Consider the following 115,343-nt stretch of genomic DNA (forward strand, 5'->3'; position numbering starts at 1 on the left):
TGAACTACACCTCAATTGTTAGACACAGCTAACAATTGGGGTGTAGTTTTTTATGGTGAAATGTTCATTAGAAGATAAACTTAAGTTTGCTCAGGGTTATTTTGAAGAGAAAGAATCATACAGAGAGTGGTAAGATTATAGATAATGGGATTAAGAGGCTTGAGGTTTCACTTGAGGAAGGGAAATGCTGGTTCAGGAAAGTAGTTCTACAAAAATAGGGGAGAATTAATTGGAATCCATGGGGCTTACGTGTTCTGTACCATGGAATGGATAGGGATTATACTGAGAATATTTCAGGCGAAGAAAAGAAATCGATATATCTTAATGTTAAATTGGGATCAAAGTGAGGAATATTATGGAAAATATAAAAAGTTTTATATCTATTGAAAAAGCGCCAACAGAAGTTATTGAAATTTAAGTTCTTCTTCAATAATGCAGCAGATGATTATTTTTTGGAAAGAGTATTGGATTGGAACCCTTATCAAGAAGCGAAAGATAGATATGGAGAACTTGCATTTGATGAATGTTTTGGTTACACACCGCTTCTTGGATTAGGTGGATCAGAAAAAGTAGAGAATCTGCAAAAAGTTAAATTGATTGAACACATTTATTTAATTACTCAATTTATGGGGCCGATTGAATAAGTACTGAATGCAATGGCGTTAAAACTAGAGTTATAGATATAAAGTGTTTGAAAATACATACTCTATGATTGAATAGAAAAAGAAGTACGAGCTTAGGTGAGATGACATTTTACTGGCAGATGAATATAAACATATGGAATGCATATTAAACTAACAAACTTGTACAGACTCGTAAGTCTTAACGTAGTAGTTGTCATGATATATAAAAGGTGTCATACTGTTGCGATAAAACTTACAAATTTAATGCTACTTAAAAACAAATGAACTTAAAGCACTTGATTGTCTACAATAGACGACGAGTGCTTTTTTGTGTTTTAACGTAAAATTTTAAAAAGAGAACCATAATTTTATAAGTGCACAAAGTATTAAACTTTTAGAGTTTATAATGGCTATGTCCAGTATACGAAGGTAGTAGAGAAAAATTGTAAAAGGTGTCAAAGTAACAACAAACCTTGGATTATAAGTAAAAAGATGAGATAGAGAAAGTACTTTTCATTCAAATATAGTACAATCATTGCGAGATAGTAAAAATATTGCGCTTGACCGCATGAGACTAGCAAGCCTAAAAGTAGAAAAATCCGGAAATGACAAAATGTATCAGCTCGGCGGAAAAATAGCCGGGGGTGTAGATTATGTAACAGCTACACTCAAAGGCGTTGAAGCAGCTGGAGACGGTACATTAATAGGGAAGCAAGTTGGCCCAGGGAAGGTTACCGAGTGGGTTAATACGCGCCATGCAGGCAGCAATAATAAAAACAATGATGAGATTAAGGGGCTTGAGGCTTCGCTTGCGGAGAGAATAGGGAATACTGGTTCAGGAGTTAGTAAGGAAGTTAGTGGAGTTAAGGGTACGGGAGAAGGTAATAGGCTTATTCCTGGTACTCCTGGAAAGGCTACAGGAGGTAGTTCTACAAAATTAGGGCAAAATTTATTGGAATCCATGGGGCTTCCGCGTTCTGCATCATGGAAGGGATATCAAGCTCAACATATAATACCTAAAAATTTAAAAAATCATCCTGTATTAAAGAAAATTGGAATGGATATGGATCATGCTGAGAATGGGATATTTTTACCGATACCATCAGAAGATCCAAGTGCCTTATCTAGACATAGAGGTTTTCATGGAGTATATAATAGAGTTGTAACAAAAGCCTTGAATAATTTGGATATAAATCAAAGTGTTGAGGTCTTGGAAAAACAAGTATATGAATTACAACAAAAATTAAAGGAAGCTGTTGAAAAAGGAATCCCATTATATAAGTCAAAAATAAGAAATCTTAAAGTGTTTTATAAATCAGGAGCGTATAAAGATTTGCCCATCTGGGATAGGGGCGGTGGAGCAACTGAAGAACTATGGGAAAGGTGGATAAATAAATGAAGTATGGTGAAAATACAAAACTAGTTGAGGAAGTCATCGAGTACATACAAAAAAGAAACTTATTTGATAGGAAAGATATAAAGTTATATTCATTGTTAAACGATATTGAAATTATCCATGATTTTGATAGGGCACAGGAATTAGCTTGGTCTCAGGATTTGGATGTTATTCAGGTAGTTTGGGATGATATTAAATCGGATGAAAGTGCAAAAATATTAGAAGGAACTTATAATCCCGATATGGAAGTCCAAAAAGACATGTTATATGAAGTTTTTTCTAATAATCAGAACTATTCTCAAGATTTTATTTCAATTAACCATATAAACATAATTGAAGAAGTAGAAAGGGATCTTGAGATGTGTGCGCTAAATCGTTTGTTAAATGGAAAAACAAACAATTTTTACGAACTAATTTTTGAGATTTATAAGTTTGGTGGGTGGCCTTGTGGATGGAAAGGTGAGTATCCACAAGGGAAAATGATTGTGTATTTACCTGAGAAAGAATAAAATATTAATAATATAATTCAAAATTGCAATAAATAATAAAAAGTTGATTCTTATGACATTAAAATCAAAGAACTCTTACATGTTCGTAGCTTTATATGTGATCGTTTTTGAGATACCTATATATTTAGAATGTTTATGAACTTAAAGCACTTGATTGTCGACAATCAAGTGCTTTTTTTGCGTTTGAGCATAGAATTTAATAGATTCATTACAATTTTATAAGTATACCAAGTATTAAATTTTTATAGCCACCTTTTATAGTTGGTAACGCCTATGTACAGTGTATGACGGTCGTAGAGAAAAATTGTAAAAAGGATTAAAATAACAATTAACCTTGGGGTATAAGCAAATAGATGGGATGGAGAAACTACTCTTCATTCAAATATAGTACAATCATTGTGAGACGGAAAAAAATATTGCGCTTGACGCATGAGACTAGTAAGTAAAAATAAAAAAATCTAGAAATGACAAAATGTATCAGCTCGGCGGAAAAATGGCCGGAGGTGTAGATTATGTAACAGCTACACTCAAAGGCGTTGAGGCAGCTGGAGACGGTACATTGATAGGGAAGCAAGTTGGCCCAGGAAAGGTTACCGACTGGGTTAATGCACGCCATGCAGAGAGTACTAAGTTTATGGATGGCAAGATTCGGGGGATTGAGGCTTCGCTTGCTACGAGAATAGGGAATGGTGGCAATAGAAACTCAAATAAAATTACACTAACCTCAGAACGAGAAAAGTATTATCGAAAAAAATGGGACGTTATAAATGAACGTCTTAGAAAGAGCCAAGAGCGTGGGGGAGAAGAAGAGATAAAAGGAAGAATAGCCTTGGAAGAACATCTTGATCGTAAGTTAGAGAACAATAACGCTGGTGAAGTTGTTACGTATACATCTAGTGAAGGGCACCTTACGCGTCCAGATAGCATTGGACGTAATGATAAGGGTGAAATTGATTTGGTTCATGATCACAAACACAAAATGGGTGAAAAAGACCAAACTATTCATAATGACAGGCAAATGCGAGCTGAAAGGGAAATGCTCGAAGCTGAAAATGGAAGTCATGTTGTGACAATATCAAGTGATAAACCCGATTTAAATGGGATTCCTCCTAAGCCAAGACCAAGTGGGCCTTTAGGTGAAAAGAGTGATATTTACTTTACTGATCCGAATAGTGGTAAAGTGACTCACAAATGGGAAGCGAACCCAGATTTACCTGGTGGAGGTAGATGGAAAAAAATATAAACGAAAATGATTAAGTAAAACTTTATGTTTTAGTATTAAGGAGGATATAAATGAAACCTAAGTATTTTTCAATTGTAATGTATCCTACAGTATCTTTTAACAACGAAGAGATATTAGGTCGTCTTTTGGACGTATTTGAGTCAAATGAAACATTTGCTCCTACTCATTGGGGTAACAGTGAAATGGTACGAGTAGAATATAATCGTCAGGAAATTCTGGAAAAAGTAATTACGGAACGTAGAGTATCTGAAGTTTACCTTCATCGTGATAAATCGGTGAACTATAGAGGGAGCTTTGAAGTGAATTGGAGCCATCGTTCATTTTTGAAGTTTGAGTTTCATAAATCGATACCTAAAAAATTATGGTCTGCTTTTTTTGCGTTATCTGACCAAATCGCAGAAATTGTGAAACCACGTTATGGAGTCGCACATATTTTTTGGCTCCCATCCTATCCGTGGAATACCGAACATGAACGCTTACATATGTGGATGAATATATCATCTCTACCTATACCAGTTAGATTTCTTCCAAACGGTCCTTTAGGGATAGGAGCCAGAATATACTTTAGTGGTCATATTTTAGAAATGTTTGATAAGGAATTATTACTAAATAGTCCGGCTGTGGTATCTGAACTAGATTGGGGCGGCCTTTGTATTGATATTTTAAATAATCCATTAGAGGCTGATCTTGATATGTTACTTGATAGTTGGTTACATGTAATGAAATATTTGGAATCAAGTCAAGTCATTGCTATACCAACTTTTGATGAGGATCGAATGGGTGTTACCTATTCTCCAAATGTTGCTTGGAAGGACTATCTGAAAAGCTAAATGAAGGGAGAGGGTAATAATGAATGAGAAAAATAATGATAGAATAAGAGTCATGGAAATATTAAGTAGATCTCAATGCAATGATGAGATTATAGATCAGTTAGATATAAGTGATTTGGATCTTAGTTTTTCAGACCTGTCAGAGGTAATGGCAGATCGTATTATGGCAAAACGAGTTATGTTAAGAGCTTCTTCATTAATGAGAGTGTCGTTTCGTGATTGTGACTTCGAGTTGGCTGATTTCAGAAACTGTAATTTAGTAGAAGTCGATATTGCAGATTGTAGGTTTGGCGAAGCGGATTTTTCTAAAGCGAATATGAAATATGCAAAGGTAAATATAAGTTATTGTTATGAAACATGTTTTAACGAAGTTGATTTTTCAGATGGAGAACTGGTTGGAACAGTTTTAACTTATGCTACTTTTCGCCATGCAAATTTGTCAGGAATCGATGCGGAACAAGCGCAATGCACTGGAGCGGATTTCAGCAGTGCTAATCTTACAAATGGTAAATTTGAAAAGGCAGATTTGGAAAATACAAATTTATCGGAAGTAGATGCTAGAAATGCAGATTTTACAAATGCAGAATTAACGGGCGCTATCCTTCGTAATGCGAATTTTATGGGTGCTGATTTTACTGGCGCTAAACTTGACAATGTAGATTGGAAGGGAGCAAATGTAGAAGGTGCTCAGTTTGACGAAGGTGTGAAGGAACAAGTATTAAAAATGATATAGAAGTTTATTTCGAGCGGTAAGGAAACTTGACAAACTGATTATACGGATATACGTAGAAAGCTAATTTCAACTTGAATGATGAAGAGGAATTAGCTTTTTTACATGTCCATAATTAAAAAAGGATGGTAGATTCCCAATATTTAAAGGGGATGATGTTAAATTTACAACTAAGTTAAGAAAAGATTTGTTAATTGCAAAAGATGACGAGCAATTTAAGAACTGCACAAATGCCTTAAGTGAAGCGATAAAAAAAGGAGAGATTTCAAAAGATTCATTTACTCCAAGGCAATTGGCGCAAATACAAAAAGGAGAGGCAAGGATACATGGATTGACATGGCATCATCATCAAGTTACTGGGAAGATGCAATTAGTTAATTCAGAAGTGCATAGTGTTAATCATTTAGGTGGAAAGAAATTATGGGGAGGCGGAATTAGATGAGTGAAATTAAATGGGAGTATGTAGATTATAAGATTACCGTTGAAGAAGTGTTGAGTATAATTAAGGAAATCAATTATGACATACCAAAAGACTATGCAGATTGTGCTGCAGAAAATAATGGTGGTGTTGCAAAACCGAATCTATTTGATGTTGAAGGTATAGAAAGAGTTTTTGGTTCATTACTTTCATATGATAAAAATGATGTGGAATTTATTTTAAAAGTGTATAATAATTATAAAGATACTCTACCTAAAGAGCTTTTACCAATAGGTTTTGATCCAGCAGGGAATTTAATTTGCTTTGATTATAAAAATCATGAAAGTAATCCAATAGTCGTTTTCTGGGAGCATGAAGATGCATGGGAAAAAGAAGCACTGATGGAAAGTGAAGGGATTACAGCGGAAGAAGCAGAGGAAGTAGCAAGAGAAAATGTATTTTATGTGGCAAGTACTTTCACTGAGTTTTTAAATAAATTACATGATTAATAGGTATTCAAAATAAAAAGGCTGTTCCATAAGTTAGTTTCACTTGCTTATGGAATAGCCTTTTTGTTTTAGTATAAAAATAGTTTCAATAAAAAATTCATATAGATAAAATAATAATTAGATTATTTCAAATTGGCTGGATTAAAAACAGGGAAATTCGGAAATGACAAAATGTATCAACTTAGCCCCAAAATGGCCGGGGGTGTAGATTATGTAACAGCTACACTCAAAGGCGTTGAAGCAGCTGGAGACGGTACATTGATAGGGAAGCAAGTTGGCCCAGGGAAGGTTACTGAGTGGGTTAATACGCGCCATGCAGAGAGTAGTAAGTTTGTGGATGGTAAGATTCAGGGGATTGAGGCTTCGCTTGCGGAAAGGAAAGGGAATGTTGGTTTAGGAGCTAGTGGGGTTAAGGGTACGGGTAATAGAGATGCTGATATTCCACCAGCCTTCAAGCAAGAGGAATTTGCGAGTACATATGAATCAAGATTCAAGCAAACACCTGCAGCAACGAATTCAAATCTTGTTTTTGAAGGGGTTAGAGGTGAGTCTTTATGCACCCTAAAACCACCACCAGATCCTACGTTACAGAAAATCGTAAGTGATGCTGGTATTAATGGAATTGAGTATAAAAATGGAGTTCCTGATTTTTCACCTGTAGCAAAGGCACAGTTGGAAATCGATTATATGCTAGGTGGAAAAGGGGCTAAAGGAAATATTGCTAGAGATTATAATTTTAAGCAAGCAAATGAAAGGTTAGCAGGTCAGCTTAATAATTCACCAGAATTGGCAAACCAATTTGGAATGGAAGCTGGTGGAATTACGGCAAAAGATATAGAAAAATACCGAGTAAAAAATAAATTAACATGGCATGAGTTAAATGATGGAGTTACTATACAACTTGTGCCAACAGAAATAAACGCAGGAGCTTTTGAACCTGGAGGATTTGCAAATAAATAATAAGGAGATTATAAAATGACAATAAATGATAAAGTTTTTGGAGAACTTGATTATCAGTATACATGGGTAGGATACAGAACCATAAAGTTTTTAGGAAAGGACACGGAGATAGCATTATTAATTGGAGGAGAAGATGATGGTAAATTTGATGAAGGTCAATATGTGGCATACAATTCATTAATGGATAATTGGGAGAAAATCCAACATAACATATTACAACCAATTTTAAATTATTATAAACAAAAAAGGCATGAGCTTGGTTATGATGTTGCATTTAATGAAGACTACCCATTAATTGAAACAGTTGATCAATTAATAGAACATATAACATTAGTAGGTATTTCTGTTCCGTATGATTTCCTTCGCGATGGACGTGATGTAGGGGTCTCGTTTGATTGTTCATGGGATGAGGAAAATGGTTTAGGAATTCGTCTTATAAATGAAAGGGTAGATGAAGTAGGTTATCAAGATGTCGCTATTTAAAATAGGCTGTTACAAAGTACAGACTCATGATGGTTGTACCATCATGGAGTACAATGTGCAATTCTAGACTAGAAAAGTAAGTACGAGCTTAGGTGAGATGACATTTTACTGGGCGATGAATATAAACACATGGAATACATATTAAACTAACGAAATCGTACAAACTCGTAAGTTTTAACGTAGTAGTTGTCATGATATATACATAGCATCATCATCCAGATAAAGGTAAAATGGAATTAGTCGATTACTTTGAACATGAAGCAGCGAAACATACTGGAGGTAGAGCATATTGGGGTGGAGGAAAGAATGGAAGAAATAGTAAAGTAAAGAGAGATATAGCAAATCGAATTAGGGAGTTGTTTTCATGAGAAGAATAAAATGGGAGCGTACACATGACCCTATTACCGAGCAGATAATTTCAGAAGTTGAAGAGAAGTTTAATGTGATTTTTCCTCAAGATTACAAAGATTGTGTGATGAAATATAATGGTGGTCATCCAATACCGAATATATTTTTCTTTGAAGATGGAGGAGAAGGGGTTTTTGATTACTTACTAAGCTACACGAATGAACATATTAGTATAACAGTTACTTATAATATTATCTCGCCATACATCCCAAAGGGAATAATACCCTTTGCTACGGATCCATTCGGTAATAAAATATGTTTTGATTTTAGAAATGATAAACACTCACCAACAATAGTTTTTTATGATAGCGATGAGTGTGATGAACAAGCAATTGAATATATTTGCAATACTTTTACAAATTTAATAGATTCGTTGCATTTTAGTGAAAACGAATGAGTCGGAGGTCGATGAATTATGAATCTTAATTTTGAATATACTTTCAAACAAATTAAAGCCGAAGATATAGAAATCTTTGAAAGACTTAATGGATTAGAACTACCAGAGGACTATAAGAGTTTCTTATTAAGAGATAATGGTGGTAAATCTAATAGAAGAAGATTTACTACGAAAGATGATGTAGTTACGTCATCAATTATGATGTTCTTTCCACTATCAGAGGAAACAGAAAATAATCTACAAAATTCTTTAGATTATTATATTAAGGGCAATAAATTGCCTTCTAGACTTATTCCAATAGGAAAAGATCCAGCTGATAACATTATATGTATGTCAATCCATGGTAGCGATATAGGTAGTGTTTATCACTGTCATACCTATCAGATAAAAAATGAAGAGGAATTAGAAGCAAAGTTTATTAGAGAAATGGCTTCTAGTTTTACGGAATTTATTAATAAACTTTCTGAGAAATAGAATTGTATTGTCAGAGGACCAATTTGTAAAATACCCACATTAGGTACCGTTGGTTTAGTAGGTGGAAAAAGAGCAGTGACGGATTGTACAATCCATTAAAAGCTATCCGTATCGAATGAACCCATCACTCAACCAATAACACGTATAACCTCTTTGTAAAGTACAGAAAAAATAGACTGGATTTACATCATGACAACAAGAACATACAATCAACAAATCAACCCCTTTCTAATTTGATAAACACGCTTGCTAAGCTTTCAAAGGCTTATTCCAACTGAACGATGAGGAGGAATTAGCTTTTTTACATGTCCATAATTAAAGAAGGATGGTAGATTCAAATATTTAAGGGGCTGATGTTAAGTGTATAACTAAGTTAAGAGAAGATTTGTTAATTGCAAGGGATACCGATCAATTTAAACCTTGCACCAATGTCTTGAAAAGGAAATAGAAGATGTGAAAATATCAAAAGAAATATTCAGCCCATTACAACTCGAGTAAATTTGTGATGATCAACCAAGAATTGATGGATTAATTTGGCATCGTCATCAAGTACCTAGGGAAATGCAATTGGTGATTAAAGAGAAACATAGTTTAAGCCATTTAGGTGGAAATACATTATGGGGAGATGGTATTAGATGAGTCATGTAAATATGAAAGCACCTTTTGTTAACATAAAGCCATTGTGTTAATAAATCTTTGAAAACCCCTATAGAAGAAATGAAGACTTCAAGGAAAGACACTTTGACGTTGAAGAAGGTGAATGGTACGATATATAGGAATAATATGGGTAATGAAAACAAAAAAGGTAGTTAAAGCAATGGACTTATATGATGAAGCCTATACACTTCAATTAGAATCTTTAGAAGACATGAATCAAGATAAGATGAAACGTTCTTTAGAATTGATTGCAGAAGGCGGTAAGTACTGGAAAGAAGCGGCAGCAAACATTGGTGAAAAGCAAAATAAACTATTAAATGGTTGAAGTAACGAAAACGGTCTTAATCAGTAAAATTTAAAGGGGATAAATTAGTCATGAAAGCAAAGAAACTAGTAAGTGTAGCAGTTCCAGTTATGTTATTATTCGGTTGTGGGGTATCGGATAAAACTGAATCTAAGGAAACAAAGACAGAAGAAGCTAAACCCGCTAAAGCAGAGGAAAAGAAGTCTTCTGTTAAGAAAGAGAAGGTATCAAAAGAAGATTACACAACTAGAGTAGTTGGACTAGTTGAAGAGTTTGATACTACATTTAAGAAGCATAATGATACAATAAGAGAACTCTTTGACGGCAAGAAAAAGAAATCAGACGTATTAGATTCAATAAAAGAAATAAATGGGGTATTAGATAAGATTGAATCTATAGACCCACCTAAAGAGTATATAGAAGAACAGAAAAACCTTGAAAAAGCGACTGGTTACTTTAGAGAGTCCTCCAAAATAGTAGAAGAAGTGTTTACTAGAAAATCAACTAGAGAAAAAGGCGAAAAGACTGACAAAGAAATGATTGAAGAGTCAGAGAAGATTCTGAAACAAGGTGAAGAATACTGGTATAAAGCAATTAACTCACTTAAAGATAAGAATACAAAAGTCGGTGATGGTACAGTATCGGTTAAAGATATTAAAGACTTAGATAAGAAAGCCGGAATCGACTATGATGCGGTACAGAAGAACGTAATAGATGGTACTGAATTAATTGGTAACTGGGGAGTACAGACTTCAGACGGATTTAAACCAGCATTTATTTTAAAAGGTGGAAGTCCTAAAACTTTTGAAGTTTACAATGTAGGTGAGTATCCGAGGAAGACTAACCATATAGAAGGTACGTGGGAATATGATAAGAATTCTTTAACATTAAACCTACATATCACAAAGCAAATGTCAAACGGAGTAGAAGCAGAAGTTATCCATAAAGACATAGCGTATAAAGTTCAAAACTATGATAGAAAGAACTTGCAATTATTCAATGATAAGTCATTTAATACAACTAATTATGTGAAACAAAACTAAAATAAGTAAGGATTAGGTTACTTTGTAAAATTTAATGGAACGCGGCAGAACAAAATAAATAGAAAAAGAACATCTTTTTTCATCGAGATGTTCTTTTTTTCTTATACCTAAATTAATCTTTTGTTATATTATTTCGCTTCATCTTCAGGAATTAAAAAGCTTATATCATACTCATCTAACTTCTCAAGTAATGCTTCTTCATCGATTTTCAATAAATTCATATGAATATTAAATGGTATAAATCCAGCACGTTTATTAACGCGATACAGCCTTTGTCCTTTTGAGGGTATAGAGGCGATATATCGATCTTCAACATCATCTTCCATTATAACTCCTAAATATTTTTGCCCTTGGATTGCATAAGGTAAAACACCGTATACATCCTCTAAAGCAATTTTTACTGGGTATTTTGGGTTGTTAATGATTGTAATATATTCCGGTTCTAAAATAATAGCTGGTTTTCTCGTAATCATTTTTTTTATAACTTTCCAAAGGACAATGAGTACAACGAATGCAAGAGCTCCAAATAAAAATCCAACGATGAAATTAGGCTCCTGAGATGAAAGTGTAGACATGACAATAATAAGAAACAACAATTCAACAAATAAAGTCAACAGAAATAATCCAACTACTTTTATCTTTGATTCATAAATCTCATATTTCTTCATATGATTCCTCCATTTTCTAACAATCTCTCATGTCTTGGTATGTACAAACACCACTAATAATTATTCTTTCAAATGTGTTAGTTGATATTTGTCAATCCATACTTCAATATATTTTCTCGAAAATTGGTACTTGTATATCATATCATGAAAACGCTCAGCGCTTACTTTGTTTATCCCGCATTAACGGGTAGTAGTAATACTCACACCTCAAAATTCGGCGAAAACAAAGAAGTTAGGCGGGAGATAAATTGTCCGTAAAAGCCCGATTGGTGAGGGCTAGTAATCAGTGAGGGATGAAGAAAATCCCTGCTGATTAAAGTTTCACTTTATCTCTAAACCAAATTTTCAAAAATTGTTTTAAATAAATATAAAGTTTTAAAAGAAACGTATGTTCGTTTTCGGGGTGATATGATATACTAATAATGTAAATATATTCCGTATTTTCAAAATGGAAATTTCAGATATATGCAAAAATGAGTGTTATCATAATTATATGATGTAACTACCTACAAGTTGTAGTGATGAACAGGGAGGCCGAGAAGATGGCAGTCAGTACATATCAGTTGTTTCAACACCTTAATATAACAGGGGAACAAGAAGAATTAGCATTACGTTACTTGCAGACGAGAGATGAAGAAGTTTTAAAGCATATAGAACAAACGACGATTCGTGAAAATAAGCGTAGTGATTTTGCTTGGCAGTTTATGAATGATTTTAGGAAAACATATAAGCAAGATCCAGTGTTTTTTCGGTTATTTTATCATTTGCTCGAGGATCAACTGCTGAATGTTCTTCTCGTGCGTTTTTCATATATGAGTTTTCCTGATATAAAGGTTTATTTCGAAAAAAGCGGTCTTTCATTCGATAGACTTGTAGTATTTGCTTGTAAGTATTTAACGAATCTTTCGCGTTCTGTAAATGAAGCGGATGTTTTTCTTAGAGAATTAATAAAGGAGAATCCGAAGTATATAGAAGAGCAGTTACAAGTTATAACAGGACAGCAAAAATTACTTTTACTTCTCGTTATGTTAGATGCAGATTATGAGAGATTTCTACCTTATCGTTCTTTACTGGAAGATGAATTGCAAGAGCAAGCGGAGTATATATTGAGGTTAAGCGGAGCAGAAGAGAAGGTTGAAGCAGCCAAAAGGTACGTTCGAGGTGAATCTGTTAGTAAGGTGTTTGCTGGTGGGTCTTTACCTGATTTTACTTGGCAGCAAATTTTTCGTTTATATACGCATTCGGATGTTGCAAGAAGATATATGGAATTGTTAGTGAAATGCTCTGTTAAAAATTTTATGAATTATGCAATTTCACATGTCAGCCATACTCTTGAACAGTCCGGAAATTACAAAAAAACAAAAAGTTTTTATGCACAATTGTATGAAACAACTCGAGATTTGTGTGAGCAATTCGGTATTTCAGAGGAAAGATTTTTCGCATATCGCCTTGCGCAGCATCAGTTAGGTGTTGTTGATTTTGATCGCGTATATGAATATCAATTGTTGCTTCGAATGGTGGAAGAACAACCAGAATTTGTGCAACGTACACTGCAATATGTAAGTCAAAGTCATTACCTTTTTGTATCAATGCTTTTAGCGGAAAAAGGGTACGAGCTACATAAAAATAGAGTACGTGAAGAGTTTTTAACGGTTGTACTTCAAACGAAATCATCTGACATACGTGGTACATATCGTGACTATTTATTAGGAAATGTATCATTTGAGGATATGAAGCGATGGTTCGAAAGTTCGAAGTTTAGAAATAATTACTGGAGAATGCCGGTTTTAGAAATTGCATTACTTTGGGATATAGAGGAAGTGGCAAAGAGAGAAGCAGCTCTTACGCTTCAACTTGGGAGAAATTACAGCTATCACTATAGTTTATACGAACTTCTGCAGCGGTATGCTGCGATGGAGAACTCATCAGAACAGATGCTAGAAGATCTGCTTTCCTACGGTTTATCGATGGAGAAGCTCGTTTCTTATTCCATTGAACAAGCTTTCGGGCATAGTGAGAAGCGAGATAAGGCGACGGAAGCACTCGTTCGTTTGTTTGTAAAAGAACGGACATATGTAACGGAGAAATTCGCGGAGTATTCTGCAGATGAACGAATTTTTATTTTGGATGAGTTGGCAAAGGATAACGCCGTTCAGACACGTGATCTTCTTATTCAAAGCCTTGGGGATTCTTCTAAAAAAGTACGTACCGCTGCAGTTGCACTTCTTACAAAAGATATGGAAGCTGCAGAAGATGTAGCAAAGGAATTGAATCATAGAAAGAAAGTTGTACGCGAAAATGTAATGCAAACACTTTTATATTATAAAACTGACAAATATACAAAGCTTGTACAGGAAGCATTACAAGAAAAGAAAAATGCTTCTTTGATGGAGAAATTTGCTCCATTGCTTGATGATGGGGACTTAGAAGGAGCATCAGGTAATATTGAAGCTCTTTGCGCGCGTATTTTAACGCCGCAAAAAAGGAATGCACTTGTGCAGTGGCTCGGATTTGAACCACAAATCCGCCTTCGTGATTCTGAAGCGATTGCAGATGCAATGATTCCTCTTGCATATTTTCAGCAGTACGTATCAGATTCTGTTATTGAGAAGAAGGAAGTGGCAGAAGTGATAAGCGCCGCTCTTAACGAACAAGACTTGAAAGAAAATATACAAGCAATTTACCAGCTTTGGGTTTCGCAAGGCGCGGAATCGAAGAAACGCGGCATTCTTTCGCTGTATGGCATTTACAGTGATGATGAGATGGTGATGCAACTTAAAAAGCAGATTGATGAGTGGGCACTTGGTATGCGCGGAGCGATTGCTGCTGCGGCTGTTCAGGCGCTAGCGTTGTCTAAGTCGCACATTGGGCTTATGTCTATTCATGCGATGGCATTTAAGTATAAACATAAGCAAGTGCGTAATGCTGCGAAAGAAGCGCTGAGTCTCGCTGCGAAAACGCGTGGTATAACAGAAGAAGAATTAGAAGATCAGCTTGTTCCAGACCTTGGTTTTAATAAACGCGGTGAAAAAACAATTGATTATGGCAATAGAACGTTTACTGCTTATTTAACTCCAAATTTGAAGATTGAGTTAAAGACGGAAGAAGGAAAACGACTGAAGTCGCTTCCAAAACCAAATGCAAAAGATGATGCGGAAAAAGCAGAGGAGGCTAAGGCGGAGTTATCCTCTATAAAGAAACAGCTCCGGACTATGATTACGATGCAAACGCAGCGTCTTGAAACAGCGCTTTCTCTTAATCGCTATTGGTCACAATATACATGGCAGTCTCTGTTTGTGGAAAATCCAATTATGCAGCAGTTTGCTATCTCGCTTATTTGGGGTGAGTATAAGGAAGGAAAGTTGCTTGCGATGTTCCGTTATATGGAGGATGGCACGTTTAATACAATTGATGAAGAAGAGCATGAGCTTACACCAGATACCGTTATTGGTTTAATTCATCCGCTAGAATTGTCCGAAGAGGAACGGGAATTATGGAAGGAACAGCTAGATGATTATGAGGTGACTCAGCCATTTCCGCAAATTGACCGTGAAGTATTTCAGGTTGAGGAAAATGAGGAAGTTACTGTGGAGAGGTTTGCTGGTATTGAGATGAATGGCCGTTCACTGTTTGGTAAGATGACGAAGTACGGATGGAGTCGTGGATCAGTTCAAGATGCCGGTGTATATTATACATTCTATAAAGAAGATACTCGCGCTGGATTAGGAGCGGAGCTTGCGTTTGAAGGGGCACCGGTTGGATATGAAGGTGAGGAAGATGTGTGCGTATTTGAAATTCAATTTTACAAAGCAGGAACGGTGAGCCGCGGTTCATATGATTACGACGAAATTGATCATGAGAGACGCGTTTTACCAAAACAAGTATCGGAACGCTTTTTCAGTGAAATTTTATATGATATAAAATGGGCAACAGAATCGAACCTTGGCCGTGATGAAAACTGGCGCAGTAAGCGATAAGAAAGGAAATGACATATGCAGTCTATTAAACCATTAATGGAAGAATTATATGAAATAGAATTGAATGCGTTAGAAGCGAATGATCTGTTTCCAAAACCATCTAACTGGCGATTGTCACCGCGTGCCGTTCGTACGTTTATTATCGGACAAAAAGAACCGCTTCTCTGGGAAGGAAAAGAAGTGGAGATTAGTCGTAAGTTTTATGGGAATGATGCGCTTGTGGAACGTGCGATTGTTACATTAGCAGGGAATCGCGGACTTATGTTAATTGGAGAGCCAGGAACAGCAAAGACGATGCTGAGTGAGCTACTTTCTGCCGCAATATGCAGAAATAGTCGCAATACTGTGCAAGGAACAGCTGCTACGATGGAAGACACGATTAAGTATTCGTGGAACTATGCACTTCTACTTGCGAAAGGACCTGTAAGAGAGGCGCTTGTGCCAGGGCCTCTCTTCGTTGGGATGGAACAAGGGATATTAACTAGATTTGAAGAATTGACGCGCTGCCCGCAGGAAGTGCAGGATTCATTAATCAGTGTTCTGAGCGATAAGGTGCTGAATATTCCGGAGTTTGGAGAGCAAGGAATTCTTACGGCAAAGCCTGGGTTCAATATTATTGCCACGGCCAACACGCGCGATCGCGGTGTGAATGAAATGAGTAGTGCATTGAAGCGTCGTTTTAATTTTGAAACGGTGCATCCAATTAAGGATGTAAAGCTTGAAGCAAAAATAATAGAGTCACAAGTAACGCGGTTATTAGGAGCGTCGGGCATCACGCCAGAAGTGGATAGGGCGGTTGTTCAGCTGTTAGCGACTGTTTTTCATGAACTACGGGAAGGCGTAACTGCTGAAGGAAAACGAATTGATCAGCCATCTTCTGTAATGAGTACTGCAGAAGCTGTATCTGTATATTATCAAAGTGCAATGGATGCGTACTATTATGGAAGCGGACAAGTGAAAATGGATGCGCTTGTTCGGTATTTATCGGGCACAATTGCGAAAGAAAACAAGGATGATTTAGAAAAGCTGCGCAGTTACTTTACAAGCATCGTTAGGGCGCGAGGGCAAGTAGGAGGAGAGGTATGGAAGTCGTTTTTCGAAGCTCGCAATCAGCTGAAGTAAATGCATGGTTTCAAAGAGCTTACAATTTAGATCACAACGTCGTATATGTGCCGATTCGCCATCATAGTCCTGCGTGCTCTTTTCATGTACAAAAAATCGTTGCATTATATAAACCGGATGCGATTCTTATAGAAGGACCGATAGATTGCAACCCTCTTATTCCGCATATTGTGAGTGCAGAAAGTGAGGCTCCGATTTGTATATATTGCAGTTATGATGATAAAACGGATGTGCTTGAAAGAGGAGAGAGTGGAAAGTACCGTGCGTACTATCCCTTTCTCGACTATTCACCGGAACTTGTTGCGCTGCGGGAAGGAGCTGCAAAAAGCATTCCTGTTTCATTTATTGATCTTCCTTATAAAGAATATTTGTTTTTAGCGAAAAATGAGGAAGAGCATGGGAAGTATGACGAACAATACTTTCGGCATAGTCAATATGTCCGTATGCTTTCGGAAAAAACGGGGTGCCGAAACTTCCATGAGTTTTGGGAGAAATACTTTGAGTTGCAAGGCTTTCATATGACAAGTGAGGAGTTTGTCCGTCAGCTCTTTCATTATTGCTATTATACGCGCGTGGACTACACGCAGGAGATGCTGACAGAAGACGGATGCGCAGCCAGAGAGATACATATGGCAAAGGAAATTGAAAAAGCACGTAAAGTGTATGACAAGGTGCTCGTTATTACTGGAGGCTTTCATGTGAAAGGGCTTCTCGAATTGGAAGGAAAACAGAAAAAACTGCCCAAAAGTCCATTGTCTAAAACATATGCAAAAAACTATCTTATGCCGTATTCCTTTTTGGAAAGTGATCAGACGCATGGTTATGAGAGTGGTATGCCTGCACCTGCTTTCTACCAACATATTTGGGAGAACAGGGATGAAGCGGTAGCTGAGCAATTTATGATACGAATTGCTCCGCAGCTAAAGGCAGAAGGAATATCAATGGCAGATGAGATTGAGGCTGCGCGAATGATACGTGAACTTGCGCTGCTGCGCGGAAAGATGCAACCTGGATTGTATGAACTGATGGATGCAGTGAGCAGTACATTCGTGAAAGGTGAGATATTCTCGGTAGATAAGCCTTTAACGCTGCTTCAGAAGAGTTTGCAAGGGACAAAGCGCGGAAAATTGTCAAAAGAAGCGGATGTACCGCCGCTCGTACATGATTTTCGTGCTTCTGTTCGTTCATTTCGTCTTCCAGCGCGTTCTACTGTACCACATGAGACGATTCTTGACATATATAAGAAAGAACGACACCAGCGTTTAAGTCAATTCTTTCATTGCCTCACTTTTTTAGGAGTTCCGTTTTGTGAGAAGTTGCACGGTCCTAATCTTGCGAGAAAGCAGAACATCAATCTTATGCGTGAAACTTGGAAATATCGTTTTTCAGCACAAGTGGAAAGTGCTCTGATTGATTTATCTGTGTATGGCGGAACGGTGAGGGAAGCCGCACAGGAAATGCTAAGAGCAAAGCTGCACAAGGCAAAGGGACGGGCTGGAGAGGTGGCCCTTTTATTGCTAGAAGCCTACTTAAGTGGTTTGTTTTCCGATTTTTCCCTGTACACTCAATTTATAGATAAAGCCGTGCAAGAGGATGGAGATTTTGCTTCAATGGCAGATTGTGCTTACTATTTATCACAAATAGAAAAAGCAAATCAGCAAGCGAATCATGCTAGACATAAAGCACTTTCGTTATTTTCTGTTTTAGATGGAGGCGAACCAGCAATTATTGCGGAAAAGCTTATCGATTTATACACAATGCAGTCTGCAGACCAGCAATTTATTGAAGCGCTGGAGCTTTATTTGCAAAAGGAAAAACGAGAAAGCCAAGTAGAGGGAGCGGTATTTGGGCTGTTAACTTCTTTAGGGAAGCGGAAAATCGATGAGGTCATGCAAGTGGCAGAAGGATATTTTTATGGAAGTGGCGATATGCAAAAACAAGCCCCGATATTTTTGAGTGGTTTGTTTGCTGGCGCAAAAGATATCTTTTTATATAACGAGTCACTGCTTGATGGAATGTCCCATGTTCTAGAAGTACTTGATGAAGAGACATTTTTACAAGTGTTGCCGCATTTGCGCCTCTTGTTCAGCCAATTCACGCCGCTTGAGGTTGATACGATTGCTAGACAGGTTGCCAGGTTATATGGTGCCACAGAAGAAGTGATAAAAGGAGAAGCAATTTCAGAAGATGTGCTGGCGTATGCAATGCAGTTAGATCGGAAGGCACGTGAGATTTTAATGAGACGGGGGCTAGAAGATGGAGAATAACATTTCTTTAAATCGCTGGCGTCTTGTCCTTGGAAAATATGCGGATGACCAAATCACATTTCAGGAAGAAAACCATGCATACAGAGAAATGGATGAGGTGCTGGAGTTTTTATACGAACGGGAACGCGGAGAGGAACGTGGCGGGTCGCTGGATCCCTCTCAGTTAACAGTGCCTACTTGGGTTTCGAAAGTGCGGGAGTTATTTCCGCAAGAAACAATTGAAATTATGGAAAATCATGCGCTAGAGAAGTATGAATTAACGGCTCTATTACAAGATAAACAAACGCTTGAAAAAATGGAGCCGAATATGAATTTATTAAAATGCATTTTACAATTTAAAGATTATGTAAAACCGGATGTATTGGATACAGCTAAGCGTATTGTAGCGAAAGTTGCCGAGGAGTTACGTCGTAATTTAGAGCAAGAAGTGAAGCATGCTTTAAGCGGTAGACCGGATCGAAATCGCTCTAGTCGCGTGCGCACGATGCGCAACTTTGATTTTAAGAAAACGATTCGAAAGAACTTGAAGCATTTTGACAAGGAAACGAACACCATTCATATTGAAAAACCGTACTTCTATGCTGCGACGAAGTACGTTAGCCCATGGCGTGTGATTCTCGCAGTAGACGAGAGTGGAAGTATGATTGATTCTGTTATTCATAGTGCAGTTATGGCTGGCATTTTTGCAAGCTTATCGACGATTAAGACAGATTTGTTCATCTTTGATACAGCTGTTGTTGATTTAACGGATCGTATTGATGACCCGGTGGAAACACTTATGAGTGTACAGCTTGGGGGAGGAACATATATTGCTCAGGCACTGCGCTACGCAACGAATAAAATCGAGATGCCTCATAAAACAATTGTCGTGCTTGTAACGGATTTATATGAAGGTGGCAGTTACAATGAAATGTACAGAGAAGCGATGAAGATTGTAGAATCAGGAGCAAAATTGATTGTGCTTACTTCTCTTGATCCGACTGCACAGCCTTTTTATGATAAACAGGCAGCTAAAAAAATGGCGGCGCTCGGTGCTCATGTAGCAGCATTAACACCAGGGAGGTTGGCACAATGGATCGCAACAATCATTTCTTAAATGTTCTTTCCTCTATTGATGAAACATATTTAATTGCCATGTCCAACAAAGGAACATATAAGAGAGCAATGAAGGATTTGGCTGCCGCAACAAATGTCAAAATGGACGTAGAAGAGGGGGCAGCGCAAATACATCTTGATGATGGAATTACTGTAACGTTTACGGGTGATATACGCAGTTACTCTTGCACGTGTGAAGCCCGTTCGATTTGTAAGTATGTCATTATGGCTCTATTAGAAGCAAAGAAGATGTACGAAGGTGAAGAGAATATAAAAGTTGATTTCTCTGCCCTTTTGAATGTGGACGTTCGCAATATTGTCTCCGAAAAAATGTGGGCTGAAATGATGTTCCGCGAAACATTTCAGCAAAAGTTTGTTTTAGAAGAAGAGGGTGCTTTAATTGCGTCCTTCCTAGAAGAGGATATAACGGTTCGCTTTCTGACAGCTGAATCGGTAGCGGATGCGATCTGTACGTGTAAAGCAGAGGGAATATGCCGGCATAAGGCGGAAGCGGTATACTGGTATCAAAAAGAGAAAGGAATTTCGCATGACACGAAACAGATGCAACCTCTTATCATTGCGACGGATAAGCTATCTATTTTCAAAGAGATGATTGAGCAAGTTGTTCACTTTGGATTAACGCGGCTTACCGAAAATACAATCTATGAAATAGAACAACTTTCTGTAAAAGCCCGTTCTTTGAAACTAGCAAAGCTAGAAAATTTATTTCGTAAGCTTGGGGCCGATATTAGGCTATACCGGATGAAACATGCATCTTTTCAAATGGAATCCTATCGGCAAACGCTGTCCGCGATTTATGAACACATTTTGTTGCTAGGGCGCCACCATCTGCAAGAAAGTCCGTTTCGTTCGGAATATTATGAAGTTCCACCACTTACTTTGCATGCTTTTGGTGCATCCGGCTGGCAAACGAAGTCCGGTTATGTTGGTGTGACGTATTATTTCTATAACCGAGAACAGGAAAAGTGGATCACATACACGCAGTCGCGCCCTATGTTTTATGAAGGGAGCAGCACAACTTCTGAAGAACTCCATGAAAGGCAAGCACCATGGGCGATTGCAGGGAAAGGATACGAACTATCTCGTTCATCTTTCGGGTTGAAGCAGGCAAAACTTAACGCTGATTTTCAATTGTCATCTAGCTCACAGACAGTAGGAGAAGTGGAAGGAAAAACAAATGTGGCAGAGTGGCAATTTCTCTTTTTAACCTCATGGGAAGAACTACTAAAAAAAGTAAAAGAGCACAGGTTAGAGGCAAATAAACAAGGAGTCTTTTGTATCGAAGTTGCTGAAATAGGAGAATGGGAATTTCAGAAGCAAGAACAAAAATGGATCCTACCTCTTATCGATAAGAATGGTAAAGTGTTGCAAATGCAAATGATGAAACGACCAGAAAATGAGCGGATGATTCGACTTGTAAAAATATATTTGGACTCGTTGCATGTAAAGAGAATGCTCGTTCATCCTTATCAGGAAGGAACAAAGCTCGTAGTTACACCTATTATTTTATATACAGAAGCAGAAGAGATTTTAAATATTACACTTAATGAAGGGGTAACGTTCTATGATAGAGTTAGTACGCATAATCGATGAATTAGAGCAAGTTCTAGATGAGATGCTTGTTTCAGGAGCGGGGACTATACCACTTTCTTTGTTCCATGATATAAAACGAGAATGCGAAAAGTACGGTCTTTCTTATGCTGCCGCACAGCTATTTGTCATAGAGGAAGAACGAAACAAAGCCCGCTTTCTTCACAAAGAAGAAACAAGCAAACTGACAGAAGCATTTTGTAAGTTACAGGAATATATTCAAGTTGTAAAGGCTGAAATGCTGCATTTATAAAGATGTAATTGGGTAGGGATTTAATTTATCCCGTATTAACGGGCAATAAGATTCCCACCTCAAGATTTAGAGAGGCGCGAGGAAGATAGGTAGGAGAGGAACTGCCCGTAAAAGCCCGAATGGTTCAACTAATAATGAGTGGGGAATGAAGAATCCCCCACTCATTACAGTTTCGCTTTATTCATCATCATATTAGCAGTGGAGGACAAGTAGTCGGAATACCCAAGCCTAGACACCTTGACTTTGAAGAAACTTTCTAAACACCTAATCAGTATTTATCGAAAGTCCTTTCGGATAAGAAATCTGTTGATTTGTTATAAAAACGATTATTAAGCCGTTGTAAACCAATATACGGCAAAATAACTTTCTTCCGTTTCCATAATAAAAAATTCATCATTCCATTCTGGTTCATAAGCATAAGCAATTCTGATTCCTTCAATAGGGAACTCGATAGGTTTAATAAGGGGGGCATATCTGTTTCTCAATTCTGTGAATTCTTCTTGGGATATTGTTTTCAGTTCTTCTTGTTCAGCCCTAAATTTTTTTTCGAATTCCCACATAGGCATATCTTCAACGTGTTTTCCTTTATACCAAAACCAATGCATATTTCTTCGTTCAATGAATTGGCATCTTGCTGCAAAATCTTCCAAGGTTTTAATCATGTCGTAACTGCTTTTTCCTTTGCTATGTTCAAAAACATATATTGTCTCTTCACCACAATTTGATAATTCATCATCTTCTATTACAAAATATTTCATATGTAACATCTCCTAGCTTCTTGTCTTGTAAACAATCAATCTATTTCAAAAGAATAATAATATATACCATATTGATCAAGAATGAAAACTTAGAAAACTTTTTATGCAAGAATGGATACATTTTTGTTGGGGGTTTCTGTATAAAATTGTATATATGCTAGTTAGTCTAACACATTATTTTCATACAATCTAATTGAATGAAATTGTGAAATATAGAAGCTTTAAGATCAATAGATAAAAAGGATAAAATCTTTAAAAAGTACTAATAATTGCCAAAAATTTGATTAACGAGTATAATGAAATCAATAAGTAACAAAAAGAAAAGGGCAGTGTAGGAAAGAATTTCTTCGCCTGTCACGCGGTAGGTCGCAGGTTCGAATCCTTGCCTTCCCTGATGTTTTATAAACATCAGGGAAGTAGCTCAGTTTGGTAGAGCAACATATTGAGTCTTTCCGCCTATCTCCCTTTTTAATAATTCATATTTAATAGATTTGGGCAGTGTAGAGAAGGATTTCTTCGCCTTGTAAGCCGTAGGTCGTGAGTTCGACTCCCACCTTCCCAAATTTGGGAGGTAGCTCAGTGGTAGAGCGACGTAATGAGCCTTTTCGCGTATCTCCCAAATTTTTAAACATTACATATAACAGGTGCAGTGTAGATCGCTCATACTTGTTACACGCTATAGGTCCAATTCTCATCTATGTGAGAAGGTTCGCACCGAGTTCATACTTTTCTTTGATTCATAACATTAAGATAGAGGTTACTTCGTCATATAGGGACTGTATTGGAGGGGCGACTCCTGTTTCTCCTTCGTCTGAACTCAGGTAGTAAGTAAATTAGTCAAGTAGTTTAAAAGTTCCTGTTTCGAATATTTCTTAAGTGTAGGAATGAGTGAAAAGAGCAACGTATATACGTTGCCTTTTTTATTTACATTCCAATCAGTAGTGTCAAAAAAACATCTGGGGGGTAGATAATAATGTCAAAGTTTAATCATTCTTCTCAAGGAAGCCGTCAAACGTATACAAAAGAGGGCGGAACAGCTTATAAAATGTATGATAAAGATAAATTAGTTACCATGGTATTAACATCTTTTTTTAATGAGCCAAAATTTTATGGCGACAACAGCGAAGAATTAGTTACTATTGCAAAACAAATCATGGACAGAGATCCTAAATTTGTTGCAAGTTTAGCAGTCTATGCACGTGAAGTGTTCTACATGCGTTCTGTTACACATGTATTAGCAGTGGAACTCGCAAACCATCCTGAAGGTCGTAAATATGCTCGTCAAACAGTTTCTCGTATTGTGCAGCGTCCGGATGATGTCACAGAAATGATGGCGTATCAATTAGGCGTATATGGTCGGAAACATCCAATTCCAAACTCTTTGAAAAAAGGGTTAGCAGAAGCCTTTTCTACATTTGATGAATATCAATTAGCAAAATACAATCGCACAGGAAAAGACGTTACATTGAAAGATGTATTCCGTTTAGTAAGCCCATCTGCCAAGAAAGGAACAGAACGTTATGAACTTTATAAACGTTTGTTAGAAAACACACTGCAAGTACCATACACATGGGAAACACAGCTTTCTCAAAAAGGAAACAAAAAAGAAGTATGGGAAGAATTAATTGATAGCGGTAAAGTGGGGTATATGGTCTTACTTCGTAACCTCCGCAATATCGTAAATTCAGGTGCATCAAATATTGATACAGTATATAACATTCTTCGCGATCCTGAGCGAGTAAAAAAATCAAAACAATTACCATTTCGCTTTTTTTCAGCATATCGTGTTGTGCAAGAAAAATTACCACAAGCAGGAAGCGAATTATTAGATGTATTGAATGACGCAATTGAAGCATCTGTTACAAACATGCCGAGGTTATCAGGAAAAACATTTATGACAGCAGATATCTCGGGCTCTATGACATGTTATCCTGTTTCGAAAGATGGGACTGTTAAATGTGCAGATATTGCTACACTAATGATGGCAATGGCACACTCCTTCTGTGATAATTCTGTTACATCTGTATTCGCAACTGATTTCAAAGCGATAAATGTTTCTACCCGTTCTGGTATTTTAGAGAACATGAACACATTTTTATCAGAAGTTAATAAACATGGATATGGAACAAACTTACATCTTTCTATCAAATATTTATTAGATAACAAAATCAAAGTTGACCGCATTCTTGTCTTCTCTGATGAGCAAGTGTACGATAGGTATGGAGACAATTCTTAACAAATTCTTCTTGAAACATATCGTCGTGAAATGAATCCTGATGTTTGGGTTCACTCTTTCAATTTAAATAGTTACGGTAATCAACAATTCGTAGGAGAGAAAACAAATTTAATCGGTGGTTGGAGTGAAAAATGTTTGGACTTCATTCATTATGCAGAAGAAGGAACAGGTTCTCTTATTTCAGCTATCGAAAATTATCAATCATTCTTTGTATTTAGAAGACGGAATAATTAGGATAACGGTAGGTCTAGTTAACCATGATGCAATAAAAAGAAACTCATAATCTTTATCTCAAGGAACCAATGATTTTCTAATTAAAGCAGGTTTATCTGGAGCTGCTTGTCCATTTCTATGATTTGAACCTTCAGCTAATCGTGGTGGGGATAGATTAACTATAAAAGCAACTGATAGTAACAATTAAAAATAGCTACTATGATGATGCCAACCTGTCCATAGTGTCATCTTTTTACTGATAGATTTGAATGTAGTTCAGGGGTGAAAAAGATTGAAAAATCAAGTTGATATATTAAATAAAAAATATGTTATAGAACATGGGACTGACTTTGATGAAAATTTATGGTTTGCATCTTACAGTGATGAAGTTTTAGATAATCTGGAAGATGAGAATGGGGAAACCTTTTACATAATTTGATGTATTACACAAATTATGTAAAAGGTTTTATAGAGAGCGAGTTAATAGAGTTTTACAAAAATGGAAATTTAAAATCAGTGAAAAATTTCATTTTCGGACAATGCAATGGCATTGAAAGAGTCTGGTACGAAAGTGGAGCATTGAAGTTTGAAGGAGAATATAAATTTGGTATAGCTCTTCATTATGTAGAATGGGATGAAGAAGGTGGGATTATCAAGAAAAAGATTTCTCCTACAGACATAGATTTACAGTTGATCGAATCTATTTCTAAATGTGACAATCAATAAAGAATGTATTGAGTTTAGCGGTTGTAAATAATAAAAAGAAGTGAAAAACAATTACGCTCAGAAGGATTTGATATTGTGGCATGAGATAAACATAATGTGCTTTATTTTTGCATTAACAAACAATAAATTGCCTACTGATAAGATGAAACTAGTTTATGAAATTCTATTAAAACATGCTGTTAATTACAATATTAAGGAGTTTGAAAATGAAAATAATTAATAGTGAGTATGGTGGTTTTGTCGTTTCAAAAAATATTCTGGCTGGAAAACCAGTTAGATATTCATTTAGAGAAGAAAGTTCTATCCCGCAATTAAATGGATGGAATTTGTATTCTATAGATGATACCGATGAATATGTGAATCGTGCGGAAAGTTTTATCATCTTAAACGCGGAATCTATTTTTAAAATTGCTCCTCTAATGTTTGAGATTTTTGAAGCGCCTTATGGAACGGATCTATGCTGGTTATATGAAGAAGGAGTTCATATTGGATTTTATGATTTAGTCGCCGATAAAAAAGTGACAATTGATGAAGTTATAAAACAAAATTAATTTTAATATGTAGTACTATTTTATAAGTTCTTCAGCAGATGGCAAGTAACAGAAGCCCCTTATAAGCCCCTTCCACTCCCCTTATAAACACATATCAAGTAATAAATCAATTAAATAAACAAAAGAAAAACAACTACAAGAACAAAAAGAATTTCAAAAAAATTATAAAAACAACTACAAGAAAATAAAAAAGTAACACGCTAGTACTAGTAAAAAAATATAAAATAAATTCGCCAAATTTCTTCTTGTAAACCTATATATAGTAAGGAATGACCCATTTCTATATTTATCACTTAAAGGGCGGGAGGAAGAAGTATGGGAGTATACCGGAGTGTACAGGTGAATTTTTGGCAAGATGAGTTTGTGCTTGATTTAACGCCAGAGGAGCGCTACTTTTATATGTATTTGCTGACATGTTCGAAGACGAGACAATGCGGAATTTACCCATTGCCACTACGTTTGGTAGAGATGGAAACGGGATATAATCGTGAAACGGTTGAGAAGTTGTTGCAGCGGTTTGTTGCATATGGAAAGATATTATATGACGCGAAAACGAAGGAATTATATATTCTCAATTGGTTACGCTATAACCCTGTTACGAATACGAACATAGAAAAGTGTGTGTTACGTGAGTTGAAGACTGTGAAAAATAAAGAGTTTGTACATATGTTTCTTCAAAGATGCTTTGAGGAAGAGTTGAATATTCCGCTATTACTAGAGCATTTCGGAATGCCGCTTGAAGAATCTGATATGATGCTGCAAGAAATGATTCAAGATAATGAAGTGAATGAGGTAGTAGAGGAAGAAATAGAAATAGAAATAGAAGTAGAAGAAGTGAATCAAGGTAGCAGTGTGTTCACATTTTATGAACAAAACTTCGGTAGTTTGTCATCTTATGCAGTGGAAACATTAAGTGAATGGATGGGAAAATTATCAGAAGAGCTTGTATTAAGAGCACTCCAAATTGCGTATGAAAATAATAAGCGGATGCTTGCTTATGTGAAGGGGATTTTACGAGATTGGCATGGGAAAGGATATACGAAGCTCAGTGAAGTAGAGGAAGCGGCAGTGCGGTTTCGAAAGAAGGAGCCGTCTGGTATGTATGAAACGGAGAAGTTTTTGAAGGAATGTGAAGAGTGGGAGAAGAATGTACCGTCTGAGGAAGAATTGCAGAAGTTTTTGCAGGAAAAAGGATGGAAGCCGTGAGAGTTTAACATATTGAGGCAAAGCAAATAGTATTAGAGTCTTTGTTTTTTATGATGAACCTTGTTTGACCAAGCTACATTTTTCTACGACTGTGTATCAAACTATATTCAATTTGATACGAAAAATAAAGGAAGACGGGCTGCAGTTAGACAAGATAATTTTGTTTAAGTAGATTAACTTGCATGCTAGTTTTGGATGGAGTTTGAAGAATTAGAAAAAGGAGATCTTAAAATGATAATAAACGATGCCGTTTTTGGTGAACTTGAATATAATTACGGATGGGTAAGGTACGATACTATAGCGTTTTGTGGAAAAGAAGCTAAGATAGCGTTAATAGTAGATGGTGAAGGGGAGGGTGAATTTGATAAAGAACAATATGAATCATATACTTCATTGATACAAAACTGGGAGCAAGTGCAACAAAGCCTTTTGCAACCGATTTTAGAGTATTACAAACAAAAAAGGCATGAACTCGGCTATGATATTGAGTTTAACGAACATTATCCATTAGTTGAAACAACTGATGGAATACTAGAAATGATAAGTTTAGTTGGAATTGTTGTTCCGTATGCGGGTATTTTTGAAGGTCGAGGAATCGGACTCACCTTCGACTGTACATGGGATATGGAAAATGGTTTAGGTCTTCTTCTTATAAATGAAAAGGTAACCGAAGTAGGTTATCAGGATGTTGCGATTTGAATAGGGTGGAGTAATATAAAGATAGCTTAGAGTTTTCTTTTAAAATATGAAATGGATGAAGAAAAGAAGATGCCCAATTATATTATATGTAAAGAGTTTTAATTTATATTGAAATTTAAATGAAGCATGAGGTGAATAAATTGTTTACAAAAGATACATACATTAGCTCGGTAAAAGAAAATCTTGAAACAAATTCAGAAAGGTTGATTCATAATATAAGAGAAATTCTTAAATTTAATTATTATAGTAAAATAGAGTTAGTAGATTTTCTTATTTTTATCGGATCGTTTGACCTTTCTATCATGATGTTTTCTATGAATAGAGAAGCAAGTGAAGTTTTTTACAAAGGAAATGATAGTAGTGTTTTTGCAGGAAGTCATGAATTACTCGAACGTATATCATACTATAAGCTTTCTGATGATCAATCAGACGAGTTCTGGGAGTTTTATGAAGAAAACGATGAGATCATATCGGAAGATGAGGAAAAAATCATCGTGGAATGGTTTGTTGATTGCTGGAATAAAGCAAATGGAGGAAGTATAAAATTACCCGCCTATTGTGGTTTTCATGATGCTAATCAATCATTTGACTTACAGAAAAATATATGGGTTTCTGATGAGGAAAAGTGGCGGGATTAAAACTCAGAAGATAAAGGAGTATTTTTAATGAGAATAAAAAAAGATTCAGTGATTTTTCCGTTACCTTCTGAAGACTTAATATTTAAGAAAGAAAAGGCTTGGAGAGTTGAATTACCGCTAGATTATAAGAATTTTATAAAACTGCATAATGGTGGACTTCCAGAAGAGAACTATTTTATTTGTAATAATCATAGTTACGCAGTTATTCGGTTCTTATGTATCCTTGAAGCTCCAGAACATATTGAAAGTGGCATGTTTGATATTGATGTAACATGGTCTCGACTTGATGAGAGGCTTACAGATGATGGAGATTTACTAGGAGTGGCTTTATTACCGATCGCTGTTTTGTTTGCTGGTGATGTTTTATGTTTAGATTTTCGCGAATCAAGAAATAGTCCTACAGTTTGTGTGTGGGATCATGAAAATTCTGCTGAGCTTGAGCCAGTAGTTTATCATGTTACAAATACTTTTCAACAGTTTCTGGACATGCTTCATTAATAAATCTTAGGTTGCTATTCACCAAAACAATAATCGGCAAAGTTGTCTAGTGAATGATAAGTAGTATACATATAGAGTCTATCTTGAATACGGATTTTACAATTGATATTCGTAATGCTATACAATATTTTTGGTTATAAAAGGGGATTTAAACGATGACAAACTGGAAGGGGCATATATCGACAATGGTAGCGGTGAAACAGAAATTGATGAAACAGGATGTGGAGCAAATATGGCCGCATCACTTTCCAGAGGTTGGAGCAAATGAGGCAGAGATTTGCCTTGTTGAGAAAAAAATAGGTTGCAAACTTGATCAAAAGTATAGAGATTTCCTGAGATATGCGAATGGTTGGAAAGGGTTGTATCAAACAGCTGATTTATTTGGGACAGAACAATTGAAAGAAACTCATATGATGAATTATGCAGGAGCATTATTCCAAGCAATAGAGGACGACGTCTTAAGAGAAAGTGGCTTTTTACGGCATCAATTATTGCCAATCGCAGTCGCTGAATTTGATAGAGATTTATTTGCATTATGTTTGCCGAACTCCTCCATACCTGGAGCGGTCATTTGGTTTGCTGGAGAGGAAATAGATCGATTTGAAAATTTCGAAGAGTACTTTTTAACGCTGATTGATTATAATCGGGAAGAAGTATTTGTTTTAAGAGAGTAGCAGATAATAAAGTTTCATTAACAGATTTAGAGTATCACAGAATAGAGAGAAATGATTTTTATTGAAAGAGGATATGTCTAACCAACTTATGCCAATGATACACAATCAAAAAGAGATGGTGGAAAAAATTTGCCAAGGAGTGGGAATACGTTGGAGATTGAAATGATTCATGAAAAATTATCATTAGAAGAATTAGAAGCTTTTGAGGAAAAACATCAGTTGCAATTCCCGAAGTATTATAGAGAGTTTTTATTAAAATATAATGGAGGCTATCCAAAGGCAAGTATGTATAAAATCTCTGATGATGGAGGAGAAAGTGTATTAAATATTTTCTATGGAATTGGGAGTATGTATGATAATTTGGAGAAAATAATAGATTTTTTTGATGATCTTTTAGATATGGGATTTATACCAATTGCAGATGATCCTGGTGGTAATCAGATATGTTTGGGGATCAATGAGGAATACTGTGAAAAAATTTTTCATTGGGCTCATGATGAAGAGCACGATGGCATGAAAAACATGTATTTTTTAGCTAATAATATAAATGAATTTCTTGATCATTTATATGAGGAGTAAAGTTAAACAGTCTTCTAAGTTTGTTAAAAGGATTATCAATTCAGCTATTAAATAAACTAACACAAATTCGTGTGTGTAAAGATGTAACAGGAACGTATAAAGGGGAATTCAAAGAATGATTCATTATGGAGAGCTGTATTATGACCATTATAGTAAATACTTAGGTGAACCAATGGACCGAGAAGTATTTAAAAATAGTGAGAATATGCCGAGTATACAAGTTTTGAAATATGAAAATGTATTTGAAGAATGTCTTGTTTTTAATACACTTGGAGTGAGTAAATATAAAAAAATAGTAGGAGATAATGTTGAAGTTTCCATGGTAGTTGATGGGGCATTTCGTAGTGTAGGCTATATTTTGGCAAATGCTATATTTTATTGTATAGCTAATGGAATTGAAATAGGTCGAGGAACAGCAATTAGTGGCATTGAAAGTATTGATATGTCATTTGTTCAAAAATACAATAAAGGTGCAGTTTACTTTACTGAACTATTTGCTTTCCCAGAAGAGTACGGCTATGTACCTACTGGAGATACAGAAAAAGATGGTAAAGTTTTGCTGGCATTTTTTATTTCGGAGTCGGAATATGAATATTTTCTTAAATACGGAACAGAGAAATTTGAGGAAGTATTAGAAGAGAATCATGTGGATCCTTTTCATGTTAGCAGGGAATCTATTAATTGAGAGCTAGCTAGTTTCGATATAACTTTATAATGGTTCAGGCGAAATAATCAGCATAGAAAAGATAAATTGAAAAAACTAAAAAATTGGCTCGTTAAAAGAATTAAAGGGGGAATAAGATGAATGAAAAAGTAACAATATGGATTGGGAATTTTGAGAGTAATGATGAGCTTGAAAACTATACGAATATTAAATATACGGAAGATGAAGATAGTATACCCTCTATATTCGAACGACATTTTAACTTAGGTTATTACGATCGTGATTTAGTTGAAACGAAATGGTTTGGTCAATCACCGGTAAATAACATCCAAGATTTATTGAAGGGCTTTTCATATTATGAGTAATTTACTGAACAATTTGATAACATTAATTTTAATAAAGAATGTAATACAGCAATTCTAGTTTATAATTTTGAATATAACGCTAGAAAAACAAAGATTACATATAAAAATAACGAACTGAAATGTATTGGCGTTGCTCAATATACTGTAATTGCTAATGATAGGTGGTAAAGACATCGGGTTCAATGGAAGCATCGGAATATAATAAACACGAACACGGACGGAAAGGGATAACTTAGTGGAAATAATAAAAGAGTTGGAATTAACAAAATTAATGCAACGAGACAAAGTAGAAAAGGTTACTAGTAAGATATGTAGTGATGAGAGATTAAAAGAGTTTTGGAGTTATTATGATTTTTTAAGCAAAACCGCAATGAATTTAATCGGAAAAGAAGAGAAACATTCGATCATGTATAGTACATATTATTGATATACAAAATATAAAAAAAGATATTTTGAGGTTCATGGATATGAAGCGGGTATTGAACAAGATGGGATTCGGTTATTAGAAGAACTTGAAAATGAGTTAGAAGACGGTGTGGATTGGAATATTATACAGGGAATTGAAGAGGATCTCGTATTTTAGATCCTATTTATTTTTGAGTGAATGGAAGTTTATGTGTTGATTTGAATGAAAGTCACGATGCTTGCAAAAAAAGATACAACGCTTCACTCATTTGATGATTTTCCTGAATTGTCATATAATAACGATGAATTTAGATCGTTAAGCTTATTTCAACTGCTAGGAGTAGCGAACATTGGAACTTGTTATTTATATAAACCAGCTCATTCACGTTAAAGTAGGAGGGGATTAAGTGATTACATTAAGACCGATGAATAAAGAAGAATTTCAACTATACATTTCTAGTGCAATTGAGAACTATGCAAAAAACAAAGTTGCTTCAGGAAACTGGAGTGAAGATGAAGCAATGAATCTATCTAAAAAAGAATTTTCTAGATTGTTACCTAAAGATGAGAAATCTGAGCTGAATTACCTATACTCTATTTTTCAAGACCAACAAATGATCGGAATGATTTGGATTGCAAAAACATCAACTACAAATCCAGATCAAGGCTATATTTTTGATTTTATAATCTATGAGCCACACCAAGGACAAGGGTATGGTAAGCAAGCAATGAAAGAAATTGAAATTATTGCTAAAGAATTAGGAATGAATAAAATTGGTCTTCATGTTTTTGGGCATAATAAAGTTGCACGTAGGTTATATGAAAAGTTGGGTTATGAAATTACAAATATAAATATGGTGAAGGCCATTTAAAAAAGAGACTGTGTAAGTATGCTGAATTAATACAAAAGTTACCTGTAGATTGGCCGATGAATAGTAGTCCCAAAACAAATAAAAACTAGCAAATTTCATTTTGCTAGTTTTTATTTGTCTTTATGAATGTGAACAACAAATCTCTTGTAACTTCTCAGCAAACTCTTTATGATGACTTGTGTTATAGCCTCCATGATGCCCTGGAAACTCCACGATTTCTGTTCCTAGTTGTTCGGATAATGCGACTGCGCAGCGGTAAGCGAAAAAATCCCGTGAATCAATTCCTCCGGCTGGAAGCACCTGCATTGATGAAGATTTTAATGTGGTTTTCAAAGCATCGATATCTAGTGAATAGTCAAGAATTCCTGGGATTTCATACTGAACGAAATACGTTGAATTACTAAGCATCCGCTCTATTTGCCCATCTTTCGGTTGTTTTGGATTGTTAGTGTCCGCTCCTACATTTGATAATAATTTTATGACTTCACTTTGATGATTTTTCTTCAGGTCTTCCATGAATTTTCTAGCCTTCATCTGCTCATCACCGAATAAAAGTTGCAATAAGACAGGTTCGTGAGGGATTAGTAGCTTTACTTGCTCCGGGTAGCGTACGAACAGATCAAGTCCAATAACAGCACCGGAGCTGCTTCCAAATACGTATGCCGGTTCATCCGTCAGTTTAGCTAGCAGGCGGTGTGCGTCGTCACTGTGTGTTTCTACGCGGTAATCCTCAGATTGATCGGTAAGATGACTGCGGGAATGACCCCGGCGGTCGTAGGTAACAACTGTATACCAATCAGCAAGATGGTCAGCGATCTTAAGAAATTTATCAGCGTCACCACCACCGCCATGGATCATTAGAAGTACAGGTCCTTTTCCTCTAATTTCATAGTAAAGATTTGCTCCAGGCACTTGCAATGTTCCATTCTTCACTATAGTCATTTGTAAACTCTCTCCTTTCTCTTATCTATCAAAAAATGAATAAGAGATTCCATTTTCATCGGTAATCCTCTTTACTTTATATGATTGGTGAATGATATTAAATGCAGAAATTAACTAAGAAACAAAGTCACCATATCTCAACGTCTGATCAAATTGTTGCTTTGAAATATGTAGGATTTATTATAATTTCGGAATGATATATAGTATAGGGATTTATATTGGGACGGACAGGTGAAAATGCTGTAGCACTTATAGGTATATTTATAGGGATATTTAGTACAATAGATTTGTTTCTTGAAATATGTGTACAGTATAAAAACAGAAAATTAATAATATATTGACCTTTTTATACTTCGTACTATAAAATTGAAAGCAATAACAAGCGTTTTCTTTTGAAGGATTTCTAGAATCTTTTGATATTTAGAGGTATAAAGAGGTATAAGTAACTCTTTTTTTAACATTTAATGCAAACGTTTTCGTTGGTTTTTATTCCTTTTTACCTTGGATTTTTCTATTAGAAGATCATTGAAATAAAAACGTTCAATAAGGGGGGATTATAAAAGAGATTTCTAGACTCATTTAAGCAGTTATACTTAGTAATGTTTTAAGAAGGGGTGTATTGGATGCATATTACAAAAAAAATAATAAATAAGACGTTTTTATTACTTACTGTAATTGCTTTGCTATTATCTGGTTTTTCTTTTCAGAGTACACAAGCAGAATCAAATACGAAAACAACTGAAATTATCGTTCATTACAAGGAGAAGGCTGGAAATACAAAAGACTGGAATCTTTGGATGTGGACTGAAAATGCGAGTGGTAGGTCCTATGAATTTACTGGAGAAGATGAGTTTGGTAAGTATGCTAAGGTGAAAATAGATGGTGATTATAATCGCGTCGGATTTATCGTTCGTACGAATGACTGGGAAAAAGACGGTGGGGATCGTTGGATTGAAAATATTAAGGATGGCCGTGCTGAAGTATGGGTTCTTTCTGGCGATGATAAAGTATACGATTCAAAGCCTTCTTCTGAACTTTCTATTCAGAAGGCCACTATTGATAGCTTCAATGAGATTACTGTAACTACCAATGCTCCGTTCAATATTAAGGAGCAAAAAATTGAAATTGAGGGCGTTAACATTGAGAAAGTTAGTCCTTATGATACAAATGGTGGAGATATTACCAATAAGGTCAAAGTCATTACAGAAAAGAATCTTGATGTAAAACAAACGTACAAAATCAAAATAGGAAATGCCATTGAAGCTCATACTGAAATTGGTAAAGTGATTCGTAGCGAGGAATTTGATCATTTATTTTATTATGATGGTAATGATTTAGGTAATATATATACACCACGGGAAACAAAGTTCCGTTTGTGGGCTCCAACTGCAAGTGAGGCAAAGTTGGTTACTTATAAAAAATGGAATGATGAAAAAGGTACTGAAATCAACATGGATCAAGCTGAAAAAGGAACTTGGACTGCAAAACTTACAGGTAATCAAAAAGGCCTTTTTTATACATATAAGGTGAAGATTGGGGACAAATGGACTGAGGCTGTTGATCCCTATGTGCGTGCTGCTTCTGTTAATGGTGATAAAGGTGCAGTCGTTGATTTAAAAGAAACAAATCCAAAAAATTGGAAGGGGAACAAAAAGCCGAAATTTAAAAATCCGGAAGATGCTATTATTTATGAGTTGCAAGTCCGTGATCTTTCCATTCAACCTGAAAGTGGTATTAAACAAAAAGGAAAATATCTTGGTGTTACGGAAAAAGGAACGAGAGGACCAGGTGGCGTAAAAACAGGTCTTGATCATATTAAAGATCTCGGTGTTACTCATGTCCAGTTTTTACCGATATTTGATTATGCTTCAGTAAATGAAGAAAAATTAAATGAACCACAATATAACTGGGGATATGATCCGAAAAATTACAATGTACCAGAGGGCTCATATGCTACGAATCCTTATGAGCCGACTGTTCGAATTACTGAATTAAAGCAGATGATTCAAACACTACATGATAATAAACTTCGCGTTGTAATGGACGTTGTATATAATCATATGTATAATGCGGCTGAATCTAATTTTCACAAGTTAGTTCCAGGGTATTATTATCGTTACAATGAGGATGGCTCACTCGCAAATGGAACAGGTGTAGGGAATGATACGGCCTCTGAACGAAAGATGATGAGGAAATTTATGATAGATTCCGTCGTGTATTGGACGAAAGAGTATAATTTAGATGGATTCCGTTTTGATTTGATGGGCATTCATGATGTCGAAACAATGAATGCGATCCGTAAAGCGGTTCATCAAATTGATCCTTCTATTATTCTTCATGGAGAAGGATGGGATTTAAATACTCCTCTAGCATCTGATTTAAAAGCAAATCAAAAAAATGCGGAGAAAATGAACGGAATCGCTCATTTTAATGACGATATACGTGATGGAATGAAAGGAAGCGTATTTGGGGATAGGGATAATGGTTTTGTGAACGGAATGCAAAACATGGAAGAGCGCATGAAAAAAGGAATTACGGCTGGTATTGATTATGATAAAAAAGTGTCTACTTATCAGGATCCTGAGCAAGTTCTAACGTATGTTGAAGCACATGATAACCATACGTTATGGGATAAGCTTGAGTTGACGAATCCTGGCGACAGTGAAGAAGTACGTAAACAAATGCACAAGTTGTCTTCTTCTATCATATTGACATCGCAAGGGGTTTCATTCTTGCATGCAGGACAAGAGTTCATGCGTACAAAATATGGTGACCATAATAGCTACAAATCTCCTGATTCGATTAACCAGATGGATTGGGTGCGCCGCGTGGCATTTGATAAAGAAGTAGAGTATATGAAAGGCTTAATAGAGCTGCGTAACGAGTATTCAGCTTTTCGCATGACAACTGCTGAACAAATAAAAAAACATGTAACGTTCATGGATGCGCCAAAAAATGTTGTAGCTTATACAATAGATGAAAAAGCAAATGGAAATAAAAACGAATATTTTGTTGTAGCTCATAATGCGAATAGAGAAGCTGTAGAAATAACACTTCCATCAAAAGGTCCTTGGAAAGTGTTAGTAGATGGTGAACGTGCAGGAAGTAAAGCGCTGTATGTTGTTCATGATAATAAGATGAAGGTTCCTGCATTAAGTTCATTTGTTTTGAAAACAGAAAAACCAATTAAATAAGCATAGAGGATGTAAAAGAAAATTTTGTTTGAAATAAACAGTACCTACATCGGGATTGCAAAAGGTTCTTTGTTATAGACTATAAAGTAAAAGGTAAAAATACTCATCTTCCTATTAATAAATGAATCTCAAATATGATAATATGTATATTGTGGAAAAAAGATGAAAAATTGTAGAAAATATACTAAACGAAAAAGTGGGAATCTTTTTATTAGACGAACAAAAGTTTAAGGGGAGCTTAAAATGAGTATAAAAGTAATAAGGGCAACAGGAATGATGGGCGGAGCTACAAGAGTAGCTTTAAAAGTGGATAATGAAGTGGTAATGAAATTAGAAAATAATGAAGAATACACGCTTCCTTCTGATGTAAAAGAAGCAAAGATAAAAGCAAATCAATTGTTTTTCGGAAGTAAAGAAAAGCAAGTGAAAAGTGGCGATATAGTCGAAATTAAGATTAATGGTCTAGCGATGCTATTGTTTATGGTATCGTTAATAGAGGTGTTATTTGGTTCCATGATTGGTCCTAATGTTATTTTGTTTGGTGTAATCGGCTGTTTAGTAACGCTTGTTTATTCAATCAATAATTGGTTCACGTTAGAAATTAAATAATAGGAAACAGCAGAGATTTTAAAAACTCTGCTGTTTTTTTACATCATAATTGTTTAAATAGTATTTTGAATTCTAGTAATAAGTGAGTATCCATGTCTAAACTATTATTTCAAATCTATCACGATAATTAACATATATATGGAGGGAATCTAAAGTGGAAAACTGGGAATACAATGAATTGTTTGAAGCTATTAATGAAGCCTATAATGATTTTTTAGCTTTAAATAGAGGATATAGATATGCAATAGCGAGGGCTGCTGATGAATATATAAATCTTGGAGAAATAGAAGACGTTATTGCAGATGTGGCTATAGGTGAAATAGTGTTAACTCATAACAAAGTTTTTATTGGATACATTGAAGGTATAACAAAGAGATTAAGCAAGTTTCATCCACTAGACGCAGTGGGAGAATTAGCACAAGAAGAAATAAGAGATTTAACGAATAGAATACATAAAGTATTGGAAGGTCTTGAAAAAGTAGAGATTGATTATAATCCTTCAGCAGAATAATGCGATGTATTTTCTTTTATGCTGAAGAGGAAGTATTTGAAGGTAAATGAGTAGTAGAAAATTTAGAAGTTATGATAGAAAAGTTCATTGAAATCGATGAAGATTGTCTGAATCATAATACCTTTTGGAATGAAGAAATAAATCTTTTTCATAAAGATTAGAACTTATAAAGAAGAACTGGAAAATGCAGGAGAATTATGGGGATAAAAAAGGAAAGAGGTAATGAAATGATTTCACCTAAAGAATTTTGTGATAGATGGAATGAAAAAAGAGACGGGCCATTAAACAAATTGGATGGAGGTATGATGCAGCATACAAATTTATCTAATGATACGAGAAGCTTTTTAAGCGAAGCGGGTCTTCCGGCATCGGCTGCTCCGTTTATAGAGTTTGATTATGTAACCGAACTAATGCAGAATGTAAGTCGAAAATTTGGCATGCCAAAAGATTTTGAGTTTTATTGGTTGATAGGAACGACTGGTTCTGGAGATCCTCTTTGTATTGATGAAAGAACAAATAAGGTAGTCTATCTACACCACGACAACAATTATGAAGAAATCCTTATTAATTCCTCCATTCATCAATTTGCAGAAAGCCTTCTATTGTTTTCTGCGTTAATTGATGAAGCGATTCATGTAAATGGTGAATTTGCATTTTTAGATAATGAAATTCCTGAATCAGTGCGTATCTGGTTTAAAAATGAATTAAGGCGTATCGATTCAAAGGCTGTGGAAAAGAATACATTTTGGTCTGAGGAACTTGAAAATCTTACTGAATAACAGAGTAGAGTTTTATAGATGATGTACTTTTTATGGAACCTAATAGGCTTTCATAAATGATGATTCTCTACATGTTTTTCTCTGGATTTTGAGATGAATCCCCGTTATTTTGAAAAGAAAATCAAAGAAAGTAAGGCATATAAAAATGATTAATCAACTTAAAATCTTAAATCCTCAAGCTCTTATAAGTATTTTTGGAATGATACCAGAGTTTAAACAATCAGAGTTATTAGATGTTCATCTTAGAAGAGATGGTCCGACCTTAGCTATCCGGACTCATGACAAAGGAAAATGTTGAAAATAAACCGAAGCGATGGAATAAATGGGATGTAATTTATATAGAAATTTCTTTCTTTTGTATTCAAAATTTAAAAATCAAGGATATGGGAACAGACAATATAATCGAGCAATTTGAAATAGAGGTTATTGAAGAAGAAGGGCTTCTAAAAATTAAGTGTAGTAATCAAATGCAAATTGAATGTTTATTTAGTTGGGCAAAAATAGAAAAAATAATCCCTGGCTTAATAGGAACACACTGACCTTGTTATGGTATAACACCTACTTTTTATAAAATGTAACATTTAAGGAGGACTATTATTTGGCTATATATTCTGTCATTCTTGAATCTAGTGTTAAAGGTAGTTTATTAATGAAAATAAAAAACTATACAAAGTGCTCTTTATCTGAAATTCAATCCAACATAAAAAATAAGTGTCCGATAATGGCTGTAAATCGTGGGAATTCAGAAGAAATGGAAAAAATGAAGGGTTTAATTAAAGAATTGTCTTTAAATGAGTTGTTATTTAGGATTTTTAAACAAACGAATCAGGGGATTAGAGAGTTAACAGTTACAATGTTCACAAATAGTATGGAATTTTCAAAGGAGATTGCAAATCAAAGGGAACGTTTGGATGCATTATTAATAGAAGAGGACGATGACGAATAGATGAGTTATCTAGCATCGGGAGAAGGGAATTTAAAATAAAATCTTCACCAAAAATGAATAAAGGGGGGCCTAATATCGAAAATATAGGTGTCATGTCTCTATGGCTAGGAAATTTAAAGAGTAAAGAAATGTTGCAAAAGTATGTGGAAATAAAGTTTGATGAAAAGGAAGATAGAATTCCATCACAATTTATGAGAGATTTTCATATTGATTTTGTCGATTATAATGAAGACCTATTGGAAATCACATTTATTGATATTTCAACTACCTCTATACAGTTGTTATTGGATGGAGCTTCTTATTATGAAAAGATTATATCTCAATTCACAGATTATTATGGTGAACATATGTTGGAGCGTTATAATGCAGTGATTAGAGTGTATGATGTTGAATATAGCGAAGCAAATGCTGTTGAAAATAGAAATGTTGTTTTTGCTGGTGCAGTTGTTTATGAAGAGTGGGAAGAATAATATTGGTGAATGTATTTTATGATCAAAGTATACTGCGCTTGTAATGTGATGAAAAGTTGAATGATAAGTTACAAGAGGTGACTGAAAGGTGAGCACCCGGAAGGGGAAATGATCATTTAATGCTTGTTATACAAGATTAAGTAATGCGGATATTAAAAATAAGGGTTATTTATATCCAGGAGATCAAAGATGAAGTTTTGTATGGAATTTGGCGATACGAATTTTATTGGGGTTGTAAATGCGGAGCAATACAAGTCATTTGTAGATGAGGATTGGGAATTAGAAATGTTGCTACAGCATTTTGCTGATGAAATGAAAAACGGTAATGTTTTAGTATTCCAGATGACTGAAGAAGGTATTGAGCATTCGTGGAGTGTAGAAGTGAAAGTTGGAGAAGAATCATTAAAGCAAGAATGCTTTAGAAAAGCAGAGGGTTATATAAGAGTAACTGAGAACCAATTATATCTAATTGATTATGACTGCCTTACAATGGCCGCACAATTTGAAGATGAGAAAGTACCTGATAAAAATTGCTCCAAGTATAAAATTGACATTGAAAATGGATTATATAAAGTGGAAGTTCTTCAATTTTACAATGTGGATAACGATGGATATGTTGGGAGAAATGAGAAAGATATACAATTAAACTTTATGAAAGCATCTGTTTTCCAACAAACAGTAGATCGTGTCTTTTGGTGTAGTTTTTAAAGAATTGTTGAAGCTGGTTATCAAGATATTGTCATTTAAAATGCAGCATGAGCGAACCTAAATATGAATAAAGTTTTGCAAGAAAAAGGGTATTCACTGCGAGAAAATAGGTTTCTATACGATGGAGAGTAAATAAGGAGAGACAATATGGAATATAAAGGAATGGCTTCGTTGTGGCTTGGAACGAGTCAATCACTTAATCAGCTTCAAAAATATGTGGATATGGAATATACAGAAGATGGAGATAGTATAGATTCAAAATTTGGAATGAATTTCGGTTTTGGTTATTATGATGAAGATCAAATCGAAATTATGTTTTATGAGGAAGCTAAAATACATATAGAAGAGGTTTTGCAGGATTTCTCTTATAGTGAGATTATCATTCCGAGATTTAAAGATTTAATGAAAAGAGTAGATGTAGAGGACAATATAAATTCTGTTATCGTACTTTATGATTTTCAATACGATGCAGAAAAAGCGAAAGATACATATGAGGGGTTAGAATTTATATTTGTTGGTGCTGTATCTTATCATTAATAGTTTTTTAGATGTTTAATGATATATCAAAAAATTAAGGAGAAAAAGATGGAAATACAAACGGAAAGTATCATTTATCCTCTCCCAGATGATACGTTGTTAGAAAGGGTAGAGGGGAATCTGGAGGTCAAATTCCCCTCAGAATTTTGTATGTTTATTAAGAAGAATAGTGGGGCTATTCCAATCACAAAGTATTTTACACATAAAAACAATCGGTATGTAGTAGAACGTTTTCTATGTTTATTGAATAATCCAAGTAAAAATCCAAAGGGTATGTATGACATGAAAGTAGTGTTTAGTCAATTGGATGAACGAATTATTTCGGATGAAGACTTAACTTGTGTGGAGATAGTTCCTTTTGCGGCTCTATATGCGGGAGATTTTGTTTGTATAGATTATCGAGAAAATCAAATGAGTCCAGAAATTTGCATTTGGTATCATGAGGATTCAGATGAATTTGAACCAGCTACTGAAAAAATAGCGAATAATATGAATGAATTTTTTGAAATGTTATCAAAATAAGTCAAAAAAGCTACAAGATAAAACGTATTTTAGATAAGAGGCTCGTATATATACTTTCTTGATAAAATTATATGATGAATTGAAATCCCTAGTGAACGAAATGTACTTAGGGATTTCGTATTTTTTAATAAGAATATAACTATTAAGCGTAAAAATATAAAATGGAAATATAGTACAATAAATGTAAAGTTTAACCGAAATAGAAAGAGCAGTGGAGCGATTTATGCAATTTGAAAGGTTGAATGATGTGAAAATCCAAATGAGCAGAGAGGAACTTATTGAACTTGTAAAAAAGATCTATAATCTGGATTTACCAGAAGCAGAGCATAGCGAATATGTGAATCAATTTAATAATAGTGGTATTCCACATCCGGCACCTAGTGATTTAATATTTTGGAATGATGTAGAATTAACACCCGAGGAAGTAGTTGAGATTGCATTAAGCTATACGAAAGAGAAGGAATAACTTAAATAAGTAGAAGAGAGAGTTTAGAAGGAGATTGAATTTGTATTTACAAAGAGAAATGTTGTAGTGAAACTATTAAGTGAAGTAAAGGGGAATGTGCGTGTCTATTAAGAATGCAATGCAACAATACTTTAAGTTAAGAATAAAATTAGCGCACGAAGGTTTAGATTTTCTATTAAAAACACCAGTTCTTGAAGAAGTGAATCCTATTCTTTATGATGGGGAAACAGATGAGGAAGGTTATATTCTATGGAAACCAGTAGAAAAAAATATCGTACACGACTTTATTCATTTAGAACAAGAAATGGATGTCCAGTTTCATCAAACAGTTATTATGTATATTAATTCCTATTGGTTTGCTGAATTAAATGGTTTTTATAGAAATTATTATATTGAATTAGAAGTGGTATTGCCGAATATTGAATTGAATTCATTCACAGAACGGCTAAAGGGCTATAAGGCTAACCATCAGGATAGATTAAATCATATCCCAATAGGTATTGAAGGTAACGGAATGTTAGTTGTGATTGATAATGAAAATGGGAAAGTTAAATTAGAAGATTTTGAGAGAGGTTCATTTGAAACGATTTCAGAAAATATACAAGAGTTGATTTCTAATTTACGTTTGAAGAGGTGATCAGCGTTGAAAGCGAGCATGCAGCGTTATTTTGAAAGTTTCTTATTGAAATGGAGTGATTGGAACGGAACACACCCGCAGATTCCATTTGATGCAGAGATTGATCAGCGCCTATATATTGGTGAAAAGGATGAGGATGGCTATATATTTTGGAAGCCAAGGGAGAAGGATGAATATGATGATTTTCAAGAATTTGAAAAAGAACTAAATGCTACTCTTCATTCTGATATAAAAGAATATTATAATTCCTATTGGTTTCTCGAGATGATTGGTTGGATTGATAATTACAATATTAGTTTATCCCCTGCAACACCAGGTGTTGAACCATTTTTATTTATAGAGCGTGTTCAAGATTATTTATTCCTTAGACAGGGAGATGAAATATATATTCCTATAGGATTTGAAAGTAGAGGGATGTTAATTCTTATGAACAATCGTACTGGAGAAATTGTTATAGAAGATTTTGAAACGGAAGAGTATCGGCATCTGAGTGTAAGTTTAAAGGAACTCATTTCTCGATTAAGTTTCCGGTGAATTTGGTAGTGCTTTGCTGGCTTTATACCTGTTAATTGGTGTGTATTGTTATAGCAAGTAAAGGGGCGTATTTATATGACAATCCGGTTTTGTAAGGAAGCAGTTGCATACTTAAAACCAGTAGTAAAAGAGGATCTTGATGAGGAGTGTTTTACCCTATCCGAAGAAAATAGTTTTGTCCATACATTTTTTAATAAAGATTTAATAATTACCTTTTTAGTTGAGGATGATCAAAATGATTATTTTCAATATGTTCAAAATAGGCATATATCAGAAGAAGGATTGGATGAGGAGCAGTTATTAGAGATTGGGATAGATAATCTTTATAAATTAGCAGATGAAAAAGAACTTCGGGTTCACACACTATCGGAAGGGTGTTTTGCTTTAATTCTTGACGGAAGTTTTGAAGCTAGCTTAATTGTTTTAGATGATTTATGGGATTACTCACTAAAAAAATTCGTATCAAATGGATATGCGGTTGCGGTACCAGCGAGAGATATTCTTGTTTTTTGTGATTGTAATGCTAGTAACGGAATTGAAAAAATGAAAGGTATAATAGAAAAAGTTTGGGAAGATGGAGATCATTTGCTTATTGATAAAATTTTGGTGAGAAGTGAGGGGAAATGGAGTTATTTAGGGTGAAAATGAAGCACTTAGGAAAAGTGGAGGGAAATTAGTGGAAAAGTTTATGAAGAAGATAGGGGATAAGACTTTCATTGCTCAGGCAGAAAAAATCTTTGCGATGCAGGTAGAAGGGTTATTTCATTTTTTAACTGAAGTAGAAAATGATCGATTAATAGATGGTTTTTCTATACAAGTAGGGTGGTCGATCTACTTTCTTGATGAAAAGGAAGAGGGCTATCATATTATCGTACATGACTATACGAAGAATCCATTTCAAGATATGACAGATGATTTGACGATTTCTTTATGGATATTATTAAATCAAGTGAGTTTTGTAAAGGCATTAACAATTAAAGGAGAGTTGCTGCGCTTTTGTGATAAAATTGTCGTTGCTAAAAATGTATTAGAGTTAGATCATATTTACTTAGAAAGAAAAAAGGATTGTGAAGATGGTGACTCTGGTTGGTATATAGGCCCTGTTCATGATGAGCATGACACAGAAGAGTATGAAGCGTTTTATGCATATGAATTCCTAAAATTAAGACCTTCTCTTCTTCAAGTGTTAACATTGCCTTCTGGATATCTTGTAATCTTTGAAAAAGATGTAGTGCAAGCAGTGGTAGATGAAAATAATGTGAACATTTTGGATAGGGTCAACGATAGATAATCTAGTATAGAAAGAAGAGCTTGTCATTTGTTGATGTCAGTACCACAGTAATATTGTAGAATCGAATTGAGGTAGGATAAGCCGAATTGCATAATGAAGCAATTACTCAGGGAGGAACATTCTTGGCTTATACAGATAGTTTATTTCATGTGGTTAAGGATAAAGTTATATTAATAATACTTATTTTAATTTCCGCTTTCCATATGTTAAATTTCGCATTTTTCTTCTTTTTTGTCGTTACGGTAGCTTTGTTTTTGGACGATCCGAATGCTGATATGAGTACGGAATATGCTCCACTAGTTATGCCGTATTTATATCCAGTTCTCATCGGGGTGGGATTCATATTTCTGGCTTTTCTCGGCTGTTATTTCTATCAGAAGTACGTACCGAATTCTAAATGGAAAAAGATAGCTGTAGAAGTGCTTTTTCTTATTATCGCATTTGTCATTCCGACATTTTTATGTGCGTTTAAAATTCCTTTGTTGGACATGCTTTTAAGATAAAAATATAAAAAAGAGTCTCAGTAAATCGAACGTTACTGGGGCTTTTTTGTGTATGACAGCTCAAGATAAGGATGTGAAAAAGTAAAAAATGCGCTACATATGAAAGATGAGAGGTTCTCTACAATCTGAAAGGGTTCTCTCCTAATATGAGCGAATACATTGAAAAAGGAGGGAAGCTTGTATGGAAGTGGTTGTGAAGCAGCGGAAGAAAAGAGGTAAGGGAAAAAGAATTGTCATTTGGTCTGGTAGTATCATTCTTTTTTTACTTGTTGCCGCGGCAGTTTTTGCAAATGCATTTGTGATGAAGTCAATGCCAAAGGTTGAAGGGGTGGTTCATGTCAGTGGATTGCAAAAATCGGTTCAAGTAACACGAGATGACAAAGGGGTACCTCATATTAAAGCTGAAAATGCGCATGATTTATATTTTTCACAAGGGTATGTTCAGGCGCAAGATCGGTTGCTTCAAATGGATTTAAGTAGAAGACAGGCATCTGGCACATTAAGCGAAGTAGTTGAAGAGGCAGCGTTAGACAAAGATAAATTGTTTCGAACTCTTGGGCTTAGACGAGCAGCGGAAGCATCTGTGAGTGAATATACTGGCGAAGCAAAAGAGGTGTTGCAGTTTTTTGCCGATGGAGTAAATGCATTTATAAAGGAAGCAAAAAAAGAAGGGAGATTGCCAGTAGAGTTTCATTTACTCGGATATGAACCTGCTGAATGGACTCCGGTTGATTCTTTAACGATTGGCAAGTATATGGCTTTTGATTTAGGTGGTCATTGGCATGGACAAGCATTTCGGTTTTGGGCACTTCAACATCTTTCAAAAGAGCAGGCATATGAGCTGTTTCCAAATTATCCAAAGGATACGCCTAGACTATTAGCGCAGTTACAAGATCTGAATGTGAATGTGGCCAGCAGCTTTGCGAAAGCGATTATTCCGCCAGAATCTAATGGGAGCAATAATTGGGTTGTAAGTGGAGAAAAAAGCGCATCTGGAATGCCTATACTTGCGGATGATCCTCATCTTTCTTTGGCGACGCCATCCATATGGTATCAAATGCATTTAGAGATGAAAGACATAAATGTGAGCGGCGTTATTTTTACGGGTGTTCCCGGTATTATGTTAGGGCACAATGAAAAAATTGCTTGGGGTGTTACGAATACAGGTCCGGATGTACAAGATTTATATATTGAAAAAAGAAACCCTGACAATCCAAATGAATTTTTGTATAACGAAAAATGGGAAAAAGCTACGATTGTGAAGGAACCGATAAAGGTGAAAGGTGGAAAAACAATTCCACACGAAGTAACGGTTACGAGACACGGTCCTGTTATTTCGGAATTTGCTTATAAAAATAAAGATGAGGCTGTTTTTGCTCTTAAATGGACGGCACTCGAACCTTCAGCGGAATTAAAGGCCGTACTCAATATGAACAAAGCAACAAATTGGACTGAATTCGAATCAGCGCTGGAAGATTTTCATACTCCTACTCAAAACTTTTTATTTGCATCCACAGATGGCACGATTGCTTATAAAGCCAATGGAAACATACCGATACGTAAAAAGGGAGATGGGATTTTACCCGTTCCTGGGTGGACAGATGAATATGAATATGAATGGGAAGGCTACATTCCATTTGATAAACTTCCAAAGGTGATAAATCCAAAGCAGGAATTTATTTCGACAGCCAATAATAAAATTATAAATGATGATTATCCATATCATATTAGTCATATTTGGGCGCAGCCGTATCGTCAAATGCGTATTCAAGAGTTTTTACAGGAAAAGGATAAATTGACTGTAGCGGATTTACAAACATTGCAAATGGATCAAAAGAACCTTCACGCAAGAGAGTTGGTTCCCGTGTTTTTAAAAGAATTGGATAAAGTAAACGTATCAGACGTGGAGAAACAGGGGATAAAAGAGTTAACAAATTGGGATTTTTACGATAGTAAAGATCAAGCGGCCCCGTTAATTTTTCATTTATGGATGAAGGAAATATCTAATACTCTATTTTCAAAAGAAATACCGAAGGATGTAATGGAATTGTTTGAAGGCAAGCAACAAGTGATTGATGAATTGATACGGAAACAAATGAATGGAAAAAATAGCGTATGGTTTTCTAAACATGGAGGCTTCGCAGAAGTTTTACATACGTCGTATGCAAAGGTAATGAAAAAGCTTGAAAAACAATATGGACGAGACGTAACGAAATGGAAGTGGGGAGCATATCATCAACTTTCGTTTATACACCCTGTTTCAAAATCATCTGATGTACTCGCGTTCTTTTTCAATCGTGAAAAACCTGTACCAATTGGAGGAAGTAATATTACAGTTCAAGCAGCAAGTTATGGAGATGATGGTATTGTAAATCATGGAGCATCTTGGCGATTTGTAATAGATACAAAGGATATGTCTAATGGGTATCATATTGTAGGTTCAGGACAATCAGGACATTTTAAAAGTGACTGGTATCATGATCAAATAGAAGATTGGGTAAATGGAAACTATCATGTGACTACACTTCGTACAGATCGCATAGATGGTAAAACATTAACCTTAAAACCAAAATAGAAGCTATAAGACTCTTACACATGTAAGAGTCTTATAACTATACCATAAGCAAATTAGAGAATGCTATAATTTAGAGAAGTAGAATTTCATAATTTTACACATATAGGGGGTGAATACATGACGAATTGTTATTTTTAGTTTGTAATACATAAAGAGGCTCGTTTTCGTAGACTAAGAGAATTTTTTTATAAGCTTAAGGAAGAGAAAGAAAAAGAGATGATAGATTGTAATGATTCTATGTGGTTAGCGTATTTTGAGGAAGAGGTGTTAAAACAGTTTTGGTGGCCGACGGAAGAAGAGTTACAAAATTACCAGGTTTTATGGGAACAAACTCCTGTAGAAAAACGTTTAACAGACCCTAAACTAAGAACTCCATGGGATTTTGAATCTATGATTGATACGTTTGCCTCTGGGGAATATGAACTAGTCTCTTGTGAAAAGGCAACAAACAATATTGGAAGAATTGAATTTTATCCTTATGCTTGGCCATGCGGAGGGAGCGATGTGTTTAGAGCTTTAATTGCGTATAGTGGGTTCAAAATTATTGGTGAGAGTGTATAAGATATACAATCATAAAAAGAAATAATGGAAAGGGTGAGAGAATATGTCCATTTACATAAAGTCAGAGTTTATTAAAAATGCAGGCGGCTGTATCGTATCAAAAAACATTTTGGAGGAGAATGGAAGGTTAAAATGGTTGGTTAGAGATGAATCTATAACGAGTGTTGATAATGGCTGGAGATTTTTTTCGGATATTGATGATGATGATTACGTAAATGATCCAGATAACTTGGTTGTATGTGATTTTAATACAGTAGCCCAAATTGAACCTGCTATTCTAGTGGTGTATTCCTTTCCAGTTGGCAGTGACCTACAACTAGTGGTAGAGAAGGGAAGGTGTTATTTCATTGATAATATAACAGAAGAAGTTATCGAGTTGTTGTACCATTAAAATAACATAGCAGTATGGATTTTAATTTGTTTGGATTATAAAGGACATGCTGATAATCTAGTTGTAGTTTTTGTGCAATTCTAAATAATAGTTTAGGAGTAATAAAAATGAAAGAAGAGATGAAACAGTATTTTCATACATTACTTAAGGAATGGAAACACTATAATCATTCATTACCAAAATCTGTGTGGAGAGAAGAAGCAGATTCTTTTATATATGAAGGAGAACCAGATACAGAGGGATATATATTTTGGAAGCCTACCGAAAAAGATATATTTCATGATTTTTCTAATATAGAAAGGGAATTAGCCATACAATTCCATCATTCTATTAAAGAATACTATAATTCCTACTGGTTTTTAGATCTAGCTGGCAATTATTTAGAGCATAACCTAGAGTTAAATTCTGTTATACCAGGAATTGAACTTCGAGATTTTTATACTTCTTTACAAGGCTACAAAAAAGCGCACCATAATGAGTTAAAGAATATTCCTATAGGTATAGAGTGTAATGGACTTTTAATTGTTGTAGATAATGAAAATGGACAGGTGAATATAGAAGACTATGAAAGAGGAAGTTTTGAAGTAATTAGTAATAGTTTAGCTGAACTTATTTCCATGCTTTAGCGAAAATATATAGTGGAGCGTTCCATGTAAGATATAAGTTAAGAGGTAATGAAAATGAGTAAATTAATACTAGAAAAAATTGATGTAATGAAAAATGTTTTAGGGAAAGATCCATTTAGTTTGGTTATTGGTGAAATTGTAGAAGAAGAAAACCAAATAGCTGAAAAATTAGTAGATAATATTTTAAAAGATTATTATTTTATTACAAGAAAATACAAAATATTGAATGGTGGAGTAATTACTATATACGGCCATCAAAAACTTGAAAGTATTCAGTTTTATGTGGAAGAGATGCCAGTTAGAGATGATAAATGGATTTGTATAGGGACAGTAGAAAATTATCCGTTATTTATTAATAAAGTGGATGGAGAAGTCTCTTGTTTGTTTGGAGATTTAATTGATCAAAATTTTGTTATTGAATCATACGGTAATTTTAACAGTTTTTTAGGAAGTAAATACATTGATATCGAGCTGTCTTTTATGGAATCGGGTGAAATAACGAATCCTATTGGAAGTGAAGAGGACGAGTGGTATAAACTGTTAGAATTAAATGGATTCGTTTAAAGCTAGTGCTTTACATGTAGTATCGTAATTAGTATTGAAGTGTAGTAAGTAGAGGATTTGGGAATTACTTTTGTGTACTGAAAAAACGATATATGAATGGAGATTGTATGCATGGAAAAAGAAGGCATGGCCTCATTATGGCTAGGAAATATGGAATCTGAAGATCTTTTAGAAGATTATTTCCGTATAAAATATACAGATGATGGTGATTCCATACCATCATCATTTATAAAAGATTTTCATATTTGTATGTATGATATTGATGAAGACTTTATCGAAAAAGAATTTTATTTCAAACGAAGTAATTATCTAGAAACTTTACTAGCAGGGTGTTCTTATGAAGAAGTTGTGATACCACAGATGAAAAGACTTACTTCAAATATACTAGAGATGAAGTATAACACGATTATTATGATATATAACTATGAATACAGTGGTGAAATAATAAATAAAAATGAAAATCGTTATGAAATGAAATACATAGGAGCCGTTTCGTATAAATAATAATAAAAAGAGGATGAGAACATGGAAGTTAGAGAAATACATTCATTTCATCTACATTCAGAAGAAGAATTTTCTGAAATTCAAGATAAACTCATACATAGCATTGAATTGAAAAATAACTTTTATCTAGAAGATGTCAGTTTAATTGCTGGAGTAGATCTAGCATATTGGGAAAAAGATGATAAGCACTACGGAACGTGTTGTATCGTTGTAATTGATTATCATACGAAGGAGGAAGTGGAGAAGGTTTATAGCTATGGGGAAATAGCAGTGCCGTATATACCAGGTTTTTTAGCGTTTCGTGAGTTGCCTTTAGTAATAGAAGCAGCCAAAAAGCTTACTTCTAATCCAGATCTATTTATGTTTGATGGAAATGGCTATTTACACTATAAACATATGGGGATTGCAACGCATGCCTCTTTTTTCTTACAAAAGCCTACAATCGGTGTAGCGAAAAGCTATCTTAAGATTAAAGATGTTGATTTTATCATGCCAGAGAATAAGGAGTTTGCTTTTAGTGATATTATGATTGATGACGAGGTATATGGAAGAGCTGTAAGAACGAAAGAGAATGTAAAGCCTATTTTTGTATCTTGCGGAAATAATATCGATTTAGATACGAGTGTTCAAATTGTGTTGGATTTAATAGGGAAAGAAAGTAGATTGCCAATTCCAGTTAGATTGGCAGATTTAGAAACGCATAAGGTAAGAAGAGAAAAGAGTAAAAATGAAATAGTATAGCCATTTATGTAATGTGAAAAGGGATAGGGAAAATAAGGTTTATGAGACTTATTGTAGGTTTAAAGACAAAGGACTCATACTTAGCACATAACGAAATTAAATAAGTTATATTCTGTTTTAAAGAGGCAGTTACATGCAAACAATTGGTATAATTATTATATATTTGAATCAATTTCATAGAGGAATAGGTGCATGATGAAAACGAATAATGATTCGATTTTTTATTACATCTAAAACTATTTCGGGAATTAACTTAATTTTATGAAATTTTTAATAGAGGATAACATAGAAGGAGAAATTTAAGGTAGTATAAAAAAAGAAAAACTTTAAAAGGGGATAGAAAATATAATGATGGATGAACAAGAATTGAAACAAGAACTGCAACAAATCAAAAATAACAATTATGCTGTACCAGAAGATGTGGACGCATATCCATATGCACAATGGATGCTAGATAATATCGGGTCACCTGATGCTGATTTGCGTGATGACTTGATTTACAGTACGATCCAACGATGGATTACAGGTGAAGTATTTAGACAAAAAGAGTTACGAGGACTATTACTGCAGGCGCTTAGTCCTGATTATTTGTTTTATAAAATCGGTGAAAAGGGAACAGACTCTGTTTTTAAGCGTGCTTTCTCGATTCTAATCCCACCGCTTATTTTATCCGTTCATGAAAAAGAACCGTTTTTATCTGAAGAACAACTTTACAGCGTGGCAGAACAAGTTCTTGAATATGTATATCTAGAGCAAGATGTAAGAGGCTATGTAGAGGGAAAAGGCTGGGCTCATTCTACTGCACATGCTGCAGATGCACTAAATGCTTTAGCACGTACGATACGAAATCGCGAATTTTCACATGCAATCCTTACTGTTATTCGTCATAAGGTTCGTCTGCACGATTACGTATACATAAACTTTGAGGATGAGAGATTGGTGACGGCAGTAATGTCATTATGGAACCAAAATCTCTTAACCCAAGAAGAATGGAACAATTGGCTTCATAGCTTTACAATCATTGAAGAAGCTCCAGCTTCTCAAAATGATATGTTGGTACAAAACATTAGATGCTTCTTAAGAAGTTTGTATTTTCAAGCGTTAGAACAAGAGGGAAACTCTTGGTTTACGATTGCTATACTGGAGACTTTAAAAAAACGGCATAGATTTTAAAGGTTTTTCCATATGGTTTATTGGTTTTAATGATCAAACCCACGCATATCAGATTCATAGCAAGGAAGCTGAAACGGTTATAAAGGACTGGTACAAAAAAATAAATTAATGAGAAATGCGCAAGTTTTGAAATTTGTTACATATATTTTAGTGAAAGGCCTTTCACCATTTTATCACCTAGGGGGCAATCATAATGAAATTTTTGTCTTACCTTACAGCAATTCTGGTGATTCTTGGCGGTTTGAATTGGTTGTTTGTGGCGCTGGATTATAATGTAGTTGAGAAATGGTTCGGTTCTACACCAGCTCTTGTGGATACCATTTATTGGCTTTTTGGTCTATCTGCTATTTATCAAATTTATGATCGGTTCTTTACGGACAATTAGCTCTTATAAATTTATGAATGGGGTGTTAGGCATGATAGAATGCTTAACACTTTTTTATATGTTTATGAATACAAATGCATCTGCAAACGGTTCCAATGCGTCTTACACCTCAATAAAGCAAAACAAATTGACCGTATATTTTATATGGGTTATAATTCAGAAAGTTTAAAAATTAGTCAATATAGAAATAGGGAGGTCGTAAGAGTGATGGAGAGGATTTACAATTTTTCAGCAGGACCATCTATATTCCCTTTGCCGGTTTTAGAAAAAGTGCAAAAGGAGCTTTTAAATTATAACGGGACAGGCATGTCTGTTATGGAAATGAGTCACCGATCTTCGCAGTTTCAAAATATTATAGATGAAGCAAGTAGCTTGCTTCGTGAATTGATGCACATTCCTGAGAATTATGATGTTTTATTTTTACAAGGAGGGGCATCCCTGCAGTTTTCAATGGTTCCATTAAATGTAATGACTGAACATAAAAGAGCTGGATACATAATTACAGGCTCCTGGTCTAAAAAAGCCTTACAGGAGGCACAAAAAATTGGGGAAGCAGAAGTTATTGCTTCATCGAAAGAAGAGCATTTTTCAACGATTCCACATGTAGATAGTTCAATGGTTTCAAAAGAACTAGATTATGTACATATAACAACTAATAACACAATTGAAGGAACGAAATATGTTGAACTGCCAAAGTTAGAGAATATTCCACTTATTGCTGATATGTCTTCAAATATTTTATCAGAAGAATACGATGTAGAGAAATTTGCTTTGATTTATGCGGGAGCGCAAAAAAATTTAGGGCCTGCAGGATTAACGATTGCGATTATTAGAAAAGACTTAATTGGTAAAGCGAATACTTCTTGTCCTACAATGTTAAACTATGAAACTTACAGTAAAAATAATTCCTTATATAATACACCACCATCCTTTAGTATTTATGTGACGAAGCTAGTACTGGAATGGCTAAAGGAGCAGGGCGGCATACCTGCGATTGAAGAACAAAATAGGAAAAAAGCAGCGATTCTATACAATTTTTTAGATGAATCAAAATTATTTACTTCACCGGTCGATCCTGCGTATCGTTCGCTTATGAATATTCCATTTACAACACCATCCAATGATTTAAATGAGCAATTTTTACAAAAGGCGAAAACGTTAGGTCTTGTTACGTTAAAAGGGCATCGTTCTGTAGGGGGAATGAGAGCGAGTATTTATAATGCAATGCCAGTTGAAGGTGTTCAAAAATTAGTAGACTGCATGAAGGATTTTGAGCTAGAGAATAGATAGGGAGATGGGGAAATGTTGCGCATTCAAACGTTAAATCAAATTGCTGAAAAAGGCTTGCAAATTTTTGAAGAAGGACGCTATCAAGTTGCAGAAGGCTTAGAACATCCAGACGGTATATTACTCCGAAGTTTTTCCTTACATCAAGAAGAGTTTTCAAAAGATGTAAAGGCAATCGCTAGAGCGGGAGCTGGTGTAAATAATATTCCTGTAGAACGTTGTACAGAAAGAGGTATCGTTGTTTTTAATACGCCAGGAGCAAATGCGAATGCAGTGAAAGAACTAATTCTAGCGAGCCTTATTATGTCATCACGTAATATAATAAATGGGGTTGGCTGGACAAAAGCATTAGAAGGTGAAGAAGTTCCACAGCTTGTAGAAGCAGGAAAAAAACAATTCGTTGGCTCAGAAATAGCAGGAAAACGACTTGGTGTGATTGGACTTGGTGCAATTGGCGCTCTTGTCGCAAATGATGCATTATCCCTTGGTATGGATGTTGTTGGATATGATCCATATATATCTGTTGAAATAGCATGGCGATTATCAACACATGTACAACGTGCATTTAGCTTGGATGAAATCTTCTCAACATGTGACTATATTACATTGCATATTCCACTGACAGATCAAACGAGAGGTATTATTGGAGAACACGCAGTGCAAACGATGAAAAAAGGTGTTCGCCTCTTTAACTTCTCAAGAGGAGAACTTGTGGATGAAATTGCATTAGCGAAAGCTTTAGAAGAAGGAATTATGAATCATTACGTAACTGACTTTCCAAATGAGAATGTCATAAAAATGAAAAATGTAACGGCAACACCTCACCTTGGCGCTTCCACATATGAATCTGAAGAGAATTGTGCAATTATGGCTGCCCGCCAGTTACGTGACTATTTGGAGACAGGAAATATTCGTAATTCAGTAAACTATCCCAATGTAGAACTTCCTTATGTCGGAAAGAAACGAATTACAATTATGCATCAAAACGTTCCGAACATGGTGGGGCAAATTACAGGGTGTTTAGCGGAACATCATATTAATATTGCGGATATGATAAACCGTAGTAAAGGCTCTTTTGCATATACAATGATTGATATCGATAATGGAATTGATGATATAATTAAAGAAAATGTAGTTGAAAACATAAAGAAAATTACAGGTGTAGTAGCTGTTCGAATGATTGTATAAAGGAGAGAGAAATTTGGCGACAATTCGACCATTTAGAGCAATTCGTCCAGTATCTGATAAAGCTGCACAAGTTGCAGCACTGCCGTACGATGTGTTAAATAGTGAAGAAGCAAGAGAAGTTGTAAAAGGGAACCCATATTCGTTTTTACATATTGATAAAGCTGAAATAGACTTAGATCCATCTGTTTCACCATATGATAATAGCGTATATGAAAAGGCAAGTGAAAATTTACAACGTTTCATACAAGAGGAAGTATTCATACAAGAGGAAGAACCATGTCTTTATATTTATCAATTAACGATGCAAGGAAGAACGCAGTCTGGACTTGTTGTTTGTACATCAATTGATGAGTATACGGATAATACAATTAAAAAGCATGAGCGGACCCGTCATGAAAAAGAACAAGATCGCATTCGTCATGTAGATGTATGTAATGCGAATACAGGACCTATTTTTTTAACATATCGCACAAAAGAAGAAATAACAAAATTCATTGTAACTTGGCAAGAAAATCACACACCAATTTATCAATTCACAGCGGATGACGGTGTAGAGCATGTCATATGGAAAATTGCAGAAACGAATGCGATTTCAGCATTAGTAGAATCATTTGAAGAGATTCCATCTTTATACATTGCGGACGGACATCATCGTTCAGCATCCGCGGCGAAAGTTGGATTAATGCGTAGAGAGCAGCATCCAAATTATACAGGAGAAGAAGAATTTAACTTCTTTTTATCTGTTTTATTTCCTCATGGTGAACTATCGATTTGGGACTACAATCGCGTTGTGAAAGATTTAAATGGTTTATCAGAAGAACAATTCTTACAGCAAATTTCGCAATACTTTTATGTGGAAGAAGTAGGTGTTTCTCCTTATAAACCAACTGAACCAAAATCATTTGGTATGTATTTGGATCAGAGATGGTATAAATTAATCGTAAAAGAAGAAACGTTTGATGCACATGATGTTGTAAAAGGTTTAGATGTTTCTATTTTACAAGACCATTTACTCAGTCAAGTGTTACAAATTCATGATCCGCGTGCAGATAGTCGCATTGATTTTGTTGGTGGTATTCGCGGTTTAGAAGAGTTAGAGCGTCTTGTAAACCGTGGCGATTATAAAGTAGCGTTTGCTTTATACCCGACATCAATGGAAGATTTATTAGCAATTGCCGATGCGGGAGAAGTGATGCCACCAAAGTCAACATGGTTTGAACCGAAGCTTCGTAGTGGACTTTTTATACATTCTTTAGAATAGAGAGAAAGACAGCATATTATGTGCTGTCTTTTTTCTTTTGACCAATGCTCTTTCAATTCCTTGTCCTGTAAGGATTCGATACATCTTCATATATGGCCAAAATAGTTTTCTATACAAGTTCAGAAGAATAAGAGAAAGAGGAGATGGGCCTGATTTGGGGAGGGAATGACAAAATAACAGGGGGATACATGAATAGAATTAAAAGGAGATAAACCTACTAAAAATGATAGATGTAAATATTTAAAATATATGTAAAAAAATTTAAAAAACGCTGTGCATTTTATTTTAAATCGTATTAATCTTGTAATGAACAAGTTATATATTCTTTAAAGGGGGAAAAATCATGGACATTATGATTGAAAAAATTCCGGCATATCGAATTGCTTACATAAGGCAGACGGGACCTTATGGAATTAACAATATGCGAACAATGGAAAAAATAAAAGAATGGGCAAAATCTAACCAATTATTTAATGAAGAATCGATAATTCTTGGAATTGCTCATGATAATCCGGAAACTACTAAACCTGAAAACTGTCGTTATGATACTTGCATAGTGGTTTCAAACGACTATTCAGTAACGAATGAATATGTAAGACAAGGTGATATTGTTGGAGGAAAATATGCTGTTTTTAAAATTAATCATACAGCAGAAGCAGTTCAGAAAGCGTGGGTTGATATTTTTTCAGAATTATCAAGACAAAGATATCAATTTGATGGAACAAGACCAATCATCGAAAGGTATGTAGTCAAAATGGTTAATAATCATCATTGTGAAATTTGTGTGCCTGTATTTTAAAGTAGTAATGTTCTTTTCCTTGCAAAAAACACAATAGTTTCTTAATGTTATGGTGTAGAAGGATAAACAAGGAAGGACTTAATGAGTATGATACATATTTTATTAGCTGATGATGATAAGCACATTAGAGAATTATTACATTATCACTTACAAAAGGAAGGGTATAAAGTTTTTGAGGCTGAGGATGGAAAAGTGGCGCAGTCTATAGTAGAAAGGGAAAATATTCACCTTGCCCTTGTCGACATCATGATGCCGTTTGTTGACGGGTATACACTATGCGAAGAAATTAGAAAATATCATGATATACCTGTTATATTATTGACTGCTAAAGATCAATTAGTGGATAAGGAAAGAGGATTTATTTCAGGCACAGATGATTATATTGTAAAACCATTTGAACCAGCGGAAGTGATTTTTCGTATGAAAGCTTTACTTCGCCGGTATCAAATGCTGAGTGCGGACGTAATTACACTGCACGGAACAACGATTGATCGAAAAAGCTTTGAGGTGAAATGTAACGATCAAACGATTTTACTACCATTAAAGGAATTTGAATTACTGTCACAACTGGCAGGTTATCCTGGTAGAACATTTTCAAGAGAAGAGTTAATTGAACTTGTTTGGGGGATGGATTTTGAAGGGGATGAGCGTACGGTTGATGTTCACATTAAACGTCTTCGCGATCGCTTTTCAAAAAGAACAGATGATTTTCAAATTAAAACGGTACGCGGACTTGGCTATAAGTTGGAGCTGAAATAAGATGAAATCACTTTATTCTAGATTTGTATTAATTACCGTTGGGATTATGCTTCTTAGTAGTATCATTGGTTTTTTATTAACGAATGTGTATTATCAAGTGAAATTAAAACCGTATAATAGTGAAAAGATTTTACGTTATACAGAGGAAATAAAGGATTTGTATGAAAAACAAAGTGAAGAAACTAAGGTTGAGTATTTACACTCCATCGCAAAATTAGGGTATGAGATTTATGTAGTGGATGATCAAAAACAAGGGAAACGGATTGGAAATGCGTTTCGGACGATAAAGATTAGTGACGCTACCATTGATGAAGTATTAGAAGGAAACACATATAATGGTGTTTCTACTTATCCAACCCGTCTATTTATAACAGGCTTTTTTGATAATGAATTAATTAATAGCGTCGGGGTTCCACTACAACATGGTGATAAGCAATATGCTTTATTTATTCGTCCTGATATTCAGCAGCAGTTTGGTGAAATGAGGATTTTCTTGGCGCTATTACTCGGGTTTATTGTTGTATTAAGTATCATTTTTATTGCGATGGCAGCGCGTTATATCGTTCGTCCAATTCAAACATTTACAAAAGCAACGCAGAAAATTGCGAGTGGTGAATATGATATTGAACTAGACGAAGGACGAAAAGATGAAATTGGGACATTATCTACAAGTTTTAAAAAGATGACAAAAAGTATAAAAGAGTTAGATCAAATGAGACAAGAGTTTGTTTCCAACGTATCTCACGAATTTCAATCTCCGTTATCTTCTATTCAAGGTTTTTCAAAGACATTACAGTCAGAAAAGATGACAGAAACGGAACGGAAACATTATTTGCAAATTATTGAAGCTGAAAGTAAACGAATGTCTAGTTTATGTAAACAGTTGCTCACGCTGGCTTCATTAGATAAAGAGGAAAAGGTTCTGCAAATTAAAGAGTTTGCTTTGCACAAGCAAATGAAAGATGTCATTTTTATGCTCGAATGGAAATGGCGTGAAAAAGATATAGCGGTTGAATTTGATGTACCTAACATAAATATAAAGGGTGATGAGAATTTACTTCATCAAGTTTGGACAAATATATTTACAAATAGTATTAAGTTTACAGACCAAGGCGGAACGATAGATTTTGCTGCTAAAGAGCTAGAAAATAGCGTGGAAATCTCTGTTTCAGATAGCGGGATTGGTATGGAGCAAGAAGAGATAAATCGCATTTTTGATCGGTTTTATAAAGTGGATACAGCAAGAACTCGTAATGTAGAAGGAAGTGGCTTAGGTTTATCTATTGTGGATAAAATTGTTGAACTGCATCAAGGGACAATTTCAGTGGAGAGTGTAAAAGGAGAAGGTACGACGTTTCGAATTGCAATTCCTAAATGATGAGAAGCGTTATTTGATATAAGTAGTTCCGTTTTCGGGAAGAAACATTCTAGATAATAAAAAAGCATATCCATTCATATATGAATGGATATGCTTTTTTTTGATGTAACAATATTTCCGGAGTATTTTAAAAAGAGAGAAAAATTCTGTGATTTTATGTTAAAATTTAGAAGTTATTTAGCAATGACAAAAAGGGGAGAAAAAAATGTTACAAGCACTGATTTTTGATATGGATGGAACTTTATTTCAAACAGAAAAAATTTTAGAATTATCACTTGATGATACGTATAACCATTTGCGATCACTCAATTTATGGGATGCAGCAACCCCAATTGATAAATACCGTGAAATAATGGGTGCACCTTTGCCAAAAGTTTGGGAAGCTTTGTTACCTCATCATTCCAATGAAATAAGGGAACAAACGGATGCTTATTTTCTGGAAAGATTAGTTGAAAACATAAGAAGTGGGAAAGGGGATTTATACCCTCATGTAAAAGAAGTTTTCAGTTATCTAAAAGAGAATCATTGTGCCATTTACATAGCGAGTAACGGTTTAACGGAGTATTTGCAAGCAATTGTGAGTTACTATAAATTAGATCATTGGGTTACTGAAACATGTAGTATTCAGCAAATCAAAACGCTTAATAAAGGTGATTTAGTTAAAACAATTATACAAAAATATGATATAAAAAAGGCAGCAGTAGTTGGAGATCGCCTATCCGATATAAATGCAGCTAAAGATAATGGTTTAATTGCAATTGGCTGTAATTTTGATTTTGCACAAGAAGATGAACTCGCTCAGGCTGATTTGGTAATAAATGATTTAATGGAGCTAAAAACGATATTTCCTAAATTTACGGAACAAAAGGGAGCTTTAACTGAATAAAAATCATAAACCAACCTCAGGCTGATATTCTCTGAGCGTTTTTGTTTGTAACCTTCTGTTCATATTCCGTTCATATTTCTTTTTTAAGATGAGTACATAGAAAGAGATAGGAAGGAGAGAGCAAAATGTTTTTAGCTCTGCGTGAATTGAAACAATCAAAATTAAGATATGGATTAATCGGGCTCATCATGGTTTTATTATCATTTTTAGTCCTTGTGATTTCTGGGTTAGCAAATGGTCTATCGTATGATAATGCATCATCGATTCAAAATATGGATGCAACAAAATTTGTATTAGCAGATGATGCGGAAAATAAATTACTCCGTTCACAAATTAAGCAAGAAGATGTGGACAGTGTAGTGGGGCAAGTGGATGCAAAAGATGCGGTACCATTTCGTGTGAAAGTGTCTACGTATGAGAAGAAGGATAGTTCAAAAAAAGTTGATATTGCAATTTTTGCAAGCGAGCGTGACACGTTCTTAGAACCAAAGATTGTGCAAGGAAATGCGTTAGGAACAGCGCAAGATGAAATGGTTGCTGACGAATCAATTAAAGAAAAAGGGATAGACATTGGAGATACAATTGTTGATCCCGTGTCTAAAAAAGAATTCAAAATCGTTGGTTTTACGAAAGATCAAATGTTTAGTCACACACCTGTTGTGTATGTGAATCAAGATGTATGGGGAGAAATCGCGCAGCCAAACCAAAAGGATTATAGCGCAATTGCACTTCGTACGGATAAGGAAGTAAAAAACGCACATGTAATTGAGAAAAAAGAAGTTCTTCAAAGCATTCCAGGTTTTAAAGAAGAACAAGGAACATTAACAATGATCATTGCATTCTTGCTTGTCATTGCTGCTTTATTAATCGGTGTATTCTTCTATGTCATTACACTACAAAAAACACAGCAATTAGGTGTATTAAAAGCAATTGGAACGAAAAATTCGTATTTAGCAAACAGTTTAGTTGTGCAAGCATTATTCTTATCTGTTGTCGCAATGGTAATAAGCATTGTGCTTGTAGAAGGACTGCAAAAGATTTTACCAGAAAGCATGCCGTTCTTATTAACGACAGCTATGATTGGTCAATATGCAGGAATCTTTATTGTCATTAGTATTCTTGGAACACTTATTTCTTTATATCAAGTATTAAAGGTTGATGCACTAGAAGCAATTGGAGGTGGCATGTAATGACTTCATTATTAAAATTAGAGGAAGTAAGTAAAGTATACGGTGAGGGAAATACAGAAGTAACAGCTCTTCATCCCATCTCACTTGATGTAAAAGCAGGAGAGTTCATCGGGATTGTAGGACCTTCTGGTTCAGGGAAAAGTACACTATTATCGATTGCGGGAGCATTATTATCACCGTCAAAAGGAAATATTTATATTCGTGAACAAAATATCACGCATTTATCAGAAAAAGAAATGACAGATATTCGTTTAAGAAAAATCGGGTTCATTTTTCAGTTTGCAAATTTAGTTCCCTATTTAAATGTGAAAGAACAACTACTTTACATTGCAAAGTTAAAGAAAGAAGACCGAAAAGAATCTGAAAAGCGTGCGGATCATTTACTAGCTGCATTTGGACTCTCACAGAGAAAAAATCATTACCCAAATCAATTATCTGGTGGAGAACGACAAAGGGTAGCGATTGCTCGTGCTTTCATGAATAATCCAGATTTAATCTTAGCAGATGAACCAACGGCCAGCCTTGATTCTAAGCGCGGACGCGAAGTAGTTGAAATGATGAAACGAGAAGTAAAAGAAAGCCAAAAAGCAGCGATTATGATTACGCATGATGAAAGAATGCTCGATGTATGTGACCGTATATTAACATTGCGTGATGGGAAATTAGTATAGAAATACGAAAAAAAGCACAGGAATTATTCTTGTGCTTTTTTTACATCCATCGTATGTTAAATGTTATAATAATTTTATTATTCTGTAATTCAGGTGAACGGAGGGGAAATATGGAAAAGAAAATCATACATCTTGAAGGGCTTATTATTTTAATAGCCACCATTTATGTATATGCATTATATGAGTTTAGTTGGTTGACTTTTTTCTTATTGCTTTTAGCACCAGACGTTTCTATGCTAGCATATCTTCTGAATGACCAGATTGGGGCACAGGTGTATAATTTGTTTCATACATACGTAGTGTCTATATTACTTATTTTAGTAGGTGTATTTCTTAAATTAGATGTTGTTTTTATGATTGGTTTAATTTGGACGGCTCATATTGGAATGGACCGTATGTTTGGATATGGGCTTAAATATAAAACAGGTTTCAAAGATACTCACATTCAAAAGTTATAAGATGAAGTTGATTCCACAATACCAAGCAGGTTATATGATTTTTGAACAAAAAGCACACAATCCCTCTTTACACTTTTTACAAAGAGTTCATATTCTTTACACTTAAATCAATAGCTCATTACTACTACCTCGTTTTGGGATTGAAATGAACAAACCTTTTCTTAAAGAATACTTAAAACTGAATTAAACTACTTTTTACAATCTCTCTTTATACTATAAGCGGGACAAGCACCTGAGAATAAAACAACACGTGTCGATTTAATCATGTTATTAGGGGGAGAACACGTGAAAAAGATAGTTTTATCATTGGCAGCTATCACAACACTATTGCCGGTTTTTTCAATGAATGTTGAAGCGAAAGAACAGGAGCGAGTAAGAAAGCCAGCAACTATGTTCAATGTAGTGAGTGATATTCAAGGGGACTTAGGGGATTTTGATCATGTATTAAAAGATATGAATAAGGTAACACCGCATTACCGTGCTTTAATTATGAATGGTGATATTACAGGGACAGGATTGCAGTATCAATATGATGATGTGAAACGTGTATTACATAAAAATAAACATCCAGAAAACGTTTGGTCTACAGTAGGAAATCATGAGTTTTATGCACCAAAATGGACATCTGATGGTAAACTTGCTCAAAACACATGGCTTAATGGTGTGTTGTTCTCCAGTGGATGTCAATGAGCACAAGAGCGGCCTTGTTCTTGTATTGATTAACATTGGCTGTAATGAATGCCTCGATTACTGTATAAGTGAGAAATCATATTTACGTGTAGAGATGTAATAAAGCTAGCATAGGGTAGGCTGTTGATCACCCTATTTTAGCTTGAAGACATGATTTGTATGTTGAAAGGAGAAGAAGAACTATGACAATGACTTTGAAGCTTAGAGACGCCCTCTATGGTGAATTTGAGGTGGATGGTGTCTTATTAGAACTTATTTGCAGTGAGCCATTTCAACGATTAAAAGGCATTTATCAAGGTGGAGCTAGCTATCTTGTAAATGCAAATTGGGACAATACGCGGTATGACCATTCAATTGGCACGATGATGCTTGTGAACAAACTTGGAGGTTCATTGGAAGAACAAGTGGCGGCTTTATTACATGATGTTTCACATACGGCTTTTTCCCATGTTATTGATTATGTCTTAGGGCATAAAGAAGAGAATTACCATGAAACGATTTATGAACAGATAGTTGCCAGGTCGTCCATTCCTAATATATTGGCGAATGCTGGATTGGACTGGAAGAGCATCTTGCTTGATGAGAGCCAATGGACTTTATTGGAACAACCAGCTCCACAATTATGCGCGGATCGTGTTGATTATACATTGCGTGATTTATACGCCTATGGTCATATAACACTGCAGGAAGCACATTTCTTTTTAGAACAACTTGTGGTTCTGGACGGAAAAATGGTTTGCAGCGATCAATCAGCAGCGGAGTGGTTTGTGAGTACGTATTATAAAGAAGTCATTGGGCTTTTTATGGACCCGCTTAATATGTTTGGAAATGATCAGCTTGCCAAAACATTAAGGAGTGCTTTGCAAAAAGATGTGTTGTCTATAGAAGATTTTTTGAAAGAAGATGAAGCTGTTATACGCTTGTTAAAGGATTCTGGAGATAGCAGCATAGAAGCTATGCTGCATACGCTTTTTAACAGCAAAGTAGAGAAGGGAACCCGGTCTTGTTATGACGTCCATCAAACAACGAAACAGCGCCTGATGGACCCACTTGTTATCGTTTGTGATCAACTTGTTCCCGTATCTAACTTGTCGACTAGTGTTAAGGTGTTGACAAAACAAGCGAAGCAAACAATAGAAAGAGGCGTATATATAAAAATTTGCTCCCAGTGATGAGCGGATCAAATACCAGTTGATAACTTAAATAAACACTTCGCTGTTTCTAGATTAAACAGTGAAGTGCTTATTTTTATCATTTGAGAATTTTTAAAGCAACAAAAATTATTTCAAAACGACAATCACAACAGTGGGTTTGTAAAAAGATTAGTTAAATGTCCGATAAAGTAATGGTTTTTTTCATCATTCGAGTCGCTTTACTATAATAAATCAAGTATACTGAGAAATGTTTCCTAAAAATAATCTGTTCAGAAAAAACATTGAAGTTGTTTTTACTACATAAAGTTTCTTTAATTGAAAGTGTAACAGTTTTGAACAGCAAACAGAGTTAGGATACAATAATTACATGTATGAAATTTCAATAGAGGATCCAGAAGGAGAATGAGTATGAACTTAGCAAAATTCCCGAGAAAGAAATATACAGAATCATATACGCCAATTGAAAAATTAAATCATTTTTCTGAAGTGCTTGGCGGGCCTTCTATTTATTTTAAAAGAGATGATTTACTTGGCTTAACGGCGGGTGGAAATAAAACGAGAAAATTAGAATTTCTTGTAGCAGATGCACAAGCAAAAGGAGCAGATACGTTAATTACTGCTGGTGGTATTCAGTCAAATCATTGTCGTTTAACATTAGCGGCTACGGTAAAAGAGAAAATGAAATGTATTCTTGTATTAGAAGAAGGGCTTGAACCGGAAGAAAAACGAGATTTTAATGGGAATTACTTCTTATATCATTTATTAGGTGCTGAGAACGTTATTGTTGTGCCAAACGGAGCAGACCTTATGGAAGAGATGCACAAAGTAGCAGAAGAAGTAGCTAAAAAAGGACATACACCATACGTGATTCCAGTTGGAGGATCTAATCCTACTGGCGCAATGGGATACATTGCTTGTGCAGAGGAAATTATGGCTCAATCGTTTGAGCAAGGAATTGATTTTAGTGCAGTTGTTTGTGTAAGTGGTAGCGGAGGCATGCATGCTGGTTTGATTACTGGATTTTATGGAAATCAAACGGGGATACCGGTAATCGGAATCAATGTGAGCCGCGGAAAAGATGAACAAGAAGAAAAAGTATGTAAGCTTGTGCAAGAAACGTCAGCACACGTTGGGATTCCAAACTTTATTCCTCGTGAGGCAGTGACATGTTTTGATGAATATGTTGGGCCAGGTTATGCATTACCAACATCTGAAATGGTAGAAGCTGTTCAGCTATTAGCAAAAACAGAAGGGATTTTACTAGATCCAGTCTATACAGGAAAAGCAGTAGCGGGATTAATCGACTTAATCAGAAAAGGTACATTTAAGAAAGAAGATAACATTTTATTTGTACATTCAGGTGGTTCACCAGCTTTATATGCGAATACATCTTTATTTTCCTAATATATAAGAAAATCAGCACCAAAATTGATGTGCACCCCGATTGTTAGACACAAATAACAATTGGAGGTGTACTTTCTTTTATTATAATAACAAAAGAATTAAAGTGAAGTTAAAAGGAATGAGCCCGGTACAATACGAAGCCACTGAAAAACTTGCGTTTTTTATAAATAAATTCATTATAGAGAAAAATAAGGCGCTTTTTGTTCAATTTTGAACAGAAAACGCCCTATTTTTTTGTCTATTTATTACCCTTTTTCATTCAGAAGCTTCAAGATTCTTTTTAGATTGACAGCGAATATCGTCGTTGCGCCCTGAATTTGCATGCCAAATAAACCTGCACCTTTATTAAAGTCAAATCCTTTTCCGTTTGCTCGTCCATTTTGAGTAATCATTGGATTTAATTTAGAAATCAGTTGAATGCTTTGTTCTTTTGTATAAAGTAAATTGTTTTTCCCTGAATAAGCCGTGTCAGTGATGACTGTTTCAACTTCCATTCCTGTTACTTTACTTTTTTCAATCAGTTCTTGTAGATAATGTCCATCTGATTTTTCACCTGTTGTAACGACTGCTGCTGTAATAATACGTTCATTACTAATTGCTAAATGTGTTTTATAACCAAAGAAAGAACTGTCTGCTGTTTTATGTCCTACTCGTGCATCGGTATCTGTTGAATAATTTAGATGTTCTTGCGTATCTTCTACAGCTTCTTTTAACACGTCCAATTTTTCCTTTACGGCTGGTAGATGAGCGATTTGTGGTTTGTTTTCAATAATGGTAATCAATTCTTTACAGTAAGCTTTTCCACCTTGGATATTTACCATGTGATCATGACTATATAAAATCATAGTCATACCCACTATAAAGAGAAATTTTGAACTTGTGCTTCTCTCTTTTACCGAATCTTCCATCCCTATTAATCATTCATACAGTATGATACATATACAAACAAAATACCCACGTCAATTGACAACGTAGGCGATATAATCTGAATTATTGACATTCGAAGTGTCTATGTGCTCTAAAGGATTGCTTACTTAAATGAAAAGGATGCATAGGGTGCTTTAATCAATTATTTGATACTTAGTTAGCAAACTTTGAAAAAAGTCCTCACAGGTGTTAACAGCTTGATGTGTCATTAACTCGACTCCACCAAAACGAAAGACCTCATATCCTCGTAGTTTGAGTTCACGGTCTGCAGAAACCATATCAGCATACTTATTTACATCAGCCCTATCTCCATCAGCATAATGATGTTTACCATCGATCTCTATTACGACCCGCTCTCGATTATGTAGAAGCAGCAAGAAATCCATCCTTTGCCTTGGCAATCGTCTTTCTCCATTGAGCTCTCTTAGAGTGTACGGATCATAATGGAGATAAACTTGTGGTACTAATGCAGGGAGGTTGTCATGTAATACTGGGAGCATTTTTTCAAAATATGTTCTAAAGAATACTATTTCAGCGGGTGATGACAACGAATTTAGTAAGCGTTGATATAAGTGTCTTCCTACCTCTATATCTGTACCTGTGAATCCTTGTGTTTCCCTCCACCATTGTATTAGCTCTCGCCAAAGCAAACCATTTGAAGATATTGGGCGATCATAGACTAAGCAATACTCACGATTCCTCGTAATCTGTATATCGTTGTTTACAGAGTCAGTGATTACTATCTCAGGTTTAGGTCCATCTGTAGCAAAAATTAGATTTTTAACATCTCCCTGTACTCCTCCTCTGATTCTTAATACTTTGTAAAGGGGATAGCCAGACATTTCTCCTATAACTTGTAATTGAAATCCATCACCATCAAGATGAGCATTGATAACTTCCACATAAGTTTGCTGATCTTGTCTATTTTCTCTAACCGCAGGGTGTACAATTTGTTCCAAGAATGTAAACAGAACATCATCGCTACTATTATTGATATCTAAATAATCCCAATAGAGGAAGTTTTCATCCCAATCAGAATTATTGACCATATGTTGCCATATGTCCCTTCTAGCAGAGCTAAAACGGCTGTCTGTTGAAGGCATGTCGTCTAATGGCCATATTAGTTCTAGAAAATTAATTAACTCAAATCTACCAGTAAAATCACCTAATCTTAGAAGGGCATCTAGTAGGTTTCTACGTGTTAATATTGAAACTGAGTTATTCATTACCATCCCTCTTTCAAAGTCTTTAACTCCAAGACCTGTAATATATAAACTTCTATAAACCATTAGTGTAGTAGGGATTTGACCTACCATATTTCTTAGATGTTCAACGGTACCATAAATAAAAACCTGCATACAGTTTATCACATTACAAATAGAATGTATTTAATACGTTACCTTTTTCTTCCTTAATGATGCCGATGTATGTTAATTTGATCTGCGGTGTACTGTGGTTCAGTATATCCTGAAGCATTACTGCGTCTTTCGTACGTTTATAAAAACAGTAACCACTGGTTTTAAGCAGCGTATGCGTTCCAATTGCGTCAACTCTAGCAAAGTTGCCTGCTTCCTGTATTTGAAGGTAATTTTCCATATGATCGTTTAGCCGTTATTTATCGTAAGCGAAAATAGTATGCCGATGAAGTGAGAGTATTACAACGAGCGATTAAAGTATTCGGTAAGTTAACAGAAACTTCTCCAAGACAAGACGTTAATCCGAAACTAATAAAATTTAAGGAGCGTTTGGCGAAAGCTACCGAATTGTTAGAAAAGAATAAATAGGAATACGGCTATGTAAGCGCAAAAAGGACGCTCAATCCGCTGGGGAAAAACGTCCTTTTCGTTTACCAAAAGAGGATATAAAGTTACAAAATCCTACAGAAGAACAACAACCTGTATTTGGAGTGTTAGAAGATGAGGAATAGAGATAAGGCGGTTTTGAGTGATTTACTATGTCCCGTGATGACATTATCGATTTACATTTTAGTGGATTAAAAAATGCTGTGATATGTTGCAATACAGTTATGAAGCGATTAAGAAGGGATGGTCACGTAGATGCAAAAGTATCGTAGCAATCATATGTATATTTCTCTCAACCAAGTGCAATTCGAAAAAACAGTCAAAAGATTCCTCATTTCCTTGGAATCGTTGATATATATACAACGGGTTCAGTATGAGCAGCCCCAAATTTTCGATGTGGAACCGAGGTATGGAAAAAAATTCATGGAACCTGATGTATTTACAATATGGCGTAAATCTCCGTTTTTTATAGAAGTGCAAAAATCATTATATAGTAAGTCGGTAATGCAACAGAAAATCAATAGATATGAATGTTGCTATACAAGTTTAGAATGGCAAAGGGAATCATGGCAACCTAAAAACTCAAAGTTTTTCCCTTCCATCCTCATGATAACTGATAAATATTATGAGATTTATTCTTCTAATCTACGCATCTTTCAAGCTAATTCAATAAATGAGCTTATAAATAAAATAAAGGTAAGTTCAAAATAAAGTTTAATCAAAATTCTGTAGCGAAAATGCAGGGTTTTTCTTTTGCTTATTAGCTATTGGACAGTATAGTTAAAGAAGAAAATCAAATAGCATAGCCTACAAAAAAGAAAGCAAACTAAAATCAAGGGTGCTAATAACGAAAAAACACTACTTCGCTTATACATAGTGTATTTATAATTTGGCATCCTTGAAGGAATAACTAAATTAAACTAAAAGGGTGGTGAAAATATGACTAAAAATAATAAAAATCAAGTTAAGAATAATAACAACGCTCTACCAAAAGCAGATGTAGAATTTGCTGGAGAAAATGGACTTGAAAAAATAGCATTAAGAGCCCAAAAAAAATCAAAATAAGTAAACAATAAGGGACAGTAGATCTGTCCCTTTGTGATGAATAACAATAAAGTTATTTAATTTAATGTCTACAAATATGTATAACACCGTTCGACTTTTCGAATGGTGCTCAATTAGAGTTGATTAATCCTATACACTTTTTTAATAACCCACAGATGAATAACAATAGAGTTGTTTGAAATTCAGCTTTGGAGAAATACGTTCAACATCCAAACTAAGCTAAGGTAATTACAAATGAAAGTGTCCTATTAATATTTCAAAAAACACCTAATCCCATCTTCTCGCTATATTTTTAGTTAATTCCCTTGACTATAACGCTACGTCATAGTGCATAATTTTCACTATATTAAATAAGGAGTGAAAGAAATGAATATAAAATCATTACGCTCAGATAAAATATATCGAAAAATTTTACAAGCTCCAAAAGAGGAAAAGGTTGAGTTATACAGACAAGAAATGTTGGCTCCGTTTATGGGGAAATGGGAAATTCAACATGTTCCTTTTAAGGCTGAGGAGCCAAATGGTTTTGATGTTATTACATTGAATAATATAATGAGCATTTCTCCAAATCAGATTACAAATGAGATTACACCAGAATTAGAATTGATTTCGTCTGATTCTTTTTGGTCTGAGTGTAAAGAAGCTGTTAGGAAAAGCCTTCATTTATTTAGAGAGCATGATGTGAACCCTCGTGTATCCGATTACTTATTCACGATTCTATTAGGGGATCCAAATAGCCCTGCATTAATGTTAAATGAAGGATATAGTGGTGATGGAGGTATCCCTGGCTATATTTTGTGTACACTTGTGCCAAGTGAATACACAATACCTCGAATGAAAGCTGCTTTAGCACATGAATGTAATCATAATGTTCGATATCAATTTATTCAATGGGACCATACTGTTACTTTAGGTGAATTAATTGTTAGTGAAGGGTTAGCAGAAAACTTTGCTACTTCTATTTTTGGGGAAGATCTACTCGGTCCTTGGGTATCGAAAACAACTATAGAAATGCTTAATAGACATATTAAACCTGTGCTCAAGAAACAATTACAATTAACAGGATTTGATAAAATTGCACCGTATCTTTATGGTGATGAATTAGCAAAACTTCAAAACTATATGCCAGTCAATATGCCTTATGCTGCTGGTTATGCTTGTGGATACTATTTAATTAAATACTATTTGGAGAAAACAGGAAAAAACATCTTTGAAGCTACAATAACTCCTGCCAATCTAATATTAGATGAAATAAAAGGATTTTGGGATGAAGAAACAATTATTAACGGTTAAAGATATTGTCCAAATTACAGGCATAACAAAAAGAACCTTACAATATTATGATAAAATAAATTTATTAAAGCCAATTTACTTAACAGAAAATGGTTATCGACTCTATGATAGGAACAGTTTAGCAAAACTTCAAACGATTCTATTGTTTAAGGAAATGGAATTTTCGCTAAAGGAAATTGCGGATGTTTTGAAACTTACGAGAGAAGAACAGCAACAATTATTAAAGAAGCATAAACAAACTTTATTGTTAAAAAAACAACGTTTAGAAACAGTTATTACTGCGGTGGATGAGTATGTATCAGGAAAGGATATCTACAATTTAAATATTTTTAATAATTCATCCATTTTACCATTACAAGAACAACATGCTCATGAGGCGAAATTCATCTATGGAGAAACAGAAAAATACAAAGAATTTGAGGGGAAACTGAAAAAACTCTCTCCTAGTGAAAAAACGAACTTATTTCATGAATTCGAACAAAAAATGGAAAGAGTATTTAGAAAAATCGCTTCCTATATTAATCAATCACCTACTTCCGATGAAGTACAGCAATTAATTGTAGAGTGGAAAAGTTATCTCGAACAATCTATTGTATGTGACTCTGAAATGTTGACATGTATTGCAAAAACGTATAAATTTGATAATCGCTTCAAAAATTATATAAATCAATTTAGTAATAAAGACTTAGCTGAATTTTTATATAACGCTATTATACATTATACCAATAAACAGAAGAATTAATTTCATACTTTTATAATACAACATATAAATAAAAGATGGTGTTAATTGAAATTTTACACCATCTTTTTAAATAACTTTATTTGCTTTTAAACAACTTTATTGTCACTGCACACTTGGTCTTTCAAAATTAACCTGATGTTTTTTAGAGATACTAAAAGTAGGTTGTCATTAGGTGATCTTTTATTTGAACTAGGTTTCCGAAAAGAATTACCTCACTTCAATCGTGTGAAGGATGTAGCTCAACGATAAGGTGAGATGGATTTTCGGTTGGCGTCAGCCAAAGTGATTGAAATCCCTCATTGCGCTATCGGAAATGATATGTATACAGATTGTTCTTTGAAAACTGAAGATAAGAGATTGATACGAGAAAGATTCGTATTGTAAGATCTTCAATCAACTTGCCTTATACCTAATGCGCGAAAACCAAGCCTTGACGTTGGTATGGTAAGACCGTCACAATCACTAAAATACGGTGGGGTCGCCAAGAACAGAAACTGGTATTTTTGTATAACAAACACGAACTGTAGGAACTACGGGAATAGCTTAGTAACTAAGAGAAACCGCCAAGTAGTAACTTTCTTTGAAAGATATGTAAAAGCTATTTTCAATCGTTATAAAAATAAAGTAAAGTTTTGGATGACTTTTAATGAAATCAATAGCAGCTTGGTGATGCCCATTCAAGGTCTTGGTTTTTCAATTCAAAAAGAAGAAGATAAATATGAGCCTACCTTCCAGGCATATCATCACCAATTTGTCGCAAGCTCCATTGCGGTCAAAGCATGCCATGAGATCATTCCTAACTCCCAAATTGGTTGTATGATTCTCTTTGCACCTGTATATTCCTTTGATTCCAATCCAGAAAATGTAATGTATGCTCTTCAGGAAGAACAGCTTTTCAACTACTATTGTGCAGATGTACAAGTATGGGGTGAGTATCCAGCTTTCATTAAGAGATACTTGAAAGAACACAATATCAAATTGGGGATTCAAGATGGTGACTTAGAATTAATAAAGGAAGGAACTGTTGATGATATTGGCTTTAGTTATTACATGTCCCGCACTGAGAAGAAAGTGAAGACAGATGCGGAAGCAACGCAAGGGAATATTATTGGCGGTATAAGAAATCCGTTCTTAAAAGCAAGCGACTGGGGCTGGGAAATCGATCCTGTAGGATTACGAATCAGTTTAAACAAATTATATGATCGCTATCAAAAACCACTATTTGTTGTAGAAAATGGGTTAGGAGCCTATGACAAAATAGAAGAAGATGGCACAATCAACGATGACTATCGAATTGACTATCTTCGTGAACACGTTAAGGCAATGGGTGAAGCCATTGAAGATGGTGTTGAATTAATAGGTTATACAAGCTGGGGCTGTATTGATATGGTAAGTATGTCAACAGGCGAGTTCTCCAAACGTTACGGTTTCATTTATGTTGATAAACATGACGATGGCAGCGGAACATTAGAACGGAAAAAGAAGAAGTCCTTTTTCTGGTATAAAGATGTAATTGCAACCAATGGGGAGAAGCTATAAAAACTTATTACTATTAAGTTTCTTTTTACAAAGGAAATACTTTTGTTGAGAGCTACTGAGGTAGCTCTTTTTTATTTACATTATTTTGAATATATACTTTTTTAGTGATTTTGGTGATGATAAGTGATCTGAATATAAAAAACAAACTTTGCTTCTTTGTTAAGATATTTCGGTTCGCCATTTTTGCGAACGGTTTAACTTTTCTCAAAACGACACGACTTTGTGTGAGATTGCATAAGAGCTTGTTTGCATGTTCTACCATTTTTTATGTACAATGAGATTAAGAAAATGATATAGATAGAGAGAGGAAATCCATGTCCACTAAATTAGTGAACTTACGTATTGATTTTGCTTTTAAGCAGTTGTTTGGTACGAAAGGGAATGAAGAAATTTTAATCGGTTTCTTAAATGCCATATTAGAAGAATCTTTAGATGAACCAATTGTATCTCTACAATTGGAAGACCCGCATCTTCATAAGGCTTATGAAGACGATAAATTATCCATTTTAGATTTATTAGCAACATTAGAAAACGGAACGCAAGTGAATATAGAAATTCAGCTTCGAAATACCCATGATATGGTCAAGCGTTCTTTATATTATTGGTCTAAATTATATACGTCTCAAATGCAAGAGGGAATGCCCTATCGCTCACTTCGTAAAACAATTACCATTAATTTATTAGATTTCATACTGTTTTCTAATGATGAATCCTTTCATACAATCGGACAGTTATGGAATACGAAGGCACAACAAATCTTAAGTAATGACATTGAAATTCATTTTGTAGAGATTCCAAAACTTGTGAAACAATGGCGTGAAGAAAAAGTGAATCCATGGGAAAATACATTTGTACGCTGGATGTTATTATTACCAGCACATGAAGATGAACAATTAACTCAAACATTGGAGGAGATTGCAATGAATCAAGATCCAATTTTACAAAAAGCAATGAATAAATGGGAAAATATGAGTCATGACTCTACTTTTCGAACAGCTTATGAAGCACGCGAGAAGTTACTTCTAGATGAACAAGCTAAATTAGCGCATGCTCGTGAAGAAGGTTTAGAAGAAGGTCTGGAAAAAGGTCTAGAAAAAGGGAAAGCCCAATTAATTCGTGGCATGCATAAGAATGGAATGCCGTTAGAAGACATTGCGAAATTCACAGATTTAAGCATAGAAGAAATCCGAAAGATATTATTATAACGCATGCAGCTATGACTAAAGAACCGCTCTTGTAATTATTCAGAAGCGGTTCTTTGGTTATGAAGCAAAAACCCTTGCACACTATCGGACAAATACGAAAACACGATAAACCTTAAATAATGACATTGAAATACATTTTGTAGAAATATCAAAACTTGTGAGACAATGGCATGAAGAAAAAGTGAATCCGTGGAAAAATGCGTTTGTGCGCTGGATGTTATTATTGTCAGTACATGAAGACGAACAATTAGCTCAAACATTGGAGGAGATTGCAATGAATCAAGATTCAATGTTACAAAAAGCAATGAATAAATGGGGAAATATGAGTCATGACTCTACTTTCAGAACAGCTTATGAAGCGCGTGAGAAGTTACTTCTAGATGAACAAGCTAAATTAGCGCATGCTCGTGAAGAAGGTTTAGAAAAAGGTTTAAAAGAAGGCCTGGAAAAAGGTATAGAAAAAGGGAAAGCACAATTAATTCATGCTATGCATAAGAATGGAATGCTGATAGAAGATATTGTGAAATTCACTGGTCTAAGTACAGAAGAAATTGGAAAGATATTATTATAATGCACGCTAATACAAATTAAATCTAAATTAGATATAATAATTGTATTGAAAAACAACAGAATAATTAGATAATTAGCTAACGAGACTCAATCTAGTTAAAATATTTTACAAGTAGTAATGAGAATATTATATATGATAAAGGAAGTTGAATACAGTATGTATAAAATCGGATTAGTCGGCCTGAAAATTTCTATAGAAAAGATTTTAGATATGGCAGAAGAATACAAACATGAGTTGGAATTTATCCCTTATAGCTATGAAAGAACTGAAGAGATAGAGAAAATTGTAAAAGAACATACTTCTCATGTACATGCATGGCTTTTTTCTGGTCCACTTCCCTATGAAATTGCTAAAAAAAATATAGATACAGATAAAATAATGGTTTATGTTTCTGCTGCAGAATCTGTCTTTTATAAATCTCTCTTAGAAATGATCTATGAACAAGGAAAAATTATTGAGCAACTAAGTATCGATACTATGACATTAAATAATATTAGTGAAGAAGCTTTATCACAGTTAAATATAAAGAACCCACAGATTTATACGAAAGTATTTGAGTTGGATGTTGATACGAATGAATTATTGGATTTTCATGTAAATTTATGGAAAGAAGGAAAAACAGCAGGTGCTCTAACTTGTTTTCCATCAGTATGTGAAGCTTTAAAGGAACAGGGAATACCATCTTACTGGATGTCGATGAGTAATATGGAAATACAGCAAACGCTTCGAATTCTTTCTGAAAAAGTAAAGACCTCCTATTTTAAAGACACACAAATTGGTGTCGAAATCATTGAAGTTGAGTATTTTAACAAAGTGGCAGAGGAAATGAAAACTCCTTATCATTTACAATACTTAGAACTCCGGTTGAAAGAAATATTGATTCAACTTGGTGAAACAATTAACGGTTCTTTTTCAGATAAAGGAAACGGTAGATATATGATTTTTAGTTCTCGCGGCGCAATTGAACGAGAGATATTTTCACTGAAAGAAACCATTCAAAAATTAGCGTTTGAAGCTGATACTACTGTTGCCGTTGGAATTGGTTTTGGTGAGACTGCGTATTCGGCAGAAATTAATGCTTTCCGTGCAATTCAACATTCTAAGGGAATGAAGAAGCGCGGAATTGTAATTGTTCAAGATGATGGCAAAATTGTTGAATCACCAGGCGAAAAAAAAGAATTGAAATTCACCAGTCGTACCCAAAATGAAGTCCTTTTTGAAAAGTTAAAAAAAGGGAATATCAGTGTGAAAACGTATAAAAAAATATCGGCCCTGATACATAAAATGAAATGGGATTATTTCACAACAAAGGAACTAGCGGCACATCTTGAGATGACAGAACGTAATGTACGACGCATTATTACAGATATGTGCGAAGTTGATTTGGCACAATGCATCGGCCAAGAGACCTATGCCACTCGTGGAAGACCAAGTAAAATTTATCAATTGTTATAAGCATCCATTATTGGGATGCTTATTTATTTTGCAATTTATATTAGTGTGCGAATGGAAAAAAGAATTAGAGATGATAAAGTGATTTTATTTTAATTTTCTAAAAATATTGAAATTAATCAATGGAACCGATATACTTCATTTAAGGAATTTTTTCCTTAAATAATCCGAAAATAAAATTGGTTATGTAAGTCGATTAAAAAGGAGTTGAAATAAGTGTCTCAATTAACAATGATTCGTAATTTAACTGAGGATACCAAAGACGAAGTGATTAGATGGAGAAGACATTTACATAAGTATCCCGAGCTATCTTTTCAAGAAGAAAATACAGCACAATTTGTTTATGAAACGCTACAGACTTTTGGTGAGTTAGAAATTTCACGTCCGACAAAAACAAGTGTTATGGCTCGTTTGATTGGTCAGCAACCTGGGAAGGTTATTGCACTCCGGGCAGATATGGATGCGCTTCCAATTGTAGAAGAGAATGATTTTGACTTTGTGTCACAGACTCCAGGCGTGATGCATGCTTGCGGACATGACGGGCATACGGCGATGCTACTTGGTGCGGCAAAGATTCTTTCACAGTTAAAGGATCAAATTAAAGGAGAGGTACGTTTCTTGTTTCAACATGCTGAGGAACTACCACCCGGTGGTGCCCAAGAGATAGTGCAAGCCGGTGTGCTTGATGGAGTAGATATGATTATTGGAACCCATCTCTCGTCGATGCTTCCTTTGGGGAAAATTGGATTGAGTTTCGGTCCAATGATGGCTGGAGCGGACACTTTTAAAATTACCGTGTTTGGTAAAGGGGGACACGCATCACAGCCCGAGCTAACCATTGACCCAATTGTAATTGGAACTCAGATTGTAACAAATCTCCAGCACATTGTTTCAAGGTATCGAGATGCTCAGGAAACTCTTGTGATTTCAGTGACTCAGTTCAATGCTGGAAGTGCAATTAACGTTATTCCAAGTAGGATAAGCATTGGAGGATCAGTTAGAAGCTTTAATCCGGAACTAAGGGAAAAAGTCCCAACTTTTATCGAACGTATCGTAAAAGGAATTACAGAAGCGCATGGAGCTAATTATGAATTAGATTATCAGTTCGGCTATGCTCCAACCATAAATGATGAAGAAGTAACACGTTTGATAGATGAAACGGTATGTGAAGTATTTAGTGAAAAAAGTCGAGAGATTTTAAAACCAATTATGGGGAGTGAAGACTTTTCTGCCTATCAAAAAGTAGCTCCGTCATCTTTTATTTTTATAGGAGCTCGTAATGAAGAAACAGGTATTATCTATCCTCACCATCATCCCCAATTCACTTTCGATGAACAGGCTTTGCAATATGGAGTGAAGCTATTTGTTCATGGTACTTTTAAAATGTTAAACCGAGCATATTAGGGGGATAAAAGCATGAAAACCATATATTGGCTTGGAGCCATTCCGTTTTTTGGATTTATTTTAGGTGCTTTGTTTACAAATAAGGTAACTCCCTATGTTCTGGGAATGCCATTTTTCCACTTTTGGATTGTACTCTGGTCATTTCTAACCACAGGTATTTTGGGGATTATATATATACTAGATCCTGCTAATCAGAAGGGAGATTCAAGATGAATATTGCCGTGCTATTCATCCTATTTTTTTTCGTCATTCCTGTTTTGATTGGTATTCGGGCTAAAAAGGGACAAGAAATGAACTTAGAACAATGGTCGGTTGGAGGACGGGGAATGGGGGCTCTATTGATTTTCCTCTTGTCCGCAGGTGAAATGTATACTACTTTTACCTTTTTGGGTGCAAGTGGTTCGGCTTACGGGGAGGGAGGTTCAATCTTTAGTATCGTAACATATGGCTGTCTGGCTACAGTAATCTCCTACTGGACATTCCCTGCTATTTGGAGGTATGCAAAGAAACACCAATTAGTTTCCCAATCGGATTTTTTTGTAAAAAAATATAAAAGCCCTTATCTTGGTGTACTTGTTGCGGTTATAGGTGTTATAGCTTGTACTTGCTATTTAGTTCTGCAGTTGAAGGGGCTAGGATATATTGTTTCTGCAACATCCTATGGGGTCATCTCTTCTACAACTGCCATTTGGTTTGGAGCAATTGGAGTAACTATTTTTGTGATGGTTTCCGGTATTCACGGATCTGCCCAGACATCTATTTTGAAAGATATTTTGATTCTTGGGATTGTCGTATTTTTAGGAGTTTATTTTCCTATTCATTATTATGGCGGTTTTCAACCTATGTATGAGGCCATTGAAAATGTAAAGCCGAACTTTACTATACTCCCTGAACAAGGAATGAGCATATCGTGGTATATATCGACCGTGATATTAAGTTCTATTGGGTTTTATATGTGGCCACATGGGTTTTCTCCCATTTTTGCTGCCTCTAGCGAAAAAGCTTTACGAAAAAATGCAATCTTAATGCCAATGTACCAATTGATTCTATTGTTTACCTTTTTCGTCGGATTTGCAGCTATTTTACAGACACCAGGGTTAAAAGGGAGCGATATCGATCTTATTTTGTTACAGCTTTCTAAACAAGCTTTTGATCCATGGTTTGTCGGGTTAATCGGTGGAGCCGGCGTGTTAGCCGCTTTAGTACCAAGTTCTTTGCTGTTAATGGCAATATCAACATTACTTGCTAAAAATATATATCAAGTATTCACTCCATCTGCAACAGAAAGTCAGATTGCAAAACTAGTAAAATACTTGGTTCCCTTTATTTCTCTTGTAGGGATTTATTTGACCTTTAAGGGTGGAAGCACTCTCTTTAGTCTCGCTTTAATCGCTTATAATTTTATCACACAACTTGCTCCCGCATTTTTCGCCAGTTTGATGAGAAAGAACTTTGTGACTAAACAAGGAGCATTTGCCGGTATTATAACAGGGGGACTATTAGTCTCTATAATGGATTTAGGGAACATAAAAATTGGCCAAATGTTTCCTTATCTTCCTCAAGTAATCAAAGACTTGAATCAAGGAATTATCGCTCTAATTGTTAATATTGTAGTCTTAGTGATTGTCAGTTTGATGACAAGAAATATTGCTTATGCTAATCAGGACACCGATGTTTTGGAAACAACAGTAATAGAGAGTAAGGTCTGATGCAAAAGACTCTAACAGCTAATCCAACATGACTACACGAACACTGATTATATGAATACAAAAGAAGATCTCCTTCAGTAATCTGGGGGAATCTTTTTTTATGTTCATAAATACAAGTGCTACTGAGAAGTGAAGTAAAAGGTATGATGAAGGAAGGGGCTTTTGGGAATATTCGTGTAGTGAAGACAGACAAAGGGGTTATGTTACAAAAGTGAACTCCTATTGCCATATGAGAGGCTTTTAGTGGGGCATATAAGAAGAGCACTACATAAACATTAGGATTTTTGTATGTGATTCAAATGAAAGAGGAAAAGGGTAATGTATTTGATGTATTTATCTTGCATCAACTAGCAACAGACTTTGAGCAGTTACTAAAGGTACGGAAACAAAAGAACATTCTTTTAGATGTTATGTTTTGCTCGAGAAAACAACTAAAGGATATGTATTAGTTAGATACAATGTGTCGTAATGACTGTGAGAGGGTAAAGTGTGGTATTTGTTTAATGAAAAAATAATTTCTAATTAGCATGGATGAAGCACTTTACTGAAATTTGTAATTCATCTTCCATTTTTATTGGGCAACGATCGTCACCTTTTGAAGTGAGAGATGAATTGCAGTTGGCATAAACTAAAAGTTTGGTTTCAAACAGCTTGTACATATAGAAGGGGTGATAAGTGATGAGTAGTTCAAGGTTTTAAAAATTGAAGAGATAGTAGAAGTTCAAGATTGTCTTATCGTATTTGGGAGTTGGAATTCGTTAAGCATATTAAATGTATTTCGTGATTGTTTGTGGTAAATTTAAATAAACTGTACATAAGGAGGGAAACGATAGAGTGAATAGAACAATAGGTTTAAAACAATTTGAATTAACACGTGGGGCATTAGTTAAATTTATGGAGACATTGGATGATAAAACTGCCGATAAGCAGCCGGAGGGCTTCAACAATACAATTCGTTGGCATATTGGTCACGTGTTAACTGCAGCAGAGACTTTTATGTTTGGAAAAGAGTTTAAGCATTTGCCAAGTGAATATCCAGGTTTGTTTGGATATGGCACAAGACCATCTGAATGGGGAACAGAAGGACCTTCATTAGAAGTGTTAATTTCACAATTACAAGAACAAGCACAGCGTATTAATGGAATTCCAGCAGAAGCATTTGAAAAGAAGCTTTCAGAGCCATTCTTAGGATTGGAAACGGTAGGTGAGCTTTACGGTATGATGTTGTACCATGAAGCTGATCATATTGGTCAAATGAAGGCGATGAAACGTATTATAGAAGTAGAAAAGTAACGAAGAGAAAGCCTGTACAGTGTACAGGCTTTTTTTAGTAAAAGAAAAAGGTCACCTATTGCAGTAGGTGATTGAAATTTAAATGGCTTTATAAATTTTGAAATTTATATACGCTTTAATTTGATATTTGAGTTTGGTAAATAAAATAATTTTTCTATGTCTCACAATCATGTAGCGTAATCCAAAAATTGAAACCCAATAGGGTTTATTTGGTATGCAAATCTTTAAAGAACTTACACTAGATCTTTAGAAAAAAGAAAAAATCTCACATGAAATTAAACTTATATAAGCTTAGCTTGATGAGCATGGGGTTGTAATAAGAGACAGTGTATATTTCCTAGTTGAATGTATGTTTGAGTCATCGTATCAGTTCACCTCTATAAATGAATAAACGGGGAATGAATACCCCACTGATGAAAGCCACACCTTATCTCTCCGTCTCAAAAAACTCGATCCATTCTCCATCAGGACCAGAGAAGAACATGTAACGCGTTCCATCAGGTAGTGTTTCAATTTCTTCACTTAATAAAAAAGTGACCCCTAATTTTTTCAGCCTTTCAATTTCATCTTCTAATGAATCTACTTTAAAGCAAATATGATGTACTTTTCCTTCAGCCGGAAGAGAAGGGTTATAGCCTTCAATTAATTCAAGAATTGTTTCTTGTGATTCTTCTACACCTAAAAAAGCAAGCTTTAAGTTTGGATTTGGATGTCCCATACGTTTAATAAGCTTTAGTCCAACAACTTTTTCGTAAAATGAAATAGATGTTTCTAAGTTTGCAACCATGAGCCCAACATGTTCGATTCTTCTAACTGGCATGATCAATTCCTTCTTTCCATAAATTTGATATGTATCATAATATTGAAAATTAAGAAAATAAGCAAGATATAAATCTTGCTTATTTTCTCGCGTTCTATGATATAGTGAGAAAGTATGTTTGGAGAGAAGGAAGGAGATTATGATATGAACACAACTTCGCAAACTCCTTCATTAACGGAAACAATGAAAGAGTGGCATCAAGCTTTAGCATATGAAATTAAACATTGGAAAACGATAGGCGGCAGCAAATTATCTATTATAAATGGTCGTTTTTTATATACAGATTATGAGAGTACGGTTTATGTATTTCAGCTTATTTCGGAAGTGAGCTTACCAGATGGTACACCCATTCGAATTGAATTTGATGGTGAGGAAGCAACCGGAGAAGTACTTTCTGTACATGGATTAGAAATCGAATTGAAATTAAATGATTATATACAAGGCGAAATAAGAGAAGCAATTTTATATAGTGAACCATGGCAGTTGTTAGAGCAATTACAAGAACGGTTGAAAGAAATACGAAAAGATAAGCAAAAGCGTCAGCGGGTAAAACGTCTTTTAGATGGAAAGAGTACGCCAAAGCATATTGAAAAGGTGAAAAACCCGAAGAATGAACTTGCATATCGTTCTTTTTATAATGCGACGACATATGTTTGGGGACCACCCGGAACGGGGAAGTCATATAATTTATCACGTATTATTTCGGCGCATTATCAAAAAGGAAAGTCAGTACTTGTACTCGCGCATAGTAATGCTGCGGTTGATGTATTAATGAGTGAAGTGACAAAGCAAATCGAAAAGAAAGAAAAGTGGACGCCAGGAGAAATTGTTCGGTATGGATTTAGTCAACATGAACATATACGTAATCATGATACATTGCTAGCTTCTAGATTAGTGGAAACGACGAATGGTTCATGGGGAGAAGAGAAGCTTTATTTAGAAGAAATGCGTCAAGATCTTCGACAAAAAATCTTATCTTATAAGGCGACTGCTTCTGATAAGAAACGTATGCAAGAAATTGAAGGCGATCTCAGAAAGCAAAGAGCGAAGATTAAAGAAGTAGAAAGAGAATATATTGAAAATGCACAGGTAATTGGTGCAACGCTATCCAAATGCGCGATTGATTCTCTTGTTTATGAACGGACATTTGATTTAATTGTTGTGGATGAAGTAAGTATGGCATATGTGCCACAAATCGCATTAGCTGCTTCTCTTGGTAAAAGAATTGTCGTTTGTGGTGACTTTTTACAGTTGCCTCCAATTGCGATGGCGAATCATGAACTTGTTAGAAAGTGGTTAGGGGAAGATATGTTTTATCATGCGGGGATTGTGCAATCGGTAAATAGTTATGAAGCGCATCCGAATTTATTTATGCTACAAGAACAAAGACGTATGCATGCGGATATATCTAAGTTTACAAATTCATTTATTTATAAAAATAGAGTGTTCGATCATTCTTCTGTTTCAGCAAGGCAAGAATTAGCGAAATTACAGCCATTTGCAAATGAAGCGATTGCTCTATTTGATACAAGTTTGATGGGAGCTTATTCTTTAAAAGATGCAGCTTCTGGTTCGCGTTTTAATATGATGTCTGGATTACTTGCGATGCAGATGATTTTAATCGGATTGTTAGACGGTGTTCAATCGATTGGAGTTGTTACGCCATATCGCGCGCAGTCCCGTTTCTTATCAACATGTATAAGAGAAATATTGCAAAAAACAAAGTATCGAAATGCACCTGTTCTCGCAGCGACAGTGCATAAATTTCAAGGGTCCGAACGAGATATGATGATATTTGATACAGTAGATAGTTATCCGCAAGAAAGACCTGGTGTATTATTCTTTGATCATAAAAACCATCGTCTTGTCAACGTTGCGGTAACGAGGGCGAGAGGGAAATTTATTCAGTTATCGGATTGCCAGTACATGCGGAAAAATCTTTCGAGAAAGCAAGCGTTATCTAATTTAACTTCTCATATAGAAAGACACGGAAATGTATATGATCGCAGGGCATCACGTCCATTGTTAGAAAGAAAAATTACAAAACGCCTGCGCTGGTTTATGCAAATGAATTTGGAAGAGACGAAAGTATTATTAAAAGATATTCTATCAGCAAAACAAAAAATTATTATGTCGCTTCCAAGTACAAGACAAGTAGATAAAAGAGTATGGCAGGCATTAATGCGGACAGAGGCGCAAGTCACAATATATAGCGATGGACCCATTCCATTAAAAAATGTGAGAGTACAAAGGCAAAATAAATCACTCCCATTTGTATGTATTGATGATGAAATCTTTTGGGTAGGTGCTCCGTTAACAGCGCAAATGATGTTTGAAGGAAGTCCAGAATTCCCTTATATATGTGCAAGATTACAAGCGCCTGAAACAATTGGCGTTTTAAAAGGATTTTTAGATATTCAGTAAAATCGGATCGGAATTCCTTGACATTTAGTTGGAATAAAATTAGAATGAAAATAATTTAATATAATTTTATGAAAATAAAAACAATTTTCTTATCAAGAGAGGTAGAGGGACTGGCCCTATGAAACCTCGGCAGCGGATTCACTATGAATACTGTGCCAATTCCAGCAAGTGAAAGACTTGAAAGATAAGAAAGAAGGCATTTTTGAATCTGTATTTTTTAAAGCCTCTTTCTATCTTTTAGAGAGAGGCTTTTTTATATGTAAATTTAAAGGAGGAATAGGAAAATGACAACAAAACAAGTAACGTCACACCGAAATATCATTACTGAAAGCATAGAAAGAAATAAAGAGAAGTATGTAAAAACAAGTCATGATATTCATGCGAACCCTGAAATTGGTAATCAAGAATTTTTTGCATCAAGAACATTAAGCTTATTACTAGGAAGTGCAGGTTTTCAACTGCAACACAATATAGCAGGACATGAAACAGGTTTTATCGCACGGAAAAGCTCAGGGAAACAAGGACCTACAATTGCCTTTTTAGCGGAGTATGATGCTTTGCCTGGATTAGGTCATGCTTGTGGTCATAATTTAATTGGCACAATAAGTGTTGCGGCAGCCATTGCATTATCAGAAACAATTGAAGAAATTGGCGGTGAAATCGTCGTATTTGGAACACCAGCAGAAGAAGGTGGTCCAAATGGAAGTGCAAAAGCAAGTTATGTGAAAGCAGGGTTGTTTAACGGTATCGATGCAGCTCTTATGATTCACCCAAGCGGAAAGACAGCAACGACAAGTCCGTCACTTGCGGTTGATCCACTTGATTTTCATTTTTATGGAAAGGCTGCACATGCGGCAGCGTCACCAGAGGAAGGAATTAATGCCTTAGATGCGATTATTCAGCTTTACAATGGGATTAATGCACTTCGCCAACAACTTCCAGCAGATGTGAAAATTCATGGTGTCATTACTGAAGGTGGAAAGGCACCGAATATTATTCCTGATTACGCAGCAGCTCGCTTTTTCATTCGCGCAGCAACACGCATTAGATGTGCTGAAGTGACAGAAAAAGTACGAAACATTGCGCAAGGTGCAGCGCTGGCTACAGGAACAACAGTAAAAATCAATCAGTTCCAAAATGAAATTGATGAATTATTAGTGACAAAAACATTTAATGAAGTGATTGCTGAGGAATTAGAAAACCTCGGTGAAGATGTAAGTCGTAAAGAGAGACTTGGAATCGGTTCAACAGATGCAGGGAATGTGAGTCAAGTCGTACCAACGATTCACCCTTATATCAAAATTGGTCCAGATGATTTAATTGCTCATACGAATGAATTTAGAGAAGCAGCTCGTTCAGAACTTGGAGACAAAGCATTAATTACATCCGCAAAAGCATTAGCATATGCAGCATACAGATTAATTACTGAAGAAGGAACGCTTGCTCAAATTAAGGAAGAATTTAAAGAGGCGCAGCGAAATCATTGATGTAGAAATATAATTGGTTAGACCTTGGTATTGAAAAAATGATAGTGAAAGGAGCCTGCTGTTTATTTAGTAGGCTCCTTATTTTTAGTTTCACTTCATCCTCTTATTTGACAAATATAATTAGATGTCAGAGTAAAGATAATAAATTATCGCTTATAAAGAAGTTTATTAATAGAAAGAGTAGGTGCTTGGATACAGTTATAATCTGTGAAAAATAGGATGACTAAATACTAGTATTAGATTTTAAAATTTCTCAATTAAAGTATTTAAAGCTTTAGATTTTATTCTCTCATATTCCATGGCTTCGGCAAGTTCATTAGGAAGAAGAGGGGATTTTCTAACATATCTTTCACGAATTACATCGTAAAGTTCATATGGAAATAGCATATCGATAAACATGATCTTTTTTTGTTCAGCTGTTAGAGGGGAAATTGATTCGTAAGCGTTAATCATAATATTAAATTGATCCTCATTCCAAACCCCCGTTGTATCCAATAAAGGGATAATCATTTTACGCAAATCACGAATTGGAAGATCAAAAGAAACGGTATCTAAATCAATTACCCAAATTTGATTGTTTGGATCAAGGAGAGAATTTCCTGTACCGTAATCTTGATGGCACAGGTTAGGATTTGTTTGTAATTGATTTGTCCAGGCTGTATATTCAGAATCTAATAGTCGCTGAAGTGTTTGTTTTGCTTCTAGAATAAAAGGGTCAATTTCAGCTAAGTACAATTGTGAAAATGGATCATCCTTAGTACTTGCAGCTAAGTTTTTCCAAATATCCATTTGTTGATATCTCTTAATATAATGGTTTGGCCAGCGTCCAAGTTTTGTGAAAATAGGCACTCCTGGTGGCGGCTTATAACCAATAGACGCAAGATGAAAGTCAGCTAACCCCTTCATAATCATTTCAAGGTCTTCTTGCATAGTAAGTTCGAAAGGTCTTCCCTCAATCCATTCGTATCCGACAAATAAAAATGGACCATGTTTTGTGTATAACTGATTATTTTTGTTAGGAATAATACTTGGAACACGCATTCCTTTTTTTGCAAGATAATCTTGTGCATGAATAGAAAATAACGCTTTCTTTTCTGGGCGATGAATTCTTTTTAAGCACATAGGTCCATCTGGTGTATGAATTTTCCATACTAATGCAAGTTGTCCCCCCTGTATTAATTCAATGGCATTTACAGTAATATCCCAATCTTGAATCATTGTTTCAGCTAACGTTAGTAATTTGCTCTCCTCTTCAGGCGATAATATATATTCTGTTTCTTCTGTGTGTTTTTCCACATATGTCACCATCCTTTATACATTCTCTTATTACTTTATGGTACAAGACAATTGGTTGTTCTAGCCATTCGCCTTTAAGGATAAAAAGTAGAGCTTTTACCTATTTTGTGTTTGGTATTTGGAAAAGGGTGCTCGATTACTCACAACGGTAGGAGCTTTTTCGTAACATATGTTGAAGAGGGTTGTATTCTTTGTGAAATGGAGGGATTATCGTATGAAAATTGCAATAATATCTACTGAAAAACTACCTGTACCAGCAATACGAGGAGGAGCTATTCAAATTTATATGGATTCCGTTGCTTCTATTATTGCTTCAAAAGGAAAAGATGTGACAATTATTTCGATACATGATCCGGATTTGAAAGATTTTGAAAAAAGAGAAGGTGTTCGGTATATACGTTTTTCAGAAGATGAGTATGTTCCTCGTATTGTTGAACATATAAGCAAGGAACATTATGATGTAGTTCATTTATGTAATCGTCCAAACTGGATAAAAGTTTTATACGATGCTGCACCAAAAACAAAATTTGTATTAAGTGTGCATAATGAGATGTTTGCATATGAAAAGATAAGTGATGAGGAAGGGGAGGCATGTCTTTCAGTCGTTTCAAAAATTGTAACAGTAAGTGATTATATTGGTAAGACAATTACTTCTCGTTTCCCAGCAGCGAAAAATAAGACAAAGACAGTATATTCGGGTGTAGATTTAGATCAATATACTCCTGCTTGGACAGCGAGGGGGAAAGAAGTAAGAAGAGATGTTCAAAAAGAGTTGAATTTACAGAATAAAAAAGTAGTTTTATTTGTTGGTCGATTGAGTAAAGTAAAGGGGCCTCATTTATTGCTACAAGCACTTCCCAAAATTATTGAACAGCACCCAGATATTATGATGGTTTTTATTGGGTCAAAATGGTTTGGGGATGATAACTTAAATAATTATGTGAAGCATTTGTATACATTAGGAGCGATGTATAAAGAACATGTAACTTTTATTAAATTCGTAAAGCCGAAGGATATACCGACTCTCTATGCGATGTCAGATCTTTTCGTTTGTTCTTCACAGTGGCAAGAGCCGCTAGCTAGGGTGCATTATGAAGCGATGGCTGCAGGTTTACCTATTATTACAAGTAACCGGGGGGGTAACCCAGAAGTAATCGTTGAAGGGAAAAATGGTAATATTGTGCATGACTTCGAGAATCCTGATGCATATGCTGAAAAGATTATTAATCTACTAAATAATAGAAGCAAGTGTGAACAAATGGGAAGAAATGGACGATTAACAGTTGAGAAGGATTTTAGTTGGAACCGTGTTGCTATGAATTTACTTGGAGTATATGAAGAAGTATCTAGAAAGAAGTAAGAGAGGATGAGGGGAATTGGGCGAGGAAACTAGATTAGACTACGAGCATTTAGAGAAAGTGCTTCAATTTTATCCATTTGAGCTGAATAATATTACGTTACAATCAAGCAGAAGTGGAAGAACAATTTGGGAAGTAGAAACAAATGAAGGAGTAAAAATATTAAAACAAGCACACATGAATCCAAAAAGAATGTTATTTGTTGCAGGAGCACATCTACACCTTTTAAACAATGGTTTGCCAATTACAAAGCTTCATAAGACGAAGAGAGGGGCTTTCTGTATTGGGGCTGGTGAATATTCATATGTACTATATGATAAACATCAAGGAAAGGAAATCATTTATTATAGTAAAGAACAACTAGAAAAGGTGCTTATATATGCAGGGCAATTTCAACGAGCATCAGAGGGGTATATTTCAGAACCAGAAAGCAAAATACGAAGTCGGTTAGGAAAGTGGCATAAGTTGTATAGATGGAAATTACAAGAATTAGAAGGTAATAAGAAGATTGCTCTTTCTTTTCAAAATGATCCATTTTCAGTCATGTTTTTAGAGTATGCGGATAAGATGTTAGCGCGTGGGAAGAAAGCATTACAAGAAATTGATGAGCCATACTATAGCCAATGGACAAAGGAAGTTATTGCATCAAAAGGTTTTTGTCAACAAGATTTTACTTTAGCGAGATTTACAGAAATGGAAGACACTGTTTTTATGAAGGAGTTACATTCCATTACTAATGATTTACCAGTTCGAGATTTACGTATTATTTTAAATAAAGTAATGAAAAAAATGTCAGTATGGGATACTGACTTTGCTGTTCATATGTTAAAAGCATATGATTCTGAGAATCCATTGTCACAAGAACAATATCGCATTCTTTGGACAGAGTTATCATTCCCACATTCATTTTGTGCGATTGCTCATAAATATTACTTGGCTCAGAAAAGATCTTGGTCTGATGAAAAATATATTTGGGCATTACAAAATATTATTGCTTTGGAGGAGTCAAAAGAGGAATTTTTACAAAATTTTTCTGATGTTTTTCATGCAATCAAAAGTGGAAACGGAGGGAAATAAAATGAACTATAAACAGGAGAAAATGGTTATCCCACTTTTGGACCTAGACAAATTTATTTTTTCTCCACCAGGTCCAATGGGATGGGCTCTTTCAGAATATGAACAAACGATGAATAAACCTCAAGATATTGTTTTAAATGAACTATCTGTAGTAGAAAATTTAGCAGCTGTTAAACAAGAAGAATTGGTTGAATTACCAACAATTAGATTTCTCGATTCAAAAGAGGAGGAACATAATCAAGAAATTGCAACAAGTGAGGAGTTAGTAGAGGCGGTAAATGAAGAAGTAAATACTGAGATAAATGAAGAAGTAACGGATGAAATAATTGAATTGGAAGAGAATGAGGAGTTAGTTTCGCTTGAACCGGAAAAACCAAAACTAAAAATCAAGATTATTGCACCTGATCAACCGGTAGCTCCAAGGCTAATAGATGGTAGTAATGCCGAGGTAAATGAAAAAGTAAGTAATGAGGTAAACGGTGAAGTAACGGATGAAATAATTGAATTGGAAGAGAATGAGGAGTTAGTTTCGCTTGAACCGGAAAAATCGAAACTAAAAATCAAGATCATTGCGCCTGATCAACCAGTAGCTCCAAAGCTAATGGCAGGTGTTGAAATTTCCAAAAAGAAAAAGAAGTAAAGAGAAAAAGTCCGCAAGTATATCAATCTTTTTATATCTGTTTAACATACTATATTTATGAAACTATAGTGAAGGAGGTTTATCAATGTCTGAAGTGAAAAAAGCAGAAATAAAGTTGAATTTTGAAAAAGGTTTTAACTTTGATTCAGGAAATGATTTAGAGGAAGCTTTAAGAGTTATAATTGATGCAATTCAATCTGGATCACATGATGGTATAGAAGTCGAATTTCAGTATGTAGATGAGTCAGAGGTGAATTTCACTAACGAAGAAGAAGACGGAGAAGAAGAAGAAGACGGAGAAGAAGAAGAAGACGGAGAAGAAGAAGAAGACGGAGAAGAAGAAGAAGACGGAGAAGAAGAAGAAGACGGAGAAGAAGAAGACGGAGAAGAAGAAGACGGAGAAGAAGAAGACGGAGAAGAAGAAGACGGAGAAGAAGAAGAAGACGGAGAAGAAGATGAAGATGAAGAAGATGAAGAAGACGGAGAAGAAGAAGATGAAGAAGACGGGGAAGAAGAAGATGAAGAAGATGAAGAAGAAGAAGAAGAAGAAGAAGAAGAAGAAGATGGCGATGACGACGAAGAAGACGAAGACGAAGAAGATGAAGAATAAAATAATCCCCCCTAATAAGGGGGGATTATTTTATTGCAGATTATTTGAATGGAGTTTGAGAAGTAATAGTGGTTATTACAATTTTTCGTACATAGATTCTAGTCTATCAGCTGGGCTGGATATTGAAACTTGGATGATTTTACTTCTAATTGCTAGAGAGAGCAACTTTTCTGTACATAAATATGATACTTTCATAAGTTACTCTCCGTTGTAGAGTTGGTTTAAATAATGGATCTCCGTTTGTAACCCGTCAGCCAATGAAATGGAAGGGGAATATTGTAGGAGGGAAGCTGCTTTAGAAATATCCGCCCATGTGTGTTTAGGCTCTCCAGGTATTGCGTTGAGAAAATGTATTTTTGCTGTCTTACCGAGTTTTTTCTCTAGCAAGGAAATGACATCTAAAACGGATGCTCGTTCTTTTCCACCAATATTAATGATTTCACCTATTATATGATTTTGTGTTTCTAAAGCAGCTATGGTACCGCGTATACAGTCATCGATATAAGTAAAATCACGTGTTTGAGTTCCGTCACCAAAAATAGTAAGAGGTTTATCTTCTAACATTTGTTTTATTAGTCTATGAAATGCCATATCAGGACGTTGGCGCGGTCCATATACTGTAAAATACCTTAGAATAACAATTGGTATATGGAAGTTTGTTTGATATATATGACATAGATGTTCTCCGCTTAACTTTGTCACACCATATGGTGATAAAGGGGTAGGAAACAAGTCTTCAGAAACTGATCCTGTTTTTTCACCATAAACAGAAGAAGTAGAGATATGAATAAATTTACTTAAATTTATATGCTTACAGGCTTCAAGTAAGCGCTGTGTAGCGAGAATGTTATTGGTAACATATGGATCGAAATCTTTCCCCCAACTTGTTCGTACACCGGGAATTGCAGCTAAATGATAGACAATATTTACATTTTGTAAAAGCTTAGATAAATCAGTAGTTAAAATATCACCTTGTATAAATTGAAACCGTGGATGATTTTTGAATTGTTGTATATTTTGATGTTTTGATGTAGTGGGAGTAGGACCGATGAAATGATCGATCCCAATTAAATTGTAGGACTCGTTTTTGAGTAATGCTTGACATAGATGGGAACCAATAAAACCGGCTGCGCCTGTAACAAGAATTTTCATGGACGACCAACTCCTATATATTGTAAACCATGTTTTTCTACTTCATTTTTTTCAATACAATTACGACCATCAACAATGGTACTTCCTCGCATCATTTTTTTCACTTGTTGCCAATCAAGTGTTTTAAATTCATTCCATTCTGTCGCAATGACTACACAATCAGAATTTATTATAGAAGATTCCAAGTGGGTATGCTCTGTGACATGCTTTTTTAGAGGAGAAGGAAGGTGGGCTTTTGGATCATAGGTATGAATTTCGTAACCAAGAGGAATTAATTTTTCAATCAGTGTAATAGCAAGCGAATAGCGTATATCGTCTGTAAGCGGTTTGAAGGAAATTCCTAAGACTGTAATTCGGTTTGAATTAGAGTCTTTAAATTTGTTCTTAATTTTTTCAATATAGTAGTCTACTTGTGTGGAATTAATAGATTGAACAGCTTGTAAAATGAAAGGCTCGACTTGTTTGCTCTTCGCTGTATAGATTAATGAATTCAAATCTTTCGGGAAACAGGAGCCACCATATCCAATTCCAGCTTGGAGAAAATGAGGGTTAATTCGGAAATCGTACCCGATTCCTTTTGCTACTTCAGTAATATCAATTTGATATGCGTCGCAAATTCTAGCAATTTCATTGATAAAAGATATTTTTGTGGCTAAGAAAGCATTGGAAGTATATTTAATCATCTCCGCACTATTTAAAGTTGTATGAAAGAATGGAGCTTTTATATCTTTATACATTTCTTGCATAATTTTAAGCGATTTTGTATCGTCTTTTTGTGTACCTACCACTGTTCTATCTGGAAAGAGCATATCATGAACAGCGGATCCTTCTCGAAGAAATTCGGGATTAGAAACAATATTAAAAAGTGAGGCGTCTATCCCTTTTTTTATGAGCATTTCACTTATGAGTTGATTTGTACCAGGTGGAACTGTACTTTTTGTAATAATCGTTTTATATGATTTTATGTTTTGAGCTATTACATCGATAACAGAATAAATGTATTGTAAATCCGTTTTTCCATTGGGGGCGGAAGGAGTTCCAACAGCAATCATAATAATAGGTATTTGATTAATAACTTGACCAACATCACTACAAAATTTTAAACGATTTCTATTTTTATATAGAAGCTCTTTTAAATCCGGTTCGTAAATAGGAAGGTCACCTTTTTGAAGAATATCAATTTTACTTTGGTCTTTATCAACACAAACAACATGATGTCCTAAATTTGCTAATACTGCTGCTGAGGTTAGTCCAACATAGCCAGAACCTATTATACATATGTCCATAATAAGGCACTCACCTTTCTGAAAATTTGTACCTGCTTTTATATTATATTGATGGACAAGTCTGACTTGTGCCATATCAAAAGCCCTATTCATACGATAAACGATAGGGATGGATAAGTTAAATGCCTTTTTTTGATAGATTGATGAGCGGGTAACGGATTACTGAATATACTATTGGAAATAGGATGAAGGAGCGAGGATCGTGATAAAAAAAGCAATAATTCCAGCTGCTGGTTATGGAACGCGTAGCCTACCTATTACAAAAGTAGTTCCAAAAGAGATGTTTCCGATAGGAAATAAACCTGCGATTCATTATATTGTAGAAGAAGCTGTAAAATCTGGAGTTGAACAAATATTAATTGTTCTTTCAAGAACAAAGAATTTAATAGTTGATTATTTTGATTATTCATTAGAATTGGAAGCGTTTTTAAAAAGAGAGGATAAATCACATTTATTAAATGAATTTTCTATTCCGGATATTCAAATTCATTATACGAGGCAACCGTATGCAAGGGGACTGGGTGAAGCAATAAAACTAACGGAAACATTTATAGGAAATGATCCTTTTGCTGTACTTTTACCAGATGATATCGTAATTTCGGATAAAGAACCAGCTTTAAATCAATTGATTAAGATATACCAAGAGACAAACAGTAGTGTAATAGGTATCCATACAGTACCGGACGAAGCTTTAGGAAAATATGGAATTATAAAAGGGGATATAGTAAAAAAGGATTATATGCAAATTACAGATATTGTTGAAAAACCGAAAGTAAATCCCCCATCTAATTTTGCAGTGATTGGTCGGTATGTTTTTACACCAGATATTTTTCCGTTGTTAAAAAACATAAAGCCTGGAGTCGGGGGAGAGTATCAACTCACTGACGCGATCCATTCTTTACTTACAATGAAAAACGTGTATGGGAAAATCATTGATGGAAACAGATATGATATTGGACAAGAAGATGAATATATTCAACTTCTTAATCTTATCTATGGACAAAATAAAGGAAGTAAGAATTAAAGGGTGGTAATGTTTTCTCATGCATGTGAGTAGTCTAATAAGTGTTTATTAAACTACTCACATGCATTGTTGTAGATTTTGAATCAATTACTTATGGAGATTGCATAGAAGGATTAGCGTGGCTTATAAAGTGGTATTCTCGGACGAAAGGAATATCCTCACATGAAGTTTGTCCTAAAGTTGCTCAAGCATTTTTGAAGGGATATGATGCAGGTGATTTTTTAGATTCGACTGATTACGAAAGACTGTCCTCGTTATTATGGTTGTCTGGTTGCTTGAATTGGAATTTTGTTAAGAAGACATTTGAAATTTTAGAAGGAGAAAATTGTGAAAGGTTACTTGAAGAACATCTAGAATTTTTTAAGTTACGAGGAGAAAAATTATATTACTTATTAAAGGTAAATTGATTATTTCTTTTTTATTGAAATAAAGAGTCGAGGTACGAAAAAGGAGGAAGAAACATTGTATCAAAATACTCTTGAAGGTTATCAAATTAGAACTGCACATGGCGAGGAAAGTATTCTCATTATCCATATGCTAAAAGAAGTTGCACAGTGGTTAAAAGAGAAAGAAATCGACCAGTGGCAGTATCTCTTAGCAGGTGAAGATGACGAAGAGATCATTCAAGCTGTAAACAATAAAAATACTTACATCATTTTAAAAGAGAATGAAATAATAGGTACTTTTACCCTGTCTTCCATACAAAGTGAATGGGATCGCCATATTTTTGGTGAAGACGCTCTTTCTGATTCACTATATTTACATAGACTAGCGATTATCCCTAAGTGTATGAAAAATAGAATAGGCGAAGGGGCTTTGATGTGGATTCAAGATAATATGAATACTGAAAAAACGTTCTTAAAGTTAGATTGTGTTGCAAATAATACACAACTAAACAATTTCTACAAAAATAATGGTTTTGAGCATTTCGGTGTGGTTGATGGTCATAATAAGTATCGAAAAAGGATGGGGAAATAGTCCCATCCTTTTTCGGATAGTTGGTTTACACTCACATCTTACAGTTGTTATTTAATATATACAGAAAAAAGAGGAGTACGAACTATTTATACAGAATATTTAGATAAATGGAGGTGCAGAGGAATTGAGTCAAATTGAATTAGAAAACAAAATCGTAAAAACAAGGCAGGAGAAACAAATCATTCTTCGTTTTATCCTTGCTAGTTTGATAGGTATCTTTATGTTTTTTGTGCCTGTTACAATCAATGGTACGTCATCAATCATGATTGATCACATTGTATCTTGGATTCGAGCAGTGATGCCATCAGCTGTCCCATATTATGCTTTATTTGTCATGACAATTGGTGCAATATATCCGTTTTATACAAAGAAATGGAATGCGTCCATTGTAGATATGTGCTTTTCACTCTTAAAAGTAATTGGAGTCATATTTGGAGTATTGTACTGTTTTAAAATAGGGCCAGCGTGGTTTTTTGCTCCCGATGTTGGACCATTTTTGTATGAGAAGTTAGTCGTTTCAGTAAGCTTACTTGTTCCAATTGGATCGGCATTTTTAGCATTATTAGTTGGTTATGGCCTATTAGAGTTTATTGGTACGTTTTGTAGACCAATTATGAGGCCACTATGGAAAACACCGGGACGATCAGCAATTGATGCAGTTGCTTCTTTTGTTGGGAGTTATTCTTTGGCCTTGCTCATTACTAATCGTGTGTACAAAGAAGGAAAGTATACGACTAAAGAAGCAGCAATTATTGCGACAGGTTTTTCAACGGTTTCGGCAACATTTATGATCATCATTGCCAAAACATTAAACATTATGCACTTATGGAATTTATATTTTTGGACCACACTTATCGTAACATTCATTGTAACCGCTATCACTGTGAGAATCCCACCACTACGAACAAAACCAGATACATACATTACTAAAGAAGGTTTTCCAGAACCAGTCTATAAAGAGAAGATGTTAGAACGTGCTTGGGAAGATGCATTAGAAGTATCAAAATCTGCGCCAAGTGTGATGAAAAATATTTTAATCAACCTAAAAGACGGATTCATTATGACGATGGGAATTTTGCCATCTATTATGTCAGTTGGATTAATCGGTATTTTACTAGCAAAGTATACGCCGGTATTTGATTGGATTAGTTATATTTTTTATCCATTTACATGGCTGCTGCAACTTCCAGAAGCCGAACTAGCCGCAAAAGCAGCATCAGTTGGAATTGCTGAGATGTTTTTACCATCATTACTTGTTGTGAGTGCGCCGCTTGTAACTAAGTTTGTCATTGCCGTTGTATCGGTATCATCTATTTTATTTTTTTCAGCGTCGATTCCATGTATTTTGTCTACAGATATTCCGTTAAAAGTTTCTGAACTTATTATTTTGTATGTGCAAAGAACAATATTAACATTGGTGATTATTACGCCAATTGCATATGTGTTGCTTTAAGAGTGTAAAGGTCACTCTTATATTATTAAAGTGATTTCTTTTGGATTTCTAGTAAAAGAAATTTTTGGGTAGGAACCATTCACCATGTACAAGCTTTGGCATGTATACGGTTATTGAAATAAATAATGGGAGAGATAATATGGATTCTTTGTTGTTTGGAATGTTGGGAGGAATTATATTTAGTATCATTATGATCGGAGTTCAAATTAAATTGAGATTGCAATCTATTGAAAATTTGTTAGAAAAAATTTTAGAGCACAAAAATAATAATTCAGAGGAAAGGGATTGAATTTACTTTGAGAGATGAAAAAGGCTCACTTACGTTATAAAAGTGAGTCTTTTTTCTGTATTATTGGATTTTAAGTGATAGAAAATGGAGTTTTGAATATTTTGATATATACTGAGCGGCAAACTATAATATAGCTAGATACATAGAAAAGGGGATTTTTATGGAGATAGTAAATGAAAGAGCAATGTTACGATTAATGGGTGCAAATGATGTAGAAAAATTGTTTTCAATTGTGGAAGGAAATAAGGAGATATGGACGTATTTAATATTTAAAATGGAAAGCTATCAAGATATGGAGAGATATGTTGAAACGGCAGTAAAACGTTATATAAGGGGAACGGATTTACCATTTGTTGTGATAGATCAAAAAACGAATGAAGTTGTAGGGAGTACACGTTTGTATAGTATTTCCAATGATAACAAAACGGTTGAACTTGGTCAAACTTGGTATCATCCGAGTGTACAACGAACAAGTATCAATACCGAATGTAAGTACATGTTATTACAATATGCGTTTGAAGAATTGCAAATGCTGCGTGTGCAAATAAAGACAGATTTGCGCAATGAAAAAGCACAGCGCGCAATTGAAAGGCTTGGTGCGGTAAAAGAAGGTGTACTAAGAAATGAGAGAAAGTTGCCGAGTGGCTATGTCAGGGATGCGGTTGTATATAGCATCATTTCGAGTGAGTGGCCAGTTGTGAAAGAACAACTACTGAAAAAAATGGATTTGTATAAATAGGAGGCATATATGACAAATATTGAAACAAAGAGACTGAAGATGATTCCCTTTACATTAGAGTTTGTTGAGGCAACGATAAAAGGAAGGGAAGAGCTACAAGAAATCATACCATATAAAATATCTTTAGAATGGCCCATGTCTGATTATAAAGATATTTTATCGTGGATTGCAGAAGGTTTACGAAAAAATCCGAAGCAAAGTAAGTGGAGTGGCCTTATTATTCATAAGGAAGATAATGTGATTATTGGTGATATGGGTTGTAAAGGTGCACCTGATTCAATGGGTACAGTAGAGATTGGATATAGTATTGTGCCAGAATATCAAGGGAATGGCTATGCAACTGAAATGGCAAAAGCTTTCGTTGAATGGCTACAGCAGACTAATGAGGTGCAAATCATTAAAGCAGATTGTTTCAAGAGTAATATTGCCTCAAGTAAGGTTTTAGAAAAAACAGGATTCAAATGTGTACTGGAAGAACACCATATGAGATATTGGATTATAAAATAGATAGAAAAAAGAGGTGCGTTGCTATGAAAATAGAAAAATCCCTTCTTTTTTTCTTACAAAATGATTACTTCTTTTATATACTTTTGTTTCATCATTCCCTTCTGTGAAGAAATTCGTTACAATAGAGTTGCATAAGAAATTTTGTACATAAATCAAATTCATAAAATATGAACCACAAAAAATAGTAAATTAAAAATCCTCTATTTGAATGAAAACCCTTTATAGCACCAATTAATTGTTGAGAAAAGTGCCTTCTTTCAAATGAACTCAAATATAATGATTTAAAATAGATTATTTTTTAGAAGTATGGATAATGCACGGGGGCCAGTACAAATGAAACAAAATAAGAAAAGTAAAAAAAGAAGAGTCTTGCAAGTGTTCTTGCTCATGGTTAGTTCTATCATTCTATTTGTAAGTTATGCAGCTTACGATATTTGGAGTTATCGCTTTAAAACGGATGAGGTGGATACAGATGCTGCTGTTGTACTAGGGGCGGCTTCTTGGAACGGAAAACCATCTCCTGTATTTCGTGAAAGAATCAATCATGCGATTTCTTTGTATAAGAATGGAAGTATTAAAAAAATTATTTTTACAGGTGGTACGAAATTTGAAGCAGAGCAGGAAGAAGCACGTACTGCGAAAGCGTATGCATTAAAGCATAATGTAAAGGATGAAGATATATTAATTGAAACACAGTCGCGTTTTACAGAAGATAATTTAAAGAATGCGAAACAGGTTGGAATTGATAATGGCTTACATACATACACGATTGTAAGTGATCCTCTTCATATGAAGCGAGCGATGAAAATAGCGAAGCATATTGGGATGGATGCATATGCATCACCAACGCCAACGTCAGCATATAAAACATTAGATACAGAAATTCCATTTTTCTTTAAAGAGTTATGTTCTTATATTGGGTATGTCGCATCGTTACCTTTACGTATTTTGAAAGGTGATTAAAAAATAAAGAAAAGGATAGACAAAGGTAGAGTGGTTCTACGGAGTCTATCCTTTTTTATATAAAGATGGGTTGGGGTTTCTATATATTTACAAATTATTGGAAAATTTTAAAATAAAAAACCTTGTATTTTCATCGGAATAGTGACACAATAGAGAGCATAATCAAATATAATCTTATCGAGAGAAGTGGAGGGAACGGCCCGATGAAACTTCAGCAACCTATTTGTAATAAAAAGGTGCTAATTCCGAGTAGATAAGAAGGAAAAGAAATGACAACCTTCTTATATGTAAGGTTGTTTTTTAATAGGAGGAGAAAGGATGAAGCGATTATTTTTTGCACTTGTAAGTATTGTATGTAGTTTATTTATCATTACTGGTTGTACGCAGACATCAGGGGGCGATCAAAAAGAGATTCGTTTAGGGTTTACACCTGGTCCATATAGCGATCAAGTGAAAAAAGCAGTACAACCGTATTTAGAAAAAAAGGGATATAAAATTAAAATTGTTGAGTTTAATTCACCAAACGAAACAAATCCAGCGTTAACGAATAAGGATATTGATGCAAATATATTTCAAAGTACTGCTTTTATGAAGTCTTACGCAAAAGAAAATAATGCGAAAATTTCAAGTATTATTCAAGTTCCATCAGCACCTCAAGGTGTATACTCTGAAAAACATAAATCATTAGATGATTTGAAAGATGGAATGAAGATTGGGGTACCAAATGATCCAGTTAATTTAGAACGAGCATTACGTATTTTAGAAGGGATTGGCTGGGTGAAATTAAAAGAAAATGTAAATATTTTAACAATCTCTGAAAAAGACATAACGTTTAAAAAGAAAGATTTCAAATTAGTGCCGCTTGAATCACCACAAATACCAAGAGCTATGAAAGATTTAGATTACGGCATTATTAACGGAAACCTTGTCATTTCATCTGGACATAAGTTAAAAGAAGCATTGGAATTAGAAAAAACACCTCCGCAACATAGAATTATTGTTACGGTTCGTGATGAAGATAAAGAAAAACAATTTGCGAAAGACTTAATGGAAGCGTACCATTCACCAGAATTTAAAAAGATGATTCAATCCGAAGAACAATTTGAAGGATTTGTGCTTCCTGATTACTTAAAGTAAAGGAGATCTTGATATGACATTATCATTTATAGAAACAGAAGAACAAGTTCTCGTATTGGAGAAGATAAAGGCATTAATTCCGCAATTTGCAGGAAGGGAACATCAACTGAGTGAACTCGGATCTTTTCCTTTTGAAAATATTAAAGAGTTGCAGAATATCGGTTATACGAAGTTAACCTTACCAAAAGATGTCGGAGGAAAGGCCATTTCATTGTATGATTTTGTTTTATTTCAAGAAAAGATTGCAGAGGGAGACGGGGCAACAGCTTTATCAATCGGTTGGCATCTTGGAATAGTGAAAGAACTTGCGGAAAATCGCTCATGGAAACCAGAGATGTTTACGTGGTTTTGTGAAGAAGTAAAAAAAGGCGCTCTTTTTAACCGGGCAGCAACTGAACCAAAGACAGGGAGCCCAACGCGGGGAGGAAAGCCAGAAACGCTCGCTGTCCAAAAAGGCGATAAGTGGATTATAAACGGAAGAAAGACTTTTACAACGATGGCACCTGTACTTGATTATTTCATCATCTCAGCGAGTATTGAAGGGCGAGATGAGATCGGAGAATTTGTAATCCCAAGACATGAAAAGGGTGTGTTAATTGAAGAGACTTGGGATAGTGTTGCGATGCGTGGAACCGCTAGCCATGATCTTGTACTGCAGAATGTTGAAATCCCAGATAAATTTTTTACAGATATAAAAGGTTCGAAGGCGAAACCAAAAGGAATTGGATGGTTACTTCATATACCAGCATGCTATTTAGGAATTGCACAGGCCGCAAGAAATTATGCGATTGATTTTGCAAAATCATATCAACCGAATAGTTTAAACCATCCAATCTGTTTGCTTCCAAACGTTAGAAGATTAGTAGGCGAATTAGAGCTCGAACTCTTGCAAGCTCGTACTTTTTTATACCAAGTTGCGAAAAAATATGATGAGGCGGAAGATAAACAATCCCTGCAAGCAGAATTAGCAGCAGCGAAATATATTGCGACGAATGCGGCGATATCAATTGTTGATAAGGCAATGAGAATTGTGGGAGCAAAAAGTTTATCTGAAAAGAATCCACTGCACCGGTATTATTTAAATGTTCGCGCTGGTTTGCACAATCCACCAATGGATGATGTAACACTCTCATTACTAGCAGACGATGCTTATAAATCAATTGAAAAGGAGTGAGTGAACATGATAACGCTTCGTGATATCAATAAAACGTTTCAGACGAAAGAAGGTTTATTTCACGGTGTAAAATCAGTATCTTTGCAAATTGAAGAACATGATATATATGGAATTGCTGGCTTAAGTGGAGCGGGAAAGTCTACGTTATTACGTACAATGAATTTACTGGAAAAGCCGGATTCTGGTTCGGTGATTGTAAATGGTGAAGACTTAACAAAGCTATCAAAGAAAGAATTACGAGCAGCCAGACAGTCAATCGGGATGATTTTTCAACACTTTCATCTTCTTCATAATAAAAGTGTATCGGATAATATTGCTTTGCCATTAGCATTAAAATCCGTTTCAAAAGAAGAGAAAGAAAAACGTGTAAGTGAATGCTTGGAGATCGTTGGTTTAAGTGATAAAGCACATCATTTTCCTTCACAACTAAGCGGTGGACAAAAACAGCGTGTTGCGATTGCGCGTGCATTAGCAAATGATCCTAAGGTATTACTTTGTGATGAACCGACATCGGCACTCGACCCGAAAACGACACGATCTATTTTGCAATTTTTACAAAAGATAAATAAAGAGTTAGGAGTTACAATCGTAATTGTAACGCATGAAATGAATGTCATTAAACAAATTTGTAATAAAGTCGCGGTAATGGAAGAAGGAGAAGTTGTTGAATCATTCCACTTACGCGACCAACATTTAAAACCAACAACAGAAATTGCGAAACTCTTATTAGGAGTAGAGCAAGAGAGGGGCATTGCACATGTTCAATAATGTTATCCCGCTCCTTCCAGAGATTTGGACATCACTTTTACAAACATTATTAATGGTTGGACTGTCAGTTGGAGCAGCAATTATTTTAGGTATTCCTTTAGGGGTAATTTTATATTTTACTAGCAAAGGACAAATTTTGGAACAAAATATAGTTCATCGTATTTTAAACGGCATTGTAAATATTATTCGTTCATTTCCATTTATCATTTTACTAGTTGCACTAGTACCACTTACAAGAGCTCTATTAGGAACTACAATTGGTCCAATTGCCGCAACGATTCCTTTATCAGTAGCAGCTATTCCATATTTTGCGAGACTCGTAGAGCAAGCGCTGCGCGAAGTTCCAAAAGGAGTGATTGAAGCCGCTGAGGCAATGGGGGCGTCGCCGCTGCAAATCGTGTGGAAAGTGCTGCTTGTTGAAGCGCGTTCGGGCCTTGTATTAAGTTTAACCGTTTTAACGGTAAGTTTTATTTCTTACTCCGCTATGGCAGGGGTTGTCGGGGGCGGCGGTGTTGGGGACTTAGCAATCCGCTTTGGATATTATCGCTTCCAAACAGATGTTATGGTTGTTACGGTACTTATGCTTGTCATCCTTGTTCAATCTGTGCAATTTATTGGGAATAGAATTGCTGCGAAAATTGATAAACGGTAAGTGTGAAAAGGACTTCGGTGTATATCGAAGTCCTTTTTGGGGTGTGCGGGGAATAGAAAATATCGAGGAGGAGTGTTGTGAAAGGGTAAATGAATTTTTATCGGTGCTTTATCAAATATATCGATTGTGCAACAAATAACGACAAAAATAAGAATCCGCTGACGATAGTTTTTATGCAGAAAATTAGTTCTATCGATATCACATATGAGAGAATGTAGGAGAGTCAATTAGGGAATATATATGTTAAAGGAGGAACAATCGTGGCAGAAATTAAATTTGATATTAAAGAAACTTTTGGAGCTATATCACAGTCACCTAAAGGCTGGAATAAAGAACTCAATTTAATCAGTTGGAACGGAAAAGAGCCGAAATATGACCTGCGTGATTGGGCACCAGAGCATGACAAGATGGGGAAAGGTGTCACATTGACGGTCGAAGAGTTAAAGGCTTTAAAAGATATTTTAAACAGTATGGAGTTATAAAGCGAAATACTTTATGCAGAGAAAACCACTTTTGAATCATATTTCAAAAGTGGTTTTTACATGGATATATATGTTAGAAAAGACTATACAATTTTGGTTTCTATATCTTCTTTTTTGTTATGTTCAGGTACGTAGATATACTGGGATACAATAAGAAGAATGCCTATAAAAAATACTGGAAACATACTTGATATAAATAGACCATCAATCTTTAAATTAATGATTAGACAAACGATTATAATGAGTGATGTATATAAATGAGAAATGCGTTTTTTGAATCGTATTTTAAATACTTCTAGTAATATCTCACAGCTTACCAATAAGATGAGAACACTTAAAAAATATATATTGGTATCATAAATAAGGAAACAACAGATCAGGCCGAAAAAAGCTAGATACTCAATGAGTAACGGAATATTACGTAGCATAAGATGTTTCCTACCTAACTAAGTAAGGGAGTGGATCAACTGCATTTGTTTTTTCAAAATTCCATTCCCCGTTATGTAATTCAAAATGAAGATGTTGCCCAGTTGAATGACCCGTATTCCCCATCTGACCTAACAGTTGTCCAGCTTGAACGCGATCTCCGACTTGGACAGATCGGTTTTTCATGTGCGCATAAACAGTTGTATATAATTTTCCTTTTATGTAATGAGTGACGAATACGACGTTTCCGTAGCTGCTAGAATAGTAAGATTTGATAACTTTTCCAGTAGCTGCAGCACGAATTGGCATATCTCCAGTTGCCGTAAAGTCGACACCATAATGCATTTGGCCCCATCTAACTTCAAAGTTTGAGCTAACTTGTCCTTGTGTTGGGAATTTAAAAACAGCAGGTATAGAAGGTGAGACTGACTTTTCTTGTTGTTTATTTTGTAATACATACTGCTGTGCAACATATCCGTATCCAGAGCCAAAGCGAATTTTATACCACGAACCTACTTTACCTACTACTTGTATTTGTGCGCCATTTTGTAAAGAGCCAATAACAGCAGTATTTGTTCCTGCACCACTTCGTACTCTTAATCTAGGAGTTGCAACATAGTAAGAATTATTTTGTATAGTAATTCCTTTAACGAATGGCTGTAAACTATTGGATACAAATTCTTTTTTTACGTATCCTGTTTTTCCGTTGTGAGAGATGAGGTACCAGTCACTGTGCGTTTCTTGCACAGAAATAAATGTCCCATTTGGTAATACATCAAGAATCGCTGATTGGATATTTGGTTCAGAACGAAGGTTTAAGGCGCTCGCATTTACGATATACTGATTGCGTTCTTGATTTAGCTTTTTCAAAGACAAATTGGATTTTTGTATGTAGCCAATTTTATTTTGGGCGTTTACTTTATACCAGTTACGTGTAGTTTCAAGAATGATAACAGGTGTGTTATATGAAATGTTTCCAAGGGAATCACTATTTGTTGTACGTTCTTGATATAGTTGAACGTTATCAAGTTTTACATATCCGATTTCTGCGTTGCTCTTTGGTTGTACAGCTGTTGTTTGCGTATCTGCTTCAGTAATGGATGGGAAAAGAGAAGCGACTGCGACAGTTGCTACCGTCAATGTTGAAACTTTCATATTCATCGTATAATGAGCCCCCTTGTGTGATTTATTACAAAATTTTGAATTATATTAAAAGAATAACAGAAATATAGGTATTATGGAAATAAAGAAAAGAAATTCATATGTTTCTCAAGTATGTCAAAAGTCCTTTCATAAAAAATCAATCCGTCCCTTTGAGGATCGGACTCAGTTTTCTAAATTTTATCCCGCATTAACGGACAGTAACACTCCCACCTCAAAATTCAGCGAAAGCAAAGAAGTTAGGTGGGAGATGAACTGTCCGTAAAAGCCCGATTGGTTCAACTAATAATCAGTGGGAGATGGAGAAAACCCCCACTGATTAAAGTTTCACTTTATAGAAAACTACTGAGGGGGGATCTTTAAGGTGAAACTACCAGATGGCCCGTCGTCATTATATACATTAATAGAATAAAAACCAGGTGATAGCGAGGTAGCGAAAGAGCTTAAATGATTATTCAAACTTTGATTTGGTTGTAATGTTCCGCTTGCTACCGTTTTAAAAAATATTATCAATTACATATGAATCTTCTCATGTATTTACTAAGCTACTTCATTTATAACCTAGCAAGGCTTTGTTTTATAGGAGTTTGAAAAATCTTTCTTTTCTATTCCTTTTTTCATGTTTTACATGGGAAACCTAGGTTTCTGATTTGTGCTGCGGTATAATAATGTGGAAAAAGTATGAAAAGAGGTAGCTTTATGCTAGAAATCATTGCAACTTGTTTAGAAGATGTGAAACGAATTGGAAAAGCTGGTGGAAATCGAATTGAACTTATTTCAGCATATACAGAAGGTGGGTTAACCCCAAGTTACGCTTTTATAAAACAAGCGGCGAATCATAACATACCTATCCATGTTATGATTCGCCCTCATGCTAAATCATTTATATATACAACAGAAGAAATCGAAATGATGAAAGAGGACATACAAATTGCACAAGAACTTGGTGCAGCAGGTGTTGTATTAGGTGTATTGAATGAACAAAATCAAATTGATGAAGAGAAATTAGCTGATTTATTATCTGTTATAGATGGAATGAATGTTACATTTCATCGTGCGATAGATGAAGTAGATAATCCTGTTGGTGCAGTTAAAATATTACGCAAATTTAAAAATATAACTCATATTTTAACTTCTGGTGGGCAAGGAGATATAGAAAAGAATATTCCTGTCTTACATGAAATGCAAAGAGTAAGTCAAGGGGATATCCAGCTCGTTGTAGGAAGTGGTGTGACAAAAGAAAATATAAAGCGATTATTGAATGAAACAGGAATTTCAGAAGCGCATGTCGGTACTGCAGTCCGAGAGGGGAAATCTTGTTTTGCTGAAATTGATCAAAAATCCGTACAAGATTTAGTGGAATTAACAAAGTCATTATCATGCTAGAGAAGAGGGGAAAAGATGGAGAAAAGTAAGAAAAAAGAAATCATTTCATGGGTTAAAACGATAGGTGTTACAGTAGGAATCGCTTTTATTGTACGTGGTATTCTATTTACCCCTTCACTCGTACAAGGTGAATCTATGATGCCCACTCTAGAAAATAATGAGCGCGTACTTGTAAATAAAATTGGTTTTAATATACAGGGGTTAGAGCGCTTTGATATTATCGTTTTTCATGGAAAAGAAGGACATGATTTAGTGAAGCGAGTAATTGGCTTGCCAGGAGATACAGTTGAGTATAAAAACGATGTATTGTACGTAAATGGAAAAGCGGTCGATGAACCATATTTGGAGGATTATAAGGCCGAAGTACCTAAAGGAACATTAACTCCTGATTTTACACTAGAACAAAAAACGGGGAAAACAAAAGTACCGGAAGGTCAAGTGTTTGTATTAGGAGATAATCGTCAAGTTTCAAAAGATAGTCGCATGTTTGGTTTTGTTTCTGAAGATCAAATTGTTGGAAAAGGTGAAGCGGTATTTTGGCCGTTGCAACAAGTAAGAGCACTGCATTAAAGAGAGAATTTTCATATATGCGTTAAAAAGCATTGAATATTAATTTAAGTAGTTAGAATAACATGGGGAAACAATAGAAACATAGTAAATAGTAAATCGAGTATGAAAGTGCAAAGCTTTTATACTCGATTTTTTATTTTAGAAAAATATTGTTTAAATAGAAAGAATATTTTATAATTTTAAATTATATATTTGTTTCGAAAAACGGAATTATTGTTCCGAATTTCGGAACTTAGGAGAGTTAAGATGAGTGTAAATAAAACGGCAGTAAAAACGATGGATATTTTAGAACTTTTTTATGAACATGAAGAACTAACGTTAACGGAAATGGTTCATTATACAGGCATGCCAAAAACTTCTGTATACCGTTTAATTGGTTCACTTGAAGAAATGGGTCTTTTACAAAAAACAAAAAGGGGAAGTTATAGGCTGGGATTGGTATTTTTACGATTTGGTCAACTTGTGTCAAAGCGATTATCTGTACGAAATATCGCAAAGCCCTATATGAAAAAACTGAGAGATTCTCTTGGTCAAGCTGTCAATTTAATTATTCAAGATGGTAATGAGGCAATTTATATTGAAAAAATGGATGGCGATCAACCAGTAAGAGTATACACAGAGATTGGAAGGCGAGCACCTTTATATGCAGGAGCATGTCCGCGTATTTTACTTTCATATTTTTCAGAAGACGATCAAATGCAGTATATAGAGAAAGTACAATTACAACGATTTGCGGATGGAACGATTGTAGATAAAGAAGAGTTGCAAAACCTGTTACATAAGGCGAAAAGAGAAGGATATACGTTAAGCTATTCGGAACTTGAGAATCATACAGCTGCAATTGCAGCACCTATTTTTGCAAGCGATGGCACTGTAATAGCTGGTATTAGTATTTCAGGATTAGAGGTAGAGTATAATGAATCGGCAATTCCAAACTTTATTACAAAAGTAAAAGAAACGGCACACCAAATTTCAAAAGAACTTGGCTGGATTGGTGAAAAGGAAGGGATATGATGAAATTTTCAGCACTAGGGGATCAAGCAGTTGTTGTGACATTTGGAGAAACAATTGATTTGGATATATATGAAAATGTGCAACATTTATACCGTCTATTACAAGAAAATCCGTTCTATGGAATGATTGAGTGTGTACCTTCATTTGCTTCTTTAACAGTATACTATGACGGATATAAAGTGTGGGAGAAAAATGAAAGAAAGGTAATGCCGTATGATTTTATATGTGAATACGTGAAAGAAGTACTTCACAAAAATCAAAATAAGGTGCAACTGCAATACGATTGTATCTCGATTCCAGTTTGTTATGGCGGACAATATGGTCCCGATTTGGAAGAAGTAGCGGCATATCATGAATTAAGTACAAGTGATGTTATTCGCCTTCACAGCGAAGCAACTTATTTTGTATATATGCTAGGGTTTACACCGGGGTTTCCATATTTGGGTGGAATGTCAAAAGAATTAGAGACGCCTAGAAAACAAACACCGCGTTTGCAAATAGCACCAGGTTCGGTTGGGATTGGCGGAAATCAAACTGGAATTTATCCATTAGAAACACCAGGGGGCTGGAATATTATTGGCAGGACGCCTGTTTCTTTATTTCAGCCAACAAGGCAGCCACCTACATATGTGCAGAGCGGAATGTATTTACGTTTTATCCCAATAACAGAGGAAGAGTTTCTAGCTATGGAGGGAGCGAGGGAATGAATGTCGAGGTTTTACATGCAGGGATGTTTACAACGGTTCAAGATTTAGGAAGGTACCAATATCAACAATACGGTGTACCTGTTGGCGGTGTGATGGACCAGGCGGCATTGAGAATGATCAATATGTTAGTTGGAAATGAAGAGAATGAAGCTGGACTAGAAATCACAATGATGGGGCCGAAATTACTTATCAAAAAAACAACATTACTTGCAATTGGCGGCGCGAATATGGAGCCGTTATTAAACGGAGAAGCAGTTCCATTATGGCGACCAATATTAGCGAAAGAAGGGAGTATGCTTTGCTTTGGAAAGGCGCCGCTTGGATGCCGGACATATGTAGCATTTGCTGGTGGAATTCATGTTGCAAGGAGTATGGGAAGTAAAAGTACATATGTAAAAGCAACAATAGGTGGAATAGAAGGGCGAGCATTGAAAAAGGGGGATCTGTTTCAAATTGGTACACCGTCAAACTTTGGTGCAAGTATGATTCGAAATTTGATAGAGGAAGAAAGAATCGTAGCGCACTGGGGTATATGTAACCATGTTTTACCTACATATAGTCGTAATCCAAAGATTCGTGTTCTTCTAGATTTTGAATGGAATCATTTTAAGAGTGAAAGTTTAGAAGCATTCTTTACACAAGAATATAAAATTTCGAATTACGCTGACCGTATGGGCTATCGGTTAGAAGGTGAGGAATTAAAAAGAATTGAACAGTCCGATATTTTATCAAGTGCAGTTACGTTTGGAACAATCCAAGTGCCGTCTGGGGGCCATCCAATTATCTTAATGGCGGATAGACAAACGACAGGGGGATATCCGCGAATTGGCAATGTGATATCTGCTGATTTACCGATTCTTGCACAATTGAAACCAGGCGACTATGTCACGTTTACAAAGACTTCTATAACAGAAGCGACAGAGCTTTACATAGAGCAAGAACAAAATATGAATTTATTAAAGAAATTTATCGCGTTACAAGCTTAAAGGAGGAATAGAATATGGTTACCGTTGATTTAAACTGCGATTTAGGAGAAGGTTTTGGCGCATATCAAATTGGAAACGATGATCAAATCCTTCCATTTGTTTCATCAGTAAATATTGCATGTGGTTTTCATGCTGGGGATCCAACTGTTATGCGTCAAACTGTAGAAAAAGCATTGAGAAATAATGTGGAAATCGGTGCTCACCCTGGCTTTCCAGATTTATTAGGGTTTGGAAGAAGAATGATGCGCGTCTCACCAGATGAAGTATATGACTATGTTTTATACCAAATTGGAGCATTAGATGGTTTTGTGAGGGCGGCAGGAGGAAGGTTGCATCATGTAAAACCGCACGGCGCACTTTATAATATGGCGGCGACAGATCAAGAGATTACAGAGGCAATTGTAAAAGCGGTTCATCATATGGATCCAAATCTATTTCTTTATGGATTAGCGAATAGTGCATTCGTACAAGCTGCTAACAAATACGAAGTAAAGCTGATTCAAGAAGCATTTGCAGATCGTACATATCAACGGGATGGAACATTAACGAGCCGAACAGAAGAAAATGCACTTATTACAAATGAAGAGGAAGCGATTCAGCAAGTGCTTCAGATGGTGCAAAAGGGAAATGTACAAGCTATTGATGGAAACAATGTACCGATACATGCACAAACCATTTGTATACATGGTGATGGAGAGAAAGCAGTATCATTTGCGAAAAAAATATACAGAATATTACAACTCAATAATATTTCTGTTTGTGCACCAAAATAGGAGAGGGGGAGATACGTAGATGCTGAAATTAATTGGAATATTGCTTGTAGCGGTTGGCTTTTTATTTCGTCTGAATACGTTACTAGTTGTAATGGTTGCGGGCATCGCAACGGGAATGATCTCAGGGATGAGCTTTCATGATGTGATTAGTATGTTTGGAAAGTTTTTTATTGAAAACCGATATATGTCTATGCCGATTTTATTAACACTTCCTGTCATTGGAATACTAGAAAGATACGGATTAAAGGAAAGAGCGGAAGCGTTAATAACGAAATCGAAAGGTGCTACAACAGGAAGAGTACTTATGTCATATTTCGCGATTCGTGAAGGATCAGCGGCAGTAGGACTGAACATTGGTGGACATGCACAAACAGTAAGACCGCTAGTTGCACCGATGGCAGAAGGGGCTGCGCAAGGCCGTTATGGAAAACTTCCAGAAAAATTGAGAGAAAAGATCAAAGCGAATGCAGCGGCAGCTGAAAATACAGCATGGTTTTTCGGCGAAGATATTTTTATCGCAACAGGAGCAATTTTATTAATGAAAGGATTCTTTGATTCTGTAGGAATGCATGTTGGTGTATGGGATATGGCACTTTGGGGAATTCCTACGGCAATCTCAGCTTTTATTGTAAGTTGGATTCGTTTTAAACAGTTTGATAAATATATTGAAAAAACGATGAAAAAAGAAGAGAACGAAAAAAGAGAGGCGATATAAGATGAATATTATTACACTGGATACAATCTATTATTTATTAGGTATTATCGTTGCCTTTGTCGCAATTCGTGTCGCCTTTGATCGTCAGCATCCGAATCGTTTTGGTTCAAGCTTATTTTGGGCATTATTTTCTATCACATTTTTATTTGGGAATATCATCCCATCTTTTTATATCGGTTGTATCGTATTAGCGATGGTCGTTTTAGCATCGTTGAATAAAGTAACGAAGTCAAATGAAAAAGAAGCGCCTACTGAAGAGAGAGTGAAACATGCAGAGAAATTAAGAAACAAAATATTCATGCCTGCTATTTTAATTCCTATTTTTACGATTATTGGTACGTTAACTTTAGGAAAGTTAAAGTTTGGAAATGTATCTCTCGTTGATCCTGATAAAGTCACATTAATTGCATTAGCGCTTGGCGCATTGCTCGCTTTCGTAGCGGCAATGGGAATCACAAAAGCAAAAATAACAGCACCAGTGCAAGAGGGAAGCAGATTATTACAAGCTGTCGGATGGACAGTCATTTTACCACAAATGTTAGCGGCCCTTGGTGGTATTTTCGCAAAATCTGGTGTGGGTCAAGTTGTATCTGATTTAGTAGGACAAGTATTGCCGACAGAATATCCATTTGTTGCTGTTATGGCATATTGTTTAGGGATGATGTTGTTTACCGTTGTAATGGGGAATGCATTTGCGGCATTTGCTGTTATTACGGGCGGGATTGGTTTACCTCTTATCGTGCAAATGCATGGTGGTAACCCAGCGATTATGGCAGCGCTTGGAATGTTTGCAGGGTATTGCGGAACATTGTTAACGCCAATGGCAGCGAATTTCAACATTGTACCAGCGATGCTATTAGAGTTAAAAGATAAAAATGCGGTAATTAAAGCACAAGTACCAATTGCGGTTACTATTTTTGTTATTAATATGTTTATCATGTATGGACTTGTATATCGATTTTAGTAAGGAGTGGGAAGGATGAAAAGAGTATTGTTAACGGGTTTTGCACCTTTTGGTGGAGAGGAGATTAATCCTGCATGGGAAGTTGCAAAACAACTTGACGGTCAAGCGATTGGAGATTACAAGATTGTTAGTAAACAAGTTCCGACCGTGTTTCATAAATCATTACAAGTGCTGCAGTCTTATATGGAAGAAATAGAACCAGAGCTTGTCATATGTATAGGACAAGCAGGAGGACGCCCAGACATTACAGTGGAACGAGTTGCAATTAATGTAGATGATGCAAGAATCGCTGATAATGAGGGCAATCAACCAATTGATGAATCTATTATCGAAGAGGGACCGGCTGCGTACTGGTCTACACTTCCGATGAAAGCGATTGTGAAAAAACTTCAGGAAGAAGGCATACCGGCTTCTGTTTCGCAAACGGCAGGTACATTTGTTTGTAATCATCTCTTTTATGGACTGATGCATATGTTAGCAAAAAATGAAACTGAAGTTCGTGGAGGCTTTATACATATTCCGTTTTTACCAGAACAAGCAAGTAGTCATCCAGGGCAACCAAGTATGTCCCTGCCTGTTATTACAAAGGGAATTGAATTGTTAATACAAGTCGCATTAGAAGTAGAAAATGATATTGTAGAGTGTGGCGGCACAACACATTAAGCAAATATGTAACAACTGATCGCGTTGGCAAGAGTTATATCGAAAAGCAGTATGAGGATGTGTTACATGGTAGAAAGCACAATCAAAAATACTACTGATAAAGAAGAGAATATCATCCACACGGAATAAATTGTAAAAGGGAAAAGTGGCAATAATTCAATGGTAACGATTGATATGGAATTGCAGAAGAGAGTGGATGAAAGTATAGAAAAAATTAAATGGCATTTAAACCTTCAGAGCCAATAATGGATCGTGCGTTTGTAGTGATGATGAATCTTAAAACTGGGCAGCTGTTATCCATCTCAGGAAAGAAACTAATAAATAAAGATGGAAATATACAAGTAGAAGATTATGCACTTGGTACAATTGCTTGTAGCTTATAAAAAGTATGTACAAAATTATGATTAATTATAGAAAAACATTAATGGTTTGGCAGACAACGTTTTAAGTTGTCTGCCGGGTAAAGTGTTTAAAGCGAAGGTTGCCAGTTTGAATAGACTACAACCGCAGTCCAATCCAAGCGAATTAAGGATAGTATGTGTAGATATTTACACAATATACAAAATTCTTCTTTTGAGTTTGGTAGACAACGATATGAGGTGTCTGCTTGTGGGTTTCATGAGTTTAACGGGAAAACTAATTGTCTTCCTAGTTTTAAAAAGAATGAAGCTGCTAGTTCAACCGGTTTAGGAAGAGTATGTGCAGACTTCATAAAAATATGGTAAGAGAAATAAAAATGTCTATTCTACAAACAGTACAGAGCACTATATAAAAGTGCTCTGTGGAAAGTAAGCGCTATAAGTAAAACATTCTATACGATAAGATGTCTGGTTCATTCAAATGTGAAAAAAGTTGGTGTTTTTAATGTTGATAATAGCTAACAAAAAGAAATTGGAGTTTGCTTACTGTTATATAATATACAGAAAACTTATTATTTCTTAGTTTATTTTTATTACCTGAAGAAAAAGAATGAAACTGAAGCATCTTTTTTCAAATACTTTCTAGATATATAAATCTAACTATTATATGACTTATACCAAAGATTTGGAGATTACTTAGTTTTATTGATTATACTGAGGTTCTTCTTGCTGAATCTCCTGAACACGTGGTTCTAAAGAATCAATAATTGTCTGTGTTTGCTGAGCTGCATTTTGATACAGTTGTTTTGCTTGCTGATTGTCAGTATCAAGAACAAATCCTTCTAAACATGCTTGAGCACTTTTTAATCCAGAAATGGTTTGTTTAAGGTTGGTAATTACTGTCATAATTAAATTCCTCCTTATAATCATGGACTCAATATTTAGAATATCTATTTTCTACCAAAAGTATGATTTCTAAATTTTGGGTATCTTTATAGAGTGAATATATTGAATAAGCGTTTAAAAATATTAAACAAACCGTACAAGATAAGCTATGTTATTGGTTATCAACAACAAAGTGAAGTTGTATTAAAAAAGGGGGAAATCTATTCGACGCAGCTGTAGAGTCATTAAGAATAATAAAAAACTCGTGACTAAAAAACGAGCTTTTTATTATTCACGATAGTTATTGGTTTTGATTACCTTGCTTCTTTTGACTGTTAGGCGTAATTTCATCAGCAAATTCCATATTTGCCAAGTTTACTTTGGATGGAATAAATGTTCTTGTCGTATTTTGAGCACCTTGGAACAAACGTTGAATCGGTTTCATCATATTTGCATTACGTGTTGCTACTACACTAAAAACTGTTCCTAATCCTAGTAAAGAAACCCAAATCCATCCTCTATTATTCCGTCTATTTCTAAACAAATTAAACATTTGCTGAGTTCTTCTTCCAGAATTGAATAATGACATCAAGAAGTTAAGGATATTCATTTTTTGCCCCCTGTAAAAATAATTAGGAAAAAGAAACACTAAGTTCAATTTCACATGATTTATGTTGCAATATTTTATAGGAATTTATGATGCCAACTTATACTAATACTTCTTGATTTTTCTTACTAAAAACCCTATGATTCCCTAAATATTTTTAATAAAAATATGCAAAATAGTTTTATCAAAAATTTAAAAAGGGAAATGAAAACAACATGAAAAGTTATGTATTATTGGTTTGGAATTTTCTTGATCCGATATATTATAAATTCACTCGCTTAACTTATATTCATAACGAAATTTACAAGGAAAATATTTTACGCGTAAGACTCACTCGTTACAAAGGGAAACATGTTACTCTTTCTGACGGTACACAAATCAATAAGAATGATATCTTGGTTAAAATTCATTTACATAATGTGCGTTTAATCAATGAAATGAAGTCCGTTAAAAA

The 115,343-nt window shown here is 35.1% G+C and carries 120 protein-coding genes, 12 pseudogenes and 2 riboswitches (1 of these 134 running past the window's edge); of the genes and pseudogenes, 119 read left to right on the forward strand and 13 right to left on the reverse strand.

The features are described 5' to 3' along the window. Nucleotides 1-410: 410 nt before the first annotated feature. The 16 genes and pseudogenes from HRG09_RS12225 to HRG09_RS12305 all read left to right on the forward strand — a co-directional run. Nucleotides 411-644 (forward strand): annotated as a pseudogene (locus HRG09_RS12225) (T6SS immunity protein Tdi1 domain-containing protein); the annotation flags it as partial. A gap of 592 nt (nt 645-1,236) precedes the next feature. Continuing rightward, nucleotides 1,237-2,022 carry an AHH domain-containing protein gene (locus HRG09_RS28610; RefSeq protein ID WP_217448017.1) on the forward strand — a complete coding sequence of 262 codons (786 nt, stop codon included), beginning with the start codon at nt 1,237-1,239 and terminating at the stop codon, nt 2,020-2,022. Next, nucleotides 2,019-2,528 carry a cytoplasmic protein gene (locus HRG09_RS12235; RefSeq protein ID WP_174101066.1) on the forward strand — a complete coding sequence of 170 codons (510 nt, stop codon included), beginning with the start codon at nt 2,019-2,021 and terminating at the stop codon, nt 2,526-2,528. Before HRG09_RS28610 ends, HRG09_RS12235 begins: the two co-directional genes overlap by 4 nt. A 472-nt stretch (nt 2,529-3,000) precedes the next feature. Further along, nucleotides 3,001-3,771, forward strand: coding sequence for an ADP-ribosyltransferase (locus HRG09_RS28615; RefSeq protein WP_254610062.1), 771 nt, complete (start codon nt 3,001-3,003; stop codon nt 3,769-3,771). Nucleotides 3,772-3,821: 50 nt separating this feature from the next. Then, a complete protein-coding gene (locus HRG09_RS12245) occupies nt 3,822-4,601 on the forward strand; it encodes a hypothetical protein (RefSeq protein WP_174101067.1) in 780 nt (259 codons plus the stop codon). A gap of 19 nt (nt 4,602-4,620) precedes the next feature. Next, nucleotides 4,621-5,334 (forward strand): pentapeptide repeat-containing protein, encoded by a 714-nt coding sequence (locus HRG09_RS12250; protein WP_174101068.1) that lies wholly within the window; start codon nt 4,621-4,623, stop codon nt 5,332-5,334. Between the two features lie 127 nt (nt 5,335-5,461). Beyond that, nucleotides 5,462-5,773, forward strand: a pseudogene (locus tag HRG09_RS29380) (HNH endonuclease); the annotation flags it as partial. Further along, entirely contained in the window at nt 5,770-6,258 is a 489-nt protein-coding gene (locus tag HRG09_RS12260; RefSeq protein WP_174101069.1) for an SMI1/KNR4 family protein, read from the forward strand. The pseudogene HRG09_RS29380 and the gene HRG09_RS12260, both read left to right, overlap by 4 nt. Before the next feature lie 171 nt (nt 6,259-6,429). Continuing rightward, nucleotides 6,430-7,218, forward strand: coding sequence for an HNH endonuclease (locus tag HRG09_RS12270; RefSeq protein WP_217448018.1), 789 nt, complete (start codon nt 6,430-6,432; stop codon nt 7,216-7,218). 15 nt (nt 7,219-7,233) lie between these two features. Beyond that, a complete protein-coding gene (locus HRG09_RS12275; protein WP_025148811.1) occupies nt 7,234-7,701 on the forward strand; it encodes a DUF6985 domain-containing protein in 468 nt (155 codons plus the stop codon). A gap of 218 nt (nt 7,702-7,919) precedes the next feature. Beyond that, nucleotides 7,920-8,069 (forward strand): annotated as a pseudogene (locus HRG09_RS29660) (HNH endonuclease); the annotation flags it as partial. Continuing rightward, the gene (locus HRG09_RS12285) at nt 8,066-8,506 is read left to right on the forward strand and encodes an SMI1/KNR4 family protein (protein ID WP_174101071.1); all 441 of its coding nucleotides are present in this window, start codon (nt 8,066-8,068) and stop codon (nt 8,504-8,506) included. The pseudogene HRG09_RS29660 and the gene HRG09_RS12285, both read left to right, overlap by 4 nt. Before the next feature lie 18 nt (nt 8,507-8,524). Further along, nucleotides 8,525-8,980, forward strand: coding sequence for an SMI1/KNR4 family protein (locus HRG09_RS12290; RefSeq protein WP_174101072.1), 456 nt, complete (start codon nt 8,525-8,527; stop codon nt 8,978-8,980). Between the two features lie 561 nt (nt 8,981-9,541). After that, entirely contained in the window at nt 9,542-9,619 is a 78-nt protein-coding gene (locus tag HRG09_RS28890; protein ID WP_254610072.1) for a hypothetical protein, read from the forward strand. Nucleotides 9,620-9,770: 151 nt separating this feature from the next. After that, nucleotides 9,771-9,962 carry a hypothetical protein gene (locus HRG09_RS12300; protein WP_174101073.1) on the forward strand — a complete coding sequence of 64 codons (192 nt, stop codon included), beginning with the start codon at nt 9,771-9,773 and terminating at the stop codon, nt 9,960-9,962. Nucleotides 9,963-10,012: 50 nt separating this feature from the next. After that, complete coding sequence (locus tag HRG09_RS12305) at nt 10,013-10,984, forward strand: DUF3994 domain-containing protein (RefSeq protein ID WP_174101074.1); 972 nt, start codon at nt 10,013-10,015, stop codon at nt 10,982-10,984. Nucleotides 10,985-11,112: 128 nt separating this feature from the next. Here the strand turns inward: HRG09_RS12305 and HRG09_RS12310 are convergent, their stop codons facing one another. After that, on the reverse strand, nt 11,113-11,652 hold the full coding sequence (locus HRG09_RS12310; protein ID WP_174101075.1) for an STM3941 family protein: 540 nt from the start codon (nt 11,650-11,652) through the stop codon (nt 11,113-11,115). A gap of 542 nt (nt 11,653-12,194) precedes the next feature. Between HRG09_RS12310 and HRG09_RS12315 the strand changes: the two genes are divergently transcribed. Genes HRG09_RS12315 through HRG09_RS12340 form a run of 6 tightly spaced genes read left to right on the forward strand, consistent with a single transcriptional unit; the run spans nt 12,195 to nt 21,977 of the window. Continuing rightward, complete coding sequence (locus tag HRG09_RS12315; RefSeq protein WP_174101076.1) at nt 12,195-15,629, forward strand: DUF4132 domain-containing protein; 3,435 nt, start codon at nt 12,195-12,197, stop codon at nt 15,627-15,629. A gap of 15 nt (nt 15,630-15,644) precedes the next feature. Next, a complete protein-coding gene (locus HRG09_RS12320) occupies nt 15,645-16,751 on the forward strand; it encodes an ATP-binding protein (RefSeq protein ID WP_174101077.1) in 1,107 nt (368 codons plus the stop codon). Next, a complete protein-coding gene (locus tag HRG09_RS12325) occupies nt 16,712-19,018 on the forward strand; it encodes a DUF5682 family protein (RefSeq protein WP_174101078.1) in 2,307 nt (768 codons plus the stop codon). Before HRG09_RS12320 ends, HRG09_RS12325 begins: the two co-directional genes overlap by 40 nt. Further along, nucleotides 19,008-20,114, forward strand: a complete 1,107-nt coding sequence (locus HRG09_RS12330) for a VWA domain-containing protein (RefSeq protein WP_174101079.1) — start codon at nt 19,008-19,010, stop codon at nt 20,112-20,114. The genes HRG09_RS12325 and HRG09_RS12330 overlap by 11 nt, the downstream gene beginning before the upstream one ends. Further along, on the forward strand, nt 20,090-21,727 hold the full coding sequence (locus tag HRG09_RS12335) for a hypothetical protein (RefSeq protein ID WP_174101080.1): 1,638 nt from the start codon (nt 20,090-20,092) through the stop codon (nt 21,725-21,727). The genes HRG09_RS12330 and HRG09_RS12335 overlap by 25 nt, the downstream gene beginning before the upstream one ends. After that, a complete protein-coding gene (locus HRG09_RS12340; RefSeq protein WP_174101081.1) occupies nt 21,699-21,977 on the forward strand; it encodes a hypothetical protein in 279 nt (92 codons plus the stop codon). Before HRG09_RS12335 ends, HRG09_RS12340 begins: the two co-directional genes overlap by 29 nt. A 329-nt stretch (nt 21,978-22,306) precedes the next feature. Here HRG09_RS12340 and HRG09_RS12345 read toward each other — a convergent pair whose 3' ends face one another. After that, nucleotides 22,307-22,735 (reverse strand): hypothetical protein, encoded by a 429-nt coding sequence (locus HRG09_RS12345; protein ID WP_174101082.1) that lies wholly within the window; start codon nt 22,733-22,735, stop codon nt 22,307-22,309. 973 nt (nt 22,736-23,708) lie between these two features. On the opposite strand from HRG09_RS12345, the gene HRG09_RS12350 reads away from it, so the two are divergent. The 16 genes from HRG09_RS12350 (at nt 23,709) to HRG09_RS12415 (ending at nt 33,061) form a co-directional block, all read left to right on the forward strand. Continuing rightward, nucleotides 23,709-24,971 carry a TROVE domain-containing protein gene (locus tag HRG09_RS12350; protein ID WP_254610063.1) on the forward strand — a complete coding sequence of 421 codons (1,263 nt, stop codon included), beginning with the start codon at nt 23,709-23,711 and terminating at the stop codon, nt 24,969-24,971. 30 nt (nt 24,972-25,001) lie between these two features. Further along, nucleotides 25,002-25,205: a hypothetical protein gene (locus HRG09_RS28895; RefSeq protein WP_254610064.1), complete on the forward strand. Its 204-nt coding sequence runs from the start codon at nt 25,002-25,004 to the stop codon at nt 25,203-25,205. A gap of 271 nt (nt 25,206-25,476) precedes the next feature. Next, nucleotides 25,477-25,623: a hypothetical protein gene (locus HRG09_RS29815; RefSeq protein WP_483862111.1), complete on the forward strand. Its 147-nt coding sequence runs from the start codon at nt 25,477-25,479 to the stop codon at nt 25,621-25,623. Beyond that, the gene (locus tag HRG09_RS12355) at nt 25,620-25,910 is read left to right on the forward strand and encodes a toxin-antitoxin system YwqK family antitoxin (RefSeq protein ID WP_483862112.1); all 291 of its coding nucleotides are present in this window, start codon (nt 25,620-25,622) and stop codon (nt 25,908-25,910) included. The genes HRG09_RS29815 and HRG09_RS12355 overlap by 4 nt, the downstream gene beginning before the upstream one ends. Nucleotides 25,911-26,116: 206 nt before the next feature. After that, nucleotides 26,117-26,461 (forward strand): DUF2185 domain-containing protein, encoded by a 345-nt coding sequence (locus HRG09_RS12360; RefSeq protein ID WP_174101083.1) that lies wholly within the window; start codon nt 26,117-26,119, stop codon nt 26,459-26,461. Between the two features lie 315 nt (nt 26,462-26,776). Continuing rightward, nucleotides 26,777-27,667 (forward strand): DnaD domain-containing protein, encoded by an 891-nt coding sequence (locus HRG09_RS12365; protein WP_174101084.1) that lies wholly within the window; start codon nt 26,777-26,779, stop codon nt 27,665-27,667. A gap of 231 nt (nt 27,668-27,898) precedes the next feature. Further along, nucleotides 27,899-28,366 carry a DUF6985 domain-containing protein gene (locus tag HRG09_RS12370; protein ID WP_174101085.1) on the forward strand — a complete coding sequence of 156 codons (468 nt, stop codon included), beginning with the start codon at nt 27,899-27,901 and terminating at the stop codon, nt 28,364-28,366. A gap of 131 nt (nt 28,367-28,497) precedes the next feature. Continuing rightward, nucleotides 28,498-29,004 carry a hypothetical protein gene (locus HRG09_RS12375; RefSeq protein WP_309232131.1) on the forward strand — a complete coding sequence of 169 codons (507 nt, stop codon included), beginning with the start codon at nt 28,498-28,500 and terminating at the stop codon, nt 29,002-29,004. Between the two features lie 27 nt (nt 29,005-29,031). After that, on the forward strand, nt 29,032-29,502 hold the full coding sequence (locus tag HRG09_RS12380; protein ID WP_174101087.1) for an SMI1/KNR4 family protein: 471 nt from the start codon (nt 29,032-29,034) through the stop codon (nt 29,500-29,502). Between the two features lie 155 nt (nt 29,503-29,657). Beyond that, the gene (locus HRG09_RS12385; protein WP_174101088.1) at nt 29,658-30,176 is read left to right on the forward strand and encodes an SMI1/KNR4 family protein; all 519 of its coding nucleotides are present in this window, start codon (nt 29,658-29,660) and stop codon (nt 30,174-30,176) included. Between the two features lie 150 nt (nt 30,177-30,326). Next, on the forward strand, nt 30,327-30,755 hold the full coding sequence (locus tag HRG09_RS12390; RefSeq protein ID WP_174101089.1) for an SMI1/KNR4 family protein: 429 nt from the start codon (nt 30,327-30,329) through the stop codon (nt 30,753-30,755). Between the two features lie 115 nt (nt 30,756-30,870). Next, on the forward strand, nt 30,871-31,440 hold the full coding sequence (locus tag HRG09_RS12395; protein ID WP_174101090.1) for a suppressor of fused domain protein: 570 nt from the start codon (nt 30,871-30,873) through the stop codon (nt 31,438-31,440). Between the two features lie 116 nt (nt 31,441-31,556). After that, nucleotides 31,557-31,784, forward strand: coding sequence for an immunity 22 family protein (locus HRG09_RS28900; protein ID WP_254610066.1), 228 nt, complete (start codon nt 31,557-31,559; stop codon nt 31,782-31,784). Between the two features lie 235 nt (nt 31,785-32,019). Then, on the forward strand, nt 32,020-32,211 hold the full coding sequence (locus tag HRG09_RS28905; RefSeq protein ID WP_254610067.1) for a hypothetical protein: 192 nt from the start codon (nt 32,020-32,022) through the stop codon (nt 32,209-32,211). A gap of 201 nt (nt 32,212-32,412) precedes the next feature. Then, on the forward strand, nt 32,413-32,580 hold the full coding sequence (locus tag HRG09_RS12410; protein WP_174101091.1) for a hypothetical protein: 168 nt from the start codon (nt 32,413-32,415) through the stop codon (nt 32,578-32,580). 16 nt (nt 32,581-32,596) lie between these two features. Beyond that, a complete protein-coding gene (locus HRG09_RS12415; RefSeq protein WP_174101092.1) occupies nt 32,597-33,061 on the forward strand; it encodes a GNAT family N-acetyltransferase in 465 nt (154 codons plus the stop codon). Between the two features lie 120 nt (nt 33,062-33,181). On the opposite strand, the gene HRG09_RS12420 is transcribed toward HRG09_RS12415, so the two are convergent. After that, nucleotides 33,182-34,003 carry an alpha/beta fold hydrolase gene (locus HRG09_RS12420; RefSeq protein WP_174101093.1) on the reverse strand — a complete coding sequence of 274 codons (822 nt, stop codon included), beginning with the start codon at nt 34,001-34,003 and terminating at the stop codon, nt 33,182-33,184. Between the two features lie 623 nt (nt 34,004-34,626). Between HRG09_RS12420 and pulA the strand changes: the two genes are divergently transcribed. The 39 genes and pseudogenes from pulA to HRG09_RS29665 all read left to right on the forward strand — a co-directional run bounded on the left by pulA (nt 34,627) and on the right by HRG09_RS29665 (nt 66,569). Beyond that, nucleotides 34,627-37,197, forward strand: a complete 2,571-nt coding sequence (pulA, locus tag HRG09_RS12425; protein WP_174101094.1) for a type I pullulanase — start codon at nt 34,627-34,629, stop codon at nt 37,195-37,197. A gap of 243 nt (nt 37,198-37,440) precedes the next feature. Next, nucleotides 37,441-37,806: a hypothetical protein gene (locus HRG09_RS12430; RefSeq protein WP_174101095.1), complete on the forward strand. Its 366-nt coding sequence runs from the start codon at nt 37,441-37,443 to the stop codon at nt 37,804-37,806. Between the two features lie 154 nt (nt 37,807-37,960). Continuing rightward, a complete protein-coding gene (locus HRG09_RS12435) occupies nt 37,961-38,317 on the forward strand; it encodes an Imm3 family immunity protein (RefSeq protein WP_174101096.1) in 357 nt (118 codons plus the stop codon). Nucleotides 38,318-38,544: 227 nt separating this feature from the next. After that, nucleotides 38,545-39,096 (forward strand): SUKH-4 family immunity protein, encoded by a 552-nt coding sequence (locus HRG09_RS12440; protein ID WP_174101097.1) that lies wholly within the window; start codon nt 38,545-38,547, stop codon nt 39,094-39,096. 145 nt (nt 39,097-39,241) lie between these two features. Further along, nucleotides 39,242-39,635: pseudogene (locus HRG09_RS12445) on the forward strand (immunity 50 family protein). Nucleotides 39,636-39,694: 59 nt separating this feature from the next. Next, complete coding sequence (locus HRG09_RS12450) at nt 39,695-40,042, forward strand: hypothetical protein (protein ID WP_254610068.1); 348 nt, start codon at nt 39,695-39,697, stop codon at nt 40,040-40,042. Between the two features lie 74 nt (nt 40,043-40,116). Beyond that, nucleotides 40,117-40,512 carry an immunity 22 family protein gene (locus HRG09_RS12455; protein WP_309232145.1) on the forward strand — a complete coding sequence of 132 codons (396 nt, stop codon included), beginning with the start codon at nt 40,117-40,119 and terminating at the stop codon, nt 40,510-40,512. Between the two features lie 201 nt (nt 40,513-40,713). Next, nucleotides 40,714-41,220: a hypothetical protein gene (locus HRG09_RS12460; RefSeq protein WP_174101184.1), complete on the forward strand. Its 507-nt coding sequence runs from the start codon at nt 40,714-40,716 to the stop codon at nt 41,218-41,220. 147 nt (nt 41,221-41,367) lie between these two features. After that, nucleotides 41,368-41,757 (forward strand): immunity 22 family protein, encoded by a 390-nt coding sequence (locus HRG09_RS12465; RefSeq protein ID WP_174101099.1) that lies wholly within the window; start codon nt 41,368-41,370, stop codon nt 41,755-41,757. Between the two features lie 48 nt (nt 41,758-41,805). Next, the gene (locus HRG09_RS12470) at nt 41,806-42,279 is read left to right on the forward strand and encodes an SMI1/KNR4 family protein (RefSeq protein WP_174101100.1); all 474 of its coding nucleotides are present in this window, start codon (nt 41,806-41,808) and stop codon (nt 42,277-42,279) included. 223 nt (nt 42,280-42,502) lie between these two features. After that, the gene (locus HRG09_RS12475; RefSeq protein ID WP_241816647.1) at nt 42,503-42,745 is read left to right on the forward strand and encodes a bacteriocin immunity protein; all 243 of its coding nucleotides are present in this window, start codon (nt 42,503-42,505) and stop codon (nt 42,743-42,745) included. A 100-nt stretch (nt 42,746-42,845) separates the two neighbouring features. Continuing rightward, on the forward strand, nt 42,846-43,382 hold the full coding sequence (locus tag HRG09_RS12480; protein WP_309232135.1) for a SecY-interacting protein Syd: 537 nt from the start codon (nt 42,846-42,848) through the stop codon (nt 43,380-43,382). 6 nt (nt 43,383-43,388) lie between these two features. Continuing rightward, entirely contained in the window at nt 43,389-43,916 is a 528-nt protein-coding gene (locus HRG09_RS12485) for a SecY-interacting protein Syd (protein WP_174101101.1), read from the forward strand. A 75-nt stretch (nt 43,917-43,991) separates the two neighbouring features. Then, complete coding sequence (locus HRG09_RS12490; RefSeq protein WP_174101102.1) at nt 43,992-44,558, forward strand: DUF1444 domain-containing protein; 567 nt, start codon at nt 43,992-43,994, stop codon at nt 44,556-44,558. A 34-nt stretch (nt 44,559-44,592) separates the two neighbouring features. Continuing rightward, nucleotides 44,593-45,207, forward strand: coding sequence for an immunity protein Imm33 domain-containing protein (locus HRG09_RS12495; protein ID WP_174101103.1), 615 nt, complete (start codon nt 44,593-44,595; stop codon nt 45,205-45,207). A gap of 122 nt (nt 45,208-45,329) precedes the next feature. Beyond that, nucleotides 45,330-45,710, forward strand: a complete 381-nt coding sequence (locus HRG09_RS12500) for a hypothetical protein (protein ID WP_174101104.1) — start codon at nt 45,330-45,332, stop codon at nt 45,708-45,710. Between the two features lie 181 nt (nt 45,711-45,891). Then, entirely contained in the window at nt 45,892-48,285 is a 2,394-nt protein-coding gene (locus HRG09_RS12505; RefSeq protein WP_174101105.1) for a penicillin acylase family protein, read from the forward strand. 216 nt (nt 48,286-48,501) lie between these two features. Beyond that, nucleotides 48,502-48,846 (forward strand): hypothetical protein, encoded by a 345-nt coding sequence (locus HRG09_RS12510; protein WP_254610070.1) that lies wholly within the window; start codon nt 48,502-48,504, stop codon nt 48,844-48,846. A 43-nt stretch (nt 48,847-48,889) separates the two neighbouring features. Beyond that, nucleotides 48,890-49,237, forward strand: coding sequence for an immunity protein Imm33 domain-containing protein (locus HRG09_RS12515; protein WP_174101106.1), 348 nt, complete (start codon nt 48,890-48,892; stop codon nt 49,235-49,237). A 107-nt stretch (nt 49,238-49,344) separates the two neighbouring features. Further along, nucleotides 49,345-49,863, forward strand: a complete 519-nt coding sequence (locus HRG09_RS12520; RefSeq protein ID WP_174101107.1) for a SecY-interacting protein Syd — start codon at nt 49,345-49,347, stop codon at nt 49,861-49,863. Nucleotides 49,864-49,917: 54 nt separating this feature from the next. Next, nucleotides 49,918-50,427 carry a hypothetical protein gene (locus tag HRG09_RS12525; protein WP_174101108.1) on the forward strand — a complete coding sequence of 170 codons (510 nt, stop codon included), beginning with the start codon at nt 49,918-49,920 and terminating at the stop codon, nt 50,425-50,427. Between the two features lie 111 nt (nt 50,428-50,538). Then, a complete protein-coding gene (locus HRG09_RS12530; RefSeq protein WP_174101109.1) occupies nt 50,539-50,931 on the forward strand; it encodes an immunity 22 family protein in 393 nt (130 codons plus the stop codon). Between the two features lie 21 nt (nt 50,932-50,952). Continuing rightward, nucleotides 50,953-51,672 (forward strand): endonuclease V, encoded by a 720-nt coding sequence (locus tag HRG09_RS12535; protein ID WP_174101110.1) that lies wholly within the window; start codon nt 50,953-50,955, stop codon nt 51,670-51,672. 348 nt (nt 51,673-52,020) lie between these two features. Continuing rightward, nucleotides 52,021-52,845, forward strand: a complete 825-nt coding sequence (locus HRG09_RS12540; protein ID WP_174101111.1) for a DUF2785 domain-containing protein — start codon at nt 52,021-52,023, stop codon at nt 52,843-52,845. 193 nt (nt 52,846-53,038) lie between these two features. After that, entirely contained in the window at nt 53,039-53,230 is a 192-nt protein-coding gene (locus tag HRG09_RS12545) for a DUF378 domain-containing protein (protein WP_174101112.1), read from the forward strand. 207 nt (nt 53,231-53,437) lie between these two features. Beyond that, the gene (gene serC / locus HRG09_RS12550; RefSeq protein ID WP_174101188.1) at nt 53,438-54,520 is read left to right on the forward strand and encodes a 3-phosphoserine/phosphohydroxythreonine transaminase; all 1,083 of its coding nucleotides are present in this window, start codon (nt 53,438-53,440) and stop codon (nt 54,518-54,520) included. A gap of 12 nt (nt 54,521-54,532) precedes the next feature. Then, complete coding sequence (locus HRG09_RS12555) at nt 54,533-55,705, forward strand: 3-phosphoglycerate dehydrogenase family protein (RefSeq protein ID WP_174101113.1); 1,173 nt, start codon at nt 54,533-54,535, stop codon at nt 55,703-55,705. 13 nt (nt 55,706-55,718) lie between these two features. After that, complete coding sequence (locus HRG09_RS12560) at nt 55,719-56,966, forward strand: DUF1015 domain-containing protein (RefSeq protein WP_174101114.1); 1,248 nt, start codon at nt 55,719-55,721, stop codon at nt 56,964-56,966. 343 nt (nt 56,967-57,309) lie between these two features. Continuing rightward, nucleotides 57,310-57,765: an AraC family transcriptional regulator gene (locus HRG09_RS12565; RefSeq protein WP_174101115.1), complete on the forward strand. Its 456-nt coding sequence runs from the start codon at nt 57,310-57,312 to the stop codon at nt 57,763-57,765. Between the two features lie 81 nt (nt 57,766-57,846). Next, the gene (locus tag HRG09_RS12570; protein WP_174101116.1) at nt 57,847-58,524 is read left to right on the forward strand and encodes a response regulator transcription factor; all 678 of its coding nucleotides are present in this window, start codon (nt 57,847-57,849) and stop codon (nt 58,522-58,524) included. A 1-nt stretch (nt 58,525) separates the two neighbouring features. Further along, a complete protein-coding gene (locus HRG09_RS12575) occupies nt 58,526-59,902 on the forward strand; it encodes a sensor histidine kinase (protein WP_174101117.1) in 1,377 nt (458 codons plus the stop codon). A gap of 205 nt (nt 59,903-60,107) precedes the next feature. After that, nucleotides 60,108-60,788, forward strand: a complete 681-nt coding sequence (locus tag HRG09_RS12580) for an HAD family hydrolase (protein ID WP_174101118.1) — start codon at nt 60,108-60,110, stop codon at nt 60,786-60,788. Between the two features lie 125 nt (nt 60,789-60,913). Next, on the forward strand, nt 60,914-61,978 hold the full coding sequence (locus HRG09_RS12585) for an ABC transporter permease (protein WP_174101119.1): 1,065 nt from the start codon (nt 60,914-60,916) through the stop codon (nt 61,976-61,978). After that, nucleotides 61,978-62,649, forward strand: coding sequence for an ABC transporter ATP-binding protein (locus tag HRG09_RS12590; RefSeq protein ID WP_174101120.1), 672 nt, complete (start codon nt 61,978-61,980; stop codon nt 62,647-62,649). The genes HRG09_RS12585 and HRG09_RS12590 overlap by 1 nt, the downstream gene beginning before the upstream one ends. Before the next feature lie 110 nt (nt 62,650-62,759). After that, complete coding sequence (locus tag HRG09_RS12595) at nt 62,760-63,107, forward strand: DUF4260 domain-containing protein (RefSeq protein WP_174101121.1); 348 nt, start codon at nt 62,760-62,762, stop codon at nt 63,105-63,107. A gap of 285 nt (nt 63,108-63,392) precedes the next feature. Then, nucleotides 63,393-63,773: pseudogene (locus HRG09_RS12600) on the forward strand (metallophosphoesterase family protein); the annotation flags it as partial. A gap of 212 nt (nt 63,774-63,985) precedes the next feature. Next, complete coding sequence (locus HRG09_RS12605; RefSeq protein ID WP_174101189.1) at nt 63,986-64,969, forward strand: HD domain-containing protein; 984 nt, start codon at nt 63,986-63,988, stop codon at nt 64,967-64,969. Nucleotides 64,970-65,359: 390 nt separating this feature from the next. Continuing rightward, a complete protein-coding gene (gene cuyA, locus HRG09_RS12610) occupies nt 65,360-66,355 on the forward strand; it encodes a D-cysteate sulfo-lyase (RefSeq protein WP_174101122.1) in 996 nt (331 codons plus the stop codon). Nucleotides 66,356-66,395: 40 nt separating this feature from the next. After that, a complete protein-coding gene (locus HRG09_RS29665) occupies nt 66,396-66,569 on the forward strand; it encodes an IS3 family transposase (protein WP_375335757.1) in 174 nt (57 codons plus the stop codon). Between the two features lie 31 nt (nt 66,570-66,600). On the opposite strand, the pseudogene HRG09_RS12620 reads toward HRG09_RS29665, so the two are convergent. The 3 genes and pseudogenes from HRG09_RS12620 to HRG09_RS28910 all read right to left on the reverse strand — a co-directional run. Continuing rightward, a pseudogene (locus HRG09_RS12620) lies at nt 66,601-67,149 on the reverse strand (transposase); the annotation flags it as partial. Nucleotides 67,150-67,416: 267 nt separating this feature from the next. Continuing rightward, complete coding sequence (locus HRG09_RS12625; protein ID WP_174101124.1) at nt 67,417-68,508, reverse strand: AbiJ-related protein; 1,092 nt, start codon at nt 68,506-68,508, stop codon at nt 67,417-67,419. Between the two features lie 145 nt (nt 68,509-68,653). Then, a pseudogene (locus HRG09_RS28910) lies at nt 68,654-68,869 on the reverse strand (tyrosine-type recombinase/integrase); the annotation flags it as partial. Between the two features lie 367 nt (nt 68,870-69,236). On the opposite strand from HRG09_RS28910, the pseudogene HRG09_RS12630 reads away from it, so the two are divergent. The 13 genes and pseudogenes from HRG09_RS12630 to HRG09_RS12685 all read left to right on the forward strand — a co-directional run bounded on the left by HRG09_RS12630 (nt 69,237) and on the right by HRG09_RS12685 (nt 81,357). Continuing rightward, nucleotides 69,237-69,795: pseudogene (locus HRG09_RS12630) on the forward strand (replication-relaxation family protein). Between the two features lie 228 nt (nt 69,796-70,023). Continuing rightward, the gene (locus tag HRG09_RS29385) at nt 70,024-70,149 is read left to right on the forward strand and encodes a hypothetical protein (RefSeq protein ID WP_262386267.1); all 126 of its coding nucleotides are present in this window, start codon (nt 70,024-70,026) and stop codon (nt 70,147-70,149) included. Nucleotides 70,150-70,515: 366 nt separating this feature from the next. Beyond that, nucleotides 70,516-71,442, forward strand: coding sequence for a DUF2268 domain-containing putative Zn-dependent protease (locus tag HRG09_RS12635; RefSeq protein WP_174101125.1), 927 nt, complete (start codon nt 70,516-70,518; stop codon nt 71,440-71,442). Further along, nucleotides 71,417-72,184 (forward strand): MerR family transcriptional regulator, encoded by a 768-nt coding sequence (locus tag HRG09_RS12640; protein ID WP_174101126.1) that lies wholly within the window; start codon nt 71,417-71,419, stop codon nt 72,182-72,184. Before HRG09_RS12635 ends, HRG09_RS12640 begins: the two co-directional genes overlap by 26 nt. Nucleotides 72,185-72,739: 555 nt before the next feature. After that, nucleotides 72,740-73,723, forward strand: a pseudogene (locus HRG09_RS12645) (glycoside hydrolase family 1 protein); the annotation flags it as partial. Between the two features lie 314 nt (nt 73,724-74,037). Then, nucleotides 74,038-74,928, forward strand: a complete 891-nt coding sequence (locus HRG09_RS12650) for an Rpn family recombination-promoting nuclease/putative transposase (protein ID WP_174101127.1) — start codon at nt 74,038-74,040, stop codon at nt 74,926-74,928. A gap of 112 nt (nt 74,929-75,040) precedes the next feature. Next, a pseudogene (locus HRG09_RS12655) lies at nt 75,041-75,499 on the forward strand (Rpn family recombination-promoting nuclease/putative transposase); the annotation flags it as partial. Between the two features lie 156 nt (nt 75,500-75,655). Continuing rightward, on the forward strand, nt 75,656-76,954 hold the full coding sequence (locus HRG09_RS12660) for a helix-turn-helix domain-containing protein (RefSeq protein WP_174101190.1): 1,299 nt from the start codon (nt 75,656-75,658) through the stop codon (nt 76,952-76,954). Nucleotides 76,955-77,182: 228 nt separating this feature from the next. Then, nucleotides 77,183-78,355 (forward strand): M20 family metallopeptidase, encoded by a 1,173-nt coding sequence (locus tag HRG09_RS12665; RefSeq protein WP_174101191.1) that lies wholly within the window; start codon nt 77,183-77,185, stop codon nt 78,353-78,355. 12 nt (nt 78,356-78,367) lie between these two features. Continuing rightward, nucleotides 78,368-78,568, forward strand: coding sequence for a DUF3311 domain-containing protein (locus tag HRG09_RS12670; protein ID WP_174101128.1), 201 nt, complete (start codon nt 78,368-78,370; stop codon nt 78,566-78,568). Then, nucleotides 78,565-80,064, forward strand: coding sequence for a sodium:solute symporter family protein (locus HRG09_RS12675; protein ID WP_174101129.1), 1,500 nt, complete (start codon nt 78,565-78,567; stop codon nt 80,062-80,064). Before HRG09_RS12670 ends, HRG09_RS12675 begins: the two co-directional genes overlap by 4 nt. A 290-nt stretch (nt 80,065-80,354) precedes the next feature. After that, nucleotides 80,355-80,513 (forward strand): hypothetical protein, encoded by a 159-nt coding sequence (locus HRG09_RS12680; protein WP_174101130.1) that lies wholly within the window; start codon nt 80,355-80,357, stop codon nt 80,511-80,513. A 385-nt stretch (nt 80,514-80,898) separates the two neighbouring features. Beyond that, nucleotides 80,899-81,357 (forward strand): DinB family protein, encoded by a 459-nt coding sequence (locus tag HRG09_RS12685; RefSeq protein ID WP_174101131.1) that lies wholly within the window; start codon nt 80,899-80,901, stop codon nt 81,355-81,357. A gap of 427 nt (nt 81,358-81,784) precedes the next feature. Here the strand turns inward: HRG09_RS12685 and HRG09_RS12690 are convergent, their stop codons facing one another. Beyond that, nucleotides 81,785-82,177 carry a VOC family protein gene (locus HRG09_RS12690; protein WP_174101132.1) on the reverse strand — a complete coding sequence of 131 codons (393 nt, stop codon included), beginning with the start codon at nt 82,175-82,177 and terminating at the stop codon, nt 81,785-81,787. 114 nt (nt 82,178-82,291) lie between these two features. Here HRG09_RS12690 and HRG09_RS12695 point away from each other — a divergent pair, with 114 nt between their 5' ends. Together HRG09_RS12695 and HRG09_RS12700 are read left to right on the forward strand one after the other, a co-directional pair. Further along, nucleotides 82,292-84,601: an AAA domain-containing protein gene (locus HRG09_RS12695; RefSeq protein WP_174101133.1), complete on the forward strand. Its 2,310-nt coding sequence runs from the start codon at nt 82,292-82,294 to the stop codon at nt 84,599-84,601. 86 nt (nt 84,602-84,687) lie between these two features. After that, nucleotides 84,688-84,792: riboswitch (SAM riboswitch) on the forward strand. A 93-nt stretch (nt 84,793-84,885) separates the two neighbouring features. Then, entirely contained in the window at nt 84,886-86,088 is a 1,203-nt protein-coding gene (locus tag HRG09_RS12700; RefSeq protein WP_174101134.1) for a M20 family metallopeptidase, read from the forward strand. A gap of 243 nt (nt 86,089-86,331) precedes the next feature. On the opposite strand, the gene HRG09_RS12705 is transcribed toward HRG09_RS12700, so the two are convergent. Continuing rightward, nucleotides 86,332-87,396, reverse strand: coding sequence for a spore coat kinase CotI (locus HRG09_RS12705; protein WP_174101135.1), 1,065 nt, complete (start codon nt 87,394-87,396; stop codon nt 86,332-86,334). 202 nt (nt 87,397-87,598) lie between these two features. Here HRG09_RS12705 and HRG09_RS12710 point away from each other — a divergent pair, with 202 nt between their 5' ends. The 4 genes from HRG09_RS12710 (at nt 87,599) to HRG09_RS12725 (ending at nt 91,069) form a co-directional block, all read left to right on the forward strand. Continuing rightward, nucleotides 87,599-88,744 (forward strand): glycosyltransferase family 4 protein, encoded by a 1,146-nt coding sequence (locus HRG09_RS12710; RefSeq protein ID WP_174101136.1) that lies wholly within the window; start codon nt 87,599-87,601, stop codon nt 88,742-88,744. 16 nt (nt 88,745-88,760) lie between these two features. Then, the gene (gene cotS / locus HRG09_RS12715; protein WP_174101137.1) at nt 88,761-89,819 is read left to right on the forward strand and encodes a spore coat putative kinase CotS; all 1,059 of its coding nucleotides are present in this window, start codon (nt 88,761-88,763) and stop codon (nt 89,817-89,819) included. 1 nt (nt 89,820) lies between these two features. Next, a complete protein-coding gene (locus HRG09_RS12720) occupies nt 89,821-90,459 on the forward strand; it encodes a hypothetical protein (protein WP_174101138.1) in 639 nt (212 codons plus the stop codon). A gap of 85 nt (nt 90,460-90,544) precedes the next feature. Further along, nucleotides 90,545-91,069, forward strand: a complete 525-nt coding sequence (locus HRG09_RS12725; RefSeq protein ID WP_174101139.1) for a hypothetical protein — start codon at nt 90,545-90,547, stop codon at nt 91,067-91,069. Between the two features lie 198 nt (nt 91,070-91,267). On the opposite strand, the gene HRG09_RS12730 is transcribed toward HRG09_RS12725, so the two are convergent. Together HRG09_RS12730 and HRG09_RS12735 are read right to left on the reverse strand one after the other, a co-directional pair. Beyond that, nucleotides 91,268-92,221 carry an NAD-dependent epimerase/dehydratase family protein gene (locus HRG09_RS12730; protein ID WP_174101140.1) on the reverse strand — a complete coding sequence of 318 codons (954 nt, stop codon included), beginning with the start codon at nt 92,219-92,221 and terminating at the stop codon, nt 91,268-91,270. Further along, nucleotides 92,218-93,507 (reverse strand): UDP-glucose dehydrogenase family protein, encoded by a 1,290-nt coding sequence (locus HRG09_RS12735; RefSeq protein ID WP_174101192.1) that lies wholly within the window; start codon nt 93,505-93,507, stop codon nt 92,218-92,220. The genes HRG09_RS12730 and HRG09_RS12735 overlap by 4 nt, the downstream gene beginning before the upstream one ends. 202 nt (nt 93,508-93,709) lie before the next feature. On the opposite strand from HRG09_RS12735, the gene HRG09_RS12740 reads away from it, so the two are divergent. The 12 genes and pseudogenes from HRG09_RS12740 (at nt 93,710) to HRG09_RS12795 (ending at nt 103,673) form a co-directional block, all read left to right on the forward strand. Next, the gene (locus tag HRG09_RS12740; protein ID WP_174101141.1) at nt 93,710-94,531 is read left to right on the forward strand and encodes a UTP--glucose-1-phosphate uridylyltransferase; all 822 of its coding nucleotides are present in this window, start codon (nt 93,710-93,712) and stop codon (nt 94,529-94,531) included. Between the two features lie 68 nt (nt 94,532-94,599). Further along, nucleotides 94,600-94,938: pseudogene (locus HRG09_RS12745) on the forward strand (aminoglycoside phosphotransferase family protein); the annotation flags it as partial. Nucleotides 94,939-94,993: 55 nt separating this feature from the next. Beyond that, nucleotides 94,994-95,509, forward strand: coding sequence for a GNAT family N-acetyltransferase (locus HRG09_RS12750; protein ID WP_174101142.1), 516 nt, complete (start codon nt 94,994-94,996; stop codon nt 95,507-95,509). Between the two features lie 124 nt (nt 95,510-95,633). Continuing rightward, entirely contained in the window at nt 95,634-96,962 is a 1,329-nt protein-coding gene (locus HRG09_RS12755) for a YjiH family protein (protein ID WP_174101143.1), read from the forward strand. Between the two features lie 449 nt (nt 96,963-97,411). Continuing rightward, on the forward strand, nt 97,412-97,990 hold the full coding sequence (locus tag HRG09_RS12760) for a GNAT family N-acetyltransferase (protein ID WP_174101144.1): 579 nt from the start codon (nt 97,412-97,414) through the stop codon (nt 97,988-97,990). Nucleotides 97,991-97,999: 9 nt separating this feature from the next. Beyond that, nucleotides 98,000-98,497, forward strand: coding sequence for a GNAT family N-acetyltransferase (locus HRG09_RS12765; protein ID WP_174101145.1), 498 nt, complete (start codon nt 98,000-98,002; stop codon nt 98,495-98,497). Between the two features lie 333 nt (nt 98,498-98,830). Then, nucleotides 98,831-99,460, forward strand: coding sequence for a YdcF family protein (locus tag HRG09_RS12770; RefSeq protein WP_174101146.1), 630 nt, complete (start codon nt 98,831-98,833; stop codon nt 99,458-99,460). 171 nt (nt 99,461-99,631) lie between these two features. Then, nucleotides 99,632-99,720, forward strand: a riboswitch (SAM riboswitch). A gap of 58 nt (nt 99,721-99,778) precedes the next feature. Further along, nucleotides 99,779-100,597: a MetQ/NlpA family ABC transporter substrate-binding protein gene (locus tag HRG09_RS12775; protein ID WP_174101147.1), complete on the forward strand. Its 819-nt coding sequence runs from the start codon at nt 99,779-99,781 to the stop codon at nt 100,595-100,597. Between the two features lie 13 nt (nt 100,598-100,610). Then, entirely contained in the window at nt 100,611-101,771 is a 1,161-nt protein-coding gene (locus HRG09_RS12780; protein WP_174101148.1) for an acyl-CoA dehydrogenase family protein, read from the forward strand. A 6-nt stretch (nt 101,772-101,777) separates the two neighbouring features. Continuing rightward, a complete protein-coding gene (locus HRG09_RS12785) occupies nt 101,778-102,539 on the forward strand; it encodes a methionine ABC transporter ATP-binding protein (protein ID WP_174101149.1) in 762 nt (253 codons plus the stop codon). After that, nucleotides 102,529-103,191 (forward strand): methionine ABC transporter permease, encoded by a 663-nt coding sequence (locus HRG09_RS12790; RefSeq protein ID WP_174101150.1) that lies wholly within the window; start codon nt 102,529-102,531, stop codon nt 103,189-103,191. The genes HRG09_RS12785 and HRG09_RS12790 overlap by 11 nt, the downstream gene beginning before the upstream one ends. A gap of 260 nt (nt 103,192-103,451) precedes the next feature. After that, entirely contained in the window at nt 103,452-103,673 is a 222-nt protein-coding gene (locus tag HRG09_RS12795; RefSeq protein WP_174101151.1) for a YdbC family protein, read from the forward strand. A 438-nt stretch (nt 103,674-104,111) separates the two neighbouring features. Here HRG09_RS12795 and HRG09_RS12800 read toward each other — a convergent pair whose 3' ends face one another. Then, nucleotides 104,112-105,260: an SH3 domain-containing protein gene (locus HRG09_RS12800; RefSeq protein ID WP_174101152.1), complete on the reverse strand. Its 1,149-nt coding sequence runs from the start codon at nt 105,258-105,260 to the stop codon at nt 104,112-104,114. A gap of 699 nt (nt 105,261-105,959) precedes the next feature. On the opposite strand from HRG09_RS12800, the gene HRG09_RS12805 reads away from it, so the two are divergent. The 10 genes and pseudogenes from HRG09_RS12805 to HRG09_RS12850 all read left to right on the forward strand — a co-directional run. Next, on the forward strand, nt 105,960-106,646 hold the full coding sequence (locus HRG09_RS12805) for a copper homeostasis protein CutC (RefSeq protein ID WP_174101153.1): 687 nt from the start codon (nt 105,960-105,962) through the stop codon (nt 106,644-106,646). 15 nt (nt 106,647-106,661) lie between these two features. Continuing rightward, the gene (lepB, locus tag HRG09_RS12810; protein ID WP_174101154.1) at nt 106,662-107,216 is read left to right on the forward strand and encodes a signal peptidase I; all 555 of its coding nucleotides are present in this window, start codon (nt 106,662-106,664) and stop codon (nt 107,214-107,216) included. Nucleotides 107,217-107,462: 246 nt separating this feature from the next. Further along, entirely contained in the window at nt 107,463-108,230 is a 768-nt protein-coding gene (locus tag HRG09_RS12815) for an IclR family transcriptional regulator (protein WP_174101155.1), read from the forward strand. Further along, nucleotides 108,230-108,937 carry a 5-oxoprolinase subunit PxpB gene (gene pxpB / locus HRG09_RS12820; RefSeq protein WP_174101156.1) on the forward strand — a complete coding sequence of 236 codons (708 nt, stop codon included), beginning with the start codon at nt 108,230-108,232 and terminating at the stop codon, nt 108,935-108,937. Before HRG09_RS12815 ends, pxpB begins: the two co-directional genes overlap by 1 nt. Further along, nucleotides 108,934-109,923: a 5-oxoprolinase subunit C family protein gene (locus HRG09_RS12825; RefSeq protein WP_174101157.1), complete on the forward strand. Its 990-nt coding sequence runs from the start codon at nt 108,934-108,936 to the stop codon at nt 109,921-109,923. Before pxpB ends, HRG09_RS12825 begins: the two co-directional genes overlap by 4 nt. Before the next feature lie 14 nt (nt 109,924-109,937). Then, complete coding sequence (gene pxpA, locus HRG09_RS12830) at nt 109,938-110,696, forward strand: 5-oxoprolinase subunit PxpA (RefSeq protein ID WP_174101158.1); 759 nt, start codon at nt 109,938-109,940, stop codon at nt 110,694-110,696. Between the two features lie 19 nt (nt 110,697-110,715). Beyond that, entirely contained in the window at nt 110,716-111,411 is a 696-nt protein-coding gene (locus HRG09_RS12835) for a DUF969 domain-containing protein (RefSeq protein WP_174101159.1), read from the forward strand. A 1-nt stretch (nt 111,412) separates the two neighbouring features. Next, nucleotides 111,413-112,375, forward strand: coding sequence for a DUF979 domain-containing protein (locus HRG09_RS12840; protein WP_174101160.1), 963 nt, complete (start codon nt 111,413-111,415; stop codon nt 112,373-112,375). A gap of 15 nt (nt 112,376-112,390) precedes the next feature. After that, nucleotides 112,391-113,038, forward strand: coding sequence for a pyroglutamyl-peptidase I (pcp, locus tag HRG09_RS12845; protein WP_174101161.1), 648 nt, complete (start codon nt 112,391-112,393; stop codon nt 113,036-113,038). A 5-nt stretch (nt 113,039-113,043) separates the two neighbouring features. Then, nucleotides 113,044-113,415, forward strand: a pseudogene (locus tag HRG09_RS12850) (penicillin-binding protein); the annotation flags it as partial. A gap of 684 nt (nt 113,416-114,099) precedes the next feature. On the opposite strand, the gene HRG09_RS12855 reads toward HRG09_RS12850, so the two are convergent. After that, nucleotides 114,100-114,303, reverse strand: a complete 204-nt coding sequence (locus tag HRG09_RS12855; protein WP_174101162.1) for a DUF1657 domain-containing protein — start codon at nt 114,301-114,303, stop codon at nt 114,100-114,102. 280 nt (nt 114,304-114,583) lie between these two features. Beyond that, nucleotides 114,584-114,892, reverse strand: a complete 309-nt coding sequence (locus tag HRG09_RS12860; protein ID WP_174101163.1) for a hypothetical protein — start codon at nt 114,890-114,892, stop codon at nt 114,584-114,586. A 212-nt stretch (nt 114,893-115,104) separates the two neighbouring features. Between HRG09_RS12860 and HRG09_RS12865 the strand changes: the two genes are divergently transcribed. Next, nucleotides 115,105-115,343, forward strand: partial view of a YkoP family protein gene (locus HRG09_RS12865; RefSeq protein WP_174101164.1) — the start only. 361 nt of this gene lie beyond the right edge of the window; 239 of the gene's 600 nt are visible here — the first part of the coding sequence; it begins with the start codon at nt 115,105-115,107; the stop codon falls past the right edge of the window.

The sequence above is a fragment of the Bacillus sp. Xin1 genome, assembly GCF_013314535.1.
Classification (GTDB): domain Bacteria; phylum Bacillota; class Bacilli; order Bacillales; family Bacillaceae_G; genus Bacillus_A.

Bases quoted from the DNA above. Each gene is read 5' to 3' on its own strand.
- HRG09_RS12775 (WP_174101147.1), top strand. From the start codon at position 99,779: ATGAAGCGATTATTTTTTGCACTTGTAAGTATTGTATGTAGTTTATTT.
- HRG09_RS12670 (WP_174101128.1), top strand. From the start codon at position 78,368: ATGAAAACCATATATTGGCTTGGAGCCATTCCGTTTTTTGGATTTATT.
- HRG09_RS12325 (WP_174101078.1), top strand. From the start codon at position 16,712: ATGGAAGTCGTTTTTCGAAGCTCGCAATCAGCTGAAGTAAATGCATGG.
- HRG09_RS12260 (WP_174101069.1), top strand. From the start codon at position 5,770: ATGAGTGAAATTAAATGGGAGTATGTAGATTATAAGATTACCGTTGAA.
- HRG09_RS12440 (WP_174101097.1), top strand. From the start codon at position 38,545: ATGATTTCACCTAAAGAATTTTGTGATAGATGGAATGAAAAAAGAGAC.
- HRG09_RS12840 (WP_174101160.1), top strand. From the start codon at position 111,413: ATGAATATTATTACACTGGATACAATCTATTATTTATTAGGTATTATC.
- HRG09_RS12635 (WP_174101125.1), top strand. From the start codon at position 70,516: ATGAATATAAAATCATTACGCTCAGATAAAATATATCGAAAAATTTTA.
- HRG09_RS12525 (WP_174101108.1), top strand. From the start codon at position 49,918: ATGAGTAAATTAATACTAGAAAAAATTGATGTAATGAAAAATGTTTTA.
- HRG09_RS12505 (WP_174101105.1), top strand. From the start codon at position 45,892: ATGGAAGTGGTTGTGAAGCAGCGGAAGAAAAGAGGTAAGGGAAAAAGA.
- HRG09_RS12650 (WP_174101127.1), top strand. From the start codon at position 74,038: ATGTCCACTAAATTAGTGAACTTACGTATTGATTTTGCTTTTAAGCAG.
- HRG09_RS12380 (WP_174101087.1), top strand. From the start codon at position 29,032: ATGAGAATAAAAAAAGATTCAGTGATTTTTCCGTTACCTTCTGAAGAC.
- HRG09_RS12350 (WP_254610063.1), top strand. From the start codon at position 23,709: ATGTCAAAGTTTAATCATTCTTCTCAAGGAAGCCGTCAAACGTATACA.
- HRG09_RS12470 (WP_174101100.1), top strand. From the start codon at position 41,806: ATGGAAATACAAACGGAAAGTATCATTTATCCTCTCCCAGATGATACG.
- HRG09_RS12855 (WP_174101162.1), bottom strand. From the start codon at position 114,303: ATGACAGTAATTACCAACCTTAAACAAACCATTTCTGGATTAAAAAGT.
- HRG09_RS12340 (WP_174101081.1), top strand. From the start codon at position 21,699: ATGATAGAGTTAGTACGCATAATCGATGAATTAGAGCAAGTTCTAGAT.
- HRG09_RS12430 (WP_174101095.1), top strand. From the start codon at position 37,441: ATGAGTATAAAAGTAATAAGGGCAACAGGAATGATGGGCGGAGCTACA.
- HRG09_RS12690 (WP_174101132.1), bottom strand. From the start codon at position 82,177: ATGCCAGTTAGAAGAATCGAACATGTTGGGCTCATGGTTGCAAACTTA.
- HRG09_RS28610 (WP_217448017.1), top strand. From the start codon at position 1,237: ATGTATCAGCTCGGCGGAAAAATAGCCGGGGGTGTAGATTATGTAACA.
- pulA (WP_174101094.1), top strand. From the start codon at position 34,627: ATGCATATTACAAAAAAAATAATAAATAAGACGTTTTTATTACTTACT.
- HRG09_RS12385 (WP_174101088.1), top strand. From the start codon at position 29,658: ATGACAAACTGGAAGGGGCATATATCGACAATGGTAGCGGTGAAACAG.
- HRG09_RS12235 (WP_174101066.1), top strand. From the start codon at position 2,019: ATGAAGTATGGTGAAAATACAAAACTAGTTGAGGAAGTCATCGAGTAC.
- HRG09_RS12665 (WP_174101191.1), top strand. From the start codon at position 77,183: ATGATTCGTAATTTAACTGAGGATACCAAAGACGAAGTGATTAGATGG.
- HRG09_RS12780 (WP_174101148.1), top strand. From the start codon at position 100,611: ATGACATTATCATTTATAGAAACAGAAGAACAAGTTCTCGTATTGGAG.
- HRG09_RS12540 (WP_174101111.1), top strand. From the start codon at position 52,021: ATGATGGATGAACAAGAATTGAAACAAGAACTGCAACAAATCAAAAAT.
- HRG09_RS12290 (WP_174101072.1), top strand. From the start codon at position 8,525: ATGAATCTTAATTTTGAATATACTTTCAAACAAATTAAAGCCGAAGAT.
- HRG09_RS28615 (WP_254610062.1), top strand. From the start codon at position 3,001: ATGTATCAGCTCGGCGGAAAAATGGCCGGAGGTGTAGATTATGTAACA.
- HRG09_RS12730 (WP_174101140.1), bottom strand. From the start codon at position 92,221: ATGAAAATTCTTGTTACAGGCGCAGCCGGTTTTATTGGTTCCCATCTA.
- HRG09_RS12345 (WP_174101082.1), bottom strand. From the start codon at position 22,735: ATGAAATATTTTGTAATAGAAGATGATGAATTATCAAATTGTGGTGAA.
- HRG09_RS12605 (WP_174101189.1), top strand. From the start codon at position 63,986: ATGACTTTGAAGCTTAGAGACGCCCTCTATGGTGAATTTGAGGTGGAT.
- HRG09_RS12580 (WP_174101118.1), top strand. From the start codon at position 60,108: ATGTTACAAGCACTGATTTTTGATATGGATGGAACTTTATTTCAAACA.
- HRG09_RS12465 (WP_174101099.1), top strand. From the start codon at position 41,368: ATGGAATATAAAGGAATGGCTTCGTTGTGGCTTGGAACGAGTCAATCA.
- HRG09_RS12460 (WP_174101184.1), top strand. From the start codon at position 40,714: ATGGAATTTGGCGATACGAATTTTATTGGGGTTGTAAATGCGGAGCAA.
- HRG09_RS12530 (WP_174101109.1), top strand. From the start codon at position 50,539: ATGGAAAAAGAAGGCATGGCCTCATTATGGCTAGGAAATATGGAATCT.
- HRG09_RS12520 (WP_174101107.1), top strand. From the start codon at position 49,345: ATGAAAGAAGAGATGAAACAGTATTTTCATACATTACTTAAGGAATGG.
- HRG09_RS12575 (WP_174101117.1), top strand. From the start codon at position 58,526: ATGAAATCACTTTATTCTAGATTTGTATTAATTACCGTTGGGATTATG.
- HRG09_RS12800 (WP_174101152.1), bottom strand. From the start codon at position 105,260: ATGAATATGAAAGTTTCAACATTGACGGTAGCAACTGTCGCAGTCGCT.
- HRG09_RS12710 (WP_174101136.1), top strand. From the start codon at position 87,599: ATGAAAATTGCAATAATATCTACTGAAAAACTACCTGTACCAGCAATA.
- HRG09_RS12370 (WP_174101085.1), top strand. From the start codon at position 27,899: ATGATAATAAACGATGCCGTTTTTGGTGAACTTGAATATAATTACGGA.
- HRG09_RS12805 (WP_174101153.1), top strand. From the start codon at position 105,960: ATGCTAGAAATCATTGCAACTTGTTTAGAAGATGTGAAACGAATTGGA.
- HRG09_RS29385 (WP_262386267.1), top strand. From the start codon at position 70,024: ATGACTAAAAATAATAAAAATCAAGTTAAGAATAATAACAACGCTCTA.
- pxpB (WP_174101156.1), top strand. From the start codon at position 108,230: ATGAAATTTTCAGCACTAGGGGATCAAGCAGTTGTTGTGACATTTGGA.
- lepB (WP_174101154.1), top strand. From the start codon at position 106,662: ATGGAGAAAAGTAAGAAAAAAGAAATCATTTCATGGGTTAAAACGATA.
- HRG09_RS12720 (WP_174101138.1), top strand. From the start codon at position 89,821: ATGAACTATAAACAGGAGAAAATGGTTATCCCACTTTTGGACCTAGAC.
- HRG09_RS12695 (WP_174101133.1), top strand. From the start codon at position 82,292: ATGTTTGGAGAGAAGGAAGGAGATTATGATATGAACACAACTTCGCAA.
- HRG09_RS12660 (WP_174101190.1), top strand. From the start codon at position 75,656: ATGTATAAAATCGGATTAGTCGGCCTGAAAATTTCTATAGAAAAGATT.
- HRG09_RS12365 (WP_174101084.1), top strand. From the start codon at position 26,777: ATGGGAGTATACCGGAGTGTACAGGTGAATTTTTGGCAAGATGAGTTT.
- HRG09_RS12285 (WP_174101071.1), top strand. From the start codon at position 8,066: ATGAGAAGAATAAAATGGGAGCGTACACATGACCCTATTACCGAGCAG.
- HRG09_RS12860 (WP_174101163.1), bottom strand. From the start codon at position 114,892: ATGAATATCCTTAACTTCTTGATGTCATTATTCAATTCTGGAAGAAGA.
- HRG09_RS12700 (WP_174101134.1), top strand. From the start codon at position 84,886: ATGACAACAAAACAAGTAACGTCACACCGAAATATCATTACTGAAAGC.
- HRG09_RS12315 (WP_174101076.1), top strand. From the start codon at position 12,195: ATGGCAGTCAGTACATATCAGTTGTTTCAACACCTTAATATAACAGGG.
- cuyA (WP_174101122.1), top strand. From the start codon at position 65,360: ATGAACTTAGCAAAATTCCCGAGAAAGAAATATACAGAATCATATACG.
- serC (WP_174101188.1), top strand. From the start codon at position 53,438: ATGGAGAGGATTTACAATTTTTCAGCAGGACCATCTATATTCCCTTTG.
- pcp (WP_174101161.1), top strand. From the start codon at position 112,391: ATGAAAAGAGTATTGTTAACGGGTTTTGCACCTTTTGGTGGAGAGGAG.
- HRG09_RS12330 (WP_174101079.1), top strand. From the start codon at position 19,008: ATGGAGAATAACATTTCTTTAAATCGCTGGCGTCTTGTCCTTGGAAAA.
- HRG09_RS12765 (WP_174101145.1), top strand. From the start codon at position 98,000: ATGACAAATATTGAAACAAAGAGACTGAAGATGATTCCCTTTACATTA.
- HRG09_RS12515 (WP_174101106.1), top strand. From the start codon at position 48,890: ATGTCCATTTACATAAAGTCAGAGTTTATTAAAAATGCAGGCGGCTGT.
- HRG09_RS12545 (WP_174101112.1), top strand. From the start codon at position 53,039: ATGAAATTTTTGTCTTACCTTACAGCAATTCTGGTGATTCTTGGCGGT.
- HRG09_RS12815 (WP_174101155.1), top strand. From the start codon at position 107,463: ATGAGTGTAAATAAAACGGCAGTAAAAACGATGGATATTTTAGAACTT.
- HRG09_RS28890 (WP_254610072.1), top strand. From the start codon at position 9,542: ATGCAATTGGTGATTAAAGAGAAACATAGTTTAAGCCATTTAGGTGGA.
- HRG09_RS12585 (WP_174101119.1), top strand. From the start codon at position 60,914: ATGTTTTTAGCTCTGCGTGAATTGAAACAATCAAAATTAAGATATGGA.
- HRG09_RS12360 (WP_174101083.1), top strand. From the start codon at position 26,117: ATGAAAATAATTAATAGTGAGTATGGTGGTTTTGTCGTTTCAAAAAAT.
- HRG09_RS12770 (WP_174101146.1), top strand. From the start codon at position 98,831: ATGAAACAAAATAAGAAAAGTAAAAAAAGAAGAGTCTTGCAAGTGTTC.
- HRG09_RS12475 (WP_241816647.1), top strand. From the start codon at position 42,503: ATGCAATTTGAAAGGTTGAATGATGTGAAAATCCAAATGAGCAGAGAG.
- HRG09_RS12510 (WP_254610070.1), top strand. From the start codon at position 48,502: ATGATAGATTGTAATGATTCTATGTGGTTAGCGTATTTTGAGGAAGAG.
- HRG09_RS12735 (WP_174101192.1), bottom strand. From the start codon at position 93,507: ATGGACATATGTATAATAGGTTCTGGCTATGTTGGACTAACCTCAGCA.
- HRG09_RS12395 (WP_174101090.1), top strand. From the start codon at position 30,871: ATGATTCATTATGGAGAGCTGTATTATGACCATTATAGTAAATACTTA.
- HRG09_RS12640 (WP_174101126.1), top strand. From the start codon at position 71,417: ATGAAGAAACAATTATTAACGGTTAAAGATATTGTCCAAATTACAGGC.
- HRG09_RS12555 (WP_174101113.1), top strand. From the start codon at position 54,533: ATGTTGCGCATTCAAACGTTAAATCAAATTGCTGAAAAAGGCTTGCAA.
- HRG09_RS12825 (WP_174101157.1), top strand. From the start codon at position 108,934: ATGAATGTCGAGGTTTTACATGCAGGGATGTTTACAACGGTTCAAGAT.
- HRG09_RS12625 (WP_174101124.1), bottom strand. From the start codon at position 68,508: ATGAATAACTCAGTTTCAATATTAACACGTAGAAACCTACTAGATGCC.
- HRG09_RS12270 (WP_217448018.1), top strand. From the start codon at position 6,430: ATGTATCAACTTAGCCCCAAAATGGCCGGGGGTGTAGATTATGTAACA.
- HRG09_RS12675 (WP_174101129.1), top strand. From the start codon at position 78,565: ATGAATATTGCCGTGCTATTCATCCTATTTTTTTTCGTCATTCCTGTT.
- HRG09_RS12760 (WP_174101144.1), top strand. From the start codon at position 97,412: ATGGAGATAGTAAATGAAAGAGCAATGTTACGATTAATGGGTGCAAAT.
- HRG09_RS12565 (WP_174101115.1), top strand. From the start codon at position 57,310: ATGGACATTATGATTGAAAAAATTCCGGCATATCGAATTGCTTACATA.
- HRG09_RS28895 (WP_254610064.1), top strand. From the start codon at position 25,002: ATGAATCCTGATGTTTGGGTTCACTCTTTCAATTTAAATAGTTACGGT.
- HRG09_RS12310 (WP_174101075.1), bottom strand. From the start codon at position 11,652: ATGAAGAAATATGAGATTTATGAATCAAAGATAAAAGTAGTTGGATTA.
- HRG09_RS12535 (WP_174101110.1), top strand. From the start codon at position 50,953: ATGGAAGTTAGAGAAATACATTCATTTCATCTACATTCAGAAGAAGAA.
- HRG09_RS12300 (WP_174101073.1), top strand. From the start codon at position 9,771: ATGAAAACAAAAAAGGTAGTTAAAGCAATGGACTTATATGATGAAGCC.
- HRG09_RS12410 (WP_174101091.1), top strand. From the start codon at position 32,413: ATGAAAGTCACGATGCTTGCAAAAAAAGATACAACGCTTCACTCATTT.
- HRG09_RS12320 (WP_174101077.1), top strand. From the start codon at position 15,645: ATGCAGTCTATTAAACCATTAATGGAAGAATTATATGAAATAGAATTG.
- HRG09_RS12725 (WP_174101139.1), top strand. From the start codon at position 90,545: ATGTCTGAAGTGAAAAAAGCAGAAATAAAGTTGAATTTTGAAAAAGGT.
- HRG09_RS12835 (WP_174101159.1), top strand. From the start codon at position 110,716: ATGCTGAAATTAATTGGAATATTGCTTGTAGCGGTTGGCTTTTTATTT.
- HRG09_RS12570 (WP_174101116.1), top strand. From the start codon at position 57,847: ATGAGTATGATACATATTTTATTAGCTGATGATGATAAGCACATTAGA.
- HRG09_RS12790 (WP_174101150.1), top strand. From the start codon at position 102,529: ATGTTCAATAATGTTATCCCGCTCCTTCCAGAGATTTGGACATCACTT.
- HRG09_RS12785 (WP_174101149.1), top strand. From the start codon at position 101,778: ATGATAACGCTTCGTGATATCAATAAAACGTTTCAGACGAAAGAAGGT.
- HRG09_RS12420 (WP_174101093.1), bottom strand. From the start codon at position 34,003: ATGACTATAGTGAAGAATGGAACATTGCAAGTGCCTGGAGCAAATCTT.
- HRG09_RS12595 (WP_174101121.1), top strand. From the start codon at position 62,760: ATGGAAAAGAAAATCATACATCTTGAAGGGCTTATTATTTTAATAGCC.
- HRG09_RS12705 (WP_174101135.1), bottom strand. From the start codon at position 87,396: ATGGTGACATATGTGGAAAAACACACAGAAGAAACAGAATATATATTA.
- HRG09_RS12490 (WP_174101102.1), top strand. From the start codon at position 43,992: ATGACAATCCGGTTTTGTAAGGAAGCAGTTGCATACTTAAAACCAGTA.
- HRG09_RS12245 (WP_174101067.1), top strand. From the start codon at position 3,822: ATGAAACCTAAGTATTTTTCAATTGTAATGTATCCTACAGTATCTTTT.
- HRG09_RS12250 (WP_174101068.1), top strand. From the start codon at position 4,621: ATGAATGAGAAAAATAATGATAGAATAAGAGTCATGGAAATATTAAGT.
- HRG09_RS12305 (WP_174101074.1), top strand. From the start codon at position 10,013: ATGAAAGCAAAGAAACTAGTAAGTGTAGCAGTTCCAGTTATGTTATTA.
- HRG09_RS12335 (WP_174101080.1), top strand. From the start codon at position 20,090: ATGGATCGCAACAATCATTTCTTAAATGTTCTTTCCTCTATTGATGAA.
- pxpA (WP_174101158.1), top strand. From the start codon at position 109,938: ATGGTTACCGTTGATTTAAACTGCGATTTAGGAGAAGGTTTTGGCGCA.
- HRG09_RS12590 (WP_174101120.1), top strand. From the start codon at position 61,978: ATGACTTCATTATTAAAATTAGAGGAAGTAAGTAAAGTATACGGTGAG.
- HRG09_RS12275 (WP_025148811.1), top strand. From the start codon at position 7,234: ATGACAATAAATGATAAAGTTTTTGGAGAACTTGATTATCAGTATACA.
- HRG09_RS28900 (WP_254610066.1), top strand. From the start codon at position 31,557: ATGAATGAAAAAGTAACAATATGGATTGGGAATTTTGAGAGTAATGAT.